Origin of the sequence: Cupriavidus yeoncheonensis (assembly GCF_905397275.1) — a bacterium.
Lineage (GTDB): Bacteria > Pseudomonadota > Gammaproteobacteria > Burkholderiales > Burkholderiaceae > Cupriavidus > Cupriavidus yeoncheonensis.
Genome location: NZ_CAJPUY010000010.1, coordinates 1 through 110,630 on the forward strand (window position 1 = coordinate 1; position 110,630 = coordinate 110,630).

The window sequence follows — 110,630 nt, forward strand, 5'->3', positions numbered from 1 at the left end:
CTGTCGAGCTTCGCGGCGCCCGACGCACCGTGTTCAATGCGTCAGATCACCGTGGCTAGGGTGGAGCAGTTTGGGTGGCCATAAGTGGGGCACTTTGGGTGGCCGCCGGGGGGTGCTGCAAGCAATGCGTCCGTCTGGTGTGGCGGCGTCTTGAAGTCTTAGGAAAGCCGAGTAATTGCAATCAATCAGGTCGATCGGGGCACAACGGCTTTCGCCGCTCGCTCTGCAAAAACTCTCATCACCGAATGCCAGCCAGTACAGTATTAGCCCGCGCAAGTGCATAGCCTCAATGTGTGGACGGTCTACCGGCAATGTCGGCATCCGCTGCGTTGGATCTGACGGCAACAGGTCCGAGCGACTCGGATACTGTGGTTACAGCCCTGCGTTGGTATCACCAGGGTCAGTTGGCGGCTGTTCGAGCCGTTGGGCGTTGGTCCGTAAGGCGGGCAGGGAAGTGCCGACAGCGGGAATGAATTCCCCAAGTTCCCATTCGGGCCCCAGTGCTTGGGGAACTGGGAAATAGTTACTGGGCATGGGTTTCAGAGAAAAATATATAAAGCTCTCCCGATTCTCCTATCCCTGCGCCCTTGCTGCTTGAATTCCCTTATCCACGTGCGAGGAAAATGTAATCTTCAGGTATTGTGTCCTCCCCCTGGGGAACTGGGGGAGTTTTATCGAAAAAATCTCGCAAGCCCAATGCCGGCTAGGGATTCCCCGTTCCCGATCTTCTCAGCGAATTGAATGGGTACGGGGAATCTATTCCCTTTTTTTTTCGCTAGTCGACCAGCCGGTAAAAAATTTCCGAGCCCCGACCAGGCCCGGTGCGTTCCCGCTCTTCGATCAAGATGACGCCTGCCGATTCGAGATGCGCGATACTCCGCTTGAACCTGTCGGCGTCGAGCTTGGATTTGTGGAGTAAGGCGCTGTGAAACACGCGCTCCTCATCTTCCGCGATATGATTGAACTGTTTGTAGCGCAAGTCCCCGAATGGTTTGCGACCCTCGACAGCATCGCGCATGAGCGCCTCGATCTTCCTGGCATTCTTGATGACAGCGCTATCCGTCATCGTGTCAACGAACGCGAGCAGACATATATGAGAGTACCGCACGAAACGTAGCGCCCAATCGAGATGCGTGGCTGTCACAACCTGCACCTGATCCCACGCTGCCAATACTAGTGCGATACGCTTCGCCATTTCGACAGCACGACTGAGCAGTACGCGCCGAACCTTGTCCGCCTTCCGCGCGAGGTCGTCGTGTTCTACTTTGGCTTTAAGTTCAAGATCACGTGCTTCTGGCGAGAGTTCCACCGCGTTAACGCCGTCTTCCATCTTCAGCATGGTCGGGCCGAAATCATAGACGGACTTCGCTATCGCGCCGAGTGCCTCTTCGAGTTCGCCGTAGAGGTTACCCTGCTGCGGATACAGCTCCAGGGTCGGGAAGTCCCGACCCTGCACAATCAAGCACCGCCCGAGCAGGCCGGTATCGATCACACTGGACGAGATACCGCACATCTTCTCGCGGGTCGTGGTCCCGAAGAGCGTCACGAAGGGATGCAGCAGTATTTCAGACGGCTTCGTCGTGTCGGCAAGTACGCGGGTGGTGACGTAGCTTCGGGACGCGCTGAATAGCTCCAGCAAGCGCTTCTCGGCGCCCGTTTGATAGTCGGCGGCATTGGGGTTGCTGATTGCCCCGATCATGTGCGCCACTTCATCGACGACCAGCGACACGCGGCGCTCTGGGTTGTGCCTCAAGGATTCTTCTAGGCCCTGACCCGAACCAACGTTCGAGATTGCGTGACCGCCTGCGATTCTGACGAGCATCTTTACGAGGTCAAGGGGCGCATCTTTGCCCGATCCGCTGTCGGCCAGGCCAATCACGTACAGGTTGCCGCGCAGCCGGTCGGTGAGCGCCCAGCGACCATGGAGGCACGCCGACATTGCGGCAAGTGAGGCAGCTGTTGTCAACTCTGGTTGCTGGCGGTTCTGGTAGCGCAGAGACAGTTCGACAAGCTTCTCCATCGGGCCAGGAAAGGGGGCGGGGCAGGGGATGGCACTCGCAGCAGACTGTTGCGCCGCCAGAAGTTTCTTTGCGGCCCTCGCCGCCTTTTTCGCCTCCGCCTGCTGTTCGGGTGTTTCCTTGCCTGGGTCGGGCCAGCCGTTGTCGCTCGCTCTAACGTAAAGAGCATATGTGCCGGTCCCGCCGGACGGTTTGCTCCATGTGCTCAGCGCTTCTTTTTCACTGACGCCACCGGTTGCGGACCATGCAAGAAAGTCCGCTTGTGGCAATTTTGCCGCCTTGGCAGGCATGGCGAGACTTTTCCAGTCTTGAGGATCAAGCCACGCCAATGCGGACCGAGCCCGGTCGTGTCCGTCTCCCTGTGGGGTGTACTGCCATTTCGCGCAGGGTTGATGTACCTTGGTGTTGATTTGCGTTGTCGCAAGAACAGTGAAGCTTCCCATATCGGGAATCGTCATGGATGCCACTGCAGGGGCATCGGGGGTATCTGCAGGGGCTTTGTTAGCAGCGGATGTCATGCTCACATCCCCAACGACCATGACGGCCTTAGCCGGGGCGAGTTGAGTCACGGCAACCCCGTCGAGCTGGGTGCAAGCCTTTGCATCGATAATGCTCATTTTCCACCTCATAATCCAGTTGTTAACCGGGCGAGGCGCTACTACAATAGAAGCGCTTTACTTGCCCTCGCTAGGTATGTAGATAGCCCGGATGGCGCGTGTCTTCGCGATCCGGGTTTCTTTTTTTCTATCACAGCTAGTAGCTGCAATGTTTCTGCAATTTAGCTGCAGCGCAGTTACTTGCTGGACTCCAGATGCGCACGGATCGTGCTGGTAAGCCAATACGGGCTCTTGCCGTCGTAACCGTCAGGCTGAGGGATTTTCCCGAGGTGAAGCCACGTATGAAGGGTATTTGGCGACTTGCGGCCATACAGTGCCAAGAGGTTCGCAATGCGGAGCCTGCCCGGTTGATCTAATGTAATCAACGGCGCTTTCGGTTTGACGTGTCCGCTTCCGCGCTTTTTCTTCGGCTCGGGGGTCGGTTCAGCAGCAACCGGAGGAGCAATGGCTGTGGGCACTGCAGGTCTGTTCAAATAGGTGATGCCCATGATGTACGTCCATTCATGGCGCAACAATGTGCGCCGGCTAATTAAACCGGCGTTCATCCATCAAAGAGGGGAATTGAGCACCGGAGTGGGTTTCGCCGCCCCATTGCAGGACGACTATTGAATTCGGTTTGAAACGACCCACTCCATTGGGATGCGCATGCATCAGGCGCATTTATAGGATGCCATGTATCTGGCGCGGATGCAAATGGGGAAATTAATGGCTGGCTGTAAGTGCCGTCAGTACCACTACGTTATTGCTTGAGAGTGAGGCCAACCGTTGCCCGAGCAAGTCCCACGCTTGGCGCTTCTCATCGCGGTAGTCATGCACCTGATACGTGCGCCGAATCCGATTCTCGTCAGTGTGATTCAGGCATTTTTCTATGATGGCCGGCAAGATGCCGCAAGCTTGCATGAGCGTTGCCGCGGTGCGTCGCAAGTCATGAGGCGTCCATCGGCTGGCTCCTAGGGCGAGCGCATTTCGATGTGTTGCAGTCCGTTTGCTGTGTGGCGTCGTCCGGTCGTAGTACTTCAGTTGCCTATCGGACACCTGCTTCGTGATCCCCTTTAAGTCAGCGTGGCGATCACCTTTTGAAGCAGGCATAAGCCATGCGCTACTGCCCGACAGGGCAACCAATGTCCACATGTGCCCCAAGGCGAACGCGCTCAGGTGGACTACGTTCGGTTTACCGTTCTTTGAATGCTCGGATGGGATGACCCACGTTGCGGCATCCAGATCAATATCAGCACGCCTTGCCTTAATAATTTCACCAATGCGGCAGGCCGTTGCCAGCTGCAACCAAAGGGCGGCCTTTGTGCTGTCTGGCAGATTCGCGGCTTCGAGCGCGGAACGTAGGGCACGTAGCTCGGATTCGGTGAGTACGCGGTCGCGTTCGACTTCCGCGCCGCCAACGTGCTTCTTCTCAATGCCGATCGTCGGGTTGCCCGTCACGATCTCGCGCACAAGGGCAAACGAAAACAATTGCCGTAGCTCTGCGAGCAATCTGTTTGCCAACCGGTTCGCGCCCCTGGCCTTCACCTTGTCGAGTACCGCCATGATGTCGGCGCGCTTGATGTCGTCGGCGTGGCGGTCGCCGAGGACGGGGATCACATCCTTCTCGATGCCGCGCTTGGTCTCCGCGCCTTGATCCTTCCGGTTCGATAGCTCGGCTGTCACCCATTGCTGGTACACCGCGCGAAGAGTAGGGCGGGCGAGATGCTGTTGTAGCTGCGCGATCTTCGCCTGTTCCTCGGCGCGGGCTTCGAGCTTATTGACGCGCTTCCGTTCTGCAGGGTCTACACCTTGTTCGAGCAGGGAACGGGCCGCATCTCGCGCGAGACGAATGCTCTTCAGTGATACCGATGGCCACGTTCCGCATGACAGGTCACGGAATTTGCCATCGCGCTTGTACGTGTAGACGAAGGACACCGATACGGCGCCGGATACCTTCACACGAACCTTCCCGGTGAGGTTGCCGCCGTCGCGCAAGGTCTGGCCGTCTGCCTCGGCTTTCAGGGCTTTCAGCGCCAATTCAGTGAGTGCAGGCATTGCTTCTCCCGTTTTCCCCTACTTTTACCCCTACCGATCGGCAGGATTAGACTGGTATCAGTAGGCTGATACAGGAGATATCATATCGTTTAAATCCTTGTGTAACAAGGAGTTATGGGCGATAGAGAGGATTCCTTTGGGCGAGTTTGGATTTTGGAGAACCTTTATGGGGTGCAGGTGGTCGGAGGTTCAAATCCTCTCGCCCCGACCAGATAGAACCCGCTTGGCGTAAGGCCAAGCGGGTTTTTTACTTTCCAAGCGGGGTAGCGTTGCTACCCATATTTTTGGATGACATCCAATATTCAGGCAGCAGGAAGTTTTAAGCGAACGGTCGACACCGGCACCTCGCGCTGCTTGATGTAGCCCTCGGTGGTTGCGCGATCTGTGTGCGCACCGGCCACCTGCAGAGCCTCGATGTCGTACCCCGCCTTCTTCGCGTCCGCGAGCGCCTTGGCCCGGATGTCCTTCACCGTTTAATCCTTGCCTTCCACGCGCGCGCCAGCGCGTCCCGCCACGCTGCCGCAGTCTTCGGTTTCGCACGGCGGTCCACCAGCACGAAGTCATCAGCCAGAGCCTGCACCTTGATGCTGCGGCGTAGTTCTTTGGCGCGGCGTAGCACTTCCTCAATCTCTGGCGTGATGGGCCAATCCACCGCCTCGCCGCTGCTGTCCGCTGTCTTGCTGGGCACGAAGTGGATCACGCCGGCCTGGCGATCAACCTGCGACCAGCGCAACTCGCGGACGTCCGTCGACCGCTGGCAGGTGAGATAGCAAAGGTCGACGAAAACCTGCATCTCCGGTCCGGTCGGCACCTTGGCCGTCACCTCCTGCACCTCCCCTCGGACGGCCTTCTTGTACTTGTAGGCGGCCAGGGCGGCACGGATGGCAAGGAAATGGTCGTGCGGGATGTAAACCTTGCGCGTCTTCGGTTTCTTCAGTGCGACTTCACGGCACGGGTTGACGGTGATGTGCCGGCCCAGAACCACCCAGGCGAAAAACTTGGATAGCCATCCCTTCATGGCGGTCTGGGTCGGCAGCTTGTCCGGCCAGTTGCCCAGCAGGAAGTCCTGCACCGCACCGTGATCCACTTCTTCAATGCTGTGCTGGCGGAAGGCCTTGCGTACGTCCTCGCCGCGGCGGCACCATTCCTTCCGGAATGATTCGGCGTACTGCTTAGCGTGTTGCTCCATGTAGATGGAGACTAGGCGCGACATACTGCCCTCGTCGCCGTCGATCTCGGTCTTGAGCTTTTCCTCGGCCAAGCGCTCGAACATCCGCGTCTGGCCCTCGTCGACGCGGCACAGCTTGATCCACTTTTCGTCGGTGTTTCGGACCCAGAAATAGCTGTGGTGGGCATTCCCGTTTTAGCTATGTGGTGGGTATCGCAGTGAATGGCTCCGGCCGCTTCGTCTTCGCGATGTAGAGCGGATGCTTTGGGCTGCCGTCTTTGTTCAGCCCCAGGTGATGGAGCAGATTTCCACGCCCACACATCCTGATGATTCGTAGCAGCTCAACCGCGCGCTCGGGCGCGGCCTTGTGAGTACCCCAGGCGCAGATCACCATCGCGCAACGGTCGATGGCGTCCATGACTGCGCTGTTGGCGATGTCCTCACGGCCAATCGGAGCGGGATGCGTCAGTAGGCCATCCGGGTTGGTTGACCGCAGCGGGAACAGATTGACCACTTCCAGCCGCCCGTACTTTCCTGCCATGGCGTGCTGCAGACAGTGGGTGATCGTCGGGTCGTTCACCCCGTGGTCAGCCGTCGATGGGTTGAGCATGATAAAACCCAGCGCGGGGCGGGTCTCGTCCCAGACGCGCCAGAGGCGGTACCGGTACTGCTCGCAGTCGGAGAGGAGGCAGCCGGCCTCGCAGCCGAGGGTCTGGATGGTCAAGCGCTGCATGCTACGATTCTCCTCCCAAATGGAGGTGGCCATGACAATCGAAAGCTACCAGGGCTACACCGTCCGCGGCTTTGCGAGACAGTTTGCCGACGGATCCTTCGAGGCCTCCGGTGCAGTTGAAATAGATGGTCGCGTCTTGGACGGAGCGGACCCTTTGGGGTACTACCCGTCGTTCGCGCTGGCTGCGGCAGCGGGGATCGCGTGGGCGAAAGCCTGGGTCGATGATCACGGCTGAACCCTCCGAAATTCCACTACCCACACCCACGGATTGGCCTCCCGCGCGCCGGCGCGGGTGACCTGGTACGGCGAAGAGTATGGGGCGTTCTTTCGTCATGCTAGGATTCCTCGGAAACGATGGGAGGGCGCCATGTCGAGCCATGCCTGGGTCGAAGAAGGGGAGTACTACTGCCACTGCACGGTCTGGAAGTCGAAATCTGGAGCCTGGGAGGCATCGGTATTGTTCGAGCGCAGAATTGATCACGCAAACGAGTTTGTCCCCGGCTTGCGACACAAGATCAAGGCCGCGTTCAATGGCGAGGAAGAGGCGATGGCCGAAGCAATTGCTTACGCAAAGGCTTGCGTCGAGAACACTAAGACCGGCTTGTAGCCTCATGCGGCTACTCCAAATCGTCTCGATTCCTTCGCAGACCAACTCGCCATCCCAGGCACGTTGACGCTTACCAGTGCTGCCGCCATCGGTGGGCTGACGCTGTTGCCGCACATGCGAATCTGGGCGTGCTGTGGCAGGCGGTAAGCCTTCATCTTGCCGATGCACATCGGTGCCTCGCGTAGGAACGCAAGCGTAGGATCGGCGGGGTCAATAATCGGTGCGAAGACGTAGGTGCTCGGGAAGCCTTGGGCCTGATACAGCTTAGGCGGAACCAGCATGCGCATGCCGATGTCGGCTATCTTGAACTGCTCGCCGGCCACCATCACAAGGCCCAGTGGATCCACGTTCCACACGCTCTCACAGTGATGCTCAGTCTGCGGATGGTTCATGGCGTGCATCGCCACAGCCTCGGGGTCGCGGTTGATGGCGTTGTCGGAAGGGGAACTGGTCCCTGCATGCTGCGACCTCGCGCAGCGGGACACGATTTCTTACAACTGGGAGTGGCACCCGTCGGTATTCTTGCGGCAAATTCGCCAACTGCAAACGCAGGTCACCATGAAACCCCATCTCGTGCTCACCGTAGCCACGGCAGCACTTCTCACCGGCTGCGCTGTCGCCCCCTACGATGACGGCTACTACCACGGCGGATACTCGCGCCCATACTACGGTGGCGGTTACTCTGATTGGAGCGGTGGCAGATACCACGGCGGTAACCATAAATGGGACGATGACTGGAATCGTGGCTGGGACCGGGACGAGAAGCGCGGCAGGGGCCGCGATTGGAACGACGGTGACAACCGCGGCTGGAACCGTGGTGGAAATCAACGCGAAAACCGCGGTGAGAAGCGTGGGTGGAATCGCGGCAATGAGCGAGCGGAGAATCGCGGCTCGGACCGCCGCGCTGAGCGTGGCGAAGACCGAGGTAGTGGTCGTGGCGGCAACCGCGCTGATGACCGTGGGGGAAATCGCGGTGGTGACGGCGGTAGAGGTCGAGGCGGAGATCGCGGCAACGATTGACAGGCCTGGAGCGGGTGGATCAGCGCATTGCCCGTCTGCTGGCGCCAGACATCGCATCGGGTGCCACGAGCCTGGGCAAGAGGGGAGATCGCGTCTATTTGCTCTTCAGCAGCGATATGGGATTCACCGCCGGTAAGGCCGACATATTGCCGCAGCTCGCGCGGCAGCTCGACCAGCTTGTGACGGTACTGGGGGCTACTGATGATCTTGTCACCGTGATTGGACACACCGACGCTTCGGTGGGACAGCGGGGTGGTGGTGCGTCAAATCTTGCGTTGTCGCGGGCGCGTGCAATGGCGGCACGCTATCTGCAGGAACATGGTGCCGGACATGGCCGGATTTCGATCATCGGCCGTGGCGCGGCGGACCAGTCGGCGATAACCGGACCGAAGCTGGCAGGGCATTGAATCGGCGGATCGAGATTGTTATCGATCGAACCTCGGAGGCGGCACCATGAGCACGCCAAACGGCACGCAAGTAGGGGAATGTCGTCACGTGCAGTAGCATTCATGGCCGCGTTGCGCCACGTCCTCATTAATCCGCCAACGGAAACCCAAAGGCGTCATCGGCCAGATCGCGCTCGAACAACACCACCCAGGCGATTCCGTCCGTTGTCGCATATTCCTCGAACTGGCTGCCTACCACGCGCCCGACGCCGATGGTCCTTTGCGCATTGGCAGGGTCCTCTTGCATGCTGACCTCGAAATCTTCAGCGACAAAGCCATGCCGGCCACAGGCTGCTTCGAAAGCGTCCCGTTCCGCAGCGGACAGTTCGTAGTAGCGCTTCTGGACCATGGATATCTCCCGGGCTCTTTGAGGCATCGTAGCACGCAGGCGCGGAAACTCCAGTCGGCTTGCCGCGAGCGTTCACGCGGTGCGGCGCGCGAGTCCGTGGATGATTGCGGAATGCGCTGGAAACCGGTCCGCAAGGTCAGAAGCCTCTGCGAGTTCGAATTCACTGAACTCGAACCCGGGCGCAACAGTGCACCCGAGCAGGGAGAAATCCTCGGACCCTGACGACACGCGTTCGGCGGCAAACCAGTGGTTGGCGGGCACCATAGCCTGGAACACCGCGCCCGCATATTCAAGCGGATTGCCAAGGCGATGCGTGACAAGCTGGCCGTCTGCCGTCTGCCGTCAGTACATGGACATCGAGCGGCGTGCCGGCATGGAAGTGCCACAGTTCATCCGAGCGGATGCGGTGCCAGGCGGAGTAATCGCTGCCGCGCAGCAGGTAGTAGATAGCGGTCGACGCGCTGCGAACCCGGCCATCGCTGCATCGGACGTTCTCGTTGCTCCGGTAGGTCTCGCGGAAGTAGCCGCCCTCGGGATGGGGCTGCAGGCCCAGCGCGTGGATCAGTCGGTCGGCGGTAGTGTCGGCGTGCATGGTGTCGGTGTGGCTGGCGCAGGTCGGGGCGGTCAGAGCAGCGCGAACTGCGCGCGGTCGGGGCCGATGAGGGCTGGTCGGCCGACCGGGTATCGGTGGTGATCGCCGCTGGCGTCGAACGACAGGAAGTCGGGTGTCCAGCGCAAGCCTTGCAGGTACCGTAGCTCGATGCCCTGCACGACGATGGCGCCGTTGCCGACACTGACCTGCGCGCAAGTCAGGCGCATGTACTCCGCATCGTCACCGAAATAGTGGGCTTCGAGCAAGATGGAATCGGACTGATAGAGCGGCATGGCAGTGCCCTTATCGATACTGTATGGATGTACAGTATAAAGGCCAGGCGCGTCTGCGTCATTAGTCGGGGAAGTCAATGTGCCGGTGTGGCTGAGATGCCATCGCGCAGTCCGTATTCCCGCCATTGGTATAACCTGAACCACATGCTGGCAGGAATGCCGCTGCGCGTTGCTCGACGTACCCTGGGGGCTGCCATGGCGCATTGTCAAAGCAGGGCATGTTGGTTTGGGCTGGGCTTGCTGTCCGGTGCCGCGCTGGCTTGCCTCAGTACGTGGGCGGCGAAAAGCGCGCACCGGCAAGTGGGAGCGGGGGCGGCCGAAACCGCGCTCGCCGCACAGCAGCAGGCGCTGGAATCGGAGCCATTGCCTGAAGCGGCCACCGACATCATCGAATACCGTGGCTTCATGGTTCACGTGTTCTGTCACGCGCTGGGTGTCGGCCGGTTCAAGGCTGTGTGCGATATCTGGGAAGCGGGAGCAGTCGTGCTGGAAAGCGGTGCGCCGCCTGCTGCTTATCCGACGGCGGAAGAGGCGCGGCTGGCAACCATTGCCTGGGCACGCCAGTGGGTGCAGAACAATGGCTGAGTCGGGCTGCGTCGTTATGCCGGCGGTGAGGCCGCTCGATGGCCTTGCGGGCTGGCGGACTGATTGAACCCCTCGCATGTAGGGTAATTGCTGCGTCACTTCGCGCTCAAGGAGCCGCGTCACGGACCGTTAGACAGCCCATGGAAATTTCCGATCTCCCTCCCAATTCAGCCTCCAACGCCGACCTGATCGGCTGGGCAGGCGCGTCGCCCGAAGTCATTGCCAGGGTGCTGAATTCCGCGCTGTCTGCCCAGGACCTGTCGGGCTTTGCGGCGCTGCTTTCCGACATCGCCCGGGACCGGGGACTGAAGGGCCAGCGTGCGGCGCACCAGTCGATCTATGACATGCCGTACGCCAGCCTGCTGCCCAGGCAGAAGCACTTGCTCGCGGATGCCTTCGAACTGCTGGTGCTGCTCGGGATCGAGTTCCGCCCACGCGAGCCGGACACGGACGAAGACTGAGCGGCGCGGCCCGCCGCTTCAGCTTCGTTCCAGCATGCCGATCTCGCGAATGGCGACCGACAGCATCGACAGTCCCGTTGCGCCCGATGCACGTTGTTCAGTCAGCATGCGGGTGAAGCGTTCGAGCGCATTTTGCCGGCTCGCGCGCCAGGCATCGAGCAGCGCTTCGGCCGTGTTGTAGTCGCCGGACTGCGCCAGCACGCTGGTCATCAGCGCGCGCTTGAGCCGTCCCAGGTCATCGAGCGTGGAGGTGCGCGCCAGCAGGTCCCAATGCGTATCGGCGGGCAAAGCCTGCGCGCGTTCCCGCAGCCAGTTGAAGCTCAGTTGCGTGTCGAGCGCGAAGTAGACCCCTGCCACTAGCTCCAGCGGACGGTTAGAAGAAGCCGCCACTTCCGCGATATCGAGCGCGGCCGCGGAGATGTCGCGGCCAGCGACCTTCTGGGCCAGCGCCGGCTCCACGCCGGCATCGGCCAGGGCCTGCGTGCGCTCGGCCAACACCGCGGCGTCAGCCTGCGGCAGGACAGTCGGCAACTGCGGCGTGAGCCATTGCGCCGCTTGCGTGAAGCGTGCCAGGCCCGCTTCGGCGGTGCCGCCGGTACGCAGGTAGCGGATGAACCAGAGGCAGGCCCGCTCCAGCAACTGGCCGACGGCGCAGAACATCCGCGCCTGCTCGGCATCGGCCACGCGGTTGTCCAGTGCATCGATGTCCTGCCACAGCGCCGTCAACCCGAACACGTCGCGCGCGATCAGGCAGGCGCGCACGATATCGGCGGGGCGGGCATCCGTTTCCTCCATCATGCGATGCACGAACGTCGCGCCGATCCGGTTGACGAGCAGGTTGGTCAGGTGTGTGGCCAGGATCTCGCGGCGCAGCGGGTGGCGCTGCATGGCATCGCCATAGCGCTGGCGCAGCGGCACCGGGAAGTAATCGACCAACAGGTCCGCGAGCAGCGTGTCTTCGGGCACATCCGAGACGAGCAGTTCATCGTAGAGCCACATCTTGCTGTAGGCGAGCAGTACGGCGCGCTCGGGCGAAGTCAGCCCTTCGCCAGCGGCCTTGCGTTCGGCAATCTCTTCGTCGCCCGGCAGGAATTCCAGCGCGCGGTTGAGGCGGCCGGCGCGTTCGAGCCAGCGGATAAGTCGTGCTTCGCCATCGAGCAGTGCGCCGCTGCTGCGGCCTGCCACCGACAAGGCCTGGGTCTGGTAGTAGTTGTCCTGCAGCACCAGCAGGCCGACTTCGTCCGTCATCTCGGCCAGCAGCTTGTTGCGCTGTTTCTCGGTCATCTCGCCCTCGGCCACGACCTGGCCGAGCAGGATCTTGATGTTGACCTCGTGGTCCGAGCAATCGACGCCGGCCGAGTTATCGATGGCATCGGTATTGATGCGTCCGCCCTGGCGCGCGAACTCGATGCGGCCCAGTTGCGTGAAGCCGAGATTGCCGCCTTCGCCGACGACCTTGCAGCGCAGTTCGGCGCCGTTGACGCGCACGGCGTCGTTGGTGCGGTCGCCGGCCTGCTGGTGGGTCTCCTGGCTGGATTTCACATAGGTACCAATGCCGCCGTTGTAGAGCAGGTCCACGGGCGCCATCAGGATCGCGTGGATCAGTTCGGCTGGCGGCAGCGTACTGGCGGAGATGCCGAGCACGGCCTGTACCTGCGGCGACAGCGCGATGGTCTTGGCCGTGCGCGGGAATATGCCACCACCTGCGGAGATGAGCTTGCTGTCATAGTCGGCCCAGCTCGAGCGTGGCAGGGCGAACATGCGCGTGCGTTCCTGCAGGCTGGATACGGGGTCGGGATCGGGGTCGAGGAAGATATGGCGGTGATCGAACGCTGCCACTAAGCGGATATGCGGTGACAGCAGCATGCCATTGCCGAACACATCGCCCGACATATCGCCGACGCCGGCCACGGTGAAGTCCGTCGCTTGCGTGTCGATGCCCATTTCGCGGAAATGCCGCTTGACCGATTCCCACGCGCCCCGCGCGGTGATGCCCATCTTCTTGTGGTCATAGCCGACCGAGCCGCCTGATGCAAAGGCATCGCCAAGCCAGAACCCGTACTGGCCCGAGATCGCGTTGGCAAAATCGGAGAAGGTGGCGGTGCCCTTGTCGGCGGCAACGACGAGGTAGGGGTCGTTGTCATCGAGGCGGACCACGTCTGGCGGCGGCACGAGGGCGCCTGCGACCAGGTTGTCGGTCAGGTCGAGCAGGCCGCGCAGGAAGGTCTGGTAGCACGCGATGCCTTCCTGCAGGAACGCGTCGCGGTCCGTCGGCGGCGGTGGCCGCTTGACGACGAAGCCGCCCTTGGAACCGACCGGCACGATCACGGTGTTCTTCACCATCTGCGCCTTCATCAGGCCCAGCACTTCGGTACGGAAATCTTCGCGCCGGTCAGACCAGCGCAGGCCGCCGCGGGCCACGCGGCCGCCGCGCAGGTGCACGCCTTCCACGCGCGGGGAGTAGACCCAGATCTCCCACATGGGGCGCGGCTCGGGCAGGCCGGGAACCTTCGAGGGATTGAACTTGAACGAAACATAGGGGCGCGGCTGCCCGCCCGTATCGCGGTGGAAGTAGTTGGTGCGTACGGTCGCGTTGACCACCCCGAGGAACAGGCGCAGGATGCGGTCCTCGTCGAGGTTCGGGACCTGGTCCAGCGCGGTCTCGATGTCGGTCAGCAATTGCTGGCAGCGCGCCTCGCGTGTGGCGGCCGCGGCCGGGTCGAAGCGCGCGACGAACAGCGCCACCAGCCTGGTTGCAATCGCGGGATTGCCGGTCAGCGCGCGTTCGATGTACGCGTCACTGAAGGTCGAGCCGACCTGGCGCAGGTACTTCGCGTATGCGCGCAGGATAGTCACATCGCGCGCTGCCAGTTCGGCGCGCAATACCAGGCGATTGAGGTCGTCGTTCTCGATCTCGCCGTTCCACGCGCGGTTAAAGGCGTCTTCGAACAGCGCCTTGATCCGTTCGATGTCGAATTCGGCGCCCCCGGCGCTGTCAGCGATCTCCAGCCCGAAGTCATGGATCCAGACCGGCGCGCCGCTATCGGGCTCGATCAGGTAGGGCCGTTCCTCGTCCACGCGCACGCCAAGGTGTTCGAGCATCGGCAGGCTGTGCGACAGCGCGATCGGCTCGCCGGCACGGTAGACCTTGAAGCGGAACGCACCGGGTACCGCCTCGATCGGGCGATACAGGTTCATGGCGATGCCGTTGCCATTGCCGTGCAGAGCCTGGTCCATCAACTCGATGTCGCGCACGGCGGTGCGGGCCGGGTAGTCCTCGCGATAGCCGGCAGGGAAGGAGCCGCCGTACTGGCGCAGCAGGCGGTTGCCTTGCTCCTCGCCACGGCTTTCGTGCAGCGCCTCGGCCAGGTCGTCCTGCCAGCGGCGGCTGGCCTGGACGATGCGCGCTTCCAGTTCCTGGGTGTCAGCCTGCGGCATGCTGCCGGGCTCGCCGCGCACGGTGAGCTGGATGCGCGCGAGCGGCGATTCCGACAGCAGCGGCGTGAATTCGCAGGCGTTGCCGTGGAAGGCGCCCATCAGGATCTTCTGGATCTTCTGGCGCAGGTCGGTGTTGTACTTGTCGCGCGGGACAAAGACCAGGCAGGACACGAAGCGGTCGAAGCGGTCGCGCCGCACGAACAGGCGCGTGCGCTGATGCTCCTGCAGCCGCAGGATGCCGATCGCGATGTCGAACAACTCGTCTTCCTCGATCTGGAACAGTTCGTCGCGCGGATACTGCTCGAGGATGGTCACCAGCGACTTGTACAGGTGGCCCTTGGTCAGGAAGCCGGCGCGGTCCAGGATGTTTGCGCACTTGCGCCGCACCAGCGGAATCTCGGCGATCGGTGAGGTGTATGCGGTGGACGTGTACAGGCCCACGAAGCGGCGCTCGCCGAACAGCTTGCCGTCTGCATCGAGCAGTTTTACGCCAACGTAGTCCAGGTAGCCCGGCCGGTGCACGGTGGAGCGCGAATTGGCCTTGGTCAGGAAAATCGGCGAACTGCCCTGGATGATGGAGGTGGCCGCGGTCGGTAGCGGCGTCAGGTCTTCAGCTTCAGGCGGACGAAGGCTTTCGCGCAGGATGCCGAGCCCGGTGTCCGGCACGCCGCGCAGGAAATAGCGCTGGTCCTGGGAGATGAGCTGGTAGTCGCGCTGCCCGAGGAACGTGAAATGGTTGTCGAGCATCCATTGCAGGACAGCCCGGCCTTCGGTGTTTTCGGCGCTGGCGGCGTCGGGGATCCGGGCCATCGTGCCGATGGTGGCCTCGGTAATGTCGCGCATGCGTTGCCAGTCTTCGACGGCGGCGCGCAAGTCGCCGAGCACCCGCGCAATGCCGCTGCGCAACGCTTCCAGCCGCGCCGGCTCGCCGGTACGGTCCACCTCGAAATGGATGAAGGATTCCAGGTGCGATTCGGCGTCGCTGCCGGCACCGCCGAGTTCGATCCTTTCAATGCCGCCTTTGGCGCCGCGCCATACGCGGAACACCGGGTGAATCGCCGAGTGCAGCACCAGCCCCAACCGGTTGATCTCCATGGTCACGGAGTCGACCAGGAAGGGCATGTCGTCGTTGACGATCTCGACCACCGTATGGTCCGAGTGCCAGCCATGCTCTTCCAGGTTGGGGTTGTACACGCGGATGCGCGCGGTGCCTGGCACGAACTTCTGCGCGGTCTGCCAGTGCGCCATCACGGCGCCATACATGTCGGCGACTTCCCGATGGATCAGGTCATCGGAATCGGTCTGGTCGTAGTAATGGCGCAGAATCGGTTCGAGCAGCTCGAACCCCGCCGCGGGCAGCCGTTCCCGCGCGAACGCCAGCATCTCTTCCTGCAGGTGTGCGACTTTTTCTTCGTTCTCCTGCGGCATGGTGCCTCCTTGCGGTATCTGGCGCGGGCGGCCCATGCCGCTCGTCTGGACGCAGGCGGTGCATGTGCCGGTGCATGCTCATACTTTAGGAAAAAACTGCACGGTGCGAGGGGAAAGTCGTAGCGGCGGACGCGATGTGGCCCACCAGCATGGCACCGGCTGGCGCCCTTCGCTGATTTCCGGCGGCGCGGATCAGGCGGACAACGACTGCATCGCGCCGGTACCGCCGGCCGCCTTGCGGCCTGCTGGGGTTGGCACCGTGATCGGCTCGGAAGCCGTGCCGCGGCTGCGGCGGGCGGAATGATCGCTCAATGTCAGCTTCATGCGCTGAAGCAGCGTGCCCAGCGCCACGCGTTCGTGCGAACTGAACGGCGAGACCGAGACCGAGTGCAGGGCTTTTACCGCTCCCCAGACGCGTTCGACGCGACCTTCGGCCGCAGCGCTGATACGCGGGGTGCCGGTGCCGGCGAATTCGACCCAACCGTCGTCATGCAACTCGCCCAGCATGCGTTCGGCGCACGCCGCATCGATCAGCATAGTGCCCGCAAGCGGCTCATGGCGCACGAACGCGTTCTGGTAGATGGCCCGCAACAAGGTCCATTTGCCGTAGTTAAGGCCAGATGTCGAAAGGGTTTGTTCCAACGCACCCTGCCAGGCAATGACCGCATCGACCAGGGCAAGGACCACCGGCTCGTTGGGTTCGAGTGGTTTGGTATGCATGAATTGGCGTCTCCTGATGTCTGTCGCCGACATTACAACGCTCTTGGGCCGGAGCTTGGCCGGCCCGGGCGGCACAGGTGCCGCGCCTCGAAATCAGGGTCAAATCGGGGCGGTCTTTCCTGATGCGGCAGACACTACCAGAAGCGAGTGTTTTTTGTATGTTCCCTAGGGTTTGTCCTGTCATGCCGTGATGCATCGGCGTTCGCGTCCCTCCAGCAAGGGGCAGGACCGCCACTTCGAGCCGACTGAGTTGCCATGAAAAAACCGACTGATTTCTATGAGTTTAAATCCATGTGGGAATGTAGTGGCGTGGCTACACTGCGTTTTCAACACCCTGCGCCAGGAGCGGAGGGGGCACGGACGGATCGGATCCGCCCGGCAACCGGAGTTGAAGATGTACAAGGAACGCATTCGCCTGCCGAGACTGTTGGACAAGGTGGTCTCTGCCGACACGGCAGCCGGGCTCATCCGCGACGGCATGACGGTGGGCATGAGCGGCTTCACCCGTGCGGGCGACTGCAAGGAAGTGCCATTCGCACTGGCGCGCCGCGCCGCCAGCGAGCCGCTGCGCATCACGCTGATGACCGGCGCGTCGCTCGGCAACGACATCGACAAGGTGCTGGCGCAGGCCGACGTGATCGCGCGCCGGTTGCCTTTCCAGTCCGATGAAACCCTGCGACGCAAGATCAACGCCGGCGAAGTCATGTTCATCGACCAGCATCTGTCCGAGACGGTCGAGCAGCTGCGTTCCGGCCAGATCGCTCCGGTCGACGTGGCCGTGGTGGAAGCGGTTGCGATCACCGAGCAGGGCGGCATCGTGCCGAGCACTTCGGTCGGCAACTCGGCGAGCTTTGCCATGCTCGCGCGCAAGGTGATCGTCGAGATCAACCTGAACATGCCGCTGGGGCTGGAGGGCTTCCACGACATCTATTTCCCGGTGCAGCGCCCGTACCGGCAGCCGATCCCGCTGATTTCCGCCGAGCAGCGCATCGGCCTGCCGTATATCCCGATCGATCCGGAGAAGATTGCGGCAATCGTGATCACCGGCAAGGACGACAGCCCGTCCAGCGCGCTGCCGCCCGACGAAGGCACGCGCCAGATCGCCGGCCACCTGAGCGAATTCCTCGGGCGCGAGGTACGCGCCGGGCGCCTGTCGCCGTCGCTGCAGCCGCTGCAGGCAGGTATCGGCACGATATCGAATGCCGTGCTGCATGGGCTGATCGACTCCCCGTTCCACGACCTCAAGATGTACTCCGAGGTGCTGCAGGACAGCACGATCGAGTTGCTGGACTCGGGCCGGCTCACGTTTGCCTCGGCATCGTCGGTCACGCTGTCGCGACCGGTCTACCAGCATTTCCTGGCGAACCTGGAGCGGTACCGGTCGCGCCTGGTGCTGCGGCCGCAGGAGATCAGCAATCATCCGGAAATCCTGCGCCGGCTCGGACTCATCACCATCAACACCGCGCTCGAGTGCGACATCTACGGCAACGTCAATTCGACGCACGTGGGCGGTACGCACATGATGAATGGCATAGGCGGCTCCGGCGATTTCGCGCGCAATGCGCACCTGTCGGTGTTCGTGACCAAATCGGTGGCAAAGGGCGGCGATATCTCCAGCATCGTGCCGATGGTGTCGCATGTCGACCATACCGAGCACGATGTCGATGTCATCGTGACCGAGCACGGTCTGGCCGACCTGCGGGGCCTGGCGCCGCGCGAACGCGCCCGGCAGGTTATCGACAACTGTGCGGATCCGGCCTATCGCGACGTGCTGAATAATTACTTCCGCCGCGCCAGCCGCCTTGGCGGGCAGACGCCGCACCTGCTTGAGGAGGCGTTGTCCTGGCACGTGCGCTACCGCGACCAGCGCACCATGCGCGAATCCGTGCCGCACGAGGCGATGGCCGCCTGATCGCTGGCATCCATAGCAGAACATAAACAAACAGCCCGCGAATGCGGGCTGTTTCGGTTTGCAGCCTGCTCCGCGGAGCTGGCGGAGCAGGCGAGATGGGATGGGCTTACTGTGACTTTGCCGCGGGCGCCTTGGCGCCATCGGTGTACGGGTCATACTTGCCGCTCTTGGCGCCGTCGGTGTACGGATCGAACTTGCCGGACTTGGCACCGTCGGTGTTCGGGTCGACCTTCTTGCCAGCCAGGTCGGCTTTCGTCGACTGCTTGGCGCCGTCGGTGTACGGATCGAATTTGCCCGACTTGGCCGGGCTCTGGTTCGGGCTCGCCTTCTTCTTGGTGTGGCTGCCGCTGTACAGATCGCCGCCCTCCGTATAGTTCTTCTGCGCATACGCGAGCTGGGTTGCACCAAAGGCGGCAAGCGCGGCAACGATCAGGGTCGGAACGGTCTTCTTGAGCATCTTCATCCTCGCGAGTGGCGATCGCGCAGCGCCTGCGCGATCCGGTTGGGGCCGAGTTTGGCGGATCATCCCGGCTAATGTACCGAGTCGGCGCTGGTCCGCAAAGTGAAAAATTTCTTCTAAAGGTATTGAACGTCTTATTGTCCAGCCCCGTCCTGTGCAAAGTCAAAGTTGACGCAGAATAAGGATCGGCAAGTCACCGATCGTGAACATTTATGCGCAATGAGGCCCAAAAAAAGCCGGCTGTTTGGCAGGCGGCTTTTTTGTTGTGTGAAATACCCTTATTCGAGTGTAATGTTCTGGTCATGCGCGATCTTCTTGCGCAGATCCAGTTCACGCTTGATCTGGGCGGCGTACTGTGCCGACGTGTTGCCGTCGGGGTACGCGCCGCTGTCCGCCAGGCGGCGCTTGACGGCCGGGTCCTGCAGGGCCTTGACGGCGGCATCATGCACGCGCGTGACAATGGCGGCAGGCGTGTTGGCCGGCGCGACCAGGCCATACCATGCCATGTTGTTCATGTCCTTCATGCCGGCTTCGGCAAAAGTCGGCACGTCGGGCAGGCCTTCCACGCGCTTGGGCGCGGCCACGGCCAGCGCGCGAAGCTTGCCGGCCTGGATGAACGGCATCGACGACGGCAGGTTGTCGAACTGGACGTTGACCTGGCCGGCCAGCGTGTCATTCAGCGCCGGGCCCGATCCACGGTACGGGATATGGACCATGTCGGTCTTGGTGATGTCCTTGAACAGTTCGCCATCCAGGTGCGAAATGCTGCCCTTGCCGGCCGACGCGTAGCTGTACTTGCCGGGGCTGGACTTGAGCAGCGCGACGAATTCCTTCAGGGTCTTGGCCGGGACCTTGGGATTGACCGTCAGCACGTTCGGCACGTTCACCAGGTTGGTGATCGGCGCGAAGTCCTTGATCGGGTCATACGGGTTGCGGGCATTGGTGGCCGGGTTGGTGGCCATCGTGCTGACGGTGGCGATGCCCAGCGTATAGCCGTCCGGCGTGGACTTCGCCAGTGCATCGGCACCAATGGCGCCGCCGCCGCCGCCACGATTTTCCACCACGACGGGCTGGCCCAATTCGCGGCCGAGTGCGTCCGAAACCGCGCGCGCCACGATGTCGGTGGTGCCGCCGGCCGCGAACGGCACGATCAGGCGGATCGGCTTGGTCGGGTAGCTCTGCGCCTGAGCGCCGCCGTGGAACAGGCCGAGGGCCGCGATGCAGGCTGCAGTGCCTGCTTTGAGAACTGCTTTCAAGGAGTGCCTCCGTTCTTCATTCACTGATTGTCGCCGGGCCGGATAGTTGGGGCGTTCTTCGGGACGATTATGTCTCGCCTGCGCTTGTCGGTGAATCCTCCGGTCCTGGCTTGGCGGGCTGGTCCTCGTTGTGCGAAAGCCAGCCAACAAAATCGCGAAAATTTAGTTCCGCGATACGGAACGGCGTTCCGTCATGTGCGCCGACGGCCATTCAACAGGGAAAGGACGGAAAGTGATATCGGGAAGAACCCGCGTATCAAGAAATGAGGCAGGCTGCCGTGTCAGGCGCAAAGCCTGTCTGGAGGAGGGTGGAAGCGCGTCAAAGCAAAAAGGCCAACCTTGCGGCTGGCCTTTTCGGGAATTCGCTGGTGGGGCGTGAGTGACTCGAACACTCGACCTACGGATTAAGAGTCCGCTGCTCTACCAACTGAGCTAACGCCCCAACGAAGAAAAAGATTGTAGCAAGGTATCTAGTAAGACGCAATAGGGGAGCTGAACTTTCTTTTCCGGCACTCGCGGCTACAATGCCGAGCTTCCTGATGCGCATCGGCCATGCCAACTGCGCGACGACCCAGACCACCATGCATGCCCGGATCCTGCGATATCTAGACGAGGTCGTACGCCGCGGCTCCATCCGCAAGGCGGCGCAGCATCTGCATGTGGCGCCGACGGCGATCAACCGGCAGATACTCGACCTGGAAGCCGAGCTGGGCGCGCCGGTCTTCGAGCGGATCAACCGGCGCCTGCGCCTGACTCCGCTTGGGGAACTGGTCCTTGCCCACGTCCGGCAGACGTTGCGCGAGCACGAAGCCTTGCGCGAACGGATCGAGGAATTCAAGGGCGCGCGGCGCGGCGAGGTGACCGTGGCGGCCACCGCGGGGCTGGCGGGGTCGCTGCTGCCATCGCTGGCGCATGAGTTCCGCCAGCGGTATCCGGGCATCGTCGTGCGCGTGGTGGACTTGCCTGTCGCCGACATCGTCACGGCCGTGGAGCAGGGCGACGCCGACCTTGGTCTTGGCTACGATCTTCCCGCTGCGCCGACCTTGCGTGTACTGGCAACGAGTGACTGGCAGATCGGTGCCGTGGTGCCGCCCGGTCATGCGCTGGCTGCGCAGCCGTCCGTCCTGCTCAGTGAATGCGTCGGCTATCCGCTGGTCCTGCCGGCGCCATCGCTTTCCATCCGCGCCATTCTCGACGATGCCTTTGCACGCAATGCCATCGACGTGACGCCGGCGGCCGAATCCACCTCGATGGCGCTGATTCAGCGACTGGTCATGCTGGGCAGCGGCATTGCCTTGCTCAATCCGCTGGACATCATGGAGGAGCGGGCGCGCGGTGCGCTGGTGCTGGTGCCGCTGCGTGACCGCTACCTGCGGCGCCAGACGCTCGCGCTGGTGGGTCGCTCGCACGGCGCACTCAGTCCGGCGGCTGAGCTGATGGCGGGGAGTATTGGCACGACCCTGGCGGCGCTGTTCGCCCAGGTGCACTAGCGATCCCCTGTCGTTGCGTCAAAGGGTGTCCACATTTTGTGGACATGGTTGGCGAAATTCTGCGCTTTCGGATCGGCGGCGCGGGTCTTAGACTCGCGCCATGCCCACCTGCCAGAGAACTGCCGCCATGACCCTGATTGCCCTGAATGCCGACGTGTTAGTCACCATGGACGAGCAACGGCGAGAAATTCCCGATGGCGCGCTGGTGGCCGACGGCCCCGCGGTGCAGTGGGTCGGCGCTACGGCGGACTTGCCGCCCCAGTATCGCCGCAGGATCGACGACGGCGCCGCGCAGGTCATCGACATGCGCGGCCGCGTGGTGATTCCTGGTCTGGTCAATACGCACCATCACATGTACCAGAGCCTGACCCGCGCCGTGCCCGCGGCGCAGGATGCCGAGCTGTTTTCCTGGCTGACCAATCTCTACATGCTGTGGTCGCACCTGACGCCGGAGATGATCGGTGTCTCAACGAAGACCGCGATGGCCGAGCTGATGCTGTCCGGCTGCACGACCACGAGCGATCACCTTTACCTCTATCCGAACGGATCGCGCCTCGATGACTCGATTGCCGCCGCGCAGGAAATGGGCATGCGCTTCCACGCGGCGCGCGGCTCGATGAGCGTCGGCCGCAGCAAGGGCGGGCTGCCGCCCGATGTGGTGGTGGAAGAGGAGGCCGCCATCCTGCGCGACAGCCAGCGCCTGGTCGAGCAGTACCACGACAGTTCGCGTCACGCGATGCTGCGCATGGTGCTGGCGCCGTGCTCGCCGTTTTCCGTGTCGCGCGATCTGATGCGCGAATCGGCGCTCATGGCCCGCCACTATGGCGTGTCGCTGCACACGCACCTGGCCGAGAACGATAATGACATCGCCTATTCGCGCGAGAAATTCGGGCTGACGCCTGCCCAGTACGCCGAGGATCTCGGCTGGGTTGGCCACGATGTCTGGCATGCCCACTGCGTGAAGCTCGACGAGGAGGGGATTGCGCTGTTTGCGCGCACCGGCACGGGTGTCGCCCATTGCCCGTGCTCCAACATGCGGCTGGCGTCGGGCATTGCACCGATACGCGCCATGCGCGATGCCGGCGTCAAGGTTGGTCTCGGCGTGGATGGCAGTGCCTCCAACGATGGCGCGCATATGCTCGGCGAGACGCGCCAGGCCATGCTGCTGCAGCGCGTCGGATTTGGTCCCGCGGCCATGAGTGCGCGCGAGGCATTGGAGATTGCCACGCTTGGTGGTGCGCGCGTGCTCAATCGGGATGATATCGGTGCGCTGGCGCCGGGCATGTCGGCCGATTTCGTGGCATTCGACATGTCCGCCGTCGGCTTTACCGGGGGCGGACATGACCCGGTTGCCTCGCTGGTGTTCTGCACGCCCGCCAATGTAGCGACCAGCGTCATCAACGGGCGCGAGGTGGTTCGGGATGGCGGGTTGCTGACGGCCGACTTGCCGGTCGTGTTGTCACGGCATCGCCAGCTCGCGCGGACGCTGTTCGAGCGCGCACGTGACAGCGGTGCCTGAGCGTGTCGCGGCGCCTGCCCCCGCAGGCGCCAAAGGCGCTGCCCAAAAATAAAAGGCCGGAAGCAGATGCTTCCGGCCTTTTGTCGTGTATTCGCTGGTGGGGCGTGAGTGACTCGAACACTCGACCTACGGATTAAGAGTCCGCTGCTCTACCAACTGAGCTAACGCCCCAACGAAGAAAAAGATTTTAACATGATTTTTGAGTTTGTCAAACACCTGTGCGCATCAGGGAAGTTCGGGCGCGAGCAAGCGGAGCGGCTTGCGGCGTCGGCATCGCTCCGCATATGGAGGGAACCGGTGCACCTGTCCGGAGGTCACTGGATTGAGTGGATCAGCGAAGGTCGGCGCATACGATATCGCTCCGGCCATGTTAGGATGTTTCTCCACTTGCATATGGAGGGCTGCACCGATGGAAATCAAATTCCAAGAGCAAGAGCGCTACGACATCAATAACGAAGGCTTGTTGTTCCACGCCATCGTCAATGGCGAGAAGGTAACGTGCGTCGTGACACGCGAAGCACTGTGGGAAGGATTTAGTGCGGACCAGGTACTGTCGCTGGAAGAAGCCTTCCGCGCCGGCCGCGACACGATCGAGCGTGCAGCGGTGGTCCTGATTGAACAGGGCGTCCCGCAACCGGTCGTCGTCAAGCGCGCCCACGTGGCGCCGGTCTGATCCGGATGGATGCCCCGGCCGGCCGCAGGCAAGCCGCGGGCGCCCATCTCGCATCAGTCTCATTCCGGTAGAGCGTTCTCCGCGACTGCCAACCTGCCTTACCCTGCGGCATCCGGTTATTTCCGATGCCTGTCTCCCGCCTCAATAAATCGACCTGTCATCCTGACGCTGCCGTCACAGCGCTTCCGCGTGCGTTTGCGCGCCGGGGCGCTGCGCGCATTCTTCGAAGATCCGCACCTGGCACTGCGCACAGATATCAGGGGAAAGCTGCGCGATGATGGTGTGCAGCGCCTGACGCTTGGTCGAAAAGACGTGGTCGGTCCCGAGCTTGGTGGTGAACCCGGTCTGTTCCCAGGTCTGCAGTACCTGCGTGCGCGGGCGGTGGAAGTACAGGTCGCCGCCGGTGGCGCGTCGTTCGGCCAGTTCGGCTTCCCACATTTCCGCGCCGGCCAGGTCGATGAAGTTCATGCTCTTGGTCATGGCCAGCAGATGCTTCTGGCTGGCATTGACGGTGCGCAGCCAGTGCAGCCGATCCGTCACGTACTGCACGGCGCCGAAATAGATGGCGCCTTCCATGCGCAGCAGCTTGAGTTGCGGGCATTCCGGCTGCGGCCGCTGCAACTCGTCCAGCGGTGTGAAGCGGCGGCCCGGATCGTCGGCATCGGGCACGAGGCTGCGCACCGCCGGCCGTGAGGTGCGGTACAAGTACGCGACCAGCGAAAGAATGGTGCCGAGCAGAACCGCCATCTCCAGGCGGATCACCAGCGTGGCGGCGAAGGTGCCCACCGCGATGGCGAACTCGGTGCGGCTCAGGGCGGCAATCCGGCGCAGGCGCGCAAAGTCGAACAGTCCCCACGCCACGAGCAGCAGCATGGCCGCGATCGCGGCCAAGGGAATCTGCGCGAGCAACGGCGCACTGACGGCCACCAGTGCCACCAGCCACAGGGCGGAGAACACGCTCGCAAGCGGCGTCTTCGCACCGGCTTCGAAATTGGGGACCGAGCGGTTGAGCGAACCGCACGAGATATAGCCGGAGAACAGGCCGCCGGCAATATTCGACAGCCCCTGGCCGATGAACTCGCGGTTGGCGTCGATATGCTGGCCGGAACGCAGCGCCACCGCCTTGGCAATCGAGATCGACTGCCCCAGCGCGACGATAGTCAGCGCCGAGGCAATGCCCAGCAGGTCCGGCACGCTGCGCCAGGAGATATCCGGCACATGGAAGCCCGGGATCGCCGAAGGGATCGACCCGACGACATTGACATGGTGTCCACCACCCCAGCCGGTCCGGTTCAGCAGGAATGCCACGCCATAGCCAGCCAGGAGGCCAAGCAGCATGAACGGCAGCCGCTTGCCGAGGCGCTTGAACAGCAGCGTCGCGGCGAGTGTGACGGCGCCCACGGTGGCGGCGCCCCAGTTGATGGCGTCGACGTTGTCGAACAGGAAGCGCAGCACGCCAAATGCGCTGGTGCCGGTGGGCACCGCCAGGCCAAACAGGTCCTTGAGCGCATACAAGCCGATCAGCGTGGCCGCGCCGCACGTGAAGCCGAGCAGCACGGAGGGCGAGATGAAGTTGGCCAGCGTGCCCAGCCGCAACGTGCCGACCGCGAACTGCATCAGTCCGACCAGGATGGTGACCGACAGCGCCAGGCCGATATATGCCGGGCTGCCCGCGAAGGCCACGGGGCTCAGCATGGCGAACAGCGCCAGCGAGTTGGCGTTGGTCGGGCCTGACATCACATGCCAGCTCGATCCGAACAGCGCGGCGACGATGCATGGCACCACGGCCGTATAGATGCCGTACTCCGGCGGCAGCCCCGCCAGCGTGGCAAAGGCCACACCCTGCGGCAACACCAGGACGGCGCCAAGCAGTCCCGCGATCACGTCGGCGCGCAAGGTGGCACGGGAGACGCGTTGAGTCCAGGGAAGCAGGCGCTGCAGCCGGACGGCGGGGCTGGTGGCGGAGGCGGTCATTGGTCCAGGTGTGTGTACTTGCTGGCGGCGTGCCGAGCCGTGAGCGGGCTGGCCGGTGCAGATTTGCGGGCCGGCCATGGCAGGTGAGAAAGGTGATAGTGGCGGGGGCGGGCCAGTTTCATGGCGGCAGTGTAGCCGCCCCCGCCGTGCGCCGCGAGCCGGGCTTGCCCGAACTTGCGTGCGCGTGGCGTGCGGGTCAGCGGCAGTCGAGCGTGGCGACGACCGGCGTGTGGTCGGACGGCTGCTCCCAGGTGCGTGGAACGCGGTCGATCGCGCAGGCGGAGCAATGGCCGACCAGTGCCGGCGACAGCAGGATATGGTCGATGCGCAGGCCGGCGTTGCGCCGGAATGCGAACATGCGGTAATCCCACCAGGAGAAGGTCTTCTCGGGCTGCTCGAACTTGCGGAAGGCGTCGGCCAGGCCCAGTTCGACCAACGCGGCAAAGGCCGCGCGTTCTGGCGGCGAGACCAGGTTCTGGCCCTCCCACTTGGCGGGATCGTGCACGTCGCGGTCTTCCGGGGCGATGTTGAAGTCGCCGAGCAGCGCGAGCCGCGGATACTTGACCAGCTCTTCGCGCAGCCACGCCGTCATGGCGTCGAGCCACTTCAGCTTGTAGACGAACTTGTCCGAGTCCAGCGCCTGCCCGTTGGGGAAATAGGCGCAGACCAGCCGTACATCGCCGTACGTGGCGGCCACGACGCGCTGCTGCGCATCTTCAAAACCCGGGATGTTGCGCACCACGTCGGTCGGGCCCGGCATGCTGGCATCGCGCGCGAGGATGGCAACGCCGTTGTAAGTCTTCTGGCCCGTGTAGACGCTGTGGAAGCCGGCATTCTCCAGTTCCGCGAGCGGGTACTTGTCGTCAGGCAGCTTCAGTTCCTGCAGGCACAGCGCGTCGATCGGCGCGCCGGCCTGCTCCTGTTCCGTAAGCCATTGCAGCACCTGCGGCAGCCGGACCTTGAGCGAGTTGACGTTCCAGCTTGCGATTTTCATTGTTCCTTGCATTCCTTGTCCCATAAGGGTTTGCCGCTTGGCGCTGTTTTAGATACCCCTAAACATACCACCAAGCGCGGGGGATACCCTGTAGGCGTCACTGCAAATAGCGCCATATCATCGGGCGTCACTCTGCCACATCTTTGCTATGCCGTGGTGGAGTCATCCGGCTGCTCGGCCTCGACCGCGCAGCTGTACCCACCAACATCCAGCCGGTGCTCCACGCGCGTCACCAGCCACTCGGTCGGCACCCCCTGCCGCCAGCCCTGCAGCACAAGCTTTGCCTCGGCCACCAGGTCGGTGCGCCCCGGCATCAGGACGGACAGGGTGATGCGCCCGCGCTCGCGCCTGGCCAGCTCTGCACGTGCCGCTGCCAGCGCCATCTCCTGCGTGGGGAAATACTGCTTGATTCGCCGCACCGGCTCACCGCTGCCCACGCTGACCTCGTTCCGCCTCGCTTGCTTCACGGCGTGCCAGTAGGCCACCACCATGCCGGCCGTCTCCCGCTTGCTCTGGACCGTGCGCCAGCTGGTGCGCTCGTTCGGGGTCAGGGTGACGGTGGGCAGGTCGGCTCCGCCCACTGCCTTCGCCTCGCCGCGCTTGGCCAGGATCAGCTTCCCACCGGCTGGCTTCACCAGGGCGTCGTAACGCTTGCCGATGCGCACCAGCAGGTGCAGGTCGGACTCGTCGGCCTGGTCGATGTGGGGCAGGGGAGTGGCGTCCAGAGCCTTCGACACGGCGGCGTCCATGCCGTGTTCCTTGGCGATCTTGCGCACCATGTCGCCAAGCTTCGTGTTGGCGGCCCAGCTGCGCGTCTTCTGGCTCTGCAGCGTGTTCTTCCCGTTCTTCGACGCGGCGAACGGCGCAGCGCGCGCGCGGATCACCATTTCGTCCGGCGGGCCGCCCATTTCCAGCTCGTCAAACACGAACAGCCCCACAAACTCGGCGGCGCCGTCATAGCCTAGGAACAGCTGCAGCTCGGCCCCATCGCCCGGAACCATCAGCGGCGCGGCCGGGTCGTGGTCGGCCAGAACGATTTCCAGCATGTCAGAGTCCATGCCGGCGGCGTCCGTGTAGCGCAGGGACACCAGGCGATCCTTGATGGCCGCCGTGATGTCCTCGCTGTTGGCGATCAGGCGGAATTCCGGTTTCAGTCCCACAGTTTCACGCCCTTCGTGGTGGTGGCCGGTGTCGCCAAGTCGGGCAGCGTGATGGTGACGCCAGCCGGCAGCACAGGCCCGTAGTCGGCCAGGCCGGGGTTCGCGTCCAGCAGCAGCTCGACTGTGCGGCCGTCGCGGGTGCCGTAGTAATTCCAGGCGATGGCGTCCGCCATGTCGCCGTCACTGGTGACGTATTCGGTTGCCATATCAGCTGGTCAGCTTGTCGTACAGGTCGCTGCTGGCGGCCATCGTCTTGCGGATCACGGTTTCGCCCTGCGCGCTGGCAGCCCTCGCGGACGCCAGAACGCGCATAACCGATCCGCCTGCACCGCTGGCGCCCCCCATTACATTCGTCAGCACGCTGGTGGCGCTCGACGCACCGGACGACAGCGCCACGGCCTTGTTGAACAGGCCATGCGCCGCCTGCCCAGCGGCGAACACGGACGTGATGGTTTGCACCTGGCGCACGGTGGAGTCGGCGGCGCGCTTCAGGTCGCGGGCCGTCTCGAAACTGCGATTGATGGCCCCCAGCGCTGACTGGCCTGCGTCGATGGCGGGCGCCACAGCGGCGCGCACGCTGGCAATGGCACCAGACGCCGCGCCCATGACGCTGGATGCCGCGTCCGACACGCTCTGCGCCATGCCAGCCACCGCCGATTTCGCACCGGCCAGCGTGGATAGGTCCGCGTCTGCCGGCACGCCTACATCGACGCCCCCAGCGACGGCGTCCACCAGTGACGCCGGCTCGGGCGTCACATCATCGAATTTCCGCAGCTTCAGGACGAATTCCTGCCGACGCGGCAGCCCTTCGGCGGCGAACGTGCCCTGGCGCTCGTCCACGGCTTCGATGACCCAGCGGCCCAGCTGGGTGCCGTTGCCGGCCACCATCAGCTGCGGCTGGCCCTGCGCCGCCAGCGCGCGCAGCGTGTCGAGCTGGCCGCCGCCGCCGCGATATTCGGGGTAGACGACACCCTGCAGCGTGATGGCTTCGTTGGTGACGCCGGTGAACTGCAGTGCGCCGGCCTGGCCGAACCGGTCCTGGCTCGGCCAGCGATATTCCGACGTGCGCTGCAGCTCCTGATAGGCCGCCGTGGCGATGCCGAACTGGTATCCACCCAGCTGCATCATCATCGTCTGGCCGGTGGTGTATCCGTCCATTACTGGCTCGCTCCGTCATGTAGGGCGCCACGCCGGCGCACGTCCGCCTGTTGCTGGATCAGCCGCGCCACCTGGTCGGCGAACGCGCGGGGGTCCTGCCCCGGCTGCTGCTGCACGTTGATGGTGGTGTTGCTGTTGTCGGTGACGGTCGTGGTGCCGCCGCTGGCGCCTGCCATGGCAGGCTGGGGCAGGGCGCGACGCGGCAGGCGCATGCGCGCGCCGACAGCAGCCCCACCACCGGTTTCGCCGAAGTCCGCCGGCTTCGCGGTCTTCGGGGCGTTCGCGTCGATGCCCTTGGCGGCGACGTAGGCCGCGCCGATCAGGGCGGCCACCAGTCCCACCGGCGTCATCAGCAGCCCGCGGTTGATGAACATGATGGCCGCGCCGATGGTCTGCAAGGCGCTGCCGATGGACACCAGGCCGGCGATGGCGAACGTGCTGGCGTAGCCGATGGCCGCCACCGCGCCGCCCACGATCAGCAGGCCGGAACCCGTGGCCACGATACCGCCGACGATGCCCACCAGCGTTTTGTTCTGGTCCACGAACTTCATCATGGGGCCGCCGACGATATCGTTCAGCTTTCCCATCACCGGCGTGAACAGGTTGGCCAGCGGCTCGCCAGTGGCGGCGAGGAAGTTCGTCCAGGTGCCGGCCAGCGCCTCCGATTTGTTCTTGAACGACGTCAGCGACTTGTCGATGCGCTGGTCAAGGCTCGCCTCGGCGTCCATCGCCTCCAGCGCCTTGCGGTAGCCCTCTAGGCCGTTGCGCGCGATCAGGTCGGCAGGGCGCCCACCTTCCTCGCCGAACAGACGCGTCAGCACCTGCAGGCGCTTCTCTTGCGTCAGGCTCCGCAGCTTGTCGAGCTGCAGCACCATGTTGTCGACGCCGCTGAACTTGCCGTCTTTGAAGAACTCCAGCTGGATGCCGGCTGTTTTCAGCGTGGCGCTGACGGCCTTCATTTCCTTGGAATTCTTGTGCAGGCGCTCCTGCATCATGCCCAAGCGCGTCAGCATCTGGCCGAAGTTCGTGCCGAACGTCGAGCCATCCATGCCTTGCTGCGCGGCCATGCCCTGCAGGGCGTACACCTTGCGGACGTTCTCCGCGCCGGTCAGGCCCAGCGCGTTCGTCTTGCCGCCGTAGTACTTCGCGCCCAGCAGCAGGTCGTCCGACTTCAGGCCGAAACCGAATTTCGCGCGCTGGCTCAGATCCGCCATGCGGTCGAACTCGGCTTCCGGGATCTGGAACGCCTCGCGCAGCTTGGCGGTCATCTCGGCGGCCTGCTCGGGCACCAGCTTCATGACGACGGCCAGGTGCGCAGATGCCTTCAGCGCGCCGCCGGCAATCGCTTCCAGCGGCATGCCCTGTTCCTTCAGGGCCGTGGCGGCGTTGACGAAATCGGCGGTGGTGCCGGGCAGCTTGTTGCCCAGGTCGATGGTCTGCTGCTTGATCTTGCCGAACAGCACAGGCAGGCCGCCAGTGCGGTCCATCATCGCCACCTGCATGTTCGTCAGCGAGTCGTCCAGCTCGGTGAACGCCCGCAGTGGTGCGCGCAGCGACATCGCGCCGACGCCCCCGGCAGCCAGCATGCCGAACGATGCGCCTTGCAGCTTCGCGCGCACGCTGCCGATGCGCTCATGCAGCGCGGATTCCCGCTGCAGCAGTTCCTGCTTGCGGCGCAGGGCGGCGATTTGCTTATGCGTGTCTTCCAGCTCGCGCTGGGCATAGCCGACACGCATGGCGGAGCCGTTGCGGCCCAGCCGTTCCTGGTCGCGGATGAGGCCGTTCAGCTCGCGCTGCCGACGCTCGATGGCCTGGATGGCGCTGCCGACTTCGTTCAGCTTGCCTTTGGTGCCGGTGATGGCCGACGTCAGCGAACCCGCGATGGCGCCGCCAATGGTGATAACGGCGTTTAAACGCTTGTTGCTGCTCATTTTTCCTTGGGCAATCCGTCAAGCCAAAACAGGAACTCTGACACGGTCAGCTGCTTGATTTCGGCGAGCTGCCAGCCGGTGTGGGACGCGAGCGCCAGCGCCCCGTATCGAACGTACTCCGCGCTCAGTCCAGAAAACCCAGCAGCGCCTGCCGGACGCGGGTGTAGTCGCGCGACGTCAGGCCCTTGATGTCGTCTGGCGCAATATCGGACAGGTTCGCGGCCAGGGCGATCTCCTGTTCGGCATCGTCGCTGCTGACCTTGCTGGCGGCCAGCTGGTCCCGCACGGTGGGCTCACGCAGGCGGATGGTGGACAGCTTCGCGCCGTTGACATCCAGCGGACGCGACAGGGTTACGTCGGCGTAACCGTCGCCATAGGTGACGAATTTGTTTTTCATGGGTCGCTGTGATGATCGGCCGGACTAAGCCGGCCGTTGCTGCTTACAGGCCCAGCGCCGCGCGCTGCGCTGCGAGGGTGTCGATGCCGTTGATGACGCGCACCATGTTTTCCACGTCGATTTCGTGGATGACCACGCCCGCGTGTTCCTGCTTGAAGTAGACCAGCGACATGGTGGCCTTCAGGCTCGCCTTTTCGCCAGGCTTCCAGGTGCCGGGGTCAAGCTCGGTGATCTTGCCGCGCATCGTCAGCACAATCGGCTTCACCGTGCCGTCGAACGACTCCAGCGCGCCGCGAATGGTCAGTGGCACGAATGCCCCTTCCACCACGCCGAACAGCGCCAGCACGTCGCGGTCATAGGCCGCCAGGCTGAAGTCGGCGACCATCTTTTCCATGCCCATCGTCAGGTCGATGGGCACATCCATGCCGCCGGCACGGAATTCCTCGGTCTTCAGTGTCAGCTTTGGCGGGTTGACTTCCTCCACCTGGCCGGCGTAGCCGCGTCCGTCAACGAACGCGTTCAGGTTCTTCAGTACGTCGCGAGCTGCCATGTTGTCGCGCTCCCCTTAGTCGAAAATTGTCTGCACGTAGTTGTTGACCAGGTGCGAACGGAACGTGATGTGCTCGGCCGGGTAGACGGGCGTGAAGTCAAAATCGAAGTAGATTTTGCCCTGCGCGATCTGGTCCGTCGTGTTCAGGTCGGGATCCGCCCAGCACTGTCCGCCCAGGATGGCGCCCAGCGTGGTCAGGTTTCGCAGGTAGGCGTTCACGCCTTCCACTACGTCCGACACATACTGCTTGGTGATGCCGCGATCCACGGCCCACAGGTGCGCACGCTGTAGCGAATCGTTGATGATGTCCGCCGTGCGCACCACGCACAGGAACGCCCATTTCGGGTCGCTCGACAGCGTGCGGTTGCCCCACAGGCGAAAACCATCCTGCCGGATGATCGTGGCCACCTTCGCCTCGTTCAGCAGGTTGGCACGTGCAGCCGTGTCGCCCAGCTGGAAGTCGATGGCGCGGGCAGTGCCCTGAATGCCGTTGATATTCTGGTTCGAAGGAGACCACCAGAAGCCCAGGGCATTATCGGTCTTCGCGATCAGGCCGGCAACGGCCGCGCTCGAAAACGCCGTCACCAGGTTGCCGGCGTCGTCGGTCTTCAGCACCTGCGGATCCACCACAAACACGCGCTTGCTGCCGAAGTCTCCAGCGTAGGCGATGGCGGCCGCATCGGTAGTGCTCGGGCCGTCAGCGATGATGACGGCGCGCAGGCGTTCGGCGATGCCGACCAGCTCCGCCACCACGGCGTTGCCCACCATGCCAATCGTCACCACGAACGTGGCCCCGGTGCCGCTGCCAGCGCCGGCAGGCAGTGCGAAGGTCGGCGCGGCGGTGTAGCCGCTGCCGGGATTCGTGATGGTGCGCGACGTCACCTTTCCGCCAGACACCACAGCCGTGCCCGCGGCGCCGCTGCCGCCAGTGCCGCCGGTGACAGTCAGAGCGTAGGTGCCGTCCGTGTAGCCGCTACCCTGAGCGCCGGTCAGCGTGGTCACGCCGCCGGTCACGCGCTGATGGGTGAAACCCGGCACGCACAGGATGCGAGGCGAGTACCCGACGATGGATTCGGCGGCCAGCAGCGCCTGCACGCCTTGGTACTGGCCGGTGGTCGGGTCAACGCCGCCAAGCACGTTGGCCAGCGTCGCCTGGTCGCTTACGCCGGCCTCGACGCGGACGGCGATGACCACAGCGCCGGCCTGGTCGAAAATCGAATCCAGCGCGGAAGGCAGCGTCCCCAGGCCATCGCCGGTCATGTCGAGCTTGGAGGCCAAGCTGCGGCTGCCTGCGATCAGCACCGGCGTGTTCAGTGGAAACGTGGACTCATCGGCATCCGGCGCGGTGCCCACGATGCCGATGACGGCAGTGCGAACCGTGGAAATCGGGCGTGGGCCGGCGTCGATGTCGAGTACTTCGACGCCATGCAGAAATTGTTCGGGCATGGGTTGTAGGTCCTTGCGTGTTTCGTGGATTCTTGCGCGCAGGGGCGCGTGGTTCCTCTTGGGTTATTTCCGGGCTACTCGCCCGCCTGGCTCACCAGTGCCGCCACATCCGGGTTCGCCTGAAGGAACGCACGCAGCTTTTCAGCGGGGTCGGGCAGTTCGGCTGGCTGCGGCTTCGTCACCAGCTGCCACTCGGCGCCATTCCAGCGCGGCCACTTGTCTTCTGGCCACTCATTCGGCGGCGGTATTTCGATGCACCCGCGTGGGATCAGCCACACACCCGGTTCAAGCGGACTTTCGTCCGCCAGGGTTTCCCCAGCAAAGTGGCCAGCCACATCCAATTGGTAGACAGTTTTTGTGCTCATTTTCGATCAGTACGCAATGCACGCCAGCAGCGCGACGTTGCGCGGGCGAGTTTCGCTTCCTCCGGACGCACCGAGGCTGATATTGGTGCTACTACCGTTCACACCAACGCCGGTAGCGCTGCCATAGATCGACACGCCGGTGCCGCTAGGCATGATGGCCTGCGGCTTTCCTTGCGTGCTCCCAAAGCGTGACACACCCGTTACCAGGGAGCCGGAATTGAAATTGTTCGGGCCAATGTTCACATCCACATATGCGTCATGGGAGTGGCCTGGGTCATATACGCCGTGGGAGTGGCCTGGGTCATACATGCTGTGACCGTGGCCAGGATCATTGATGGCGTGGCCGTGGCTCTTGAACGATTCCGCTTGCGCGCTGCCAAGCGAACGTCCTCCATCTGCGCCGCGGCCATCGTCCCAGCTTCGAATGAACTCCCCGCGCAGGTCAGGGAGGTTGAACGTATTGAACCCATCACCAGCGCCAAACCGGGTTCCAACGGCTGCAAACAGCGCCGCGTAGGCCGTGCGGCTGACGGCTGCGCCGTTGGCCTTCAGGCTTCGCGCTGGGGCGGTGTCGCGCGCGGTGTGGAACACATCACCGGGTTGCTTGCTGCGGGCATCCGTGTCGCCGCGGCTGTACACGTCAAGGTTTGTGCGCGCGACGGACTTATCCGGCACGTCCGCAAGGTTTTGTGACTGAATTAGCGGCGAGGGGACAAACGCGGCCGGATCGTTCTGTACGAAATGGATTTTCGTGCCTGCGGCGTAGGATGTCGCCAGGGTCAGCTTCGTGTGGTCCACCGGATCCGGCGTCCAGTCGGACGGCAGGAGACGGTCGCCGGCAACATAGACCGCCAGGCCAATCGTGGTGCAGACGGCCAACGTGACAGCGGTTTGTGCCGCCGCCAGTGTCTGCACTTCGTCCACGGTTGATACCGTAACGTTTGCTACTGTCGGGTCCACCCAGTGCGTGTCGCCGTTCGCGTTGGACTGCTTCGCGAGGTACTGCCCAGTGGTGCCGCCCGGCAGAAGGTAGGGGATGGTGACGTTGTTGGCGATCCAGGATTGCGTGGCGACCGCCACGTTCGGGTCAACCTGCAGCGTGACAACGGAAGCATTCGACACCAGGAACTGCATGCGGATGACGGTATCAGCGAACGCCCCTTCGCTGATGGCTGGCTTGTAGGTGGCCGGCACGTTAGCCACCGCGAACAGACCACCGTCTGCGTCGAAAATTCCGGACTCCCGGATGGTGAATCCGCCCAGCGACGCCGGCACTACCAGCTCCGCGATATACATCAGCGGGTTGTCCGGCGACTGATAAATCCGGTTCGGCGCCGCGCGCGTGCCGGCGATTTCGCGAACCAGAACGGTCTGCGATTCACTGGGCGCGGTCGGATTGCCGTTGCCGTCACCAACGGCCATGGCCACCAGGTTGATAGGCGTCCCAGCCGCCTCGGCCGCAGCCATGCGCTGCAGGCCGTAGTTCGTGTGGATGGTCTTGAATGTCATGTGCGGACGCTATTCGGCATGTTCCGCGCATGATTGCTGCGTTGAGGCGGGGCTTCCTCTTGGGTTATTTCCGGCGCTGTCTAGCGAGGTTTGTAGGGAGTTGCTACCATGTCGCCCGTTCTTACTTTTGACCGACGCTCAGAAGCAATCCATGTTTAAACTGCTCGCCAAGATTTTTACCCGAGTTGCAGCCGCGCTATGCGTGCTGCAGATTGCCTCTATTGCGTCCGGCACTCCGCTTGCGCTGGGGGCGACCGCCGAGGAACAGGGGTGGATCGTGGTAATGAGTGCCGCGTTCCTTGTTATGTGGGCGATGTCTGAGTGGGCCAACCGCAAACCGGACGACGATACGAAAGGCTAGATCAGCCGTATTGAGCCTGGATTTGCTGCCGGTGATACCGCCGCTCCGCCATCAGTTGTCGGTATGTGATTGACACCCCGACTGCCAAGAAGCAGAAAAACGTAATGCCAAATGTGGTGGTGAACGCGGGCTGCGTCACGCTTGCCGCCAGAAACTGCATTATAGATGCAAGGTATGCAGCGCCTAGCCAGCCGTACTTTCGGCTCATGAGTATCCGAATAATCCTGCGCATCAGCACAAGCAAGTACCAGGCGAACACGATCAAGCCGAATACCCCTAGCTTCAGTACAAGCCCATAGTACGTGTTGTGAATGTAGATTCGCTGCGTACCGAAATTATCATCATCGATGAGCGCCGGCTTGTATGGCACCCCAATGCCGGCCCCTCGAAGCGGATTTGCGATAATAGCGCGCATCGCATAGTCATTCTCTATTTCACGCCATCCCAGCGACTGACCGGACTTCACTTCAGCCCCAACGCTGGTGAAACGCTCGACCAGCGAGTCGACAAAATCCGACGAATAGACTTGCGCCGCTATCACGATCAGCAGAATACTGACCGCACCAAAAAACATCATACGGATCTTCGCGCCCGGTCTTGCAAAGAAGAAAACGACGAAGATGCCTGCAGCAGTGGTAAACCAGTAGCCCCGCCCGAAACTAACAACAAGGCACGCAATTGCCATTAGCGCGACAAAGAACGAGCGCAACCGAAGTCTCTTATAGTGTGCCCATACCGCCACCGTGACAAAGACAAACAGCGCGCAGAAATAGTTCGCCGGCGAAGTTGCGCGAGTCACATTAGAGTGCACGGTGCCCAATGTTTCCAATTCTTCCGTGCGGCCAACCACGCCAACGCCCAAGACAAACTGCAAGAGAGCGATACCTGCAAACAGCGTAACAATCCAGGTCAACAATTTATGCCACCTGTTCCCATCGTATGAACAAACGCTAATCCCGACCGGCAAAACAAGCCAATACAGCATGTTTCTAGCGTCGATATAAACACTATTCCAGTCCGAGAAGTTTCCTTGCTTGATTGTAATGGCAGTGGCTATTATCGTCAGCGCCACCATGGCAAAGAAGAAAAACCGAGTCGCCCTGTCGCCCTGGAAAATTCTTTGCTTGTGCGGGTGTGCGACGAGCGACGCAATAAGGACGGCAACGGCCAGAATATCCGCAACTTTCGAAAAGCCGAACTGCGAGACAAACAGGCCGCACGCCAAAAATATGGCGAATGCCGCAGTAGGGGACTTTCGGAACGAATGCGCCGCAGCCCCAAGGGCGACAACGCCAACAGCCCCGATCAGCGCCAATGCCATCGCCTGGCCAGCAATCGCTGTCGCCACCATGAGCAGCGCAAAGCACACCAGCGCAATGATCCCGCCCGAACCGTTTAGCGTGTAACCCTTCATATTTCGCCTATTCCTAGTCTTGGCGATTCTAGCACTTCTGGCACTTTGCCCTTACGAGACAAGGCCAAGGGCGATCAGCGACGCCCTCAGGCTGTTCACAAGGCTCTGCGTCGTCGCAGCATCCGTCGCGGCGGCTGGGGTGCCGGTGGGCCGCACGATAGGCGTGGCTCCATAGAACCCCCACAGTTCATTGGCGGCATTGCCAAGCTTCGTGCCCATCGAAGTACTGCCGATAAAGTTGTTATTGCCGCCTAGGTTGATATTGGTGCCAGACTGGATACTGAAGGACGTTTGGTGCAGGGTAGTGATGGAGCCAGAGGAAATCGAGTTCGTTACCCATGGGAAGGTCGCAGAGGCGTCATACTGGACGCCCGTGCCGGCAATCTGGAAGGGGCCGACTGCCTCCACGCCATAGGCAGGCTTGAAACCAAGCGATGATGCATACGCCCAGAAGCAACCCAGCAGGCTGGTGCCCCACTGGTTCTGGTTGCTCGGCCCGCCAATATAGCGGCGGCATACCGACAGGTCGCTATACAACCCATTCTGACACTGACTGTTCGACGTGAAGCGCACGCCGAACCGCATCGTGCCCTTGGCGAAGTCCAGCATGCCGTTCTTCTCGTTGTTGTCGATGGAACAGCTTGCAAATGACCACATCTGGGCATACGGCGACAGGAACACGCCGTTGCCGTTGTTGTTAAAGGTATCTAATCCAAACACGTGGTTGGTGGACTGGTTACCGTAGAGCCCATCCTCGCCGCACTGCGCGGTCATGCAGCGCTGCAAGTTGTTGTCGGACGAATACAGCGCGATACCCTGGCACAAGGTCTGCCAGACATAGAAGCGATCGGCGCGATTGGCGCGCTGCAGAGCACCGACCGTCCAGCCGTTGCCGCTGTAGTTCTTCGCCACCACACGCTCTATGTCCCACATTGAATCCTGGCTGACCGCCGAGTGCGGTTGCCAGATGGCATCCACGCAGCCAAGGCGCCATTGCGCATTCATGAGTGTGAGGTCCGCATTGATGGCCAGGTTCACTGAGGTCGTGCTGTTGATGCTGGCAATCGTCGTGCTGATGATCGAGCCTACCGCGTCGCCGTGCGAGCTGTCCGCGCCGGTGCCCCACTGCGGCAGCGCCGCGCCATAAATGTCCATCCGGCGCCCGATGTCCGCGCTCGTGAAGTTCGCGGAGGCGGAGGTAAAGACTGCGCTGCTCGCCGTCGTCGCGCCGTCCTTGCCCTGCTGGGTCGAAAAGCCGTAGGAGTACGCGGCGCTCGCTACCGTGATCGAGGGCGGGTGATTATCCTCCAGTACTACGGTCGTCGCGTTCGTGACCGATTGGATGGTCGAGACAAAGCAGGCGCCAGGCACATTGTTGCCGTTCGACCCAGCCCCGTAAATGGCAATCTTCTTGCCAATGTCGGCGGAGGTGAAATTTCCGTTCGCGCTGTCCGTGAAGGTCTTCGACCCAACCGAGATTGCGCCACCCGAGTACCGGTGCACGGTATTGCCCTGGAAGCGGTAGGCGCCATCCAGTAGCAGATTTTTTAGTTGCACATTCCCGACGCTGGCGCTCGTGCCATAGACCTGCGCAGGCGCAGCGGACTGTGGCTTGAGGATGATCCCGCTCGCCCGCTTCGTGTTCTGGAACGCCCACCCGTCACCTTGCAGGCCGATGAAGCTGGTGTTGTTCTTCACAGCGATGCCATCCGTGATCGAAAGACCGAATGGCACATGGAATGAGCATGGCACCCCGTTGTTCACACTCGCTGCGGCGGATTGCCATGCTGCCGTGTCATCCGTGCCGTAGATGTACTCGGCACTGGCCACGGTGACAGAGGCGGCATTTGCGAGCGTCACCTGCGTGGCAGACTGGCGCGATGCAATCGTGGTCGACAACAGCTTTCCGCCGACTCCAGCGCCAACCACATAGAACAGCTTACCGACATCGGCCTGCGTGAACGCGGCGCTCGCATCGGTGAAGACAGCGGAGCCGGACGAGATTGCACCCCCACTCAAGGCATGCGCCGCATCGAACTTGGCGCCAAACTTACGAAGGTCAATGAGCCCGTGATAGACCCCATTGAAGGCGTCACGGGCCGTGCCACCTTCGAAACCCATCAGCGCCGCCCCCTTCGCAGGGTCGGTAGCGCTGGAGAAATCAGCGCGGATGCCGCTCACCCCGTTGCCCGCGTCAGCAGCACTTGCTGCTGCAGCAGAGGCGGAGGCAGAGGCATTGCCTGCCTGTGTTGTTGCCGTCGCGGCACTGCCGGAGGCTGCCGTGGCCTGTGCCGTAGCGTTTGCAAGAACGCCGTTGGCTGCCGAATTAATATCGGCGTCCTTGTCTGCCACCAGCTTGGCCAGCGAGCGTACAGGGCCGCCATCCGTGGTTACGGTCGAGCCGGCGCCACTGGCAGGGCCGTGCACAATCTGGTGTGCGATATCCACATCAGCGGCGAACTGCGTATTTTTTTCTGCGAGGCTCATTTCATCACCAATAGTTTGCGGCCGGCATCGTGGTGTGCAGCAGCGTGTGCAGCCCATCCACGGCCTGTTCCGTTTCTGGGAACCCGTTGCGGGCGCCTTCCATCAGCAACCCAATGTCGTCAACGCCGTTCGTTACAGCGGTTTCGCTGCCCAGTCCGTTCGCGCCAGCAACGTTAATCTGGCTTCGCGTCCGGATGCTGGGCAGCACCAGGTCCATGTGAGACCGGAGATTCTTGGACGAATCGACCACGCGCAGGACTTTCTGCAGCGTCGCCTGCTCAATGCCAATTTGGTCCACGTCCAGCAGCAGCTTGTACGTGTACGGGGCGCCTGCTGGAACCTGGTTGAACCACTCCTGCACCTGGATGCTGACGCCAATAGCCGCCAGCGCGTCGCGCACAGCGCCAATGGTGCCCTTGTAGCGGTGAACGGCCACCGCGCGCTTGATGGAAGCGCGCTTCTGATCGTCCGACCAGGACACGTCCCACTCGTCCACGCTGTACGCCCAAGCGAGCCACGGCAGGATGCTGGCAGGGCAGCTATCTGGGTTCCAGGACTCGCGCACCCGCATCGGCACGTCGCTGATGCGGGCTGCAGCCAGCGCCAGCGCGCGCTCCTGCGGCGTAGCGTTCGGTGGCAGCAGGTCAGACATCGGTGCCGCTCGCCACGGTCAGCGTGATGCCGGCGCAGTAGGCGGCCTGGCCTTCCGAAACACTGATGTTCGCCACCGGATCCGTCAGGTTCACGCGCTGAACGCCAGGCTGATGTAGCGCCTGGTACAGCCCAGACAGGCTCACGTCATAGCCGATGCGATGCACATCGTCAGCGTACTGCTGCAGCGCGGCCTGCGCGGCAGCCTGCACCACACTGGCATCCGGGCCGGGATAAAGGACCAGCTCGGCAGTGATGGTGTAGTTCACGATGCTGGCCGACTGTACCGTGACCAGATCAGTCATGGGCCGCACGCGGTCGCTGTTCAGGTCTGCGGTAACGGCGCTCAGGATTTCGGATGATGCGGTGCCATCGCCGTCGCGGGACAGGACATACACCGTCACCTGCCCAGGTGATGGGCTGACGGCGGCCACGTCCTTGATGCTGCCGTGAGCGCTCAGGCCGTGGTACACATACGATCCTTCGCTGCCGGCGGTGGTGTACCCCTCCAGCGACAGCGGGATGCGGGCGCGGTACTCGTCGTCGGACTCGTAGACAGCGGGCGTTGGCGGGATGGTAGTGGGGTCCGCCGGCGTCACCAGCAGCCGAGCCACATTGAAGTTCGCGCCGATCTGGTCCAGGTCTGAACCCTTGGCGAAAGCGACCATGACAGCGCGCACAGCATCGTTCGCTCGCTGCCGAACCAGCAGTTCGCGATACGCGCAAACCTCCATCACCTTGTAGGCTGGATCACTCTCAACCAGGGCGGAGAACTCCGGGGCGCGCGCCACCAGGTCGGCGACCATCGCGCTCAGAATGGATTCGAAATCCAGCGTTTCGACGGCATCCGGTGCCGCCAGCTGAGAGAGATTGACAACCGTGAATGCGCCGGCCATTACTTCACCTTAATGCCGTCCAGCGTGACGGTGCGGCCGTCAGGCAGGTATTCTCCAGTCAGGTCCAGCACCACGGCGCCGCCATCCGTGCTGGCAATACTGGTTTTGGTCAGCTTGAAACGCGGTTCCCAGCGCGCCAGCGCGTCGGCGGTGGCGGCGTAGATGTCTAGAATGGTGGCGCGGTTCAGCGGGGCGTCCACCAGCTTGAACAGACGGCTGCCGTACTCGCGCCGCATCACGCGGCTACCAATCGGCGTAGTCAAGATGTCACGGATGCTCTGGCGCAGATGCGCCAGGCCGCCCAATGCCGTGCCGGTGGTTGCGTCAATGCCGTTCATGCCCGCGATTCTTGCTTGCGGGCATGTGTTGTTCCTCTTGGGTTATTTCCGCTACGCCTGTGCTGCGCTGGTTGCGGGTCCGTCGTGTTCGGTGTGGTGGTGCGCCTTCAGGCCGATTCCGTCCGCTACCACGTCGCCGCCGGTCAGGTTGATGTTGCCGCTGATGGCGTTCCCGTTGCTGCCGCCGGTACCGCTGATGCCGTTGCCGTAGGTCAGCAGGCCGTCCACCGTCAGCGCGCCGGTGCAGTGCGTGGCTGGCGTGTTCAGCGTCACGCCATTGTCTGCGTTCACCGTCGCCTGCTTGCAATTCACGATGACATTGCCAGCCCCGGCCACGTTCACCGTCAGCGTGTTGCTGCCGCTGTTGTACTCCACGCTGCTGCCGTCAGGGAAAACCGTGGTGTCTTTGTCGGCGCTCGCCGCCGGGGCAGGGTGGGCGTCCTGGTAGAACCCGACCAGCACGAAGCCCTGCGACGTGTCGCCATAGGGCGAGAACACCGCCACCTGCTCGCCAACACTCGGTGCCGACCAGCGCCGCGTCGAGCCAGCGCGTCCTGTGGCCCACGGCAGCCAGTCGGTCGTCAGCCCGCCACAGTCGCACTGCACGCGGGCGTTCGCCACGTCCACGGCCAGCACCGTGCCCATGCGAATCATGCAAGCCTGCATCCGCTCCAGCTCGGCCAGCGTGAACCCGTTCATGGCGTCACCACCGGCGTGTACTGGTCTTCGTTGCCGGGGCCGATGGCCGGCGACCAGGAGGACAGCACGGTGGTGGGAACGGTGCCGTCATTCGTCCACACGGACGTGCCCAAGTGCAGCACCTGCGCCCACTCGATGCGCCATGTTTCGAACTGGTCCAGCTCGGGGTCGAAGTCGTCCGGATAGCAGCCGATCACCTGTGCGGCGTCGGTGCGGATCCCTGGCCAACGGCGCAGGCGCAGCCAGGCAGCGAACGCCGCGGCGAACCGGCGGACTTCGGTGCGCACATCAGGCGTGCGGAACCCCATCACCACGTGCGCCTCGAAACGCGCCGTTACGGCCAGCTGCTCGGTGCCGGGGTCGGCGTCGGGCTGCGCCTCCAGTTCGGTCAGCTCCAGCAGCAGGGCCGGCGTGGCCAGCCCCTTGCGCTCGATGCGATGGAACTCGACCGTCTGCAGGTCAGGGAATGCGGCCTGCACGTCCGTGATGATGGCCGCGAACAGCGCGCCAAGGTCCAGTGGTGTCGTCATGCTTCGCCTAGCTTGAATTTCACGCGTGCTGCCAGCTCGCGACGGAAGATCGGCCAGAAAATGTCTTCCAGGTCTGGGAAGATTCGGTCTTCCACGAACACGTCCGCCTGGTCCTTGATCGGCAGCAGCTGTTCCTCGATATGCAGCCGCTTCTTGCTTGTGCGCTTGAACACAGTAAGTCGGCCTTTCGCGCCGCTGCGGGCGACGAATGCGCCGGGGAATTCGTGGCCACGGAACGTCGCGCCGGTGGCGGTCTGCGTCGGCCTGCCGGTGAAACTGGACACCGGCATGTCGTTCAGGCCGTACCACAGCCGCACGCCTTCGGTGCCAGCGGCACGCAGCCGGATGGACTTCAGGCGCTTGCGCAGGTATGAGACGCGGCGCAGCTCCAGCTCACTCTTTAGGCCTCGCTCGGACAGCACGCGCAGCCTGGTGGCCGTGCGGTTCAGCGCGCGAGACAGCGCAAGGCGAACCTGCTTTGGTGTGGCGTTCAGTTCGTCGCCAATCCGCAGCAGGTCGTCCGCGTCGATGTCGAAGTGGATCATGCGTCTGGCGCCAGTTCCAGCACCGCGTGCCCATTTCCGTCAGGCTGCGGGTAACGGGTCACACCGTAGGTCTTGCCAGCGATCACCACCGCGTCGCCGCGCTTCACGCCAGCAAGATCCGCTTCCACGCACGTGATGCGTGGCGCGCTGGTGTCCATGTCGTACTCGCCCAGCTTCGCGTCCATGTACGGATCATCGAAAATCGCCGCCACGGTGCGCGTGCCACCGGCCTGAAACTGGATTTCAGCCTGCACAGCGAAGTCGTCCAGGCTGATGAAATCCGCGGGGTTGTCCCAGGCCGGATGGGGCATCAGCCCTGGTCCTTGTCGCCCACCAGAGAAACGCTGGCAGTAACGGTCGGCGTGCTGCCGCCCAGCGTGTTGACCACGCGCACGTACTTCTTGAACTGGTCCAGGGAAACGTACTTCGCTTGGTAGCTCGCGGCAGCATTCGTCACCTGGTCGAATGCCACGCCGGTGTCGGCCCAGCCGGACACACCATCGTCGCTGTGCTGCAGCTTCACGTCGCTGGTTTGGCCAGCGCCGCCGGTGGCGGACGAATTCAGCACGACATACCCGTTCCCGGTGAACCCGGACACGTCAACGGCGACGCCATTGTTGGTTGCGCTCAGTGCTGCGGCAACGCTAAGTGCGATGAGATTGGTAGGGCGCATAGTTACTCGCTCGCCTCTGCGTTGTGGCCGTTGGCGGTCTGCTCGGTGGATTCCTCGCCTTCTTCTGCGGCGTTCGGTTCCTCGTCCGGTGCCGTCACCAGCTCGGCCTTTTCACGACGCAGCAGGTCCTTGGCTTCGGGTTCGTTTACCTCGATCAGCGTTCCGGCCGGCAGTAGCTGGCCGTCCATGCCGATGGCGCTTTTCAGCTTGAGAACGAAACTCTTTTTCGGGGTGTCTTTCATGATTCTCTGGCGGATGAAATAGGGGCCGCCGGCTGGCGGCCCTCGGGTCACTTCACAGCGTCGCCGCTTACGCTACCAGCGACGAGCCCCAGCAGAACGACTCGGGGTGACGGATGTTCACGTCCACGTCCTGGAACGTGATGATGCGCAGGCCGCCGCTGGTCGACAGCGCATACGGGTCCACGGTGATGTCCAGGCCGCCCCACATTGCCACCAGCAGGTCCGACCAGTTGCCGAAGAACACGTCGCCGTCAATCAGCTGGTTGCTGATGTCGCAGGCGTAGCCGTTCACGGTGCCGCCTTCCTCCCACAGCGTTGCCGAACCGGCCGCGCTGAACTTCAGGGTGGACTTGGCATAGCCGCGGAACTTGGCGTTTGCCGCATAGCTCATGGAATCCACGTCCGCGTTGTCGGCGGAGATTTCAGTTTCCATCTGGACCAGTTCGGCGAACGTCGGGTTCGTCGCGGCGAAGTCCACGCCGTTGATGCCGGTGTACGCCTTCAGACCCTTCGGCTGGTTGCCGCTGCCGCTGCCGTAGATGGCCGCGCGGTCGATTTCCAGAGACATCGACTTCAGCAGGTCGTCGCGGGTCAGCGCTTCGGCGTCCGGCGTCGCTTGCATCAGCATGCGGCGGGTGATGTCCGAATAGGCTGCCAGCGTCTTCGGGTTCAGGTTGATCTTGTCGACGCCGATTTCAGATGCGGTCGGCGCGTTGCCTTCACCCACCCAGTACGCGGCGGTGCCAGACTTCTGGCGCGGGATGTCCAGGTTGCCAACCAGGCCGGCGAGCTTGCGGGCGCGCTTCAGAACCCAGGACTTTTTGCGCAGCATCTCGATGAACGAACCAGACGCCAGTTCAGTGGCGACAATGTTCGAACCGGGAGCGCCGGACGGGGTCGTGGTGGAGAACGCACGGCCCAGCACATCGGCCGGCACCAGGATGCCCTTGGCTTCCTTGCCGTAGGCGTCAGCGGCGGCGCGGCTGCACTCGATTTCGAACGCGGCTTCCTTGCGGGCTTGCGCGTTGCTCGGGTCGGCCAGGAACCGGATGGCGCGCATGAACGAGAACTGGCGCACTTCCCTGTCGGTCAGGCCGATGTCGGCGGCGCGGTTCTGCTCGTCCAGCGGGCGGGCGGTGCGCTCGTTCAGCTTGTCCAGCAGGGCGCGCTGGAATTCCTCGGCGGTCTTACCCGAACCGATGTATTCCATGGCCAGATCGCGCTGGCCGTACTGCGTGCCCATCTCGGTGATGGTGCGAACGCGGGCGCGCTCGGCGTCTTGGCCGCGCTGCTGGTCGGCGCGGGCGGACTCGCCAGCGCGTTCGATGACTTCCAGCACCTTCACGATGTTGCCGGCGTCATCCACTTGTGCGCGCACCAGGTTGCCGGCTGCGTCACGGAGGATTTTTTCCATGGTGTTGATTCCCTTTGGCGGAATATCAGAACTGCGTCGATTTTCAACAGGTGCCGGCCTATGTTCCTCTTGGGTTTTTTCCGCGCTTCGACCCACGCCCACGCTTGGGTCTGCCGGAACACTCACAAGGGAAATTTCGTAAGGCTCCCAGTCAGTGATGCGGTACACATCCACGTCGCCTTCGCGCGTCTCTTCCAGCTTGGCCGCATGTACGCGGTAGCCGACAGAAACTAGCTTGCGGATGCCGTCCACAACGTCCTGGAAAATCTCGTTGGCTCGCGCGCTTCGCCCGAAGCGCACAACGGCACGGCCCCGCCGGTCGTCGCCAATCTCGACACTCTCCACAACGCCAACCTGGTCGTCCCAATCGTGGTTCACCAGCAGCGCGGCGCCGCTTTTCAGGCGGTCCATGCGCATGGCACCAGCGGAGTGGTCCAGGATCTCAATACCGAACCATCGTTGGTACTCCAGCTCGCTGGAGAACGACAGTTCGACGGTTCGATTTTCTTCGTCAGCTGCGCGCACTTCGAATGTGCGCTGCAGCCCCTTGTCGCCATTGATGTCGGCCGGCGCGAGCGTGCGGCGGTCGCTGGCGTCACGCGCCAAGCAGGCGCCGATTAGTCCCGCGACGATGGCGCGGCTATGCAGTCGGTGTTTGTTCATTCTTCGGTCCAGGTGCGGGTTTCGGCGGCTGTCGACCCATTGACAGCAGCACCAGCTCTTTCGCGGTCGCCTCGTCCAGCCCTTCGGCAACGTAGGCGTCGATCATGGCGCGCACATCGCGCGCGGCCTCGGCCCACACGGTGCCGGGGTCACGGCCCTGCTCGCGGATGATCTGGCCGGGGCTGGCCAGCATGTTGTTTTTCGACTCCACCGCGGCGTCCACGTCCGCACGCGGGTCGATCCACTGCCAGCGGCGCGGTTGCCAATCGACAGCGCGATAGCGCTGCAGGCGCTCGGCCTTCAGCGGACGACCCTTCACGATGAAGCGGCCAGCCAGCAGGGCGCGCGGCAGCCAGGCGTCGAATACGCGCTGGATCAGCGTTTCCGTCAGCCACTCCTGCAGCTCTTTCCAGTGCTCGCGGCTGTCCAGCGTGCCCTGGCGGATGCTGGAGAAATTCACCCCTTCCAGATCGGCCGCCAACTCGTTGTACGGCACGCCCATGCCGGCGGAAATGCCACGCAGCATGGTTTTGTAGAATGGGGAGAACTCGCCGGACGGGTATTGCGGGTTCCATTCCTTCAGTTCGGCGCCTTCCGGCAGCGTTTCGAACACGCCAGCCTCGGCGTTGATTTCCGGAACCTCGTCGTCATCGTCCAGGGCGGGGCCGTAGCCTTCTCGCCACTGGATGAAACCCATTTTCGCGGCACCAACGCGCGCGTTCACAACGGCGGCATCTTCGAAGCCGTTCAGGTGCCGCATGCGGAACAGCGATGTGGCCATCCACGGCAGGCCGCGTTTCTGGCCTTCCATGTCTTCTAGGAATCCGTGGATGATCTCGTCTGCCGGAATCCGGATGTAATCGTGACCACCGAAGCTGTAGTCGGCTCGCCGGTCGTCCGTGGTCGTGAAATAAAACCACAGCGGGCGGCCGTACAGGCTGAAATGGATGCCGTGGCGGATATACCCGCCACCCGGCGGCTGGTCGTCGTTCAGGTCGATAGGGCAGCGCTGCGGGTCAAGTGTCTGCAGGGCGAAGCCCCAATGCCCCGCATCACGCCCAGTCACCAGGCGAACCATGTATTCGCCGTCCTTCGCTGCCGAATTCACGCACGAACGCTGGATGGCGCGCCAGGAGCGCTTCCCGGTCACGTCGCAGTTTTCCGGCTTGCTCCACTCGCACCACGCCGCCTCGATGGCTTCGTTTGCCAGCTTGTCCAGCGCGCCCTTGTCGTCGCGGGACTGCGCTTGCATCAGCACACCGTGCGGGCCGACGATGTTTTGCCGGCACATGCGCAGGAACGCCTTGGCGTAGTCATTGTTTGCGCACTGCTCGCGCGAACGCGCCACCAGCGTGCGCTGGTTCCGCATGATGATGATGTCCGCCGACAGCGGCATCGTGCCCCAACTTGACGTTAGGCGATCGGACTGACCCGCGGCGTACAGGCTACGCATGCCGCGGCGAAGCGGCATCATCGGGCGGCCAGTCGCGGCCTGTTCGACAGTCGCTGGCATGCTGCGACGGCCGGTGATTTTCGCCTGGCGGATGTAGTCGTCCGGGGACACGTCAGAACCTCACGCGCACGGCGGCGCCGAATAGCGAACGGCCACGCGTGGCGGCTTCCTCGCGGCGGACTTCCGCGCGGTACGTGTCTCGCAGCTTCAGCAGCTCGGACACCGGCGTGCGCCACAGCTCGCGGTTATTGATCTTGTAGCGCTCCTGGTCCATCGAAGCGCGCTTCTCGATGACTGCCTCAATGGCATCCAGCGCGCGGCGGGCGTGGCTTCGCGGGTCGGTGCCGTCCGCAGTGTTCGCCATGTCCGGTGCGATGGTGATGGTGCCGGATTCAACCTCCACCACGTCCGCGCCATTGGTCGCGCGCACGCTGTAGGCGTACACGCCAGGCGTCCACAGCGTGGTCGCCGTCGCTTCGGCACGCAGGCGGTGCTGGTCGCCCTCGGCCGCGCTCGACACGTTGATGGTGGACGGACCACGAAACATCGCGGACAGCGCCCACACGGGCGCCGGGTAGTCGTCTAGGCGAACCAGGCGGCTGAATGTCAGCCCAGCGCTGATTTTTGCGGGAAAAATGCCGTTCACAGCCCCATTACCAGGAATTTACCCAGCCGCCGCGGCGCTTTGGAGTGCCCAGGCTGCTGGAACGTCGAATGCGGACAGTCTCCCGCGTCGGCGCTGGGGGTTCCTCTTGGGTTATTTCCGGCTGTTTTTCGGCCTGTTTTTGGGCCGGTTTTGGCTCGATTCTTGGCTGTTTAGGCGGAGCATCGGCCTGTTTTTTCAGGATTTCGCGGACTTTTTCCGGGTCTTTTAGCGTTTCAACGACCTTCACAGCGGTTTCTGCCACTCTTGCGGCCCACTGTTCGCGAGTTTCGCGGGCGGCGGCTAGATCCTTCGGAATCAGCCGTTCTGCGAGGCGTTTCAGGTTCGGCTGCATGATCTTCAGCGCGCCGTACGCGTACACGCGGCAGTCCAGCTTTTCGTTCCTGTCGCGATCGTTCTTGCGCCACTCGCGCACCGGCTGGCCTTTCACGTAGCGGACCACCAGGCGTTCGGCGGTCAGCTGCTTGAAGTGCTCGGCGTCCCATTCGTCCTGCAGCGGAAAGTGGCAGAAGCCTGGCCCTTCCTTCGCCTGCGCCAGGCGGCGCATCACCACCAGCTTGGCTTCGTCAACGCCCACGCGGAACAGGTCCGTGAACTTGGATTTCTTCTTGCCGGTCTGCTTGCGGTTCGGCTTTTCCACGATGGGGATACCCCAGCCGCCCAGCCCCTTCACGCCAAAGATGCGCCGGCCAGTCTTGCCACGCAGCCAGTCGTAAGCCGCGGCCGTCATGCCGCCAGTGCCGCCGGTGTCGACGCAGGCAGCTTCAATTCGCAGCAGTGCACCACTTTCGTGCTGGTACGTGTTGGCCAGTAGCTCCTCCAGGTCGTTCCATACCTCGCTGCCAAGCGGGTCGCCCCACAGCACGCCGGTATCCACAGACCACGATTCCTCACCGATGCCCCATGCCACCACTTCGTATTCCAGGCGGTCGTCCTGCATGTCCACGCCGACAGACAGCCACACGCCGCCCATGGGCACCTGCGCCGGGTATTCCTCGCGTCGCGCAAGCAGGCCATCCGGGTCCGCCTTATCGCCGGCCGCAAACGGCCAGCCCAGCGACACGTTCACGAACGATTGCAGGTCACCAAGCGCCAGCTTGTCCAGGTAGGACTGCACAATGTCGCGCAGCCGGCGGAACGTGGAAGCCATTTCCGGTGCGTGGAAGGACGCATGCCCCTTGAACGGCTTGCTGGCAATCCAGCCGCCGCCGTCGCGCTCGGCGTTGCGAATGGCAGCGATGCGCTGGCCGTCATCCCACAGGCTTCCGCACCCACCGCAGCAGTACATGGCGCTGGCGGGGTCATGCTCTTGCGCAATGTCCTTTTCCGCGTCCTTGATGCCACTGGACTGGCGGCCAGTCCAGCGCACGTTTTCCCAGCGGAAATACTGCAGTTCGTCGCAGTGCGGGCAGCGCACGTGCCAGCGGCGTTGGTCGCCAGCCAGCCAGCCCTTGTGGATGCGGCTGGTTTCCAAGTCCACTGGCGTGCTGCTGCGAATGTCCAGGCGATCGTCACCGAACGTCGCGGAACGCTGCGCCAGCAGTTCCAGGAAGTCACCTTCTGCCGTCACGTCATAGCCGTCCACTTCGTCGGCCTGCGTGACCGGCGCCGAACGGCCGCGCGCAGTTTTCGGGCTGCCGGCCCAGCTGAACATCAGCCAGCCGCCGACGTAGGAAATCATGCGGCTGTTGTTCACGCCCTGGCGGCCCCGCGCCTTCGCCATCTTTTTGGCGATTTTCGGGTTCGCTTCCAGCATCGGCTTTAGCTTTGTTTCCTGGAACGTCGCCATGTCGCCCTCGGACGGCTGCGCCATGATCTGGCTGCGCGGTTCGTGGTCGATGAAATAGCCGGTGATGCACTGCTGACAGGTCGTCTTGCCGGTCTGCGCGGCCAGCATCAAGTCCATTCGGCGCATGCCGGGTTCCTTGATGGCGTCCAGGATGCCGCGCTGCAGCGGGGCGTTGTCGAAATTGATAGGGCCGGGGATTGCGTTGCCCACCGGAATGCGCACGTTCTTTGCTGCCCACACGGACGGCAGCATATCGGGCGGCGGCACAAGGTTTTCCGCCGCGCGACGCATGGCGGAAGCGACGGCGCCCCAGTTGCTGAACTGGTCAAGCGTCGTCATCGTCGGATTCGTCTTCGTCGTCGGGCGGTGTCAGGTCTGCGGTGGCTGCCTGCTCAAGCGCTAGCGTCAGCTCGGCGCGCAGCTTCTGCTTGAACGTCATTTCGTCTGTCTCGCCCAGCAGCTGCAGCACCGCGCGCTGGGGTACGTTCATGACGTTCTGCCGAATGGCGGCCATCATGGATGCCTGGGCGCGTTCGAATTCCTGGAGGGGCGCCACCTCGCCCTTGGCCTTGGCCAGCGCCAGTTCGGCCTGCTCCATCTTTGCGCGGGCCGTGCGCTTTTCGATTTCTTCCAGGTCGTCGGTGGCTCCGCCGGCAGCCTCAGCCTTCCTGTCTGCGTACCACCGTATTACATCGGCCAGGTCGAATGACCACTCCACGCCGCGGCCGCCACGCTGCAGCACCGGCATGCCTTCTTTCACCCACCGGTCAACGGTTGGCAGCGAAACGCCAACGTGTTCAGCCAGGCCCGAACGGTTCAGTCGAACGCCCATTCCTTATAACCGCAGGTAATCATAAATCGTGGTTTTAGAGGCCACGCAGATATCGAGTGGCGCGGGAGCAGTGCCCCCGCAGGCTAGGGGTGCCGAGAAGGACCCGTTACGTTGCGTTTATGCAACACATCGGCACCATTATGGTGCGTGTTGCATGCGAGCAACACCACGCCCCACCACAGCCCGCAGTACGTCAGCCACGCCATCACTGCCCCCTGTCCATACGCACAATCGCCTGGCACGCCGCCAGTTGCACCGCTACTTCGTCGGCCTCTCCTGCAATTCGCAGCACCAGTTCAGCATCCGCTGCCTGAAGTCCGCCGCGCGCGGCAGCATCACCCATGCTGGCGCCGGTGCCAGCCTGGCTGGCTGTACCGGGTCCGCTGGCAGCGGGGCAGGTGAGACGGTCCCGCACGCGGATAGAGCCAGCGCGCAGGTCAGCGATAGTGCGATCAGAAATAGTTTTCGCATCGGCCAGTTCCTTGGTGTGCTTGGCGTCCAGCGCCGCCATGTCGTCGGCGTGCTGGTCTTCCTTGTCGCGCTCGCGCTTTTCGGCGTCAGCGGTGCGCTTGTTTGCGTTGGCCAGGTCGGCGTTGTACTTGGCCTGCCAGGCGGAATTGGTGCCGTTCGTGCCAACCTTGACGCCACCGAAGAACAGCGCGGCAAACACCATGAGTGCGCCGATGATGGCGGCGGCGGCGCGAATCATGCTGCGTCCGCCTTCACGGGCACGCAGAAGTACGGCCGCACGTAGAAGTGGCCAGGGTAGCCAATACGCATGCGCTTGGCGTTCACCAGCTCGATGAACTTTCGCATGCCGGCTTCGTCCAGGTGCTGGAAATAGAATTTGATGCCAGGCGCCTGTGCGGTGTCCGTGCCGTGCAGATAGGCCTTATAGCTCTTGTCTGTCGGGCCAACTTCGCCGCCTGCCTCAATGAATGCCAGGAACGCTTCCTGGCTCACGCTGCCGCAATAGCTGCAGGTGCCGCCATCGCGGTAGTGGTCGCCCTTTTCCACCTGGTCGTACTTGAACGGGCTATTGGCCGCCCACGGACCACGGCGGCCACAACGAAATGCTTCGCTCATGCTAGTTTCCCCTCACAGATAGCCCGCTCAGTCTCGCGCCGCTTCACCAACCCCGGCAGCACCTTGCCGCCGGCATATGTCCAGCGCGACAGTTCCGCACATGCACCGGCCATGTCGCCAGCGTTCGCCTTGCGCGCCATCGAGCTACCGCAGAATTTCGGAGTGCCCACGTTGAACGCGAACGACACGAACGCAGCGCGCTGACCGGTGCTCATCGGCGCCGTAACGCACCGCTGCACGCCTTGTGCGTGCTCCACCAGGTCATCCGCCAGCAACTGTTCGCACTCGGCGCGCGTGTAGGGCTTGCCCAGTACCGCAGTGGCCGTATGGCCAGCGCATGCCGTCACAATGCCAATCGGGTCACGGTAGCCCCGCAACACCATGCCTTCGAACTGCGGGACATAGGCTGTCAGTAGAGTTGCGCACCCAGCGCCAACTGCGGCCACCAGGCGCTTATTCATCGCTGGTACTCGACACCAGGCCGTGGCGCTGCAGAAAAGGGCGCACATGCTCGCGCCACGCTTTCTGCCCGATCAACCAGGCCGTGTACATGAATGCGGCAAAGCCCGCCGCATCGTTCCAGCTGGCAATGCCAACTGCAGCCCAGGCGCTGGCGATCTTCGCAATCAACCAGCCTGTGTGTTCGGAGTTATCCATTCGCCGCGCGCGCCCGTTTCAGAATGGGCGCATTGTCGTTGGCAGCCTCTCCGCGATCCTCTTGTGTTATTTCTCGCGCGATGTTCTGAATCTGGCGGACCGTCATTTCCATCATGGCGGCCACGTCAGATGCCTTTGCGCCGGCACACATCTTCTCGATGATGACCTTGTCTCGGTAAGCCCTGTAGATTTCGCGGCAGTTGGCGGGCTGCAGAATCTCTCCGCCAAAGTGCCGCGCGAGCTTCTCGGCGTCATTCCAACCTAGTATTTGTGACAGTTGATGGTCCGGGGAAAGTCTAGGTAATGTCGGCACGTACAGAATCACCCGCCATCCCTTGTGTCCCTTGCGGTCAACGTAGCAGCGCGGAAGCTGCCCAATCAGGTAAAGAGCCCGTTCGCGGCCGATCACATCCGCAATCTCTTGCACGCTTGCAGGAAGCCGCATACAAGCCCCTAAGCCATTGATAGTGCGGGCAATTTTATCAGATTGGACATATCAGACGTAAGGATGAAACACGATATGCCTATGTCATCCTATATTGGTCACGTACGTTAATTCGGTATCACTGTAATCAACGCTGGTATGATTGACACATCACACACACTGAGAAACGTACAATGACCAAGAAAGACGGACTGATAAGCAGCATCGAAGCCGCCAAACTCCTCGGCGTTTCTACGGGCACGGTGCAACGCATGGTAGACAAGGGGGAACTCGCCGCCTGGACAACCCAAGGCGGCCATCGCCGGATATACAAAGAGTCCGTTGAGAAAGAGCTGGCCCTTAGAAAAGGCTCGAAATCCACTGCTCAAGGGCAGAGAGCGAGCAACGGAGTAGTAGGTGAGAGTGAACTTGATCTAGTCTTGGCTCACTCAACGATGGCTGAAGCTCAGAAGCTAGAAACCACAGTACAGAAGTGGGGAATTCCCTTAACGACGGAAGTTGCCGACGATCCAATGGCGCTGGCATTCCTCTGCGCCTCCAAGCATCCTCGCATTGTTGCAATGCATGTTGATGAGCCGAAAGACGCTGACCTAACGGCGTTCGGCAAGCTCAATGAGTTCCTGCAAGCTCAAGGCACCGAACTGGTGATCCTGACCAGCAAGGCTTCGCTCGAAGCCGTCACAGAAGCGCTGGCCCCGTGGAACCCCCTCGTTTTCGTCCGTACGCCTGGCCTCGAAGAACTACGCGGCTTCGTTCGCGGCAATCTGCGCCGCCGGTGAGCAGATTGAGCATCCTGGACAGATTTGGGACTACTGGGACCAAAGGGACTACGTTTCTATAAAACCCCTTACCGTACCCCTATCTCCCGTAGCTACTACGGTATGTATTATTTGTGTATGTGTTGTCCCAGTAGTCCCAAAGCATAGGAATACCGTTACAGATCAACGGGTTAGTGTGGGACTATCTGTAGTGTTCTCTTGTCCCAAATGGGACTACCTATAGTCCCAAGGCATGAAAAAACCCGGCTGTGCCGGGTTCCGTGGTTGTGTAGGATAGGTATTGCGCACGATTTCAGCGTCCGGGAGGGACGGCTCATGCCTTCTCGGGATCGAACTTCGCGATGAGATTGCTGAACTTGGAGCGCATTGCAAGCTCCTCCTTCTTCCTCTTATCCTCTTCCAGGATGATGATGATGGAGTGCTTCATGAGATCGAAGTATTGGAGGCAGGTGGCCTCGTCCAGCTCATGGATGCCAATGCTAAGGATGGAATAGATTTTCGCGTTCTCGACTAGGAACGCCGGCAGGTGGCCCTTCAGGAACTGCACCTTCTCGTTCATCCGTAGGCCGTAGAAGTCTTCATCCTTCCATCCTTCCGCTGCCTTGAACTCCTCAAATCGGCCGTAGACCATCCGTTCAAAAACACGGCGTAGGTAGACGAATGACCCAACGCCGACGCCATGAGCTGCCAAACCGATGGCCTTGTGGAACTCCTGGCTGTCCACCTTGCTCATGCCTTTGCGGTACTGTGCCACCTCGTCGTTCGAGATAGTAGCCAAGGAGGGATGCTGGCCTACCTTCTCGATGGTCATCCGCCTCATCCAGAACCAGTAGTTAATGGTGTGGTTATGGTCGCGCACGCAAATGATCTTGCAATAGTCGTACGCATTCCGCTTTCGGATGTTGTCCCAATCGTCGCCGTTTGGGACGTGTTGCCCTTTAATGACGAACGTTGTCATCTTGTTGCAGTTGGGGCAATGACCGTCAATACGGTTGTCGTTCGAGCGTCCATACAGCTGCTCAACAATCTTCATGTCGGCTGGCAGTACGTACGATGCATACGGCGGCGCACCGAAGAAGAACTCCTCCACAGATTCCAACGTCTTTGGCTCACTCATTGCACTTGGTCCTTCAATCGGGGAAGCGGTCGAACGAAACTAGAACGAGAAAAACCCGCCTGAAGGGGCGGGCTTTGCACAACACAGTTGACGATCTTACCCGATTCCTAGATGGATCACCCCTGCGGAATCACCAGCGCTGGCATCATGAACAGCCTGCGGCTCCCCGACTTCCGGGGCTTGTCGCCTGTCAGGCGCTGCAGCACCTTACTGGCGTGCGTGGCCTGAGCCTTGTTGGGCTTGTCGAAATGCAATTTCAGTAGCACTTCGGTGGCGGTCATTTCCATGCCCGACTGGGGTCGCGACCAGTCGAAGCGCTGCATCAGCATTTCTTCCAGAGGGTCGATAGCTTCGTGCTCTGCGTTCAGGTCATTCAGCATGGCCTGCTCATCCGGCTGGAGCCAATGCGGCTCACCCTGGCGCCACAGGTGCAACAGCTCGGCCCACACCTGCTGCATGTCGATGCCGTGGTTGTAGTTGATCCTGGTAACAGGGATGGTCCACCAGCGCCGGTTGCCCGTGTCGTCCACCAGGTAGCGGTCCTCATTCACGCTGGCGAAGAACACCGTGCGTCGGCTGTATTGGGACACCTTCTTGTCGTACGGCTGGCGCAGCTTGTCCACCGGCTGCGTGACGAACGCTTTCAGCCTGGCGATATCCGCCTTGCGGAACGTCGCATCCAACTCGCCCAGCTCCACCAGCCAGTGCGCCACGGCGTTGATGACGGTGTCCTTGTTGCTCGGATCCACAATGGCGCCTTCCAGCGTGGCGCGCAGATCGTTCGGCACCAGCCGATTGAACCAGCTGGTTTTGCCCAATCCCTGCTTGCCAGTGAACACCAGCACGCCGTGCGAACTGAAGCCGTGCGGCATGAAGCATGCAGCGACGGCGGAAATCAGCCAGCGCAGCATCAGCGTGTCCTTCAGGTCTGGCGGCATGTCGGACTGCACTGTGTCCATCAGTTCCAGCAGGCGCGAGCGGCCATCCCACGGCTTACTCGCGATCCAGTCCGCCACCGGGTTATAGCGGTTCATGTCCGCGATGATGCGCACATAGCCCAGCAGGTTGGCCACCGGCATGCGGTTGCGCGAACAGATGCTGGTCAGTTCATCAATGCTGCAGTTGTCACGGTTGTCATCCCCGAACATGCGGCCGGGGATGGTCAACTCCACGTCCTTTCGGATTTCGTTGTACCGCGCCGTGATGCCGTATTCGCCCATCAGCCACGCGAGGTTTTCCCACGTGTTCAGCGGCTGCTGCTTGTCGCTGGCGTGCGGGAACATGAACGGGTTCACCGCGGCGTCGATGGGCAGGGCGCTATCGTTAGCGGCCTTCGGCACCACGGCATTGACCTGCTCGCGCACCGCTTCGATGCCTTCGCGCTGGTGCAGGTCGTTGAAGTCCTTCGGCTTGCCGGACAGGTCGGCAAATACCGGCCCCACCACGATGCCGCCAGCGGCGGTGGCAGCCTGGCGCGCGTGGTGCATGCCGGGGTTGCCGTCCGTCCATCGGTCATCGTCGGCCGCAATGACGATGACCGAATGCCCGAACTGCTGCCGCAGGGCCGATGCCACGCTGCGCAGGTTGCCGGCGTCGAACGCCACGAACACCGTGTATCCGGTGCTGCGGTGGATCGATGCGCCGGTGGCGTAGCCCTCGCACACCACAATGACGGAACCGTGGGCGGGCTTGTCCCCGATCATGTGGAACGAGCCGCGCCGCTGTCCGCCTGGCAGATAGTCCTTGTCGCGGCCCAGCTGCGGGTTCTCGTTCGGGAAGACGGCCTGCAGGCTGACGATGGCGCCGCTGGCGTCGCGCATGGGAACCAGCAGTACGTTCTCCGCGCCATTGCGCCACGCGCCCAGCCGCAGGCCGTAGGCATGCACGCTCTTGCGCTGCAGGTATGGGTGGCCGTCGCCGTCGATATCCTGCGCGGATTCCCACATGACGTTCGCGCGGCGGGCGGCTTCGGCGCGATAGCGCGCCTGTTCTTCCTCGGCCTGCTTCAGTTCGGCTTCGCGCCGTGTGCGGCGCTGCTCGATTTCGTGCGCGGGGATTGGCTCGCGCTGGGCCTCATTAAGGCGGAACCCGAATTGCTGGGCCTCATGGATCAGCGTGGCAATGGTGGTGCGGCCGGACTGCTTGATGGACTTCCACACATCGCGCGCGTCCTTGCTGCTGTAGTTGCCGGCGGTCTGCGCCCAGGCGTCCCACACTTCGAAGCCGGCGGCGCCCAGTTCGGACTTGATCGCCATGCCCATCATCACCCACGTGTCGCGGTCGTTCGCGTCGATGTAGGCGAGCGCGGCCGAAATTTCTTCTTCGGTCAGGTCACGGTATTGTGCGGCGGCGCTCATGTGGTACGGCCTCGATTGTTCTGTCGGATGGCTCTGATGGCCATATGTGAACCTCGCTGAGAAGGTTGCGTGCTGAAAAAAAAGACTGCCGCAGGCGCTTCAGCTAGCGCTCTTCGGGAGCTACCCTATCGGCGTCAAACAGGGTAAATCATTTTTGACGTTGTTGCCAGATTAGACGAATTTCGTCCTCCAGCTTGCGCAGGGCTGCTTCGCCTCGCTTCTGCATCACCCCGTTGGCAGGCTTGCCGTATTCGTTCGGCCTGCCGTACAGGTAGCCGCGGCGCTTGGCCAGCGGCCACGACAAAACTGTTTTGGCCTCGCAGTACGCGCGCCATTCCTCGCTGCTGGTGCATACTTCGCGGCCATCGGGCAGGTTGGCAGTGTTCATGCTGCCTCTCCAAACAGTGCAGCCACCATCGGGTCGCGCTTCGCTTTTGCCTTGTTCCGCAGGTAGTGCCGTTTCATTACGGAACGGCGCGCGTCCCTTGCATCGTGGTCGTCGTTGCAGCGCTGAACCTGCCGCTTGCTGATTTCCTTCCGCGTCAGTGGCACAGGCATCGGCGCATCCTCGCCTGGGCCGAATCTCCACAGGCGTTCGTTCTGCTGCTTAGACTTTGTCCAGCGTCCAACATGGGCAAGCTCAGCGTTGTGCAGATAGTTGATGTAGCAGCGGGTGGAGCCAGCGTTGATGCCAGTCAGTTGCGCCAGCTCATCGGATGACATGTCCTGGCGCGCCACCATGTGCTTGTGGATCAGCGACAGCGCGTGGGCCGCGTCATTGCGCAGGGTGCTGTAAAAGGGTGCCGGCATACCGTTCTTGCCGGGCTGCCGAACTTCGAACAGAACGGATGCGCCCAGCTCGCGTACCAATTTCTGCGCGGTAGGCTTCGACACCTGCATCGCGTCGGCCAACTGCACCAGCGACATTGGGCGATCCTTCAGCATATCGCGTGCTGCGTAGTATCGAGCATCGGGCTGCAGGCTGTCGCCGTCAGTGCGCCTGAGGCGCTGATAGTGCGTAGTACACAGGCCGGCGCAATAGTATTGACGTTGACATCCAGCAATGCAGCAGGTTCGGCTTTGGGTCATAGCAGGTCAATCTGTTCAAACGGCATGCCTGGCCACGTGAACGCGCCTTTCTTCGCGTTCTCGCGCCAGTGGATCACGCGCAGATTCCAATGCACGTGCAGGCCGCAAACCAGCTTGCCAATCTTCGGCACGATGTGGTCAACCACGTGCAGTTCGCCGGTTTCCAGCGTCTTGCGGCGCGCTTCTGCGTACACCGCGTCAATGGCTTTCTTGTCTGCCCATGGCGGCGTCGCGCGCTTCGTCTGCGCACGGTGCACGATGCCTTCCTTGCCTTTTGGGCGCGCCAGTGCACGTCGCTTCTGGATAACGAACAGTGGGCCGGCATCGCATCCACCGGCAAGTGCCAGGGCTTGCATCATGCGGCCTCTTTGATAGCGGTCAGGACATCGCGCACAGCGGGCGGGCAGACGGCGTTGCCCAGCAGATGCACCGCGGTGTCCTTGCGCGCGGGGAGAGCGTAGGTAGACGGGAAACCCATGAATGCACGGTATTCGTCCTTTGACACCATGCGCATGCGGTCACCGTTGACGATTGCCCAACGGTCCTTAGTGGTAATGGTGCCGATGGGACGGGCCACGCTGCGGCCTGTCAGGCCAGAGCCGCTTTTGTAGTAGGGCGCGATAAACCGTTCGCCAAAGGCTTTACGGCCGTTCGCCACACGCCTCAGGGTGGCTGCAGCACGGCCAGGCTTATTGATAGGCGACCAGTTGCCGCATTCGAAGTCCAGCACGGCTGATGCCGGGACATGATCGCGCTTTGGCAACTGCAGGCCCATTGGCGACTTGCTGCGGGCTAGCACGATGAACATGCGTTCCCGGTGCTGGGGGACACCGTGGTCCGCTGCGTCAATGATGTGCGGGGCGAGTGAATAGCCAAGCAATTCAAGTGCGATCTTCCACGCCGGGAACAGGGACCAATCCAAAAACTCCGGGACGTTCTCCACCACGCCGAATTCTGGCCGGTGATACTCCAGCGCATCCACCACAGCCCACGCCGTTGAACGGCTCGCGTCGTGCTGCGGATTGTTGGCGGCCTTGCCGCGCGCTTTGCTGTGACCTTGGCAGCAAGGGGAAGCCAGAAGAATGTCGTGCTTCGGCACCTGCGACCAGTCGGCCTGGTGCAAGTCCTGGCATACATGGATGGCCTGCGGGTGATTCGCCGCGTGCGTTTCCACTGCCACCGGCCAATGGTTGGCAGCCCATACAACTTCCACGCCAGCCATCTGTGCGCCGGTCGAGAATCCGCCGGCACCTGCGAATAGGTCAACGGCTCGCATTGCTTTCTCCCTCATTGCCGTTGCCCAGCGCGTCTTGGATCTCCTTCAGGCTGGCATACGCGTGTTCCCACCAGTGGACGCCATGCTCCAGCGCAAGCTGGATCAACCAGTGCAGAACGTGTGCCTGCTCGGCCTCCGCCTTCTTCGGGATGTCTGCACCGCCAGCGCGCAGCACGTGCGCGATTTGTCCGCTTTTCCAGACCATCAGGCTCAGCACCTCGCGCAGTGCCGGCGTCAGCTCAACCGGATAGGTTCGGCCAGCAGGCTTGTTTGCCCATGCACGCCATGCGGTTTCCGTCTCGGGCTCTCGGTACGTAGCAGGGTATCTCCCATCACGGCAGCGCAGGTCATCACCAACGCGCTGCATAACCAGACCGCCGTGGCTCATCGCCCACGCTTCAAACGCCTCACGTTCCTCGTTCTTAATCGTCATGCCACTTCCTCATAGTTATGTTGATTCGCCGCACGCGCCCGTGTCTCGCTGGTCAGGTGCCATCCCTTGCAGTACGGGCACAGGTACACCCGCACCGGCACGCGCGTACTAGGGTTCGCCACCTGGATGCCCAGCATGTCCACCTGCGCGTCGGAGCTATCGCGGAATCGCTTCTTGATACAGACCACTTCCCCAGTGGTCATTCGGTACGCCACCACCTTGCCGCCGACGATCACCATGGCAGCCCCTGCGTCGCGCACCAGGTGCTGCAGCTCGAGACGGAACCGTTTGCCGGTGCCATAGCGGTACTGCAGGCGTGCGCGCCGTGCGGCGAAGGTGGCGGCGTTCATGGTTTGTGCGAGTTGAAAACCAGCGTTCGCATGTCTTCCAGGTGCTTCTGCGTGGCAGCCATGGCGCCTGCGCTTCCGGTTCCCTCGCTGGGCCGCAGGCCGGCGTGCCACAGCTCATCCATCAGCGACTGGGCTTCGTTCGTGGTCAGGCGCATGCACGGTTCCGTCATCTGGCCGGGGTCCATGCGTTCCATTACCAGCGGCTTCGCAATGACCACGGCCCCGTCGCCGGGGTGCTCGGCAATGTGCAAAGCAATGCGGTTGCTGTATAGCTCGCGCTGTGCGTGGAACTCCATCATTCCCCCTCGACGCCACGCACCACGCGCAGCGCATCCTTTGCCGAACGCGCCACACCAGCGCGTCCGCCGTTGTCATTCACTGCCTTCAGGAACGCGGCCTGCTTTTCAGACGCGCGGCCCTTGGTCGCCTTGAATTCGATGGCCGTAAACACCGCCACGCGCTGGCCAACCATGTCCGGCGTGACCACCACCGGCGTCAAGCCGAACAGGTCAGCGAAGCCGGCAGGCAGGCCGGTGCTGAACGGCCGCGCATTGCGCAGCAGCATGTCGCCATTCGGCAGCCTGGTTACCACTTCGCCAACCCATGCTTGACCAACGTTGGCGCGGAAATACAACCCTTCGCCAACCAGCGCATTGCGGGATTCGTTCTGGATACGGTGTTCTTCGCTCATCGCGTCTGTACCTGTTGTCGGTGCCATTCGTTCTTTGCGGCGTCCATCACGCGCCATTCCGGCCAGCTGGGGTTCTCGCGGCGGATGCGCTCGGCAATACGAGTGATGCCAGGCCGGCGCACTTCGAAATCGATGGCGTGTTCGGCGGTCATGGTCAGGCCGCCAGCTGGGTCTGCGAAGCCTTTGCTTCTGCCTCACGCTGCTTCAGCGCCTTCCTCTCGCGCGCATGGATGACTACGCTGTGCGCCCTCAACAGCTTCAGCAGAGCCAATGCGGGCACGCTCACCTTCTGCCCCGGCGGCAGGTCGCCGTTCTGCTCGCCGATTTCGATGGCTGCTAGGCGTTCGCGCGCGTCTTTCGGCAGTGCCTGCATGAATGTGTCGACGCCTTCGACCAGGCAGTCAGTTGCCTTTGGCGGCAGCGCCTTGTCCTTGATCGTGCCGGCCGTCACCTTGTCCTTACCGGCGGCCTTCGCCTTGCCCAGTTCTTCCGCCAGCACCTTGCCAGCGTTCTCGCCGTGCTCGCGCACCATGCCAACCGCCACAGCGGCGGACACGGCGCCAGTTGCCACGGCCTGGTGGACGTCGCTATTTGCGTCAGCCAGCAGCAGCAACTGCGATACATGCTGCGGCGTCTTTCCGACCTTGCTAGCAATGCGCGTGTTGTCCCAGCCCATATTGCGCAGGCGCTTGTATCCTTCGGCCACTTCCAGCGGCTTTAAGGCGCGGCCTTCTGCGCTGGTGATGACGCGTGCCACGCGGTCGGCGTCGTTACCTTCGAACGCGACGATGGGCACCCACACTTCACCTTCCTTGTCCGTCAGGTCGGCGCCAATTTCGATGGCGCGGTGGATGCCCAGGCGGCGGCGATGGCCGTCCACGATGAACACGCCGCCTTCAGCACGCGGGCGAACTTCAAGCGCGGGATACAGGCCGCCATCCTTGATGTGCAGCGCCAGCGCTTCGATGCTGGCTGCGAAGTCCTCATCCTCAATCCGCAGATTGAATCCGGGTTCAACGTGCAAGTCGTGCAGGCGGACCTTCATGGCGTCCGCGCGCTTGATTTCCTTGGATGCGATCTTTTGCTTAAACGATGTCATGCCGCCAACTCCATTTCAGGGTGTTTGAAATCCGGATCACCGGGGTATCTGTCCGTGCCGTCTGCGCGATACCAGCAGAACGGCGAGCCGCGGCGGTGGGGGTAGTGATAGACGCCGCTGCCGTTACACGTGCACGTCATCGCTTTGACGTTTCGGCGGTTCATCCACTTGTCCACGTGGTAGTTCCGCTTTCCGCAGACACGGCACTGCGGCAGGATTTGGTAATGCTCGGGATGCTTAGGGAGAACGCGCCGGGTGCGGCAGGCGCGGCAACGGCAGTGGTAGCGCATCACTACGCCCCATCAGCAGCGCGCAGTAGCGCATCCATGACGCCGCGGGTGACAACCAGGTAGTTGTCCGACTGCGCACCCGGCTTCAGAACTGCCGGCAGGTCCTTGCGCAGTTGACGAAGGCGGCGCAGTTCGGCTTCCTGTGCGCGCACCTTGGATTCCAGTTCGACAATGCGCCGGGTGCTGAGGCCGCTCATTAGAAATCCCCAACGTCCGGAAGGGCGGCAATAGCAACGCCATTCACCACATGATCCAGCCGCTTGATGCGCTGGTTCAGCATCGCGACGGTGTGCTGGTAGTGCTCCAGTGCCGCTGCAGCTTGCAGCAGTTGCAGGCGCGCTTCGCGCAGTTCGTTGGTGGCCACTTCCACCGGCTCTTTCAGTCCAAACAGCTTCACGTCCGTACTCCCATAAAGAAAATGGCCGCGATGACCGCAGCAATGAAGAACGCCAGAACACGGCCCCACGTCACGCCATCGCGCTCCGCCTCGAACTGAATCTGCTGCATGGCCTCGCGCAGCAGTTCGTTATCGGCGCGCGCAACTTCGCGCACCAATCCGGTTGCGGCCACGGCAAACAGCAGAAGCGCCACGATGGTCAGCAGGTACAGGTTCATTCGAGGCTTCCAGAAGCGCACGCGCAGCACAGGCGCATGGTTGCGTGCGGATTTGCAGAACCCTGGCGGGCCATATTCGTGTCGAAGTACTTAGAGCCAGCCAGGATCACGCCGCGGCACTGCGGGCCGTACTGGTCGCGCCGGTCACAGCGGTGGGCCTTGCGCGCTTTGCGCCATCCACCGCCGTTCCGTGCGTACCAGTCGGCGCGCGTCATGGTCAGGCGGCCACGCGGCCCTGGTGACCAATCAGGCCGCGACGGCCGCGCGGGAGAGTGCAGCGGCCATATTTCGCGGCGCGCGCGAGCTTGCTGCCGGCAGGACGCGGACGGCCGGGGATGCGGCTGCGAGTGCGCGGGCCACCGAATGCCAGGTGTTTCATGCTCGGGCCGCTGGACGCGATGGCTTCAGGAGTGATGACGATTTGGCCAGCGCTTTGGGCTGCGCCTGCCATTGCTGCTGCGATTGCGCCAACGATGCCAATGCTTTTCATGCTTGCGTTCCTGTCTATCGCCGCTGTCTTGCCGCAGCGGCATCGGCGTGAAACGCATCATAGTGTTCACGCCAGATAATCGCAAGCAATTTAGACAGATTGGACAGATTGCGCAGAACGGATATGTTTTCCACCGCGGGCCTGCATGACCTTCATGGCCTGATACTGTGGGTTCTTGCTGCCGCGCTGGGCGAACAACGCCACCAAGCTGCCCAGGTCTTTGCAGGCCGCTTGCTCTTGCTTCAGCCGCATGCGCGTGGCGCGCTTCTCGGCCTCGGTGACTTCCATCAGGTTGCCTTCCGCCACTTCCACCGGCTTGGCTTCGGCCTGCAGGCGCTTGCCGCAGCTGGGGCAGCATGGCGGCGTGGGGCGGCGAATCTGGACGAAACACTTTTCGCATGTGACAGGCGGCGGCGGGCCGTTGTCGCTGTCGCCTTTGCGCTTGCCGCCGTTGCCTTCCAGATCCCACTCGCGTTCGTCATCGGGGAAGCCATGGCGGTTGCTGTTGCCCGCGTGGTCAAGGATGACGCCGGTTTTGCCAGGGGCAGGGCGCATGCAGCGCATGGATTCCTGCAGGTACTTCGACAGCGACATGGTGGGGTTGGCCAAGATAGCCGCGTCGATGGTCACAGGGCGCCCAGCCCACGCAGACAGGTCGAACCCCTCACCGAACAAGCCCACGTTGAAAAGCACGCGCACCGCGCCGTCCGCATATGCCTGAATGACGCGCTTACGCTCCCCGTTGTCGGTGCCGCCGTCTAGGTGCGCCGCCGGAATTCCGGCCGCATTGAACAGCTCTGCCAGATACTGCGAATGAGACACATTAACCGCATATCCAACGGTGCGCATGCCGTCTGCGTACTTGCGCCAGTGCGTGATGATGTCGCCGGTTAGCTTCGGCTCGCGCATGCGTTCCGCTGCGTCCTTCTGCGCGAAATCGCCCATCTGTTTGCGCACACCCTTCATGTCCGGCGCGCTCGGCGCATAGATGCGATAGGGCGCCAGATTGCCCATCTCGATCAGTTCCGCAGCGGTCGGACCCAACACCATTTCATCGAAGTACGCACCCAGGCCTGTGCCGTCCAGACGCCACGGCGTGCCTGTCAGGCCGATGTGAAACGCATTCGGCCACGCCGCCATGATTGCAGCCCAGCCCGCAGCGCCGATGTGGTGGCACTCGTCCCATATCACCACTCGCGGCTCAGCGAGCTTCAGTACTCGGTTCTTCAGCGTGTCGATGCTGCACACCTGCACGCTGGCGTTCACGTACATGGGATGACCAGCAGCGATGAATCCATGCGCTAGGCCACAGTCCGTGAACGTGCCGCTGGTCTGCTTCAGCAGTTCAGCGCGGTGGCAGTTGAAGAACGTCTGCTGCCCGCGATTGGCGAACGCCTGCGCGATGAATGCGGCAATGACCGTCTTGCCACCACCAGGTGGAAGCACGATCAGGACGCGCCTGACACGGCGCAACGCCTGGCCGGCTCTGGCAACCAAGTCGTTCTGGTAGTCCCGCAGGACGATCATTGTCAATCTCGCTAGAAATGCTGTCAGGTTGACAGCGTGCGAGAATTTAACACCTCATGAACATATTGGACAGATTGCGCATATTGGGGATAAGATAGCCACCACTCATTGCCGGTCACTCTGGATAACTTGGTGGAATCTATGAATCCTGGTGTGTATGACACGATCAGCAACGCCGACTACCACGGCGGCGAAGGCGTATCCAACTCGATGCTGTCAATCATTGATGACAGCAGCCCATGCCATCTGAAGGCGGTGCGCGAGGCGCGCGAGGCAGCGAACGAAAGCGGCGAGAAGCGCGAGCCGTCGCCAGCGTTCCTGATCGGATCGGCGTTCCATGCGCTGGTGCTGGAACCGGCGGTGTTTGCGAAGGAATACTGCTTGGGCCTGCGCCAGCAGGACGTGCCGGACGCGATTGACGACCGCGAACAGCTGGTGGCGATGGTGGCGGAACTGAACGCAGGGCGACTGCCGAAGATTCCGACGAGCGGCAGCAAGGCAGAACTCGCAGAACGCCTGCGCGCTGCCGATGCGGAAAACGGCGTGAACCATCCGATTGAAGACGTGATGGCGCTGACGGTCGCGGACCTGAAGGCCGAACTGGAAGCAATCAACAAACTGCGCCCCGGCATGCTGTCCACCAGCGGCAGCCGCCATGAACTGGCCGAAATCCTGCGCGCCAACGGCCGCCAGATAAAGCTGTGGTCGGACGTGAAGGAAGAATGGCTGAAGAACAACGGCCACCGCTCGGTGCTGACGCAGGAACAGTGGGATCAGGTGCACGCAATGCGCGATTCCGTGATGAAGCACCCGGCGGCCAGCGCGCTGTTGTCGGGCAAGGGCTTCGCGGAACTGTCGGTGTACTGGAAAGACCCTGAAACCGGCGAACTGTGCCGCTGCCGTCCTGACTTCTGGCGTGCGGACGGCATTGTGGTGGACCTGAAAAGCACTGAGGACGCCAGCCCAGCGGGGTTCTCGCGCTCGATGGGCAAGTATCACTATCACGTGCAACACCCGTTCTACACGGATGGCATCAACCTGGCGCTGCAGCAGGGCGGTGAAGCGTTCGGCTGCGAGCATCCCACCAGCGCCAAGGCGTTCGTATTCGTTGCGTGCGAGAAGCACTATCCCTATGCGGTGGGCGTGTACGCACTGGACCCCGCCAGCGTGGAGCTGGGCCGCGCCACGTATCGCCGTCACCTGAACACCTACGCGGAATGCCTCCGCACCGGCGTGTGGCCGGCGTACGGCGAACGCATCGAATCTATCAGCCTGCCGGACTGGCAGCTGCGCCGCGCTGAACTCGCGGCCTAACTCTCACCATCAAGAGATCTACACACCATGAGCACCATCCAAATTCGGAAGGCCAAGCGCGAGGGCGCGCGCCTTGTCGTTGGGTTCAGCGGCATCAGCGGCAGCGGAAAAACGCGGAGCGCCATCGAACTGGCCTATGGCCTGGCGAACTACAACCCCGAGAAAATTGGTTTTCTCGACACCGAGAACCGCCGCGGCAGCCTGTACGCTGAAGTACTGCGCGAGCATCCCACGCACCCCACGGACGTTGAATTCTGGATTGCGGACCTTGATCCGCCGTTCACCCCGCAGCGTTACAGCGATGCCATCCTGCAGTTCCAAAAGCTCGGCGTGGAAGTGCTGGTGATCGACAGCGTTTCGCATGAATACGAAGGCACCGGCGGCGTGCTGGAAATGCGCGAGCCGTTGCCGGGCAAGGTCGGCAAGCGAGACAACATCGCCAAGGCCGAACACAAGAAGTTCATGAACACGCTGCTCCAGAGCAACATGCACATCATCGCGTGTGTCCGTGCGCGCGAAAAGGTCATCATCGAAAAGCAGAAGGACGAAAAGACCGGCCGCATGGAAACGGTCTATATCCCGCAGGGCGTGCAGCCCATCTGCGAAAAGAACTTCATGTTCGAAATGACCGCCTCGCTGATGATGTGGGACGAAGGCAAGTCCCAGCAGGTGATGAAGTGCCCCGGCGAGTTGCGCGCGATTCTCGGGCGCGAGGCGGGCCACATCACGTCGGCAGACGGCAAGGCGCTGCGCGACTGGGTGGACGGCGCCAAGCAACTGGACCCCGCCGTAGAAGCAGCGCGCAATACGCTGCGCACGACCACCGAACAGGGGATGGCTGCACTGGTTGCCGCGTGGAAGGCATTGCCGGCCAGTATCCGTAAAGCCATCGGCCCCAACGGCTGCCCCGACGATCTCAAGGCATCCGCCCAGGCATTCGACCAGCAGCGCGCTGATGCCGCTGCAGGCGACGCAGAACTGGCCGACCTGAACGCGTCGGTGCTCGGTGGCCAGGCTGCGTAAGGGAACGGGGAAATAAGCGATGGGACAGCCCGCAGAAAAGAAATTCCTTTCCGCCGACGAGCTGGTGGCGCGCTGGGGTGACGCTATTCATCCCGGCACGCTGGCCAACTGGCGCGTGCAGGGCAAAGGGCCGGCATTCATCAAGCTGGGCGCGAAGGTGCGGTATCCCATCGCCCAGCTGGAACAGTGGGAAGCGGCGCACATGGTTGCGGCGAACGACAACAATATCAATTAAAGGAACGGGCCGCATGATGCGGCAGCGTAGAAGGGGTAAACAACAAATGCTGGCCAAACTCAATGAAGTCCACGAAGCGTATCTGAGTCAGGAGCGGGTACATCAAGACATGGTTGCACTGCGCGCTGTCGGCTATGAAAGCCTGGCCACGGTGCTGAAGGAAGCGCTGTTCCAGGCGGCTCACGGCAAGGGCGCAGAACGCCATGCCCAGGGCGCGCCGTTCGATGAACAGCCGATGCAGCAATTGATCGGCCTGTTTGGCGATGGGTTCGCGCTGGGGCAGGCCGCCAAGAAGATGCAGGAAAGCCAGCGTCTTCCGCACGACCGCGCAAGGGCGGAACTGCTGGGCGCCATCAACTACATTGCAGGCGCTGTCATCGCAATGGATCGCCGCAATGCAGAGCACCCGCCGGTGGCTGCCAATGACAGCGATATCGGATGGTTCAGCTGGGGCGGCGGAGAATGCCCGGTGGGACTGCGCGATGTGGTGGAAGTCCGCCTGCGCGACGGCAATGGCAGCCACACCGGCAAAGCGTCGTTCTTCGACTGGACGCATGACCACGATCTGGCGGACGTTGTGGCGTACCGCGTCACCCGGAAGGCAGGTCATGGCTGACGATATCGACCTGGCCCAAGAGCGCGATGCACGCAATCTGGCGGAAGCGCTCGCCGTGCAGCGTACTCGCGCCAAGGCGACCCAGCACCTGACCGCCACTGGAGAATGCCTGAACCCCCATTGCTGCGAGCCATTTGCAGCCAATGACGAAGGCCGGCTGTTCTGCGGCCCCGGCTGCGAGCAGGACTATCGCCGCCTGAAGCGCGCCGCTTGATTTCAAACTGGGCCGCAGGCATCGGGCCGACGGCCACGTCTAGGAGTAGCACCACCATGCAGAACCAAAGCACCGCAGAACAATTTGGTATCGATAGCCGCGTTGTGATCGTCCCGCATGAAGTCGAAGGGATCGTGGACGGCATCTTCACAGACCGCCGCGGCACGCAGTATCTGGTCGAGTACAAGGACAAGAGCGGCGCCATCCAAAGCCGCTACTACGGCGCCGACCAGCTTCACGCAGCCTAATCCATCGGCCGGCAGAGCGCCGGCTGAATTCATTACTCAGATACGAACATGGCCTCAGTCAACAAAGTTATTTTGGTCGGCAATCTCGGCGCTGACCCCGAAACGCGTTACATGCCAAGCGGCGACGCCGTGACTAACCTGCGCCTGGCTACCACCGACCGCTACAAGGACAAGCAGACCGGCGAGCAGAAGGAATCCACCGAGTGGCACCGCGTTTCGATCTTCGGGAAGCTGGCGGAGATCGCCGCCCAGTACCTGAAGAAAGGATCGTCGGTCTACATCGAGGGGAAGATCCGCACGCGCAAATGGCAGGACCAGTCCGGCCAGGACAAGTACAGCACGGAAATCGTCGCTGACTCCATGCAGATGCTGGGCGGGAAGCAGTCCGGTGGCGGGGGCGGTGAAGGCGGCGACGGAGGCGACGGCGGCGGACACCAGCGCCAGCCTGCGCAGAACGGCGGCGGACAGCAACAGCGCCAGCAGCGCGCGCCGTCAAACGGCTTCGAGGACATGGACGACGACATCCCCTTCTAAAACCGACCTCACGTAGCAACCGCGCAACCCGGCGGCCTGTACTGGCGCCGGGTTTCGTCGTTTACGCTATCCTATGTGACGTTGCCTAAACAAAGGCAACACGGGATTGGCGTCCCGAACTTCCAGGCGTACGTGAGCCGCTGCACGCGGCTGGCGTGCGCTCGCCCGACCTCCGCCGATGGTGGCGCCGGGCGGGAGCCCCTTCGGGGGCGCAGGTCCTGGAGTCCTGTACGCCAATCCCGTTCGGTTGCCACCCCCTCAATTGGCGTTGTCGGGTGACAGCCTCAGTCAACTCCAGGAGTCCAGCCTTGTCAGAAGTCCCCGAAGAAACGGAGCCGCGCACGTCGCCGGTTTCCCTGGTCGCAGCATCCCCAGCACCGATCCCCAACGTAGTAGAAAACAGCCGCTATGGAGCCACCGCGATCTACTGCGACGGCACCACCACGCTGTCGTTCGCGCACGAACGGCGTACGCCTATACAGCTCGCCGCGGCGAAGGCTGGCCAGCTCCACGCGTTGCTGATGCTCGCCAACTCCGGAAGCGGATTGCCTGCCCACATGACGCTTGACGACCAGGCGCGAGACAACATCGTCGCGCTGGCAGAACGGCTGGCCAATGAAGTGGCCATGCTGACCGATATGGGAACCTGACCCACAAACGCAAAACCCGCCAGATGGCGGGTTTTTTGTGCGGGCTTATCAGGTTTCCATTGCCGCGCCCCTCGCTGGTATGCAGGTCGGTGGGGCTTCACTGTCAGGTGTTCGCGGCTGGTTACGCCAGCCAATCGGGTTCGGGTTTGGAGCGAACCACTGCCCCCTTGGTAGACATTTCAAAGTGTCCGTCTTGAAGGGTTACCATCCAGACACCGAAAGAACACTTGCTGAAATGCGCTTTCGGTGTGGCCCCTTACGGAGGCCTGCCGGACCGTCTTTCCGATCTGCCAAGTTTCCCAGCATTTGCCGGCGCTGCTCGGAAGTCCCCACAACCGAACAGCGAGGTTGCATTATATGTCTGAAATTACTGATGTGTGGTTATTTTGGTGATTTCGATAGATTTCATCCAGCCAGTTCGCCCACTGCTGCAGCATGTCGCGCCGCTCTGGCTTGTACTCATGCCGGTTGTACACGGCGCGCACCTTGTCCGCCGGGGCGTGCGCCAGGCACCGTTCGATCACGTCTGAGCTGGCGCCGATCTCATTGAAATGCGTACTGAACACTGATCGCCAGCCGTGCATCGTCTCGCCCGCGTAGCCGATTCGCTCCAGTAGGGCATTGGTGGACCGGTTGCTCATGGGGCGTGTTCTGTCCATCCGGTTTGGAAACAGCAGGTCATTGCCATCCGAAATTTCACGCAATGCGCGCAGCAGTTCGACCGCTTGGCTGGAGAGGGGAACCCAGTGCGGCCGGCGCGCCTTCATGCGCTCGGCGGGGATGACCCATTCAGCCGCATCAAGGTCGATTTCTGACCACCGCCCGCTGGTGACTTCCGCCTTACGGCAGGCCGTTAGGATGACCAGGCGCATTGCCGTGATGGTTTCCGGGTTGGCAGTGCAGTTGCCCAGGGCATTCAGGAACCCGCCGATTTTCCCCGCGGCCATGGCAGCGTGCGGCGTCTGGACGCGGCTGCGGAGCACCCGCGCAGGTGGTACGGGGTTCGCCTCTATCAGGCCAATGTCGATGGCGTGCTCAAAGATCCCGTAAAGGTAACTGCGCAGGTTCTTGGCAACCTCTGGCGTTTTGGCGTCTATGCGTTTCAGCAGCGCGGCAATTTCCACCCGCCTGATGGCGTCGATGGTCTTCTGGTCAAACTCGGGCAACAGGTACTTGGTTACCTCGCGGGCGCGCTGCGCGATAGTCTGTGCCGCCAGCTTTGGCTCTGTAGCATGCCGCCATCCGGACACCACGGTTTCGAACGCACCGGCTTGGGCGCGTAGCCGCTCCTGCGCAACCTGCGCACGCTCGGCCTGGCGGGCGTGCACCGGATTGTCACCGGCGGCAACCATGGCGCGCGCCGTTCGATGCTCGTTGCGCGCAGCGGATAGCGAGATATCAGGATAGGCGCCGATGGAGTGCAACCCCTCGCGCCCATGCAGCCTGAATTTGTAGCGCCACAGCTTTGCGCCGTTCGCCTGCACCAGTAGGTACAGGCCGCCGCCGTCCGTCATTTTGTAGGGCTTGTCGGCTGGCTTGGCGTTCCTGACCAGCGCGTCGGTCAGGCTGCGAGCAATGTTGTCGGCCATGAAAAAGGGGTATCACAGTTGCGATACCCCCAATTCTACCCCCAATTTGCGCCGATACCACCACAAGCACTGATGCGGCTTCCCGGCTGGTTACGGGAATTTACTCAATCGCATCAATGGTTTATGGTGTTGTTGCATGATGTGGCGTTAAACCCCATTAACACGATGAACGTTCCAGCTTGCGATACGCAGCGGGCCGGAGGTAGGCAGCGCCGCGCTCATGCTGCCATGCCTCCGTGGCGCAGCAGCGCATCGATCTGTGGCGCGCGGCCGCGGAAGGCGACGAAGGAATCCATGGCGGGGCGGCTGCCGCCGACCGACAGGATCTCGCGCTGGTAGCGCGCGCCGGTTTCGCTGTCGAGCACCGTGCCCGAAAGCTGGGCGGCTTCTTCGAACGCGGCGTACACGTCGGCCGACAGCACTTCGGCCCACTTGTAGCTGTAGTAGCCCGCGGCATAGCCGCCGGCGAAGATGTGGCTGAAGGTATTGGGCCAGCGCGACAGCGGGTATTGCGGCACCACGTGCACGCGGTCGTTGATCTCGCGCGACAGCTCCAGCACGCTCTTCGCGCCCTGCGGGTCGAAGTCGGTGTGCAGGTGCATGTCGAATGACGAGAACACGATCTGGCGCAGCGTCATCATGCCGTTCTGGAAATTCTTTGCCGCCAGCATACGGTCGAACAGCGCGCGCGGCAGCGGCTCGCCGGTGTCGACGTGCTGGGTCATGCCGGTCAGCACCTCATACTCCCAGCAGAAGTTTTCCATGAACTGGGACGGCAGTTCCACCGCATCCCATTCCACGCCGTTGATGCCGGACACACCCAGCTCGCCCACCTGCGTCAGCATGTGGTGCAGGCCGTGGCCGAATTCATGGAACAGCGTGATGACTTCGTCGTGCGTGAACTGTGCCGGCTTGTCGCCCACCGGTGCCGAGAAATTGCAGGTGAGGTAGGCCACCGGCGTCTGCACCTTGTCTTCGGCCAGGATCTTGCGGCCGCGCGCATCATCCATCCATGCGCCGCCGCGCTTTCCTTCGCGCGCATAGAGGTCGATGTAGAACTGGGCCAGCAGCGTGCCGTCGGCCGCGCTGACGCGGAAGAAGCGCACGTCCTTGTGCCAGGTCTGCGACGTATCGGGCTGGATCTTCACGGAGAACAGCCGCTCCACAGCGCCGAACAGGCCTTGCAGCACCTTGGGCTCGGGGAAGTACTGCTTCACCTCGTGTTCCGAGAACGCATAGCGCTGCTGGCGCAGTTTTTCGGAGGCGTAGGCCACGTCCCACGGCGCCAGATCGGCCAGCCCCAGCTCGGCGGCTGCGAAGGCCTTGAGTTCGGACCAGTCCTGCTCGGCATACGGTCGCGCCTTGACTGCGAGTTCGTCCAGGAACTTCAGCACCTCGGCCGGCGATTCGGCCATCTTCGGCACCAGCGACACTTCGCCGTAGCACTGGTAGCCGAGCATCCGGGCTTCTTCGCCGCGCAGCGCGAGCTGTTCGCGCATATTGGCCGTGTTGTCCCAGTCGGCCTGGCCGCTGCCATATTGGGCGCCGTGTTCCGATGCACGAGTCACGTTGGCCTCGTACAGCGTCTGGCGCAGCGCGCGGTCGTCCGCGTACTGCAGCACGGGGAAATAGGACGGGAAGTGCAGCGTGAATTTCCAGCCAGCCTTGCCATCCTTCTCCGCCGCGTGGCGGGCAGCTTCCTGCGCGTCCTCGGGCAGACCAGCCAGTCGCGCCGGGTCTTCGACGAACAGCGCGTAGGCGTTGGTGGCATCCAGCACGTGGTCGGAGAATGCCTTCGACAACTGCGCCTGCTGCTCCTGGATTTCGGCAAAGCGCGGCTTCTGGTCCTCGGGAAGTTCGGCGCCGCCCAGACGGAAGCCGCGCAGCTCGTTCTCGATGAGCTGGTGGCGGGCGGCGCTCATGCCGCCAAATTCCGGGCTGGTTGCGAGCGCCTTGTACTTTTCATAGAGGGCCAGGCTCTGTCCCAGCGACGACCAGAACTCCGTCATGCGCGGCAGGTTCTCGGCGTGCGCCTTGCGCAGCTCCGGTGTATCCGCAACCGCGCTCAGGTGCCCGACCACGCCCCAGGCGCGGCCCAGCGGCTCGGTGACGGCTTCCAGGGCTTCCACGGCATTGGCCCAGTCGGACGGCGTGGCCGGGTCTTCGGCGCGCGCCACGGCTGCCTGGGCGCGCTCGAGCAGCACATCGAGCGCGGGGCTGATGTGCTCGGGGCGGATCTCGGAGAAGCGCGGCAGGTCGGTGAAGTCCAGCAGTGGATTGTTGACGGCTTGGTCCATGGCGGTTCTCGGTTGTCTGGCCTGAAGAGGCAATGGCTTGCAGATGGGGGCAGCCCCGCGGCTTTTCCAGTGCCGTTGCGGCGCCCGCCGCAACGGCGGGCAGGCTTAGCCGGCGACGCGCTCGGCGGCTTCCAGCGTATTGATCAGCAGCATGGTGATGGTCATCGGGCCGACGCCGCCCGGTACCGGCGTGATATAGCCGGCCACTTCGCGCACGCCGGCGAAGTCCACGTCGCCGCACAGCTTGCCGTTGTCGTCGCGGTTCATGCCCACGTCGATCACGACCGCGCCCGGCTTGACCATGTCGGCGGTGATCAGGTTGCGCTTGCCCACTGCGGCGACGATCACGTCGGCGTCACGGGTATGGGCGCCGATGTCGCGCGTCTTGCTGTTGCAGATGGTGACCGTGGCACCAGCCTGCAACAGCAGCATGGCCATGGGCTTGCCGACGATGTTCGAGGCGCCGACCACTACCGCACGCGCGCCGCGCAGCGGGTAGCCGACCGATTCCAGCATCTTCATGCAGCCATACGGCGTGCACGGGCGGAACAGCGGGGCACCGGTCATCAGCGCGCCGGCATTGGCGACGTGGAAGCCGTCGACGTCCTTTTCCGGGGCGATGGCCTCGAGCACCTTGTGGCTGTCGATGTGCTTGGGAAGCGGCAGCTGGACCAGGATGCCGTGGATGTTCGGGTCCTGGTTGAGCGCGTCGATGCGGGCCAGCAATTCCGCCTCGGACAGGTCGGCCGGGTAGCGGTCGAGCGAGGAGTGGAAGCCGTTGTCCTGGCAGGCCTTGACCTTATTGCGCACGTAGACCTGGCTGGCCGGGTCTTCGCCGACCAGGACCACGGCCAGGCCGGGGCGGTGGCCGCGTTCGGTCAGGCTGGCGGCGCGCTGGGCGGCTTCGGAGCGGATGTGTTTGGCAAGGGCGTTGCCGTCGATCAGTTGGGCAGACATGGGGGAGAGGGCGGGTTTGTGGCCGGGAGTGAAGGCGCCGTCGCGGGGCGGCGCCCGGCTCGGCAGAGCTTAAAGGCGAATTATACGGGGTGACGGGCGACCATTCCGCCCGGACGGCTGCGCGACGGTTTGATCGTTGGCAAGCCCCGGGGCGCCCTGCAGCTAGTAGCATCAAGCCATGCATACCGCGCTCCCGTCCCTGCTGTCCGATCCGCTGCTCATCGTCGTGTCCCTCGCCGGGCTCGCGTGGGCGCTGAGCCGCCGCCCCTGGCACTTGCTGCGGCGCGGTTCCCTGCAGCATGCCTGGCTGGGCGCGATGGTGTTCGTGGCGCTGTTGTGGACGGTCCGCGCCACGCTGGTAGGAGGCCTGGTGATCCAGCTGCTCGGCGCGACGCTGATGGTGACGCTGTTCGGGTTGCCGCTGGCGCTGGTCTCGCTGTTCGTGGTCGACGTGGTATCGATGCTCGGCCTCGAATACCTGGCCGGTCACAGCTGGGCCCTGTTCGACTGGCCGTCGCTATGGATGCGCTATGTCTGGCTGGCGCTGCTGCCGGCGCTGATTTCGGCCGCGTTGCAGAGCCTCATGCGCCGCACGTTGCCCCGCCATCCGTTCGTTTTCATCCTGGGCCATGGCTATTTCTGCGCGGGCCTGGCGGCCATGGGCGCAGGGGCGGCCGAGGCTGCCTGGCGGCACTGGATGGCGCCGGGGCTCCCATTCAGCACCGCCGATACGCTTGCGGCGATCGTCATCCTGGCGTTTGGCGAGGCCTTCCTGACAGGCATGCTGGTCGCCGTCTTTGTGGTCTACCGGCCGCAATGGGTGGTGACGTTCCGGGATGAGGAGTACCTGCGCGACTGAGGCGCCACGGGGAAGGCCGTCAGGGCAGGGAAGGCGGGCGAGGCGAGGGCGGGCAGGGCGGTCGAGGCGAAGGGCGGTCGCCTGCATGCCCCGGCGGGCGCCGGGGCAGCTTGCCGGATCAGCTGTTGCGCGACAGCGCCAGGCGCAGCAGGTCGGCCACGGTATTGACGTTGAGCTTTTCCATGATGTTGGCGCGGTGCGCCTCCACGGTCTTGATGGAAATGCCCAGGTCGTCGGCGATCTGCTTGTTCAGGCGGCCGGCCACGATGCGCTCCAGCACCTGCTGCTCGCGCGTGGTCAGCTTGCCCAGCAGGTCCTTGGCGGCGCGCTGTTCACGCGCGGCCGAGTGGTCCGTGCGGGCCTTCTGCAGCATGCGCTCGACCAGCGCGCGCAGTTCCGATTCGTCGAACGGCTTCTCGATGAAGTCGATGGCACCGCGCTTCATCGTCGAAACCGCCATCGGCACGTCGCCGTGGCCGGTGATGAAGACGATGGGGATATCGATGTTCTCGGCAATCATGCGTTCCTGCAGTTCCGGGCCGCTCATGCCGGGCATGCGCACATCGAGGATCAGGCAGGACACCTGGCTGGCGTCATAGGCCGCCAGGAACTGCTCGGCGCTGCTGTAGCTGCGCACCTGGTAGCCATTGCCCTCCAGCAGCCAGGTCAGCGAGTCGCGCATCGCTTCATCGTCGTCGACGATAAAGACGGTCTCGCCGCGGTGAGGGGCAGGGTTTGGCGTTGCGGTCATGAAGTCTCCTGGGACAACCATTCATTTGCGGCAGCAGTGTAACCGGCCGCGGCGCTATGTAACAGATCCGGCACCCCACCGGCGAGGGGTGCCGGTCGGCCCGTGATCGGGTGCGCATCGTTACTGGTCGGCCATGGCGGGCTGCAGCGGCAGCATGATTTTAAACGTACAGCCGATGCCGTCGACATTGTTCTCGACCCACAACCTGCCCTGGTGGGATTCGATGATCGAGCGGCAGATGTTCAGCCCCATGCCCATGCCGTCGGACTTGGTGCTGAAAAACGGTTCGAACAGTCGCTCCTTGGTGGCTTCGTCGACGCCGGGGCCCTGGTCGATCACGTCGATATGCACGTTGTTGCCGAACTCGCCCGGTTCCACGCGCGCATGCAGGCGCACCACGCCCCCGGCGCGCGGGGCTGGCATGCCGGACATGGCTTCCACGGCGTTCTTGAGCAGGTTCACCAGCACCTGTTCGATCAGCACGGGGTCCACGTAGATCAGCATGGGCGGCGCCGGCAGGCGCGTCAGGATGGTCACGCGCCGGCGCGTGGCCTCCAGGTCGGCCAGGCCCACGGCGTCGGCGGCGATGTCGTGCAGCGAGGCCTCGCGGCGCTGCGGCTGGCTGCGCTTAACGAAGCCGCGGATACGGCTGATGATGGTGCCGGCCCGCACGGCCTGCGCCGAGGTCTTTTCCAGGACCGGGATCAGGTCCTCGGGCGTGCTGCGGCCCGAATGCAGCCGCGCCACCGCGCCCATGCAGTAGTTGTTGATGGCGGCCAGCGGCTGGTTGAGTTCATGCGCAAGCGAAGACGCCATCTCGCCCATGGTGGTCAGGCGGCTGGTGAACTGCAGGCGCTCTTCATGCTGGCGGGTCATTTCCTCGGCCGCCTTGCGCATCGTGATGTCGGTGGCGATCTGCATCTGCGCCAGGTGGCCGTCCACCCACTGGATATAGCGGCGACGCACCTCGAACCACTTCTGCATGTCGGGCACGAATACTTCGCGCGCGTCCGAGGTGTAAGGCATCAGCTCGGACGCGGGCAGGCCGGCGTACGCGTCGACGTAGTCGGTGTTGTCGCTCGAGACCTGGTCCTTGTCGACCTCATCGCCGGCCAGCTTCAGGTGGCCATCGGCTTCCCAGCCGAACAGCTGGCGGTAGTAGCGGTTGGCGAACAGCAGTTCGGCCTTGTCGGTGGCCAGCACGGACACCGCGGCATCCAGGCTCTCCAGCACCGTGGTGAAGCGGTCATGCGCGGCGGCCAGTTCCTCGCGGGCGCGCTTGGGCTCGGTGATGTCCGTCATCGAGCTCATCCAGCCCGTGTGGCGGCCGCGGCTGTCCACCAGCGGCGACACGTACATGCGCGAGAAGAAGCTGCTGCCGTCGCGGCGCATCACGCGCATTTCATAGCCGCCAACCGGGGACTTGCCCTGCAGCGTCAGGTCGATCTGCTTCTGCATCTCCGCCTGGTCGTTCGGTGGCCAGTAGGGGAAGGGCGGCAGGCGGCCGACCAGGTCGTTCTCCTGCCAGCCGGTCATGCGGCAGAACGCCGGGTTGACGTAGGTGATGCGGCCGTTCAGGTCCAGCGCGCGCAGGCCGATCAGCATGGAGTTTTCCATGGCGCGCCGGAACGAGGTCTCGGCCAGCAGCGCGCGCTGCGCTTCGGAGCGGCGGCTGGTGTGCCGCCACATGCTCCAGAGGCTCCACAGCAGGAAGCAGGACAGTCCGACCACCAGCCACAGCAGCATGTTGTTGGGCAGGTTGGACGGCGGCGGGTAGGCGTCGGCGCGCAGCGACAGCGAGTGGCCGGGCGGGTCGAGCAGCACCTCATAAGAGAGCGCATTGCCAGGCACCGGACGCAGCGAAGTGCTGGCGCGCGTCTGGTTGTTCCTGTCGATCAGCGAGAACCGGTAGCGCTCGGTCAGTTCCGGCGGCAGCAGGTGCGTGAGGATGCCGTTGATGGAATAGAGCGCGCCGATCGTGCCGAGGAACTCGTTGTCCCGCACGATCGGCACTTCCATCAGCATGAAGCTGTCGCCGCGGTCGTTGGTGAGCGGGCGCGAGTAGACCACGCGCTGGGTCTCGCGCGCGGCGTCGAAGGTGTCGAGCACCTCGGGTTCGAGCGGCTGGTCCTGGTTCTCGCGCAGCCTGGCCGCGAACTCGGAAGTCGATGGCAGGGACCAGCGGCCACGGCGCGTGGCGTCGAGCCAGTTGATGAAGACGATCTCGGGGTTCTCGCGCAGGATTTCCTGCGCCGCGGTCCGGTATGCGCCCTGTTCGAGCTGCGCGGCGGCAATGTCGCGCGCCAGCGAGGCGAGCTGGTCCTGGTTGCTCAGCAGGGACAGCCGCACGCGCTGTTGCGCCCAGGCGGCGTCGCGGTACAGGGCGTCGCGCTGCTGCTGGCGCTCGGTCTCGTGCAGTGACCAGAGGATGACGCCCATCGCCGCGCTGAACAGCACGATGGCCACCAGCGGGATGAACATGAACCAGCTCGTGGCGACCAGGTTGCGCCAGCGCAGCCACCAGAGGCCGCGCGGCGGAACGCCCACGGTGCCGCCGTCATCGACCTGTGCCATCGTGTCGATGGCGCCCAGCGTGCTGGCCGGCGGCGCGGCATGCGCGCCATCGCCTCCGGCTGCCCTGCCCGTGTCGGAGGCGGTGGGGGGGAGGATGGCTGCGCGCAGGCTGGACAGGAAACGATCGAAAAACGACATGACAGGGATTGACGGCTGACCGGCCAGTGTAGCGGGATTATTGCGGTGCGTCGCTTGGGGAAAGCGCCAATGAAATCAAGGAAAAGACTGGCGACGCGACCGCGCTTGTCCCGGGCGGGCGGCCACAGCCCGTGTGAAGTTTGGTGCGCCGCGACAATATTTCACATCGTAAAAAACGATACCGCAATTTGAAAATTTCACTTGTGCTGGCCATTCTGCTTCCATAGAATCGGTTCGACCAAAAACGCGGGCGGTAACCATGCGCCTGCCGCGCGGAGGGTTCGGAACAGGACTCCCGGCGGCGGCTCCGATGCAAGGCGCTGCGGCGACGCATCCGCAAGTCATACCCCGTCACCCCGGGGCCCAAATGCCAAAAGCCAGGGCCCCGGAGCAGGAATTCACCAGGAGACAGTCATGTCCGCCGTACCCGAGCAGATTCTCGGCGCTTCCAGCGCCAACGACGCCGATCCCCAGGAAACCCATGAGTGGCTGGACGCCCTGCAGGGCGTTCTGGGCGCCGAAGGCCCGGCGCGTGCCGCCTTCCTGATCGACAAGCAGATCGAGTACGCGCGCGTGAACGGCGTTACCCAGCCGTTCCACGCCGAAACCCAGTACATCAACACGATTCCGGTCGAGCAGCAGGCCCGCATCCCTGGCGACCAGGACATCGAGCACCGCATTCGCTCGTACACGCGCTGGAACGCCATGGCGATGGTGCTGCGCGCCAACAAGCACACCAACGTCGGCGGCCACATCTCGTCGTTCGCCTCGGCCGCGACGCTGTATGACGTCGGCTACAACCATTTCTGGCGTGCCCCGTCGGAGCAGAGCGGCGGCGACCTGGTCTTCGTGCAGGGCCATTCGGCGCCGGGCGTGTACTCGCGCGCGTTCCTGCTTGGCCGCCTGACGCCTGACCAGCTCGACAACTTCCGCCAGGAAGTGGACGGCAAGGGCATCTCGTCCTACCCGCACCCGTGGCTGATGCCGGACTTCTGGCAATTCCCGACGGTGTCGATGGGCCTGGGCCCGATCATGGCCATCTACCAGGCCCGCTTCATGAAGTACCTGGACAGCCGCGGCCTGGCCAAGGCCGGCGACCGCAAGGTCTGGGCCTTCCTGGGCGACGGCGAGACCGACGAGCCGGAATCGCTGGGCGCGATCGGCATGGCCGGCCGCGAGAAGCTGGACAACCTGGTCTTTGTCATCAACTGCAACCTGCAGCGCCTGGACGGCCCGGTGCGCGGCAACGGCAAGATCATCCAGGAACTGGAATCCGAGTTCCGTGGTGCCGGCTGGAACGTGATCAAGGTGGTGTGGGGCAGCAAGTGGGATTCCCTGCTGGCGCGCGACACCAAGGGCCTGCTGATGAAGCGCATGATGGATTGCGTGGACGGCGAGTACCAGACCATGAAGGCCAAGGACGGCGCCTACGTCCGCGAGCACTTCTTCAACACGCCTGAACTGAAGGCGATGGTCGCCGACTGGTCCGACGACGACATCTGGCGCCTGAACCGCGGCGGCCACGATCCGCACAAGATCTACGCCGCCTACAAGGCCGCCAGCGAGCACACGGGCCAGCCGACGCTGATCCTGGCCAAGACCATCAAGGGCTATGGCATGGGCGACGCCGGCCAGGCCATGAACGTGGCCCACCAGCAGAAGAAGATGCCGGTGGACGCGATCCGCAAGTTCCGCGACCAGTTCAGCATCCCGGTGCCGGACGACAAGCTCGACGAGGTGCCGTACATCACCTTCGAGGAAGGTTCGAAGGAACTGGAATACATGCGCCAGGCGCGCATGAACCTGGGTGGCTACCTGCCGGCACGCCGCCAGAAGGCCGAAGCCCTGCAGGTGCCGCAGCTGTCCGCGTTCGATGCGCTGCTCAAGGCCACCGGCGAAGGCCGCGAAGTATCCACCACCATGGCCTTCGTGCGGATCCTGAACACGCTGCTCAAGGACAAGCAGATCGGCAAGCACGTGGTGCCCATCGTGCCGGACGAGTCGCGCACCTTCGGCATGGAAGGCCTGTTCCGCCAGATCGGCATCTGGAACCAGCAAGGCCAGAAGTACGTGCCGGAAGACCATGACCAGCTGATGTTTTACAAGGAATCGCAGACTGGCCAGGTCCTGCAGGAAGGCATCAACGAAGCCGGTGCCATGTGCGACTGGATCGCGGCCGCCACGTCGTACTCGACGCACGGCGTGCAGATGATCCCGTTCTACATCTACTACTCGATGTTCGGCATCCAGCGTATCGGCGACCTGTGCTGGGCCGCTGCCGACATGCGTTCGCGCGGCTTCCTGCTGGGCGGCACCGCCGGCCGCACCACGCTGAACGGCGAAGGCCTGCAGCACGAGGACGGCCACTCGCACGTATTCCACGCCGTGATCCCGAACTGCATCTCGTACGACCCCACCTTCCAGTACGAGCTGGCGGTCATCATGCACGACGGCCTGCGCCGCATGTACGCCGAGCAGGAAGACGTCTACTACTATCTGACGGTGATGAACGAGAACTACGAGCATCCGGAAATGCCGGCTGGCGTAGAGCAGGACATCGTCAAGGGCATGTACCAGTTCCGCAAGGGCGTCGAGAACAGCAACGCGCCGCGCGTGCAGCTGCTGGGCTCGGGCACGATCTTCCGCGAGGTGATCGCCGCCGCCGACCTGCTGAAGAAGGACTGGGGCGTCGAATCCGATCTGTGGAGCTGCCCGAGCTTTACCGAGCTGGCCCGCGAAGGCCACGCCGCCGAGCGCCACAACCTGCTGAACCCGGCCGGGACCCAGCGCGAGTCGTTCGTCGCGCAGCAACTGAAGTCGGCCCGCGGCCCGGTCATTGCCTCGACCGACTATGTGCGTGCGTTCGCCGAACAGATCCGTCCGTTCGTGCCGCGCCGCTACGTGGTGCTGGGCACCGACGGCTTCGGCCGCTCGGACACCCGCGAAAAGCTGCGCCACTTCTTCGAGGTGGATCGCCACTGGGTCACGCTGGCCGCGCTGAAGGCGCTGGCCGACGAGGGCGCCATCAGCCGCGACAAGGTGGCTGAAGCGATCAAGAAGTACAACCTCGACCCGAACAAGCCGAATCCGATGTCGGTCTGACCGGCTTCCTGCACCAACCCCCCGCAGTACGGCAACGCCGTGCCGCGGGCGCCCCGGAACTTCCGGTGGCGCCTTGCGGCACAGCGGCGTGACAGATGCGGGCGGCGAGCGTAATCTCGCCGCTTGCGGATGTCGCGCGTGCCGGCCTGCCCAGGAGACACTGAATGAGTCAAGCGATTGAAATCAAGGTGCCGGACATCGGCGACTATGACGCCGTTCCCGTCATTGAAGTGCATGTGAAACCCGGCGACAGCATCAACGCGGAAGACGCGCTGGTCACGCTGGAATCGGACAAGGCCACCATGGACGTGCCCTCGCCGCAAGCCGGCGTGGTCAAGGAAGTCCGCATCAAGGTGGGCGACAACGTATCCGAAGGCTCCGTGCTGGTGATGCTGGAAGCCGCCGGCGCTGCCGCGCCGGCCCCGGCTCCCGCAGCTGCTGCGCCGGCTCCCGCTCCGGCCCAGGCCGCAGCGCCCGCCCCGGCACCGGCCGCCGCCCCGGCGCCTGCTGCCGCGCCCGCCCTGGGCGGCACCATTGAAGTCAAGGTTCCCGATATCGGCGACTACGACGCGGTCCCCGTGATCGAAGTCCACGTCAAGCCGGGCGACACGATCAACGCCGAAGACGCCGTCGTCACGCTGGAATCGGACAAGGCCACCATGGACGTGCCGTCCCCGCAAGGCGGCGTGGTCAAGGAAGTCAAGGTCAAGGTGGGCGACAACGTGTCCGAGGGCACGCTGCTGATCCTGCTGGAAGGCGCCGCTGGCGCAGCCGCGCCGGCTCCCGCCGCCGCCGCACCCGCCCCGGCTCCCGCTGCAGCGCCTGCCCAGGCCCCGGCGCCCGTGGCCGCTGCGCCGGCTCCGGCAGCGCCCGCCGCAGCCCCGGCCGGCGTGACCGGCAAGGCCGCGCACGCATCGCCGTCGGTGCGCAAGTTCGCGCGCGAACTGGGCGTGGATGTTTCCCGCGTGCCGGGAACTGGCCCGAAGAGCCGCATCACCCAGGAAGACGTGCAGCGCTACGTCAAGGGCGTGATGACCGGCCAGGCCGCTGCGCCCGCGCAGGCCGCGGCTGGCGGTGGTGGCGGCGAACTCGGCCTGCTGCCGTGGCCGAAGGTCGATTTCACGCGCTTCGGCGAGGTCGAAAGCAAGGCCCTGTCGCGCATCAAGAAGATCTCGGGCGCCAACCTGCACCGCAACTGGGTCATGATCCCGCACGTCACCAACCATGACGAAGCGGACATCACCGACCTGGAGGCCTTCCGCCTGCAGCTGAACAAGGAAAACGAGAAGTCCGGCGTCAAGGTGACGATGCTGGCGTTCATGATCAAGGCCACCGTGGCGGCGCTGAAGAAGTTCCCGAACTTCAATGCCTCGCTCGACGGCGACAACCTGGTGCTGAAGAAGTATTTCAACATCGGTTTCGCGGCCGATACGCCGAACGGCCTGGTCGTGCCGGTCATCAAGGACGCCGACAAGAAGGGCGTGCTCGAGATCAGCCAGGAAATGGGCGAACTGGCCAAGCTGGCGCGCGACGGCAAGCTCAAGCCCGACCAGATGCAGGGCGGCTGCTTCTCGATCTCGTCGCTGGGCGGCATTGGCGGCACGTACTTCACGCCGATCATCAACGCGCCGGAAGTGGCCATCATGGGCGTGTGCAAGTCGTACCAGAAGCCGGTGTGGGACGGCAAGCAGTTCGCGCCGCGCCTGACGCTGCCGCTGTCGCTGTCGTGGGACCACCGCGTGATCGACGGCGCCGAGGCGGCCCGCTTCAATACGTACTTCGGGCAACTGCTGGCGGACTTCCGCCGCATCCTTCTCTAAGGGGCCGCGGCCATGTCCATGACGGGCATGGCCCTGGCGCTTGCAGCCGAGCGAGGCGAGCCATGACTACCTGTGTCGTCGTCAGGAAGGGTGCCGAGGTGGCGATTGCGGCCGATGCGCTGGTCACGTTCGGTGACACGCGCCTGTCGCGCGCCTACGAGCGCAACCAGAAGGTGTTTCCGATCGGCGACAGCTTTATCGCGCTGGCCGGCACCACGGCGCACTTCCCGGTCATGCGCGCCTTGCTGGCGGGAATGGGCGAGGAATGCCGGCTCGGGTCGCGCGACGATGTGTTCCGGACCTTCCTGAAGGTGCATGAGAAGCTCAAGTCGGAGTACTTCATCAACACCAAGGAAGATGAGGATGATCCGTACGAGTCGTCGCAGATCGTCTGCCTGATCGCCAACCCGGCCGGGATCTTCGGCGTCTACTCGTACCGCGAGGTGTTTTCGTTCGACCGTTTCTGGGGCATCGGCTCGGGCCGCAACTATGCGCTGGGGGCCATGCATGCGGTCTACGACAAGCCCGAACTGGACGCCGCCGCCATTGCACGCATCGGTGTCGATGCCGGCATCGAGTTCGACAAGAGTTCGGCGGGCCCGATTGAAATCCATACCGTAGGGCTGCACGAGGCCGGCGCCACCGGCGCAGCGGCAACCAACAACGACGGCGCGCCCTGAGGCCACGCAGGCCCGGCGCGCAATGAGGAGCAAACATGAGTGTGATCGAAGTCAAGGTGCCGGATATCGGCGATTTCGACGCGGTGGAAGTGATCGAGGTCCTGGTCAAGCCGGGCGACACGGTCGAGCAGGAACAGTCGCTGATCGTGCTCGAGTCGGACAAGGCCAGCATGGAAGTGCCGTCATCGGCTGCCGGCAAGGTCGTCGACGTGCGCGTGAAGGTGGGCGACAAGATCGGCCAGGGCGCGGTGATCTGCACGGTGGAAGCGCAAGCTGCCGCCGCGGCCGCACCGGCTCCGGCCCCCGCGCCCGCCGCTGCGGCACCGGCGCCGTCGGCCGCCCCGGCTCCGGCACCGGTTGCCGCCAGCCACGCTGGTGGCGCGGACATCCAGTGCGACGTGCTGGTGCTGGGCGCCGGCCCCGGTGGCTACTCGGCTGCCTTCCGCGCTGCTGACCTGGGCATGAATACCGTACTGGTGGAACGCTACGCCACGCTCGGCGGCGTCTGCCTGAACGTCGGCTGCATCCCGTCCAAGGCACTGCTGCACAACGCGGCGGTGATCGACGAAGCCAAGGCGCTGGCCGCGCACGGCATCCTGTTCGGCGAAGCCAAGATCGACCTGGACGGCCTGCGCCACTACAAGAACCAGGTGGTCGGCAAGCTGACCGGCGGCCTGGCCGGCATGGCCAAGGCGCGCAAGGTGCAGGTGGTGCGCGGCATCGGCACCTTCCTCGATCCGCACCACCTGGAAGTGGACGCGACCGAAGGCGAGGGCAAGCAGGCCACGGGCAAGAAGACCGTGATCCGCTTCGAGAAGGCCATCATCGCCGCCGGCAGCCAGGCGGTGAAGCTGCCGTTCATCCCGGAAGACCCGCGCATTGTCGATTCGACCGGCGCGCTGGAACTGCCCGAGGTGCCCAACAAGATGCTGGTCATCGGCGGCGGCATCATCGGCCTGGAAATGGCCACGGTGTACAGCACGCTGGGCGCGGATATCGACGTCGTCGAAATGCTGCCTGGCCTGATGAGCGGTGCCGACCGCGACCTGGTCAAGGTCTGGGAGAAGAAGAACAAGGACCGTTTCGGCAAGGTCATGCTGAACACCAAGACCGTCGGGGTGGAAGCCAGGCCGGACGGCATCTACGTGAAGTTCGAAGGCGAGCAGGCCCCGGCCGAGCCGCAGCGCTACGACCTGGTGCTGGTGTCGGTGGGCCGTTCGCCCAACGGCAAGCGCATCGGCGCCGAGAAGGCCGGCGTGGCCGTGACCGACCGCGGCTTCATCAACGTCGACCAGCAGATGCGCACCAATGTGCCGAATATCTTCGCGATCGGCGACGTGGTTGGCCAGCCGATGCTGGCGCACAAGGCGGTGCACGAGGCCCACGTGGCCGCGGAAGCCGCGCACGGTGAAAAGGCCTACTTCGATGCCAAGCAGATCCCGTCGGTGGCCTTCACCGATCCGGAAGTGGCCTGGGCCGGCCTGACCGAGGAGCAGTGCAAGGAGCAGGGCATCAAGTACAGCAAGGGCGTGTTCCCGTGGGCCGCCTCGGGCCGTGCCATTGCCAATGGCCGCGACGAGGGCTTCACCAAGCTGATCTTCGATGAGGAAACCCATCGCATCATCGGCGGCGGCATTGTCGGCACGCACGCCGGCGACCTGATCAGCGAAGTCTGCCTGGCCATCGAGATGGGCGCGGACGCCGTGGATATCGGCAAGACGATCCACCCGCACCCGACGCTGGGCGAGTCGATCGGCATGGCCGCGGAAATCTACGAAGGCACCTGCACCGACGTACCGCCGCCGCGCAAGCGCTGATAGCGGGCAAGCCGCAAGCGTCGAAACCCGCCCGAGTGGCGGGTTTCATTTTGGCTGATTACGCAATTAACCGACAGGAATTTCACCCAGCTGCGGATTTGGCTGGCAGGGCGGGGGCCGGCCAGTCAGATAAGGTCATTCCGGCTGCTGGGGCGTGGATTCGATGATGTCTTCGAGCTGGGCGCTCATGGGAATGCCAAGGCGTTCGCCAGTGGGCAGGCGGTTGATGAACCACTGCTTGTACAGGCGCTCAAGCTCGCCCGAGGTAATCAGGTCGCGAACCGCCTTGTCGACAACCGCGGCAAATTGCGGGTCGTTCTTGCGCAGCATGATGCCGTAGGGGTCGTACGACAGGAAGTCGCGCGTCACGTCATATTTCTTGCCCAGCCCGTACTTGGCCAGGAAGCCGTAGAGCAGCACATCGTCGCCGGCGTACGCATCGGCGCCGCCGTGGCGCAGCACTTCGAAGGCATCGGCGTGGTCACGGGCGCGGATCAGGGTCAGGCCGAGATTGAAGCGCGCGGACAGGCGTTCGATGGCGTCCGCGTTGGTCGTACCGGCAGTCGCCACCACGGTCTTGCCCTTGAGGTCTTGAAACGTGCGAATTGGCGAGCCGTGCGGTACCAGCAGCTTGGTGCCGGCGACGAAAATCACCGGTGAGAACGACACGCGCTGCTGCCGCTCAGCATTGCGCGTGGTGGATCCGCATTCGAGGTCGATCTTGCCGGACGTCATCACTTCCATGCGGTTTTCGGAAGTCACCGGCACCCAGTTGATGGTCAGGTCGCGGCCCACCTCGGTGCCAGCGGCCTGGACGATGGCCGAGCAGATATCGATCGAATAGCCGATCGGCCGGCGAACCTGGTTCAGGTACGAGAAGGGCAGGGAAGATTCCCGGTAGCCGATGGTCAGCGTGCCGGTTTCCTTGGCCTTCTTCAGCGTGCCGGAGAGGGCGATCGGTTCCTGCGCCAGCGCAAGGCCGGCCGACAGCGTGAGGCAAAGCGCCACCACCCGCCACCACGCGGCGACGCCAGACCGGGCTCCAGTGCAAGACATGCTTCGCTCCTCTGTGGCCTGCGAACCACCGCTCATGCACGCGCGGTCTCGGGTTTGGGCAGCGGCTCGCGTTCTCCGTCCGCGCCACCCTGGTCGCCGGTGTCGAGCGTCGATTCGCTGGCCAGTTGGCCTTCCCACTTGGCAACCACGGCGGAGGCGATCGAATTGCCCACGGCATTGGTGGCCGAACGGCCCATGTCCAGGAACTGGTCCACCCCCATGATCAGCAGCAAGCCGGCTTCCGGGATATTGAACTGGTTGAGCGTGGCCGCGATGACCACGAGCGATGCGCGCGGCACGCCGGCCATGCCCTTGGACGTGAGCATCAGCAGCAACAGCATGGTGATCTGCGTGCCCATCGGCAAGTGGATGTCATAGGCCTGGGCGATGAACAGCACGGCGAACGTGCAGTACATCATCGACCCGTCCAGGTTGAAGGAGTAGCCCAGCGGCAGCACGAAGCTGGAGATCTTGCGGTTGACGCCGAACTTGTCGAGCGCGTCGAGCATTTTCGGGTACGCGGCCTCGGAGCTTGCGGTAGAGAACGACAGCAGGAACGGCTCGCGGATCAGCTTGATCAGCGTGATGATACGCCTGCCCAGGAACACGAAGCCAGCCAGCGCCAGCAGCGTCCACAGTACAAACAGGGCAAGGTAAAAACTGCCCATGAACTTGGCAAAGGTCACCAGGATGCCAAGCCCTTGCGTGGTCACGGTCGATGCAATCGCGGCAAACACCGCGACAGGCGCCAGCCACATTACCGCACCGGTGATCTTCAGCATGACCTGCGCGAGGTCCTCGATCACGCCGGCCATGCGCTTGCCATGCTCTCCAAGCGTGGCAAGCGCGGTGCCGAAGAAGATCGAGAAGACCACGATCTGCAGGATTTCGTTGTTGGCCATGGCCTCGGCCACGGACTTGGGCACCAGGTGGGCGACGAAATCCTTCAGCGTAAAGGCATTGGTCTTGAGGTTGGTCGCGGAACCGACGTCGGGCAGCGGCAGGCCGATGTTGACGCCCGGCTGGAGCATGGTGGCCATGATCAGGCCCAGCGTCAGCGACACGAGCGAGGCCGTGATGAACCACGCCATCGCCTTGATGCCCACGCGGCCGACGGTGCTGGCGTCGCCCATGTGGGCAATGCCCATGACCAGCGTCGAGAAGACCAGCGGAGCGATGATCATCTTGATCAGCCGCAGGAAGACGTCGGTGATGATCGAGATGTAGCCCGCGATCTCTTTCGCCAGCTTGGGATCGGGAAAGGCGGTATGACAGGCGTAGCCGACCACGCCGCCAAGGATCATCGCGATGACGATATAGGTCGTGATGTGGCTCTGCGTCTTCATGGCAACTCCTTGATGCTTTCGCGTTCCGCGGGCGCTGCGCAACGCATGCCCGGCAAGGCGCGGACTTGTGCCGCACTGCATGATTTCCGGGAGGGGCCCTGGCGCGCCAGAATGCCGGGGGCTGCACCTAGCTAACGATAGTCGCCCGCTCCGGAATTGGGCAAGGAGAACGCTTGCGGACGCGATTTGGAAGGCATCGGCGCGGCAAGGAAGCGGCCGAAAAAAGACGAAAAAAAGCCCGACCTTCAGGGTCGGGCGTAACGATACTTTGGACAAGGAGACCGCGGTACCGAGGAGACACCGGCACGCGATGCGGCAAGCCTGCGTTGTGTGCTGCCGCAATCATCGTTGGCAAAACGCGCCGGCCAGCGGTGCGCTTTGCCAACGGACCGGCGCGAAGCCGGTCGTTGGCACTACCTGTCAGCCGTGCTGGCTATCAGGCGGCGGTGGTCTTCTTGGCAGCGGCGCTGCGGGCCGTGGCGCTGGCCTGCTGGGCAGCCTTGCTGGCGGCCGAAGCGGCAGCCTGGAAGTTGCTTTCGGCGATCTCAACAGCCTGCTTGGTGGCCTTCTGGACCGACTCGTAGGCGTTGTTGGCAGCCGAGATGGCGGACTTCACGATGGCCACGGTCGATTCCGAACCGGCCGGTGCGTTCTTGGCGAGGTTTTCGACCAGAGCCTGCACGTTCTTCGAGCCTTCAGCCAGCTGGGCTTCGGCGACCTTGGTGAACTCGCTCTGGGTTTCCGAAGCGATTTCGTACAGGTGACGGGTGTAGGCCAGGGTCTTTTCAGCGACCGGCTGCACCAGCGAAGCCTGGATGGCCAGCAGTTCCTGGGCATCCTTGGCGGACAGCGCCTTCTTGGCGTTGTCGACGTTTTCGGCGAAGGTGGTCTTGACGACCTGCAGGTTCAGCTCGACGAGCTTCTCGACGCCTTCGAAAGCCTTGGTGGTCAGACCAAACAGGGTTTCCAGGTTGGCTTTTTGCGCAGCTGCGACTTGTTCCGGGGTGAGGATCATTGCTGGTCTCCAGTGGTGAACTTCAAGGTCAAGCAAAATTAAACCGCCTGGATGTCAGGACCGTGACGGATCATCGTTCCGTGCCGTCCAGACCAGGCGTTGGGATTAAGGTCGGGGCGCTTGCGCTTTCGCTTTGGTGCGCCGCAACAATTGCCATTCTAGGGAAAGCCTGACCGGTGTCAAGCAGTTTTTGTGCATCGCACAAAAAGCAACGGGGAACTGCCTTGAAATGTGCCGGGAGCGCCATGAAACCGGCCCGGTACCGCGGGTTTTCCAGCAATGCTACCATCGCAGGCTGCCAACGCTTGACCAAGCAAGCGTCGCGCCAATCACAGCGCCAATAACAAGAACTGACCCTCCCCCTACGCCATGCTTGCCTTTTACGCTGACCACTTCGTGCTGCCGCTGCCACCGGGCCACCGCTTCCCGATGCGCAAATACAGCATGCTGCGCGAAGCCGTGGCCGGCGTGCCGGGGCTGCAGTTTCGCGAGGCGCCACGTGCGGGGGACGACGCGCTCCTCCTAGCCCATACGGCGGCATACGTCGCCGACGCATCCGCCGGCACGCTCGACGCGGCGCGCCAGCGCGAGATCGGGTTCCCCTGGTCGGCGGCGATGGTCGAGCGCTCGCGCCGCTCCGCCGGCGCCACCGTCGAAGCCTGCCGCACCGCACTGGACGAGGGCATTGCCGTGAACCTCGCGGGGGGCACCCATCATGCATATGCCGACAAAGGCGGTGGTTTCTGCGTCTTCAATGACGCCGCCATTGCCGCGCGCGTACTGCAGCGCGACGGCCGGGTGCGGCATGTGGCGGTGATCGATCTCGACGTACACCAGGGCAACGGCACGGCTTCCATCCTGCAGTCGGATCCGACCGTCTTCACGCTGTCGCTGCACGGAGAGAAGAATTATCCCTTTCGCAAGGAAGCAAGCGACCTCGATGTCGGGCTACCGGACGGCTGCGGTGACGACGCCTATGCCGAAGCGCTGCAGGCCGCACTGGATCAGTTGTTCGAGCGCTTTGCCCCGGACCTGCTGATCTACCTGGCCGGAGCAGACCCGCATGAGGGCGATCGCCTCGGGCGGCTGAAGCTGTCCATGAATGGCCTGGCCCGGCGCGACGCTCTGGTGTTCGAGACCGCGCTGTCCCGCCGGCTCCCGGTCGCAGTGGCCATGGCCGGAGGCTACGGCAACCGGATCGAAGACACGGTCGCGGTGCATGCGCAGACTGTCGGCCTTGCTGCCCGCTATCACGCGCGCTACGCAGCGGACGGTGCCACGCTGGCGACGAGGTTGGCGTCATGAGCACGATGGCGGATAATGCCGGCGCGAGCGCGCGGCGAGCCCTCTGGTCGGCCAGCATGCCGTGGCTGTTCGTACTGATCTGGAGCACCGGCTTTATCGTGGCCAGGTATGGCATGCCGCACGCCGAGCCGATGACGTTCCTGTTCCTGCGGTTCCTCGGCGTCCTGGTGCTGATGGTGCCCTTCGTGTGGCTGGCACGCGTGCCGTTGCCGCAACGGGACGCGCGTACCGACTGGCGCATGTTCGCCCATATCGCGGTAGCCGGGCTGTTCCTGCAGGCGGGTTATCTCGGCGGCGTCTGGGCTGCCGTCAAGCTGGGCATGCCAGCCGGCATGTCGGCGCTGATCGTCGGGATGCAACCCATCCTGACCGCGCTGATTTCCGCGCGCCTGGGTGAGCGCATCAGCATGCGCCAGTGGCTGGGGCTGCTGCTTGGCATCGTGGGGGTAGGGCTGGTGGTGGCGAACAAGCTCGGCGCCAGCGGGCTGTCCACGGCCAGCGTGCTGCTCGCGGGTGGAGCGTTGCTCAGCATCACCTTCGGCACGCTGTACCAGAAGCGCTTCTGCGCGGTGTTCGATCTGCGCATGGGCTCGGTGATCCAGTTCGCGGCATCGGCACTGGCTTGCGTGCCGTTCATGTTCCTGTTCGAGACACGCCATGTGGACTGGACTGCCGAGATGGTCGGTGCACTCGCCTGGTCTGTGGTCGCGCTGTCGATCGGAGCCATCTCGCTGCTGTTCCTGCTGATCCGCCAGGGCGCCGCCACGCGCGTCTCCAGCCTCATGTACCTGACACCGCCCACCACGGCCGTGATGGCATGGCTGCTGTTCGGCGAGCACTTTCCGCCGCTGGCGGCGTCCGGCATGGCCCTGGCCGCGGCGGGTGTCGCGCTGGTCATCCGGCGCTAGGCGTTTCGCGCTTTTCGTTCATTCCTGTTCCGTAACGTCCCCATGAAACCGCAAGCCGAGCACCGCAGTGCCTATCCGCACTCCCAGGCCATCACAACGCGTTGGATGGATAACGATGTCTATGGCCACGTGAACAACGTTGTCTACTACAGTTATTTTGATACCGTCGTGAATTCGTACCTGATCCGGCAAGGCGTGCTCGACTTTGAGGCGGGCAGCACGATCGGGCTGGTGATCGAGACGCAGTGCAACTACTTCTCGTCGCTGAGCTTTCCGGACACGGTCACGGCGGGCTTGCGCGTGGCGCGGCTGGGAACGAGCAGCGTGCGCTATGAGGTGGGGCTGTTCAGCGGGGACAGCGAGATCGCGGCGGCACAAGGGCATTTTGTCCACGTCTATGTCGATCGCGTCACGCGTCGCCCGGTGCCCCTGCCTGAGCCGCTGCGCCGCGCGCTGAAGCCCCTGACGGTGCCCGGCGCGCAAGCGCAGGGCGTGGCGTGATGGAGGAAGGCAAGATGTCGCAGGACACGCTAGCTGGCAAGCAAGTGGCCGCCGAGGCTGCTTCGCAGCAGGCGGTCGACTGCGTCGACCGCGCTATCCTCACGCGCCGCTCGGTCCGGGCGTTCCTGGACACGCCGGTGCCGCGCGAAACGGTAGAAGAGATACTCGCCGTCGCCAGCCGCGCGCCGTCGGGCACCAACACGCAACCGTGGCATGTCTATGTGCTGGCGGGTGACGCCAAGGCCCGGCTGTGCGCCGACCTGCTGACCGCCTATGAAGACCCCGAGCGCGACAGCAAGTACCTGGAAGAGTACCCGTACTACCCGCGCTCATGGGTGAATCCCTACCTGGATCGGCGCCGCAAGGTGGGCTGGGATCTCTACGGCCTGCTTGAGATCAGCCGCGAGGACAAAGCGCGCATGCACGAACAGCACGCTCGCAACTTCCGCTTCTTCGATGCGCCGGTCGGCATGATCTTCACGATCGACCGCATCATGGAGCTGGGTAGCTGGCTCGACTACGGCATGTTCCTGCAGAGCATCATGGTTGCCGCCAGGGCGCGCGGACTCGACACCTGCCCGCAGGCCGCGTTCACGCAGTTCCACAAGATCATTGGCGATCACCTCCGCTTGCCCGGCGAGGAGATGGTGGTGTGCGGGATGTCCCTAGGCTATGCGGATCCGGAAGCGATAGAAAATCGCCTCAGCACGGAACGTGAACCGGTTAGTGGGTTTGCGCGTTTCCTCTCATAGTGAGATATGTATCAATGTGTAACGATACGCGCCGATATACAAAGGACGATTGCCGTAGGGGCGGTGAGACCGCCGCAGCGTAGTGACTTATTGGAGGTCTTCGATGATGCACGTGACGAATAGTCAACAATTTTCGCAATGTGGAAATGTTTGCAAATCGAACTTTAACTTGCTTCCGTAAGTCTTTAATCTTGCTAACAAATTCTTAATTTCCTAAACTAGCGCCATCCTGATGCGCTGAACGAATCATGTTCCGGTCTGATTCCATTTTTTCCAGATTCTTCGGCTCGACGCCTCTGCGCGCCGTGGCCGTTGCCGTGCTGACATCCGCGTCGATGCTTGCGGCCCCGTTGGCAGAGGCTGCCACAACGTCGACTTCCACTCAAAAGCCCGCGAAAAAGCAGGCAAGCTCGTCCAAAGCCGAGAAAAAGGCCAGTGCGGGCAGCAAGCGCACGACGGCCAGGGCCGAGACCACGTCTGCGCGTAAGGTGATTGTCCTGAAGAACGGCAGGCACCAGGTTGTGGCGTCGCATCGGGCCGCGCCCGTGCGGGCGGTGTTCACGCCAGCCAAGCCGTCGCTCGGAGAGGCCATGGGGCTGCGCGATACGGAAGATGCGCTGGCCCTGCGTTCGAGCGTTGCGCTCGTGATGGACCAGAACACCAATGAGGTGCTGTTCCAGAAGAATCCGAGCGCGGTGTTGCCCATCGCTTCGATCACCAAGCTGATGACGGCACTGGTGGTGACGGATGCGCGCTTGCCGATGGACGAGGTACTGACCATCACGGAAGAGGACAAGGACACCGAGAAGCACAGCAGCTCGCGCCTGCGCTTCGGCACCCAGCTCACGCGCCAGGAAATGCTGCTGTTGGCGCTGATGTCGTCCGAGAACCGCGCTGCTTCGGCGCTGGGCCGCAGCTATCCCGGTGGTCTGCCCGCGTTTGTCCAGGCCATGAACCACAAGGCCCGTGAACTGGGCATGAACGATAGCCACTTTGTGGACTCGAACGGCCTCTCGAGCAGCAATGTGTCGAGCGCCATGGACCTGGTTCGCATGGTCAATGCGGCCTACCGCAACCCGACCATCCGCGAATTCTCGACGCAGACCGAAACTGAAGTGAATGTAATGGGCCGTACGCAGCACTATGTCAGTACCAACCGCCTGGTGCGCGGTGGCAACTGGGATATTGGCCTGCAGAAGACCGGCTTCATTTCCGAAGCCGGCCAATGCCTGGTCATGCAGGCCAAGGTCAACGGCCGCAACGTGGTGATGGTGTTCCTGGATTCCGTTGGCAAGCTCTCGCGCTTTGCTGACGCCACGCGCGTCCGGGACTGGCTGGAGCATGCGTCGCCGTCGGCACCGCAACCGCACGCGTTCCCGTCCTCGCCGAACATGACGCAGACGCCTGGCGGCGCACGCGCGATTCTGGCTTCGCAGCAGGTACAGGGAACCTGATCCCGACTCTGCCCACAAAAAACGCGCCGACCGTGGCGCGTTTTTTATTGGGACTTCACCACTTCAGAGCAGCTTGCCCGGATTCATGATGCCGGCCGGATCGAAAGCCCGCTTGATCTCGCGCATCAGCCGCAGTTCCAGTGGGTCCTTGTACTGCAGGAACGCGTGACGCTTGAGCTGGCCGATGCCATGTTCCGCGCTGATGCTGCCGCCGTAGCGCATCACTTCATCGAGCACGGTGCCGGTCACGGCGTCTTCGTGCGTTGCCGCCCAGTCCTTCGGTGCTCCCGCCGGGCGCGACAGGTTGTAGTGCAGGTTGCCGTCACCGAAGTGCCCGAAGATGAACGGCCGGATCGCCGGATCCAGCGTGTGCAGGCGCGCCTGCATCGACACCATGAACGCCGGGATCTGTTCGATCGGCAGTGACACGTCGTGCTTCAGATGCGGTCCGTCCGCGCGCTGCGCTTCGGAGATTTCTTCACGCAACTTCCACAGCGCCTGCAGTTGCGCCAGCGAGGTGGACACCGCGGCGTCGTGGCACAGGCCGCGTTCGAGCGCCTCGCCGATGACGCGCTCCAGCAGCGCGTTGAGCGCATCTTCCTCGGCGGTGTCGGCCAGTTCCACCAGCACATAGGCGGGATAGCGCTGTGCAAAGGGCTCTTGTACGCCTTCGGCATGCGTAAGGACCAGGTCCAGGCACGCGCCCGTGAAGAATTCGAAAGCCTGCAGCCGTGCGCCGCATTGCTCGAACAGCAGCGCGTACAGCTCCAGTGCCTGTTGTGGCGATTCCACGGCCGCCAGCACGACACTGCGCGTATCGGTGCGCGGGAACAGGCGCAGTGCTGCGGCCGTGATGACGCCGAGCGTGCCTTCCGAGCCGATCAGCAACTGCTTGAGGTCGTAGCCGGTGTTGTCCTTGCGCAGCGTGCGCAGGCCGTGGAAGACCTCGCCGTTGGGCAGCACGGCCTCGACGCCAAGCACCAGTTCGCGCGCCATGCCATAACGCACGACGTTGACGCCGCCGGCATTGGTGGCCAGGTTGCCGCCGATCTGGCATGAGTCCTCCGCCGCCAGGCTCAGCGGCAGCAATCGGTTGGCGTCGGCGGCGGCGCGCCGCAGATTGCCGAGGATGCAGCCGGCTTCGGCCACCATGGTGTTGGCAATGGTGTCGAGCGAGCGGATCGCATGCATGCGGTCCAGGCTCAGCACCACGTTCAGCGGCTGGCCGTCGGGCGTGGCCGCGCCGCACAGCCCGGTGTTGCCGCCGCGCGGCACGACCGGGACCGCGGCCTGCTGGCATAGCGCGAGGCAGCGCGAGACCTCGTCGACCGTGCGCGGGCGGACCACAGCCTGGGCCTGGCCCCTGTAGATGCCGCGCCAGTCCGCCAGCCAAGGCGCAATGTCGTCGGGCTGCGTGAGCACGGTGTCGGGACCAAGGGCTTCGGTGAGACGCTGGGGCAGGTTGGCGGCTTGCATGGAGGGATCGATTTCAGCTTTCGGTTTTCAGGGCAGGAGATCGGTGACGCGTGCGCGCAGGGGCAAGCCCAGGCGCTGCGCCGCACATTGCAGGTGGTGGACGGTGGCCTGGCGCGCCGCTTCGGCGTTGCCTTCGCGGATCGCCTCGAAGATGGCTTCGTGTTCCCGGTGCACGGCCTCGGGCAGGTGTGCTTGCTGCAATGTGTTGGCGCGCGCGGTGGCAACAGCCTGGTGCAGTTGCAGGTTCATGTACTGCAGCAGTTGGCGGTAGTACGGGTTATGCGTGGCGCTGGCAATGCCGACGTGGAAGGCCGCATCGAGGTCGACCGCCGGCTGCGCATCATAGAGATGCGCCTTCAGTCGCTGCAGCACCTCGGCAAGGGTATCGATGTCGTCCGCGCTGCGCCGCATGGCGGCCAGTGCCGCTGCCGCGCTTTCCAGGTCAATGCGCAGGTCATACAGGTCGGCCAGCTCGGTCCGTCCCAGGTCGGGCTCGCGCGGCAACTGGAAGCCGGCCGCGCCGGTACGCGAACGCACGGTGCAGCCCACGCCCTGGCGGGTTTCCACGAACCCCTGGGAGCGCAGGTGCTCCGTCACTTCGCGGATCACGGCGGCGCTGACGCCGTACTGGTCGGCCAGTTGCTTGCCCGTCGGCAGGCGGCTGCCGACGGGGTGGACGCCGTTCTCGATGTCGGTACGGATCTGGCGCGTGACCTGTTCGGTCAGCGTGATGGCTCGGGTTCGCATAGCGGCCCGATTATAGGGTTTGCAGGTTATCTGAAAACTAGGCGTAAACCCTTAAAAGGTATGCTCGTGATTTGCTGAGCCGACGGCAGGGCAGTTACCCGTCGCCGCCGGCAAGCCGAAGCCGGATCAGGCGGCTTCGGACTCCATCACGTACCCCATGCCGCGCGAGATCTGCAGCGCGGTGTCCTTCAGGTTCTGCAGCCAGCTGTCCTGCAGGCGGTCGGCGGGCGCCGACAGCGACAGGCCAGCCACCAGGCGGCGCGAATCATCGTAGATGCCGGCCGCAATGCAGCGCACGCCCAGTTCCAGCTCTTCGTTGTCGCGTGCGTAGCCGTTGCTGCGTACCCAGCTGAGTTCGCGCTCGAGCTTGGTCAGGTCGGTGATCGAGGTGCGGGTATGCCCGGCCAGGCCGGTGCGCGTGGCATAGCTGCGCACGCGCGTGGACTCGTCCGCGGCCAGGAACAGCTTGCCGACCGAAGTCAGGTGCAGCGGCGCGCGTCCGCCAATGGCGCGGACCACCTGCATGCCGGAGCGCTCGCTGTAGGCGCGCTCGATATACACGATCTCATCGCCCTGGCGCACTGACAGGTTGACGGTCTGCCCGGTGACGCGGTGCAGCGCGCGCATCGGCGCGAGCGCCGCGTCGCGAACCGACAGGCGTGCCTTGACCAGGTTGCCAAGCTCCAGCAGGCGCATGCCGAGCCGGTAGCTGCCAGGGTCGGAGCGATCGACGAAGCGGCACGCAACCATGTCGTTGAGGATACGGTGCGCGGTGGACGGGTGCAGCCCGGTAGACATCGACAGCTCTTTCAGGCTGACCGGGTCGGCGTGCTGGGCCAGTGCGTCCAGCAGCGTCATCATGCGTTCAATGACCTGGATCGAGGTCTTTCCAGGCGACTTGTCTGCGTCTGACATATATGGAAATGTTGCCCTGCGGCAAATTAAGCGTTTGCCTGATTCTATCTCACATCGTGAAAATTTCAATAGGTGAAATGACATTCCAGTAAGAATCCTCTAGTCCAGGCGCCTCGACCGGGGGTATTGCGGCCTGAATCGTGCTCATGCGCGCCTGAATGGTTTGTGCGCCACCCGGCGGCGCAAACGCGCATAATTGCGGGGTTTCGGGGTCTGGAGAAAGAAAGCAAATGCGAGTTGGCCTGTTCGCCACCTGCCTGGTGGACCTCATGCGCCCGGAGATCGGCTTCTCCGTGCTGAAGCTGCTGGAAGCCGCCGGCTACGAGGTGATGGTGCCCGAAGCCCAGACCTGCTGCGGCCAGCCGACCTACAACTCGGGCGAGCGCACAGTGTCGCGCGACCTGGCGGAAAAATTCCTGCGCGAGTTCGAGATGTTCGACTACGTGGTGGTGCCGTCGGGGAGCTGCGGCGGCATGATTCGTCACCACTATGCGGACCTGCTGCGCGACGACCCCGAACTCAACGGCCGCTATGAACGCCTGCGCGAACGCGTGTTCGAGCTGACCGATTTCCTGGTGAACGTAGCGAAGATCGAGCAGCTCGATTCGAACTTTGCCGGCCATGTCACCTATCACGATTCCTGCTCGGGCCTGCGCGAACTGGGCGTCAAGGCGCAGCCGCGCGAACTGCTGGGCAAGCTGTCCGGCGTGCAGCTCACCGAGATGAAGGACTGCGAGGCCTGCTGCGGCTTTGGCGGCACCTTCTCGGTCAAGTATGGCAACATCTCGACGGCCATCGTCGACGAGAAGTGCGCCAATATCAAGGCCAGCGGCGCCGATGCGGTGGTGCTGGGCGACCTGGGCTGCATGCTCAATATCGAAGGCCGCCTGCGCCGCAGCGGCGATACGCAGACACGCGTGCTGCATATCGCGCAGGTACTGGCTGGCGACGCCTGAGCACCGGAGACGCGACGATGCAAGTCCACAGCATGGAATTCAAGGCGCGCGCCGGCCAGAAGCTGGCTGACCAGCGCCTGCAGCAGAACCTCAAGAAGCTCTCGACAAAGTTCGTCACTGCGCGCGCGGACGCCATCCGCGACATCGATTTCGATGCGACCCGTGCGGCGCTGAAAGAGCGCCGCAACCGCGCGCTGGAAAACCTCGATGTCTGGCTCGCCACGTTCGAGGAAAACGCCACGCGCCGCGGCGCCACGGTGCTGTTTGCCGAGACCACGGCCGATGCTGCACGCCTGGTCGCGGAGATCGCGCAGAAGCATGGCGTGAAGAAGGTCATCAAGAGCAAGTCGATGGTGACCGAAGAGATGCGGCTCAACCAGGTGCTTGGCGAGATGGGCGTGCAGAGCATCGAGACCGATCTCGGCGAGTACATCCTGCAGATCAACGACTCCGAGCCTCCGTCGCACATCATTGCGCCGGTCGTGCACAAGGACAAGGACGAGATCGCCGACCTGTTTGCGAAAGTCCATCAGAAGCCGCGCCTGACCGAGATCCCGGAAATGACGCGCGAAGCGCGCGAGGTGCTGCGGCCCGAGTTCCTGTCCGCCGACATGGGCGTGACCGGGGGCAATTTCATCATTGCCGAGACCGGTTCGGTGGCGGTGGTCACCAACGAGGGCAATGAAGGCATGTGCACGGTCATGCCGCGCGTGCACGTGGCCGTCACCGGCATCGAGAAGGTGCTGCCGACACTGGAAGACCTGGTGACCGTGATGCGGCTGCTGCCGCGTTCGGCGACGGGGCAGGCCATTTCCAACTATTTCTCGCTGCTGACCGGTCCGCGTGCCGAAGGCGAGCGCGATGGTCCCGAGCATATGTACTTCGTGCTGGTCGACGGCGGCCGCAGCGGGCTGATCGGCGGCGAGTTCCAGGAGATGCTGCGCTGTATCCGCTGCGGCGCCTGCATGAACCATTGCCCGGTCTACCAGAAGATCGGCGGCCATGCGTATGGCTGGGTCTATCCGGGGCCGATGGGCAGCGTGCTGACGCCCAGCTACGTGGGCCTGGCCAATGCCATTGACCTGCCGCAGGCGGCCACGTTGTGTGGCGAGTGCAACCGCGTGTGCCCGGCATCGATCCCCTTGTCGGACCTGCTGCGCAAGCTGCGCGAGAAGCAGTTGGAGCGCGGCCTGCGTCCGTGGCAGGAGCGCTTCGCGCTGCAGGCGTGGGGCTTCGTGGCCCGGCGCCCGGCACTCTATGCGCTGGCCAGCCGGTTCGGCGCGCGCGTGCTGGCGCGCATGGGCGGCAGCAACCGGCTGATCGCCAGCCTGCCCATGGCGGGCAAGGGCTGGACCCAGACGCGGGACATGCCGGCACCGTCGGGACGCACGTTCCGCGAGCTTTACAAGGAAAGGAGGGCACGCACATGAGCGCCGCCAATACGGAGACGCTGGCGCGCATGCGCTCGGCACTGGACCAGCACACTGGCGGCACGCTGCCGGCGGCTGAACTCGTAAAGGCGTGGCGCGCGGCAGCGCCCGCCCTGACCCTGCCGCCGGTGTTTGGCCAGGCGATGGAAGAACTGCTGCGCCGGCTGGAGATGTCGGCCGTGTTCGCGCAGGATAGCTGCTCGTTTTCGAGCACGGCCGTGACGGACCAGCTCGGGCGCTGGCTGGACAAGGCCGCTACGGTCTGACGGAAAGAAAAAGGGAGCCTGGGCTCCCTTTTCCATACCTGCGGCAGTCGGATTAGCCGAGCAGCGGATCAGCCCGGCAGCGGATCAGCCCAGCAGCAGAGCGTCGTCGTCGAGCTGCTCGTGACGGGTCTGCTCGAACATGCGCAGCAGGTCGGGCACATCCAGCCCCTTGCGCTTTTCACCGGACACATCCAGCACGACCTGGCCCTGGTGCAGCATCACCGTGCGCTGGCCGTAGTCCAGTGCCTGGCGCATGCTGTGCGTGACCATCATCGTCGTCAGCTTGCTTTCCTCGACGATGCGCGCGGTCAGTTCCAGCACGAACGCGGCGGTCTTCGGGTCCAGCGCGGCGGTGTGCTCGTCGAGCAGCAGGATGCGCGACGGCTGCAGCGAGGCCATCAGCAGGCTCACCGCCTGGCGCTGGCCGCCGGAGAGCAGGCCGATGCGGTCGGTCAGGCGGTTTTCCAGGCCCAGGTTCAGCAGGCGCAGCTTCTCGCGGAACAGCTCGCGCGAGCCGCGGTTCAGCGCCGCGCGGAAGCCGCGCTTTGCGCCGCGGGCCATCGCCAGCGCCATGTTCTCTTCGATCGTCAGCGCCTCGCAGGTGCCGGCCATCGGGTCCTGGAACACGCGTGCCACGAGGTGGGCGCGATCCCAGGCCTGCTTGCGCGTCACGTCGGTGTCATCGATGGTGATGCGTCCCGAATCGACCATCTGGTCGCCGCTGATGGCGTTCAGGAAGGTCGACTTGCCGGCGCCGTTGGAGCCGATCACGGCCACGAACTGGCCGCTTGGGATTTCCAGGCTCAGGCCGCGCAGCGCGCGGGTCTCGATCGGGGTGCCAGGGTTGAAGGTGAGCTTCAGGTCTTGTGCGCGCAGCATCTCAGGCACCTCCGTTCTTGCGGGCAAACAGCTTCTTGCGGGTGGCGGGCAGCACCAGGGCGATCGTCACCAGCGCGGCGGTCACCAGGTTCAGATCCTGCGCCTTGAGGCCGATGAAGTCGCTGTTCAGCGCCAGCGCAATGAAGAAACGGTACAGGATGGCGCCCAGCACCACGGCGAGCGTGGTCCAGACCAGGCGGCGTGCCGGCAGGATGCTCTCGCCGATGATCACGGCGGCCAGGCCGATCACGATGGTGCCGATGCCCATCGAGATATCGGAGCCGCCCTGCGTCTGCGCGAACAGCGCGCCAGCGAGTGCCACGAGCCCGTTGGACAGGGCCATGCCGGCCAGCGTGGCGCGACCCGTGGCGATGCCCTGCGCGCGCGCCATGCGCGGATTGGCGCCGGTAGCGCGCATGGCCAGGCCGAGCTGCGACGAGAAGAACCAGTCCAGGCCGACCTTGGCGATGACCACCACGATGAACAGCACCAGCGGGCGCAGCACGTAATCGGGCAGCCATTCGGGCTGCAGGATGGTGAAGAGCGTCGGTTCCGTGATCAGCGGCACATTCGGGCGGCCCATAATGCGCAGGTTGACCGAGTACAGCGCGATCATCATCAGGATACTGGCGAGCAGGTCCATGATCTTGAGCCGCACATTCAGCCAGCCGGTGATGAAGCCTGCCAGGGCGCCGGCCACGATGGCGATGGCGGTGGCGACAAACGGGTCCTGCCCGGCGGCGATCAGCGTCGCGGCCACGGCGCCGCCCAGCGGAAAGCTGCCGTCGACGGTCAGGTCTGGAAAATTGAGGATGCGGAAGGAAATCAGCACCCCGAGGGCAACCAGGCTGAAGATCAGGCCGATCTCCAGGGCACCCAGAAGGGAAAAGAGGGACATGGTGAATCCTGTTGACAGCTGGCGCGGCTCGCCCGGATAAGGTCGTTCCGCGCGCCGTCTCGTTCAGGGGGCGGGCCCGGGTAGGGCAGTCTGGACTTGTACTGTAGTGGACTAGCGGACGCGCGGCCGTCCGCGCGGCGCGGACGGCACAGGTCAGACGTTGTGCTTACTTGATGACGGTCTTGGCTTCCTTGACCAGGTCCGGCGACAGCGTCACGCCTTGCTTCTGCGCGGCGCCGGTGTTCACGAACAGTTCAAGGTTGCTGCTGGTTTCCGAGGCGATCGCGCCCGGCTTTTCGCCCTTCAGGATGCGCACCACGACCTTGCCGGTCTGGTGGCCCAGGTCCAGGTAGTTGATGCCCAGCGCGGCGATGGCGCCACGCTTGACGCTGTCGGTGTCGGCGGCGACCAGCGGAATCTTCGATTCATTGGCGACCTTGACCAGCGCTTCGTAGGCCGAAACCACGTTGTTGTCGGTATTGGTGTAGATCACGTCCACCTTGCCGATCAGGCTCTTGGCGGCGGCGCCGATGTCAACCGTGCGCGGGGCCGCGGCTTCCTTCAGGGTCAGGCCCTGCTTGGCCAGCAGTTCTTTCAGTTCCTTGACCACCACGACCGAGTTGGCTTCGCCCGGGTTGTAGACCATGCCGACGGTCTTGGCATTCGGCACCACGCGCTTGATCAGGGTGACCTGCTTGTCCAGCGGCAGCTTGTCCGACACGCCGGTCACGTTGGTGCCCGACGGCGACCAGCTCTTGACGAGCTGCGCGGCGACCGGATCGGTCACGCCCGAGTACACCACGGGCACGGTCTTGGTGGCAGCCACCACCGCCTGGGCCGACGGGGTCGCGATGGCAACGATCGCGTTCGGGTTGTCGCCGACGAACTTGCGGGCGATCTGGGCGGCCGTGCCGGTGTTGCCCTGGGCGCTCTGGTATTCCCACTTCAGGTTCTTGTCGGCGTCATAGCCGGCGGCCTTCAGCTCCTCGCGCACGCCGTCGCGGATGGCGTCCAGCGCGGGGTGGTCCACGATCGACAGGACCTTGACGGTCTGGGCGTGCACGGCGCCGCCGCACAGCAATGCCAGCGCCACTGCGCCGCCGAGAATGGACTTGGTTGCCTTGAGACCCTTCATTTTGATCTGCTCTCCTCCGAGTGACTCGGTTCTGGATGGTATGCCGCGCACAAGCTTGGTCTCGCTGCCGGCGCCGCCGCGATGGCGTGGACGGCACCTGCCCCTGGCGGGCGTGGCACTTCCGGCGGCTGATGGAAGTGCGCGCCTGGCCCGGAAGCAAGACAGCGATAAGCCTGCGAGGATACCACTTCTCGCGCACGAAATGCGAAGCCTCGGAGGGGATGCGGGGCATTCGATGCTGTCGAAGCCCCGTTATCCGCCATCCAGGCGCAGATTATTGCGCGGGATTGCAGATTTGCTTGTGGATTTCCCCGATTGCGGTAATCACGTCTTCATGCAATTGCGTTTGCCACGCATCGATGTTTTCCTGCAATTGCTCCAGCGACGTGGCGCCGATGATGGTGCTCGCGGCAAACCAGCGCGAATAGCACCAGGCCAGGGCCAGCGTCGCCGGCGACAGTCCGGCCGTGCGGGCCAGTTCGACATAGCGGGCCGACGCCGCCATCGTCTCCGGGCGCATGTAGCGCGGGCTCCAGTCGGCGCCGAAGCGCGTCAGCCGTCCGATCGCGGCGTCGTTGAAGACGGGCTTCGCCGGGTCGCCGCTCAGGTACTTGCCGGTGAGCTGGCCGAACGCGAGCGGGCTGTAGACCAGCAGGCTCACGTCGCTGCGGAAGCAGGCCTCGTCCAGGCCCTGCTCGAAGCTGCGGTTGACCAGGTTGTACGGGTTCTGGATGGTGGCGATGCGCGGCAACCCGTGCTGCTCGGCCAGCCTGACGAATTCCGCCACGCCCCACGGCGTTTCATTGGAGACGCCGACATAGCGGATCTTCCCCGCCTGCACCAGTTCGGCAAAGGTCTCGAGCTGCGCCTGGATCGAGGTGCAGGGCCGCTCCTGGGCCGGGTCGAAGCTGGTCTGGCCGAAGATCGGCGCGTTGCGCGCGGGCCAGTGGATCTGGTACAGGTCGATGTAGTCGGTCTGCAGCCGCTGCAGCGAGGCGTCCACCGCCGCGCGGATGCCCGCGGGCGTCAGGTCATCGCCATTGCGGATCCAGGGCATCCGGCCGGGGCCGGCCACCTTGGTGGCGAGCACCACGCGGTCGCGCGGCTGGTGCCGCAGCCAGCTGCCGATGATCTGCTCGGTCCGGCCGTAGGTTTCGGCGCACGGCCTGACCGGGTACATCTCGGCGGTATCGATGAAATTGATCCCGCGCGAGAAAGCGTAGTCGAGCTGGCCGTGGCCCTCGGCTTCGGTGTTCTGCTCGCCAAAGGTCATGGTACCCAGGCAGATGCGCGAGACCTGGAGGTCGCTGCGTCCGAGGCGGATGGTTTCCATATGGCTCTCCTGCTGTCTTGCCGGGGCTTTAGAACCCCTTCCTCATCCTGAAACGGGTTCTTAGGCGCGCAGCGCGGCGGCGCAATCGCGCACCAGCGTCGGGCCGCGGTAGATCAGGCCGCTGTAGACCTGCACGAGCTTCGCACCGGCGTCGATCTTGGCGCGCGCGTCGGCGCCGCTGAAAATGCCGCCCACGCCGATGATGGGCACCGCGTCGCCGACGACCTGGCGCAGCGCGCGCACCACGCGCGTCGATGGCTCGAACACCGGCCGGCCCGACAGGCCGCCGGCTTCTTCCGCGTGTGGCAGGCCTTTTACGGCATCGCGCGAGATCGTGGTGTTGGTGGCGATCACGCCGTCGATCCTGTGGCGCACCAGTGCGTCGCCGATATTGCGGATCTGGTCGGCATCGAGGTCCGGCGCAATCTTCAGCGCCACCGGCACGTAGCGCTTGTGCTGGTCGGCCAGGCGCTGCTGGGCTGCCTTGAGCGTCGACAGCAGGCTGTCGAGCTCGCTGGCGCCCTGGAGCTGGCGCAGGTTCTTGGTATTGGGCGACGAGATATTGACCGTTACGTAGCTCGCGTGCGGATAGACGCGTTCCAGGCAGTACAGGTAGTCGTCAGCGGCACGTTCGATCGGCGTGTCGGCGTTCTTGCCGATGTTCAGCCCCAGCACGCCGCCCTCGGCCTTCCAGCGCGATGCCGTGACGTTGGCGATGAAGGCATCGACACCGCCGTTGTTGAAGCCCATGCGGTTGATCAGCGCATCGGCCTGCGGCAGGCGGAACATGCGCGGGCGCGGGTTGCCGGCCTGCGCGCGCGGCGTGACCGTGCCCACCTCGATGAAGCCGAAGCCGAACGCCGCGAGCCCGTCGATATAGGCGCCATCCTTGTCCAGCCCGGCCGCGAGGCCTACCGGGTTGGGGAAGCGTACGCCCATCACCGTGCGCGGATCGTCGGCGACGCGGTTGCCGATGCAGCCGGCCAGGCCCATGCGCTTCGCGCGCAGCAGGTTGTTCAGGGTGAAGTGGTGGGCGTCCTCCGCGTCCATCGAGAACAGGGCGGGGCGGAGCAGGGGGTAGAGCGCGTTGAGCACGGGGAGAGGCGACCGGAGGTCCGGTGCAGAGTGAAAACCAAGCCGGCATTGTAGCGGCTGGGGCGCATGCCCGCGCGCCGTGCGGCCGTGCCTGCCCGCTCGCTGTTGTTCGCTGCTGCCCGCCGCCGCCCGCTATTCCTGCGCGGGGCCGGGGCCGTCTTCCGATGCGGCGGACGTGGCGCTGCGCGCGTCGTCCCCGAACGCCTGCCACTGGTTGCCGGTCAGCACCTGCAGCGGGCGGAAACGTGCCTTGTAGGCCATCTTCCGGCTTTCCGCGATCCAGTAGCCCAGGTACAGGTGCGGCAGGGCGAGCTCCCGAGTCTGGCGGATCTGCCAGAGGATGTTGTAGGTGCCGTAGCTGGCGTTGCGCTCGAGCGGGTCGTAGAAGGTGTAGACCGATGACAGCCCGTCATCGAGCACGTCGATCATGCTGACCATGCGCAGCTTGCCGGCCTCGGGCGAGCCCGGCGGTTCGCGGAACTCCACCAGGCGCGAGTTCACGCGGCTCTGCAGCAGGAACTGCTCGTACTGGTCGCGACTGTCCTGATCCATGCCGCCGCCGGCGTGGCGCATGGACTGGTACAGCAGGTATAGCGCGTAGTGCTCTTCGACGTACGTCAACGGTGCCACCAGCGCCTGCAGGTGCCCGTGGCGGCGCCAGGCCCGGCGTTGCGAGCGGTCCGGCTCGAACTGGTCCACCAGCACGCGGCACGGCGTGCAGGCGTGGCATTCATCGCAATACGGTCGGTAAGTGAAGATGCCGCTGCGGCGGAACCCGGCGCGCACCAGCCGCGAGTACACGTCCGCATTGATCAGGTGGGCCGGTGTCGCCACCTGCGAGCGGGCCATGCGGCCGTCGAGATAGCTGCAGGCATAGGGCGCCGTTGCATAGAACTGCAGCGCGGAAAGCGGGAGCTCCTTCAGCTTGCTCATGGCTCGGACCTGGGGCGGATGATGCAGCCAGCTTGTCAGACGGCCGGGGTGGCGGGCGTGGCGGTCCACCGCTCCAGCACCGATTTGTCGAACCACCACGGCGTGATCGCCGGTCGTGCCGAGGCAGTGCGCACATGTGCCAGGAACTCCGCGCGCGAGATCGGGCGCGCGCCAAGCGAGGCCAGGTGATCGGTTTCCTGCTGGCAGTCTATCATCGGCACGCCGTGATTGCCGAGGAACGCGCACAGCGCCGCCAGCGCGATCTTGGAGGCATCCGTGCGGTGCGCGAACATCGATTCGCCATAGAACATGCGGCCCAGCGCCACGCCATAGAGCCCGCCCGCGCGCTCGCCGCGGTACCAGGCTTCGACCGAGTGCGCCATGCCGCTGGCATGCAGCGCGCTGTAGGCCGCGATGATCTCCCCGGTGATCCAGGTGCCGTCCTGGCCTTCGCGCGGCGTCAGCGCGCAGGCACGCATGACTGCCAGGAAATCATCATCGACGCGGATTTCCCAGTCGGGGTCGCGCAGCACGCGGCGCAGCGTCTTGCGGAACGTGGTGGAGATCTTCAGTGCCTGAGGTGCCAGCACCATGCGCGGATCGGTACTCCACCAGAGCACCGGCTGGCCCACCGAGTACCACGGGAAGATGCCCTGGCGGTAAGCCAGCAGCAGCCTCTGGGGCGACAGGTCACGGCTGGCGGCGAGCAGGCCCGGCGCTTCGGTGGCTGGCCCCAGCGCGCGCTCCACCGGCGGAAACGGATCCTGTGGATCCAGCCAGGCAATCATGCTGGGGCTGCCGGGGGCAGAACGGTCAGGGAGTAACCGTGGCCCGGCTGGTCAGCGGGCGCATGGGCTTGTCGATATCCAGGCTGTGCAGCCGGAAACTGTTGTCCTGCAAGCGGCCGGCGGCGCGGTCGGCAAAGAAGCAGCGCAGTGTGTGGATGACCGTGGGGAAGGCGAGTTCATCCCACGGCACGTCGGCTTCTTCCACCAGCTTCACTTCCAGGCTTTCCTCGCCGGGGGCCACGTCCAGGTCGTCCAGCGTGGCCAGGTAGAAAAGATGCACCTGGTGCACGTGCGGCACGTTCAGGATCGAGAACAGCTCCCCCACTTGCACGCGGGCGCCGGCTTCTTCCAGCGTTTCGCGCGAGGCGGCCTGCGCCGTGGTCTCGCCGATCTCCATGAAACCGGCCGGCAATGTCCAGAAGCCGTAGCGCGGCTCGATCGCGCGCTTGCACAGCAGGACCTTGTCTTCCCAGACCGGGATAGTGCCGACCACGTTGCGCGGATTCACGTAGTGGATGGTGCCGCAGTTGTCACAAACACTGCGCGGGCGGTTGTCGCCGTCTGGTACGCGCAGCACGACCGCATGGCCACAGTTCGAGCAGAATTTCATGAGGGGCGTCCGGGAGGAATGGGGCAAAGTGTATCACCGCGCGGCCCGCATGCCTGAGCGCGCAGGGCGACAGTGCGTGCGCCGGACCCGGAAAGCAAAAAGCCCGCGGTTGCGGGCTTTGCGTTGAATTGCCAATCACGCGTTGGTAGCGTTGGCGAATCCGATTCGACGTAAGCGCATCGTTTCGATGCGTTGGTTGCGGGGGCAGGACTTGAACCTGCGACCTTCGGGTTATGAGCCCGACGAGCTGCCAACTGCTCCACCCCGCGTCCGTCGAAGAAAAGAGTATAGGGCATTGGACGCCGCATTGCAACATCTGCATGAAAAAATCGTGAAGCAGTATGCGATGCCGCCTGCCATAAGAATTAGACGGCAACGGCGCGGGCGAGGTTCAGCCTTCCGCCGGGCTTTCGTTTGTGCGTTGCCACAGCGATGCGGCGAACTCGAAGCTGTCGCGTTGCAGCAGGTCGTCACGTTGCCAGATCACGCGATCGCGGCGCACTGTCAGCATCCAGGTGGTGGTGGCCAGCGGCTGCGGCACCGCGAACGCGAGTGGGGTCAGCACGGCGCCGCACGGTCCATGCTGCGGGTCACGTACCGAGGTGTAGCGGATCAGGCCGATGCCGGCTTCGCGCGCAACGCGTCCGAAGGCCTGGCAGGTCTCGTGGCTGTCGGGGTCCATCCAATGCGCGCGGTCCTGGTCAAACGGCGCTGCGTCCAGCGCGATGCCGTCAGTGCGCACGCTGACTTCGAACAGCGTCTGGGCGCGCGCGTCGATGCGGGGCAGGGCAGGGCTGTCATTAAGGAAGCGCCAGCGCCAGTAGCCGAGTTCGGCGCAGGCGGTGCGGATTTCCTCGGCGCCATAGAACACGCCCGGATCCTGCCCCGCCCGGAAGCGCGAGCCCCACGGCGACGGCGGATAGCGGAACGGCGTGAACAGGAGATAGTGGAGATGGCGGGCTTCGGCCGGCACGGCGGGCTTGCCGGCGTCGAGCACGGCTTCCAGCACGGCCTGCTCGTCGAGGCTGTCGACCAGCGGCATGGTCGAGACCACGTGCTGGGCTTCCACCGCACGCCAGAGGCTGAGCGCGACCGGCCGGCGCTCAGACGCGACCGCGGGTGGCGTCCAGGTAGTGAACGACACGAACGAGACCTTCGGTGGTGCGGATCATTTCGAGGGGTTTGCCGCCAAGCGCGAGGTTCTCGTTGGTCAGCCATAGCCGGGCCTGGTCGCCGTGCCCGAGGATGGCATCGAGCGAGCGGAACAGCCGTACGAACAGCACACCGAATTCCCACTCCTTGCGATGCTTGTCCAGGATGTACAGGCCGGATGCCATGCGTGACACCGAAGCCGTGCTGATGCCGAGCACGCTGGCTACGATAGCCTGGCTGATGCCCAGGAAGCCGGCCGCGCGCATGACGGCCTTGGTCAGCGTAGTGCCAGGGTCGGGACCGCTGGCGGGTTCTGCTTCCGGAATTCGCCTGGATTGCATCGCCTCTGCTCCTGTTTCTTCAGAAACATTATAGGCGAGTCATTTCAGAAGGGAAGTGTCAGATGCAGGAAGCCGCCCGCAGCGCAGTGCGGGCGGCCGCAACGGCGATGCAGCAGCGGCTGCCTCAAGAAACAAAACTGAAGGCGGCTGCGTTCAGGCGGCCACCTCGACCGGATTGAGCTGGAAGCCCAGCGCGGCGGCGCGGCGTTTGAGGGCAGCGACGCTGCGCTGGCGTTGCTGTTCCTCGTAACGTTGCTGCCCCTGATCCACGAAAGCCTCGCCCCGGGTCAACATGAAGTAGACCATTCGCGCGAGCTTGTGCGCGGTGGCGGTATTGGCGCGGGGCTTGTCCATGCGGGCGCACAGGCGGCGGTAGAACGCGCCGAGCGCGGAGTCACTGTGCGACAGCGACATGGCTGCCATCTTCAACGCTTGGCGCGCCCGGTTGGCTGATCGTTTGGTGCCCGATGACAGTACCTTGCCACCGCTGATCTTGGTGCTCGGACACAGTCCCAGCCAGGAACAGAAGTGCTTGACGTTGGCGAAGCGGCCCAGATCGGGACCGATTTCCGACAGCAGCTTCATCACTACAGTCACCCCCAGCCCGTTGATACGCGTGAGGTCCACACCGGCCCAGTTCGCTAGCGCCTGGCGCACGTCGAACTC

The 110,630-nt window shown here is 63.7% G+C and carries 117 protein-coding genes, 3 tRNA genes and 1 pseudogene (1 of these 121 running past the window's edge); 33 read left to right on the plus strand and 88 right to left on the minus strand.

Features of this window, described 5'->3' with window-relative positions; all coding sequences use genetic code 11:
• Positions 1–775 precede the first annotated feature (775 nt).
• The 6 genes from KHO22_RS14855 to KHO22_RS14875 form a co-directional block, all read right to left on the minus strand.
• Positions 776–2,635, minus strand: a complete 1,860-nt coding sequence (locus KHO22_RS14855) for a DUF3987 domain-containing protein (RefSeq protein WP_211947922.1) — start codon at positions 2,633–2,635, stop codon at positions 776–778.
• 176 nt (positions 2,636–2,811) lie between these two features.
• Positions 2,812–3,123, minus strand: a complete 312-nt coding sequence (locus KHO22_RS14860) for a hypothetical protein (RefSeq protein ID WP_211947923.1) — start codon at positions 3,121–3,123, stop codon at positions 2,812–2,814.
• 214 nt (positions 3,124–3,337) lie between these two features.
• Positions 3,338–4,669 carry a tyrosine-type recombinase/integrase gene (locus tag KHO22_RS14865; protein ID WP_211947924.1) on the minus strand — a complete coding sequence of 444 codons (1,332 nt, stop codon included), beginning with the start codon at positions 4,667–4,669 and terminating at the stop codon, positions 3,338–3,340.
• Positions 4,670–4,971: 302 nt separating this feature from the next.
• A complete protein-coding gene (locus KHO22_RS32480; RefSeq protein ID WP_230426881.1) occupies positions 4,972–5,139 on the minus strand; it encodes a hypothetical protein in 168 nt (55 codons plus the stop codon).
• A complete protein-coding gene (locus KHO22_RS14870) occupies positions 5,136–5,942 on the minus strand; it encodes a tyrosine-type recombinase/integrase (protein ID WP_230426882.1) in 807 nt (268 codons plus the stop codon). Before KHO22_RS14870 ends, KHO22_RS32480 begins: the two co-directional genes overlap by 4 nt.
• Positions 5,943–6,036: 94 nt before the next feature.
• A complete protein-coding gene (locus tag KHO22_RS14875; RefSeq protein WP_211947925.1) occupies positions 6,037–6,570 on the minus strand; it encodes a DUF1643 domain-containing protein in 534 nt (177 codons plus the stop codon).
• Positions 6,571–6,601: 31 nt separating this feature from the next.
• On the opposite strand from KHO22_RS14875, the gene KHO22_RS14880 reads away from it, so the two are divergent.
• Together KHO22_RS14880 and KHO22_RS14885 are read left to right on the plus strand one after the other, a co-directional pair.
• Positions 6,602–6,805, plus strand: a complete 204-nt coding sequence (locus KHO22_RS14880; RefSeq protein ID WP_211947926.1) for a hypothetical protein — start codon at positions 6,602–6,604, stop codon at positions 6,803–6,805.
• A 132-nt stretch (positions 6,806–6,937) separates the two neighbouring features.
• On the plus strand, positions 6,938–7,177 hold the full coding sequence (locus KHO22_RS14885; protein WP_211947927.1) for a hypothetical protein: 240 nt from the start codon (positions 6,938–6,940) through the stop codon (positions 7,175–7,177).
• Positions 7,178–7,179: 2 nt separating this feature from the next.
• Here the strand turns inward: KHO22_RS14885 and KHO22_RS14890 are convergent, their stop codons facing one another.
• Positions 7,180–7,569, minus strand: a complete 390-nt coding sequence (locus tag KHO22_RS14890; protein WP_211947928.1) for a hypothetical protein — start codon at positions 7,567–7,569, stop codon at positions 7,180–7,182.
• On the opposite strand from KHO22_RS14890, the gene KHO22_RS14895 reads away from it, so the two are divergent.
• Positions 7,568–8,197 carry a hypothetical protein gene (locus tag KHO22_RS14895; protein ID WP_230426883.1) on the plus strand — a complete coding sequence of 210 codons (630 nt, stop codon included), beginning with the start codon at positions 7,568–7,570 and terminating at the stop codon, positions 8,195–8,197. The two genes, KHO22_RS14890 and KHO22_RS14895, sit on opposite strands and share 2 nt — an antisense overlap.
• Positions 8,194–8,604, plus strand: coding sequence for an OmpA family protein (locus tag KHO22_RS14900; RefSeq protein WP_230426884.1), 411 nt, complete (start codon positions 8,194–8,196; stop codon positions 8,602–8,604). Before KHO22_RS14895 ends, KHO22_RS14900 begins: the two co-directional genes overlap by 4 nt.
• A 127-nt stretch (positions 8,605–8,731) precedes the next feature.
• On the opposite strand, the gene KHO22_RS14905 is transcribed toward KHO22_RS14900, so the two are convergent.
• From KHO22_RS14905 to KHO22_RS14915, 3 genes and pseudogenes are all read right to left on the minus strand, one after another.
• Positions 8,732–8,992, minus strand: a complete 261-nt coding sequence (locus KHO22_RS14905) for a hypothetical protein (protein WP_211947929.1) — start codon at positions 8,990–8,992, stop codon at positions 8,732–8,734.
• A gap of 72 nt (positions 8,993–9,064) precedes the next feature.
• Positions 9,065–9,584 (minus strand): annotated as a pseudogene (locus KHO22_RS14910) (cupin domain-containing protein).
• 32 nt (positions 9,585–9,616) lie between these two features.
• Positions 9,617–9,877: a hypothetical protein gene (locus KHO22_RS14915; protein WP_211947930.1), complete on the minus strand. Its 261-nt coding sequence runs from the start codon at positions 9,875–9,877 to the stop codon at positions 9,617–9,619.
• A gap of 144 nt (positions 9,878–10,021) precedes the next feature.
• On the opposite strand from KHO22_RS14915, the gene KHO22_RS14920 reads away from it, so the two are divergent.
• Together KHO22_RS14920 and KHO22_RS14925 are read left to right on the plus strand one after the other, a co-directional pair.
• A complete protein-coding gene (locus KHO22_RS14920; protein ID WP_230426885.1) occupies positions 10,022–10,462 on the plus strand; it encodes a hypothetical protein in 441 nt (146 codons plus the stop codon).
• A 140-nt stretch (positions 10,463–10,602) separates the two neighbouring features.
• Positions 10,603–10,923, plus strand: a complete 321-nt coding sequence (locus tag KHO22_RS14925; RefSeq protein ID WP_211947931.1) for a hypothetical protein — start codon at positions 10,603–10,605, stop codon at positions 10,921–10,923.
• An 18-nt stretch (positions 10,924–10,941) separates the two neighbouring features.
• Here the strand turns inward: KHO22_RS14925 and KHO22_RS14930 are convergent, their stop codons facing one another.
• Complete coding sequence (locus KHO22_RS14930) at positions 10,942–15,789, minus strand: NAD-glutamate dehydrogenase (RefSeq protein ID WP_211947932.1); 4,848 nt, start codon at positions 15,787–15,789, stop codon at positions 10,942–10,944.
• Between the two features lie 192 nt (positions 15,790–15,981).
• Positions 15,982–16,542: a MarR family transcriptional regulator gene (locus tag KHO22_RS14935; protein ID WP_211947933.1), complete on the minus strand. Its 561-nt coding sequence runs from the start codon at positions 16,540–16,542 to the stop codon at positions 15,982–15,984.
• 361 nt (positions 16,543–16,903) lie between these two features.
• Here KHO22_RS14935 and KHO22_RS14940 point away from each other — a divergent pair, with 361 nt between their 5' ends.
• A complete protein-coding gene (locus KHO22_RS14940) occupies positions 16,904–18,421 on the plus strand; it encodes an acetyl-CoA hydrolase/transferase family protein (RefSeq protein WP_211947934.1) in 1,518 nt (505 codons plus the stop codon).
• 106 nt (positions 18,422–18,527) lie between these two features.
• Here KHO22_RS14940 and KHO22_RS14945 read toward each other — a convergent pair whose 3' ends face one another.
• The 3 genes from KHO22_RS14945 to KHO22_RS14955 all read right to left on the minus strand — a co-directional run bounded on the left by KHO22_RS14945 (position 18,528) and on the right by KHO22_RS14955 (position 20,579).
• Positions 18,528–18,878 carry a hypothetical protein gene (locus KHO22_RS14945; RefSeq protein WP_211947935.1) on the minus strand — a complete coding sequence of 117 codons (351 nt, stop codon included), beginning with the start codon at positions 18,876–18,878 and terminating at the stop codon, positions 18,528–18,530.
• A gap of 281 nt (positions 18,879–19,159) precedes the next feature.
• Entirely contained in the window at positions 19,160–20,137 is a 978-nt protein-coding gene (locus KHO22_RS14950) for a Bug family tripartite tricarboxylate transporter substrate binding protein (protein WP_211947936.1), read from the minus strand.
• Positions 20,138–20,503: 366 nt separating this feature from the next.
• Positions 20,504–20,579, minus strand: a tRNA-Lys gene (locus KHO22_RS14955).
• 139 nt (positions 20,580–20,718) lie between these two features.
• Between KHO22_RS14955 and KHO22_RS14960 the strand changes: the two genes are divergently transcribed.
• Together KHO22_RS14960 and KHO22_RS14965 are read left to right on the plus strand one after the other, a co-directional pair.
• Entirely contained in the window at positions 20,719–21,627 is a 909-nt protein-coding gene (locus KHO22_RS14960; protein WP_211948152.1) for a LysR substrate-binding domain-containing protein, read from the plus strand.
• 127 nt (positions 21,628–21,754) lie between these two features.
• A complete protein-coding gene (locus tag KHO22_RS14965; RefSeq protein WP_211947937.1) occupies positions 21,755–23,146 on the plus strand; it encodes an 8-oxoguanine deaminase in 1,392 nt (463 codons plus the stop codon).
• A 95-nt stretch (positions 23,147–23,241) separates the two neighbouring features.
• Here KHO22_RS14965 and KHO22_RS14970 read toward each other — a convergent pair.
• A tRNA-Lys gene (locus tag KHO22_RS14970) sits at positions 23,242–23,317 on the minus strand.
• Between the two features lie 238 nt (positions 23,318–23,555).
• On the opposite strand from KHO22_RS14970, the gene KHO22_RS14975 reads away from it, so the two are divergent.
• Positions 23,556–23,819 (plus strand): DUF1488 family protein, encoded by a 264-nt coding sequence (locus KHO22_RS14975; protein WP_211947938.1) that lies wholly within the window; start codon positions 23,556–23,558, stop codon positions 23,817–23,819.
• 174 nt (positions 23,820–23,993) lie between these two features.
• Here the strand turns inward: KHO22_RS14975 and KHO22_RS14980 are convergent, their stop codons facing one another.
• The 11 genes from KHO22_RS14980 to KHO22_RS15030 form a co-directional block, all read right to left on the minus strand.
• A complete protein-coding gene (locus KHO22_RS14980) occupies positions 23,994–25,793 on the minus strand; it encodes a SulP family inorganic anion transporter (RefSeq protein WP_211947939.1) in 1,800 nt (599 codons plus the stop codon).
• Between the two features lie 196 nt (positions 25,794–25,989).
• Positions 25,990–26,787 (minus strand): exodeoxyribonuclease III, encoded by a 798-nt coding sequence (gene xth / locus KHO22_RS14985; protein ID WP_211947940.1) that lies wholly within the window; start codon positions 26,785–26,787, stop codon positions 25,990–25,992.
• 146 nt (positions 26,788–26,933) lie between these two features.
• Positions 26,934–27,947: a contractile injection system protein, VgrG/Pvc8 family gene (locus KHO22_RS14990; RefSeq protein WP_230426886.1), complete on the minus strand. Its 1,014-nt coding sequence runs from the start codon at positions 27,945–27,947 to the stop codon at positions 26,934–26,936.
• On the minus strand, positions 27,938–28,153 hold the full coding sequence (locus KHO22_RS14995) for a tail protein X (protein ID WP_211947941.1): 216 nt from the start codon (positions 28,151–28,153) through the stop codon (positions 27,938–27,940). The genes KHO22_RS14990 and KHO22_RS14995 overlap by 10 nt, the downstream gene beginning before the upstream one ends.
• 1 nt (position 28,154) lies before the next feature.
• Positions 28,155–29,105 (minus strand): phage tail protein, encoded by a 951-nt coding sequence (locus KHO22_RS15000; RefSeq protein WP_211947942.1) that lies wholly within the window; start codon positions 29,103–29,105, stop codon positions 28,155–28,157.
• Positions 29,105–31,036, minus strand: coding sequence for a phage tail tape measure protein (locus KHO22_RS15005; RefSeq protein WP_211947943.1), 1,932 nt, complete (start codon positions 31,034–31,036; stop codon positions 29,105–29,107). The genes KHO22_RS15000 and KHO22_RS15005 overlap by 1 nt, the downstream gene beginning before the upstream one ends.
• Positions 31,037–31,160: 124 nt before the next feature.
• Positions 31,161–31,433, minus strand: coding sequence for a phage tail assembly protein (locus KHO22_RS15010; RefSeq protein ID WP_211947944.1), 273 nt, complete (start codon positions 31,431–31,433; stop codon positions 31,161–31,163).
• Between the two features lie 43 nt (positions 31,434–31,476).
• A complete protein-coding gene (locus tag KHO22_RS15015) occupies positions 31,477–31,983 on the minus strand; it encodes a phage major tail tube protein (protein ID WP_211947945.1) in 507 nt (168 codons plus the stop codon).
• Between the two features lie 15 nt (positions 31,984–31,998).
• On the minus strand, positions 31,999–33,429 hold the full coding sequence (locus KHO22_RS15020; RefSeq protein WP_211947946.1) for a phage tail sheath C-terminal domain-containing protein: 1,431 nt from the start codon (positions 33,427–33,429) through the stop codon (positions 31,999–32,001).
• 74 nt (positions 33,430–33,503) lie between these two features.
• Positions 33,504–33,794 carry a phage tail protein gene (locus KHO22_RS15025; RefSeq protein ID WP_211947947.1) on the minus strand — a complete coding sequence of 97 codons (291 nt, stop codon included), beginning with the start codon at positions 33,792–33,794 and terminating at the stop codon, positions 33,504–33,506.
• Positions 33,795–33,800: 6 nt separating this feature from the next.
• Complete coding sequence (locus KHO22_RS15030) at positions 33,801–35,303, minus strand: phage tail-collar fiber domain-containing protein (protein WP_211947948.1); 1,503 nt, start codon at positions 35,301–35,303, stop codon at positions 33,801–33,803.
• A gap of 151 nt (positions 35,304–35,454) precedes the next feature.
• On the opposite strand from KHO22_RS15030, the gene KHO22_RS15035 reads away from it, so the two are divergent.
• A complete protein-coding gene (locus tag KHO22_RS15035) occupies positions 35,455–35,664 on the plus strand; it encodes a hypothetical protein (RefSeq protein WP_211947949.1) in 210 nt (69 codons plus the stop codon).
• A gap of 1 nt (position 35,665) precedes the next feature.
• Here KHO22_RS15035 and KHO22_RS15040 read toward each other — a convergent pair whose 3' ends face one another.
• The 21 genes from KHO22_RS15040 to KHO22_RS15140 form a co-directional block, all read right to left on the minus strand.
• Entirely contained in the window at positions 35,666–37,078 is a 1,413-nt protein-coding gene (locus tag KHO22_RS15040) for an O-antigen ligase family protein (RefSeq protein ID WP_211947950.1), read from the minus strand.
• 51 nt (positions 37,079–37,129) lie between these two features.
• Positions 37,130–39,565, minus strand: a complete 2,436-nt coding sequence (locus KHO22_RS15045) for a hypothetical protein (RefSeq protein WP_211947951.1) — start codon at positions 39,563–39,565, stop codon at positions 37,130–37,132.
• 4 nt (positions 39,566–39,569) lie between these two features.
• Entirely contained in the window at positions 39,570–40,217 is a 648-nt protein-coding gene (locus KHO22_RS15050) for a phage tail protein I (RefSeq protein WP_211947952.1), read from the minus strand.
• The gene (locus KHO22_RS15055; RefSeq protein WP_211947953.1) at positions 40,210–41,112 is read right to left on the minus strand and encodes a baseplate assembly protein; all 903 of its coding nucleotides are present in this window, start codon (positions 41,110–41,112) and stop codon (positions 40,210–40,212) included. The genes KHO22_RS15050 and KHO22_RS15055 overlap by 8 nt, the downstream gene beginning before the upstream one ends.
• Positions 41,112–41,450, minus strand: coding sequence for a GPW/gp25 family protein (locus KHO22_RS15060; protein ID WP_211947954.1), 339 nt, complete (start codon positions 41,448–41,450; stop codon positions 41,112–41,114). The genes KHO22_RS15055 and KHO22_RS15060 overlap by 1 nt, the downstream gene beginning before the upstream one ends.
• A 51-nt stretch (positions 41,451–41,501) precedes the next feature.
• On the minus strand, positions 41,502–42,149 hold the full coding sequence (locus KHO22_RS15065; protein WP_211947955.1) for a phage baseplate assembly protein V: 648 nt from the start codon (positions 42,147–42,149) through the stop codon (positions 41,502–41,504).
• Positions 42,146–42,679 (minus strand): hypothetical protein, encoded by a 534-nt coding sequence (locus tag KHO22_RS15070; protein ID WP_211947956.1) that lies wholly within the window; start codon positions 42,677–42,679, stop codon positions 42,146–42,148. The genes KHO22_RS15065 and KHO22_RS15070 overlap by 4 nt, the downstream gene beginning before the upstream one ends.
• On the minus strand, positions 42,676–43,224 hold the full coding sequence (locus KHO22_RS15075) for a hypothetical protein (RefSeq protein WP_211947957.1): 549 nt from the start codon (positions 43,222–43,224) through the stop codon (positions 42,676–42,678). The genes KHO22_RS15070 and KHO22_RS15075 overlap by 4 nt, the downstream gene beginning before the upstream one ends.
• Positions 43,221–43,535 (minus strand): head-tail joining protein, encoded by a 315-nt coding sequence (locus KHO22_RS15080; protein WP_211947958.1) that lies wholly within the window; start codon positions 43,533–43,535, stop codon positions 43,221–43,223. Before KHO22_RS15080 ends, KHO22_RS15075 begins: the two co-directional genes overlap by 4 nt.
• Positions 43,535–43,897: a hypothetical protein gene (locus tag KHO22_RS15085; protein ID WP_211947959.1), complete on the minus strand. Its 363-nt coding sequence runs from the start codon at positions 43,895–43,897 to the stop codon at positions 43,535–43,537. The genes KHO22_RS15080 and KHO22_RS15085 overlap by 1 nt, the downstream gene beginning before the upstream one ends.
• A 2-nt stretch (positions 43,898–43,899) precedes the next feature.
• A complete protein-coding gene (locus tag KHO22_RS15090; protein ID WP_211947960.1) occupies positions 43,900–44,139 on the minus strand; it encodes a hypothetical protein in 240 nt (79 codons plus the stop codon).
• A gap of 67 nt (positions 44,140–44,206) precedes the next feature.
• Positions 44,207–46,216, minus strand: coding sequence for a phage major capsid protein (locus KHO22_RS15095; RefSeq protein WP_211947961.1), 2,010 nt, complete (start codon positions 46,214–46,216; stop codon positions 44,207–44,209).
• Entirely contained in the window at positions 46,194–47,780 is a 1,587-nt protein-coding gene (locus KHO22_RS15100; protein ID WP_211947962.1) for a phage portal protein, read from the minus strand. Before KHO22_RS15100 ends, KHO22_RS15095 begins: the two co-directional genes overlap by 23 nt.
• Before the next feature lies 1 nt (position 47,781).
• A complete protein-coding gene (locus KHO22_RS15105) occupies positions 47,782–48,216 on the minus strand; it encodes a hypothetical protein (protein WP_211947963.1) in 435 nt (144 codons plus the stop codon).
• Positions 48,217–48,322: 106 nt separating this feature from the next.
• A complete protein-coding gene (locus KHO22_RS15110) occupies positions 48,323–50,461 on the minus strand; it encodes a phage terminase large subunit family protein (protein WP_211947964.1) in 2,139 nt (712 codons plus the stop codon).
• Positions 50,448–50,954: a terminase small subunit gene (locus KHO22_RS15115; protein WP_211947965.1), complete on the minus strand. Its 507-nt coding sequence runs from the start codon at positions 50,952–50,954 to the stop codon at positions 50,448–50,450. The genes KHO22_RS15110 and KHO22_RS15115 overlap by 14 nt, the downstream gene beginning before the upstream one ends.
• Positions 50,955–51,159: 205 nt before the next feature.
• Entirely contained in the window at positions 51,160–51,663 is a 504-nt protein-coding gene (locus tag KHO22_RS15120; protein ID WP_211947966.1) for a lysis system i-spanin subunit Rz, read from the minus strand.
• Positions 51,660–52,040 carry a hypothetical protein gene (locus KHO22_RS15125; RefSeq protein WP_211947967.1) on the minus strand — a complete coding sequence of 127 codons (381 nt, stop codon included), beginning with the start codon at positions 52,038–52,040 and terminating at the stop codon, positions 51,660–51,662. The genes KHO22_RS15120 and KHO22_RS15125 overlap by 4 nt, the downstream gene beginning before the upstream one ends.
• Positions 52,037–52,501 carry a lysozyme gene (locus KHO22_RS15130; protein ID WP_211947968.1) on the minus strand — a complete coding sequence of 155 codons (465 nt, stop codon included), beginning with the start codon at positions 52,499–52,501 and terminating at the stop codon, positions 52,037–52,039. The genes KHO22_RS15125 and KHO22_RS15130 overlap by 4 nt, the downstream gene beginning before the upstream one ends.
• Positions 52,494–52,697, minus strand: coding sequence for a hypothetical protein (locus KHO22_RS15135; protein ID WP_211947969.1), 204 nt, complete (start codon positions 52,695–52,697; stop codon positions 52,494–52,496). The genes KHO22_RS15130 and KHO22_RS15135 overlap by 8 nt, the downstream gene beginning before the upstream one ends.
• Positions 52,690–53,142, minus strand: a complete 453-nt coding sequence (locus KHO22_RS15140; RefSeq protein ID WP_211947970.1) for a hypothetical protein — start codon at positions 53,140–53,142, stop codon at positions 52,690–52,692. The genes KHO22_RS15135 and KHO22_RS15140 overlap by 8 nt, the downstream gene beginning before the upstream one ends.
• A 173-nt stretch (positions 53,143–53,315) precedes the next feature.
• Between KHO22_RS15140 and KHO22_RS15145 the strand changes: the two genes are divergently transcribed.
• On the plus strand, positions 53,316–53,921 hold the full coding sequence (locus tag KHO22_RS15145) for an excisionase family DNA-binding protein (RefSeq protein ID WP_211947971.1): 606 nt from the start codon (positions 53,316–53,318) through the stop codon (positions 53,919–53,921).
• A gap of 313 nt (positions 53,922–54,234) precedes the next feature.
• Here KHO22_RS15145 and KHO22_RS15150 read toward each other — a convergent pair whose 3' ends face one another.
• The 17 genes from KHO22_RS15150 to KHO22_RS15230 all read right to left on the minus strand — a co-directional run bounded on the left by KHO22_RS15150 (position 54,235) and on the right by KHO22_RS15230 (position 65,255).
• Entirely contained in the window at positions 54,235–55,038 is an 804-nt protein-coding gene (locus KHO22_RS15150) for a hypothetical protein (protein ID WP_211947972.1), read from the minus strand.
• 116 nt (positions 55,039–55,154) lie between these two features.
• Positions 55,155–57,395: a VapE domain-containing protein gene (locus tag KHO22_RS15155; protein WP_211947973.1), complete on the minus strand. Its 2,241-nt coding sequence runs from the start codon at positions 57,393–57,395 to the stop codon at positions 55,155–55,157.
• Positions 57,396–57,543: 148 nt separating this feature from the next.
• Positions 57,544–57,783: a DUF7696 family protein gene (locus tag KHO22_RS15160; RefSeq protein WP_211947974.1), complete on the minus strand. Its 240-nt coding sequence runs from the start codon at positions 57,781–57,783 to the stop codon at positions 57,544–57,546.
• A complete protein-coding gene (locus tag KHO22_RS15165) occupies positions 57,780–58,340 on the minus strand; it encodes a hypothetical protein (RefSeq protein WP_211947975.1) in 561 nt (186 codons plus the stop codon). The genes KHO22_RS15160 and KHO22_RS15165 overlap by 4 nt, the downstream gene beginning before the upstream one ends.
• Positions 58,341–58,480: 140 nt before the next feature.
• Positions 58,481–58,843 carry a hypothetical protein gene (locus KHO22_RS15170; RefSeq protein ID WP_211947976.1) on the minus strand — a complete coding sequence of 121 codons (363 nt, stop codon included), beginning with the start codon at positions 58,841–58,843 and terminating at the stop codon, positions 58,481–58,483.
• A complete protein-coding gene (locus tag KHO22_RS15175) occupies positions 58,840–59,760 on the minus strand; it encodes a DNA cytosine methyltransferase (RefSeq protein WP_211947977.1) in 921 nt (306 codons plus the stop codon). Before KHO22_RS15175 ends, KHO22_RS15170 begins: the two co-directional genes overlap by 4 nt.
• Entirely contained in the window at positions 59,747–60,193 is a 447-nt protein-coding gene (locus KHO22_RS15180) for a hypothetical protein (RefSeq protein WP_211947978.1), read from the minus strand. The genes KHO22_RS15175 and KHO22_RS15180 overlap by 14 nt, the downstream gene beginning before the upstream one ends.
• Entirely contained in the window at positions 60,190–60,543 is a 354-nt protein-coding gene (locus tag KHO22_RS15185; protein ID WP_211947979.1) for a hypothetical protein, read from the minus strand. Before KHO22_RS15185 ends, KHO22_RS15180 begins: the two co-directional genes overlap by 4 nt.
• A complete protein-coding gene (locus KHO22_RS15190) occupies positions 60,540–60,842 on the minus strand; it encodes a hypothetical protein (RefSeq protein ID WP_211947980.1) in 303 nt (100 codons plus the stop codon). Before KHO22_RS15190 ends, KHO22_RS15185 begins: the two co-directional genes overlap by 4 nt.
• Positions 60,839–61,234, minus strand: coding sequence for a VRR-NUC domain-containing protein (locus KHO22_RS15195; RefSeq protein ID WP_211947981.1), 396 nt, complete (start codon positions 61,232–61,234; stop codon positions 60,839–60,841). The genes KHO22_RS15190 and KHO22_RS15195 overlap by 4 nt, the downstream gene beginning before the upstream one ends.
• Positions 61,231–61,386 (minus strand): hypothetical protein, encoded by a 156-nt coding sequence (locus KHO22_RS15200; RefSeq protein WP_211947982.1) that lies wholly within the window; start codon positions 61,384–61,386, stop codon positions 61,231–61,233. The genes KHO22_RS15195 and KHO22_RS15200 overlap by 4 nt, the downstream gene beginning before the upstream one ends.
• 2 nt (positions 61,387–61,388) lie before the next feature.
• On the minus strand, positions 61,389–62,333 hold the full coding sequence (locus KHO22_RS15205) for a ParB/RepB/Spo0J family partition protein (RefSeq protein ID WP_211947983.1): 945 nt from the start codon (positions 62,331–62,333) through the stop codon (positions 61,389–61,391).
• Between the two features lie 292 nt (positions 62,334–62,625).
• On the minus strand, positions 62,626–62,820 hold the full coding sequence (locus tag KHO22_RS15210) for a hypothetical protein (RefSeq protein WP_211947984.1): 195 nt from the start codon (positions 62,818–62,820) through the stop codon (positions 62,626–62,628).
• Positions 62,820–63,020, minus strand: coding sequence for a hypothetical protein (locus tag KHO22_RS15215; protein ID WP_211947985.1), 201 nt, complete (start codon positions 63,018–63,020; stop codon positions 62,820–62,822). Before KHO22_RS15215 ends, KHO22_RS15210 begins: the two co-directional genes overlap by 1 nt.
• Positions 63,017–63,238 (minus strand): hypothetical protein, encoded by a 222-nt coding sequence (locus KHO22_RS15220; protein ID WP_211947986.1) that lies wholly within the window; start codon positions 63,236–63,238, stop codon positions 63,017–63,019. Before KHO22_RS15220 ends, KHO22_RS15215 begins: the two co-directional genes overlap by 4 nt.
• A gap of 217 nt (positions 63,239–63,455) precedes the next feature.
• The gene (locus KHO22_RS15225) at positions 63,456–63,728 is read right to left on the minus strand and encodes a hypothetical protein (RefSeq protein ID WP_211947987.1); all 273 of its coding nucleotides are present in this window, start codon (positions 63,726–63,728) and stop codon (positions 63,456–63,458) included.
• A gap of 90 nt (positions 63,729–63,818) precedes the next feature.
• A complete protein-coding gene (locus KHO22_RS15230; RefSeq protein ID WP_211947988.1) occupies positions 63,819–65,255 on the minus strand; it encodes a DEAD/DEAH box helicase in 1,437 nt (478 codons plus the stop codon).
• Between the two features lie 141 nt (positions 65,256–65,396).
• Between KHO22_RS15230 and KHO22_RS15235 the strand changes: the two genes are divergently transcribed.
• From KHO22_RS15235 to KHO22_RS15270, 8 genes are all read left to right on the plus strand, one after another.
• A complete protein-coding gene (locus tag KHO22_RS15235; protein ID WP_230426891.1) occupies positions 65,397–66,569 on the plus strand; it encodes a PD-(D/E)XK nuclease-like domain-containing protein in 1,173 nt (390 codons plus the stop codon).
• A 27-nt stretch (positions 66,570–66,596) separates the two neighbouring features.
• The gene (locus KHO22_RS15240) at positions 66,597–67,592 is read left to right on the plus strand and encodes an AAA family ATPase (protein WP_211947990.1); all 996 of its coding nucleotides are present in this window, start codon (positions 66,597–66,599) and stop codon (positions 67,590–67,592) included.
• 19 nt (positions 67,593–67,611) lie between these two features.
• Positions 67,612–67,827, plus strand: a complete 216-nt coding sequence (locus KHO22_RS15245; protein WP_018006779.1) for a helix-turn-helix transcriptional regulator — start codon at positions 67,612–67,614, stop codon at positions 67,825–67,827.
• 46 nt (positions 67,828–67,873) lie between these two features.
• A complete protein-coding gene (locus KHO22_RS15250) occupies positions 67,874–68,443 on the plus strand; it encodes a hypothetical protein (RefSeq protein ID WP_211947991.1) in 570 nt (189 codons plus the stop codon).
• Positions 68,436–68,657 carry a hypothetical protein gene (locus KHO22_RS15255; RefSeq protein ID WP_211947992.1) on the plus strand — a complete coding sequence of 74 codons (222 nt, stop codon included), beginning with the start codon at positions 68,436–68,438 and terminating at the stop codon, positions 68,655–68,657. Before KHO22_RS15250 ends, KHO22_RS15255 begins: the two co-directional genes overlap by 8 nt.
• A gap of 56 nt (positions 68,658–68,713) precedes the next feature.
• Positions 68,714–68,905, plus strand: a complete 192-nt coding sequence (locus KHO22_RS15260) for a hypothetical protein (RefSeq protein WP_211947993.1) — start codon at positions 68,714–68,716, stop codon at positions 68,903–68,905.
• A 48-nt stretch (positions 68,906–68,953) separates the two neighbouring features.
• Complete coding sequence (gene ssb, locus KHO22_RS15265; protein ID WP_211947994.1) at positions 68,954–69,439, plus strand: single-stranded DNA-binding protein; 486 nt, start codon at positions 68,954–68,956, stop codon at positions 69,437–69,439.
• A 308-nt stretch (positions 69,440–69,747) separates the two neighbouring features.
• Entirely contained in the window at positions 69,748–70,089 is a 342-nt protein-coding gene (locus KHO22_RS15270; protein ID WP_211947995.1) for a hypothetical protein, read from the plus strand.
• A gap of 353 nt (positions 70,090–70,442) precedes the next feature.
• Here KHO22_RS15270 and KHO22_RS15275 read toward each other — a convergent pair whose 3' ends face one another.
• The 3 genes from KHO22_RS15275 to folD all read right to left on the minus strand — a co-directional run bounded on the left by KHO22_RS15275 (position 70,443) and on the right by folD (position 74,932).
• Positions 70,443–71,678: a tyrosine-type recombinase/integrase gene (locus KHO22_RS15275; protein WP_211947996.1), complete on the minus strand. Its 1,236-nt coding sequence runs from the start codon at positions 71,676–71,678 to the stop codon at positions 70,443–70,445.
• A gap of 218 nt (positions 71,679–71,896) precedes the next feature.
• Complete coding sequence (locus KHO22_RS15280; protein WP_211947997.1) at positions 71,897–73,975, minus strand: M3 family metallopeptidase; 2,079 nt, start codon at positions 73,973–73,975, stop codon at positions 71,897–71,899.
• A gap of 105 nt (positions 73,976–74,080) precedes the next feature.
• A complete protein-coding gene (gene folD / locus KHO22_RS15285) occupies positions 74,081–74,932 on the minus strand; it encodes a bifunctional methylenetetrahydrofolate dehydrogenase/methenyltetrahydrofolate cyclohydrolase FolD (RefSeq protein ID WP_211947998.1) in 852 nt (283 codons plus the stop codon).
• A gap of 178 nt (positions 74,933–75,110) precedes the next feature.
• Between folD and KHO22_RS15290 the strand changes: the two genes are divergently transcribed.
• The gene (locus KHO22_RS15290; RefSeq protein WP_211947999.1) at positions 75,111–75,791 is read left to right on the plus strand and encodes an energy-coupling factor ABC transporter permease; all 681 of its coding nucleotides are present in this window, start codon (positions 75,111–75,113) and stop codon (positions 75,789–75,791) included.
• Positions 75,792–75,909: 118 nt separating this feature from the next.
• Here the strand turns inward: KHO22_RS15290 and KHO22_RS15295 are convergent, their stop codons facing one another.
• Both KHO22_RS15295 and KHO22_RS15300 read right to left on the minus strand, forming a co-directional pair.
• Complete coding sequence (locus KHO22_RS15295) at positions 75,910–76,542, minus strand: response regulator transcription factor (protein ID WP_211948000.1); 633 nt, start codon at positions 76,540–76,542, stop codon at positions 75,910–75,912.
• 120 nt (positions 76,543–76,662) lie between these two features.
• A complete protein-coding gene (locus KHO22_RS15300) occupies positions 76,663–79,254 on the minus strand; it encodes a PAS domain S-box protein (RefSeq protein WP_211948001.1) in 2,592 nt (863 codons plus the stop codon).
• Between the two features lie 414 nt (positions 79,255–79,668).
• On the opposite strand from KHO22_RS15300, the gene aceE reads away from it, so the two are divergent.
• The 4 genes from aceE to lpdA all read left to right on the plus strand — a co-directional run bounded on the left by aceE (position 79,669) and on the right by lpdA (position 86,673).
• Positions 79,669–82,356, plus strand: coding sequence for a pyruvate dehydrogenase (acetyl-transferring), homodimeric type (gene aceE / locus KHO22_RS15305; protein WP_211948002.1), 2,688 nt, complete (start codon positions 79,669–79,671; stop codon positions 82,354–82,356).
• Positions 82,357–82,520: 164 nt separating this feature from the next.
• Positions 82,521–84,176, plus strand: coding sequence for a dihydrolipoyllysine-residue acetyltransferase (gene aceF, locus KHO22_RS15310; RefSeq protein ID WP_211948003.1), 1,656 nt, complete (start codon positions 82,521–82,523; stop codon positions 84,174–84,176).
• Between the two features lie 62 nt (positions 84,177–84,238).
• Positions 84,239–84,856, plus strand: a complete 618-nt coding sequence (locus tag KHO22_RS15315) for an Ntn hydrolase family protein (protein ID WP_211948004.1) — start codon at positions 84,239–84,241, stop codon at positions 84,854–84,856.
• A gap of 35 nt (positions 84,857–84,891) precedes the next feature.
• The gene (gene lpdA, locus KHO22_RS15320) at positions 84,892–86,673 is read left to right on the plus strand and encodes a dihydrolipoyl dehydrogenase (RefSeq protein ID WP_211948005.1); all 1,782 of its coding nucleotides are present in this window, start codon (positions 84,892–84,894) and stop codon (positions 86,671–86,673) included.
• 135 nt (positions 86,674–86,808) lie between these two features.
• Here the strand turns inward: lpdA and KHO22_RS15325 are convergent, their stop codons facing one another.
• The 3 genes from KHO22_RS15325 to phaP1 all read right to left on the minus strand — a co-directional run bounded on the left by KHO22_RS15325 (position 86,809) and on the right by phaP1 (position 90,090).
• A complete protein-coding gene (locus tag KHO22_RS15325) occupies positions 86,809–87,729 on the minus strand; it encodes an amino acid ABC transporter substrate-binding protein (RefSeq protein ID WP_211948006.1) in 921 nt (306 codons plus the stop codon).
• Between the two features lie 32 nt (positions 87,730–87,761).
• Positions 87,762–89,075, minus strand: coding sequence for a dicarboxylate/amino acid:cation symporter (locus KHO22_RS15330; RefSeq protein WP_211948007.1), 1,314 nt, complete (start codon positions 89,073–89,075; stop codon positions 87,762–87,764).
• A 436-nt stretch (positions 89,076–89,511) separates the two neighbouring features.
• Positions 89,512–90,090 carry a TIGR01841 family phasin PhaP1 gene (phaP1, locus tag KHO22_RS15335; protein WP_211948008.1) on the minus strand — a complete coding sequence of 193 codons (579 nt, stop codon included), beginning with the start codon at positions 90,088–90,090 and terminating at the stop codon, positions 89,512–89,514.
• Positions 90,091–90,459: 369 nt separating this feature from the next.
• Here phaP1 and KHO22_RS15340 point away from each other — a divergent pair, with 369 nt between their 5' ends.
• The 5 genes from KHO22_RS15340 to pbpG all read left to right on the plus strand — a co-directional run bounded on the left by KHO22_RS15340 (position 90,460) and on the right by pbpG (position 95,010).
• Positions 90,460–91,395: a histone deacetylase family protein gene (locus tag KHO22_RS15340; protein WP_211948009.1), complete on the plus strand. Its 936-nt coding sequence runs from the start codon at positions 90,460–90,462 to the stop codon at positions 91,393–91,395.
• Positions 91,392–92,303: a DMT family transporter gene (locus KHO22_RS15345; RefSeq protein ID WP_211948010.1), complete on the plus strand. Its 912-nt coding sequence runs from the start codon at positions 91,392–91,394 to the stop codon at positions 92,301–92,303. Before KHO22_RS15340 ends, KHO22_RS15345 begins: the two co-directional genes overlap by 4 nt.
• A 42-nt stretch (positions 92,304–92,345) precedes the next feature.
• On the plus strand, positions 92,346–92,804 hold the full coding sequence (locus tag KHO22_RS15350; protein WP_211948011.1) for an acyl-CoA thioesterase: 459 nt from the start codon (positions 92,346–92,348) through the stop codon (positions 92,802–92,804).
• Between the two features lie 14 nt (positions 92,805–92,818).
• Positions 92,819–93,556, plus strand: a complete 738-nt coding sequence (locus KHO22_RS15355; protein WP_211948012.1) for a nitroreductase — start codon at positions 92,819–92,821, stop codon at positions 93,554–93,556.
• A 248-nt stretch (positions 93,557–93,804) separates the two neighbouring features.
• Positions 93,805–95,010 carry a D-alanyl-D-alanine endopeptidase gene (gene pbpG, locus KHO22_RS15360; protein WP_211948013.1) on the plus strand — a complete coding sequence of 402 codons (1,206 nt, stop codon included), beginning with the start codon at positions 93,805–93,807 and terminating at the stop codon, positions 95,008–95,010.
• 63 nt (positions 95,011–95,073) lie between these two features.
• Here pbpG and KHO22_RS15365 read toward each other — a convergent pair whose 3' ends face one another.
• The 3 genes from KHO22_RS15365 to KHO22_RS15375 form a co-directional block, all read right to left on the minus strand.
• Positions 95,074–96,486 (minus strand): FAD-binding oxidoreductase, encoded by a 1,413-nt coding sequence (locus tag KHO22_RS15365; RefSeq protein WP_211948014.1) that lies wholly within the window; start codon positions 96,484–96,486, stop codon positions 95,074–95,076.
• A 27-nt stretch (positions 96,487–96,513) separates the two neighbouring features.
• Positions 96,514–97,233, minus strand: coding sequence for a FadR/GntR family transcriptional regulator (locus KHO22_RS15370; protein WP_211948015.1), 720 nt, complete (start codon positions 97,231–97,233; stop codon positions 96,514–96,516).
• Between the two features lie 126 nt (positions 97,234–97,359).
• Entirely contained in the window at positions 97,360–98,148 is a 789-nt protein-coding gene (locus KHO22_RS15375; protein ID WP_211948016.1) for an IclR family transcriptional regulator, read from the minus strand.
• Between the two features lie 230 nt (positions 98,149–98,378).
• Between KHO22_RS15375 and KHO22_RS15380 the strand changes: the two genes are divergently transcribed.
• From KHO22_RS15380 to KHO22_RS15390, 3 genes are read left to right on the plus strand one after another with little or no spacing between them, the layout of a single operon-like run.
• A complete protein-coding gene (locus KHO22_RS15380; RefSeq protein WP_211948017.1) occupies positions 98,379–99,104 on the plus strand; it encodes a (Fe-S)-binding protein in 726 nt (241 codons plus the stop codon).
• A gap of 17 nt (positions 99,105–99,121) precedes the next feature.
• Complete coding sequence (locus KHO22_RS15385) at positions 99,122–100,534, plus strand: LutB/LldF family L-lactate oxidation iron-sulfur protein (RefSeq protein WP_211948018.1); 1,413 nt, start codon at positions 99,122–99,124, stop codon at positions 100,532–100,534.
• A complete protein-coding gene (locus KHO22_RS15390) occupies positions 100,531–100,800 on the plus strand; it encodes a hypothetical protein (RefSeq protein WP_211948019.1) in 270 nt (89 codons plus the stop codon). Before KHO22_RS15385 ends, KHO22_RS15390 begins: the two co-directional genes overlap by 4 nt.
• An 84-nt stretch (positions 100,801–100,884) precedes the next feature.
• On the opposite strand, the gene KHO22_RS15395 is transcribed toward KHO22_RS15390, so the two are convergent.
• The 12 genes from KHO22_RS15395 to KHO22_RS15450 form a co-directional block, all read right to left on the minus strand.
• Positions 100,885–101,679 (minus strand): ABC transporter ATP-binding protein, encoded by a 795-nt coding sequence (locus KHO22_RS15395; protein WP_211948020.1) that lies wholly within the window; start codon positions 101,677–101,679, stop codon positions 100,885–100,887.
• Position 101,680: 1 nt separating this feature from the next.
• The gene (locus KHO22_RS15400; RefSeq protein WP_211948021.1) at positions 101,681–102,577 is read right to left on the minus strand and encodes an ABC transporter permease; all 897 of its coding nucleotides are present in this window, start codon (positions 102,575–102,577) and stop codon (positions 101,681–101,683) included.
• A 166-nt stretch (positions 102,578–102,743) separates the two neighbouring features.
• Positions 102,744–103,712: an ABC transporter substrate-binding protein gene (locus KHO22_RS15405; RefSeq protein ID WP_211948022.1), complete on the minus strand. Its 969-nt coding sequence runs from the start codon at positions 103,710–103,712 to the stop codon at positions 102,744–102,746.
• Positions 103,713–103,986: 274 nt separating this feature from the next.
• Complete coding sequence (locus KHO22_RS15410; protein WP_211948023.1) at positions 103,987–105,045, minus strand: aldo/keto reductase; 1,059 nt, start codon at positions 105,043–105,045, stop codon at positions 103,987–103,989.
• A gap of 60 nt (positions 105,046–105,105) precedes the next feature.
• Positions 105,106–106,140, minus strand: coding sequence for a quinone-dependent dihydroorotate dehydrogenase (locus KHO22_RS15415; protein WP_211948024.1), 1,035 nt, complete (start codon positions 106,138–106,140; stop codon positions 105,106–105,108).
• Positions 106,141–106,272: 132 nt separating this feature from the next.
• Positions 106,273–107,073, minus strand: a complete 801-nt coding sequence (locus tag KHO22_RS15420) for an arginyltransferase (RefSeq protein WP_211948025.1) — start codon at positions 107,071–107,073, stop codon at positions 106,273–106,275.
• A 35-nt stretch (positions 107,074–107,108) separates the two neighbouring features.
• Positions 107,109–107,861 (minus strand): leucyl/phenylalanyl-tRNA--protein transferase, encoded by a 753-nt coding sequence (gene aat / locus KHO22_RS15425; RefSeq protein WP_211948026.1) that lies wholly within the window; start codon positions 107,859–107,861, stop codon positions 107,109–107,111.
• A gap of 25 nt (positions 107,862–107,886) precedes the next feature.
• The gene (locus KHO22_RS15430) at positions 107,887–108,471 is read right to left on the minus strand and encodes an NUDIX hydrolase (RefSeq protein ID WP_211948027.1); all 585 of its coding nucleotides are present in this window, start codon (positions 108,469–108,471) and stop codon (positions 107,887–107,889) included.
• 193 nt (positions 108,472–108,664) lie between these two features.
• Positions 108,665–108,740, minus strand: a tRNA-Met gene (locus tag KHO22_RS15435).
• Between the two features lie 122 nt (positions 108,741–108,862).
• Positions 108,863–109,615: an RES family NAD+ phosphorylase gene (locus KHO22_RS15440; protein WP_211948028.1), complete on the minus strand. Its 753-nt coding sequence runs from the start codon at positions 109,613–109,615 to the stop codon at positions 108,863–108,865.
• Complete coding sequence (locus KHO22_RS15445) at positions 109,575–109,964, minus strand: MbcA/ParS/Xre antitoxin family protein (RefSeq protein WP_211948029.1); 390 nt, start codon at positions 109,962–109,964, stop codon at positions 109,575–109,577. The genes KHO22_RS15440 and KHO22_RS15445 overlap by 41 nt, the downstream gene beginning before the upstream one ends.
• A gap of 153 nt (positions 109,965–110,117) precedes the next feature.
• Positions 110,118–110,630, minus strand: partial view of an IS110 family RNA-guided transposase gene (locus KHO22_RS15450; RefSeq protein ID WP_211948030.1) — the 3' portion only. 822 nt of this gene lie beyond the right edge of the window; 513 of the gene's 1,335 nt are visible here — the last part of the coding sequence; its start codon lies beyond the right edge, outside the window — the gene reads right to left on this strand; the stop codon is at positions 110,118–110,120.

Bases quoted from the DNA above. Each gene is read 5' to 3' on its own strand.
- KHO22_RS14895 (WP_230426883.1), top strand. From the start codon at position 7,568: ATGGCGTGCATCGCCACAGCCTCGGGGTCGCGGTTGATGGCGTTGTCG.
- folD (WP_211947998.1), bottom strand. From the start codon at position 74,932: ATGTCTGCCCAACTGATCGACGGCAACGCCCTTGCCAAACACATCCGC.
- KHO22_RS14905 (WP_211947929.1), bottom strand. From the start codon at position 8,992: ATGGTCCAGAAGCGCTACTACGAACTGTCCGCTGCGGAACGGGACGCT.
- aat (WP_211948026.1), bottom strand. From the start codon at position 107,861: ATGATTGCCTGGCTGGATCCACAGGATCCGTTTCCGCCGGTGGAGCGC.
- KHO22_RS14930 (WP_211947932.1), bottom strand. From the start codon at position 15,789: ATGCCGCAGGAGAACGAAGAAAAAGTCGCACACCTGCAGGAAGAGATG.
- KHO22_RS15065 (WP_211947955.1), bottom strand. From the start codon at position 42,149: ATGAACGGGTTCACGCTGGCCGAGCTGGAGCGGATGCAGGCTTGCATG.
- KHO22_RS15385 (WP_211948018.1), top strand. From the start codon at position 99,122: ATGCAAGTCCACAGCATGGAATTCAAGGCGCGCGCCGGCCAGAAGCTG.
- KHO22_RS15275 (WP_211947996.1), bottom strand. From the start codon at position 71,678: ATGGCCGACAACATTGCTCGCAGCCTGACCGACGCGCTGGTCAGGAAC.
- KHO22_RS15220 (WP_211947986.1), bottom strand. From the start codon at position 63,238: ATGAACCTGTACCTGCTGACCATCGTGGCGCTTCTGCTGTTTGCCGTG.
- KHO22_RS15180 (WP_211947978.1), bottom strand. From the start codon at position 60,193: ATGACGATTAAGAACGAGGAACGTGAGGCGTTTGAAGCGTGGGCGATG.
- KHO22_RS15000 (WP_211947942.1), bottom strand. From the start codon at position 29,105: ATGGACGGATACACCACCGGCCAGACGATGATGATGCAGCTGGGTGGA.
- KHO22_RS15120 (WP_211947966.1), bottom strand. From the start codon at position 51,663: ATGATTCGCGCCGCCGCCGCCATCATCGGCGCACTCATGGTGTTTGCC.
- KHO22_RS14915 (WP_211947930.1), bottom strand. From the start codon at position 9,877: ATGCCGCTCTATCAGTCCGATTCCATCTTGCTCGAAGCCCACTATTTC.
- KHO22_RS14885 (WP_211947927.1), top strand. From the start codon at position 6,938: ATGTCGAGCCATGCCTGGGTCGAAGAAGGGGAGTACTACTGCCACTGC.
- KHO22_RS15080 (WP_211947958.1), bottom strand. From the start codon at position 43,535: ATGCCCCATCCGGCCTGGGACAACCCCGCGGATTTCATCAGCCTGGAC.
- KHO22_RS14940 (WP_211947934.1), top strand. From the start codon at position 16,904: ATGTACAAGGAACGCATTCGCCTGCCGAGACTGTTGGACAAGGTGGTC.
- KHO22_RS15195 (WP_211947981.1), bottom strand. From the start codon at position 61,234: ATGAGCGAAGAACACCGTATCCAGAACGAATCCCGCAATGCGCTGGTT.
- pbpG (WP_211948013.1), top strand. From the start codon at position 93,805: ATGTTCCGGTCTGATTCCATTTTTTCCAGATTCTTCGGCTCGACGCCT.
- KHO22_RS15445 (WP_211948029.1), bottom strand. From the start codon at position 109,964: ATGCAATCCAGGCGAATTCCGGAAGCAGAACCCGCCAGCGGTCCCGAC.
- KHO22_RS15145 (WP_211947971.1), top strand. From the start codon at position 53,316: ATGACCAAGAAAGACGGACTGATAAGCAGCATCGAAGCCGCCAAACTC.
- KHO22_RS15150 (WP_211947972.1), bottom strand. From the start codon at position 55,038: ATGAGTGAGCCAAAGACGTTGGAATCTGTGGAGGAGTTCTTCTTCGGT.
- aceF (WP_211948003.1), top strand. From the start codon at position 82,521: ATGAGTCAAGCGATTGAAATCAAGGTGCCGGACATCGGCGACTATGAC.
- KHO22_RS14870 (WP_230426882.1), bottom strand. From the start codon at position 5,942: ATGTTCGAGCGCTTGGCCGAGGAAAAGCTCAAGACCGAGATCGACGGC.
- KHO22_RS15070 (WP_211947956.1), bottom strand. From the start codon at position 42,679: ATGACGACACCACTGGACCTTGGCGCGCTGTTCGCGGCCATCATCACG.
- KHO22_RS14925 (WP_211947931.1), top strand. From the start codon at position 10,603: ATGGAAATTTCCGATCTCCCTCCCAATTCAGCCTCCAACGCCGACCTG.
- KHO22_RS15055 (WP_211947953.1), bottom strand. From the start codon at position 41,112: ATGGCCGGCGCATTCACGGTTGTCAATCTCTCTCAGCTGGCGGCACCG.
- KHO22_RS15105 (WP_211947963.1), bottom strand. From the start codon at position 48,216: ATGTTTCGTGGTCCGTCCACCATCAACGTGTCGAGCGCGGCCGAGGGC.
- lpdA (WP_211948005.1), top strand. From the start codon at position 84,892: ATGAGTGTGATCGAAGTCAAGGTGCCGGATATCGGCGATTTCGACGCG.
- KHO22_RS15235 (WP_230426891.1), top strand. From the start codon at position 65,397: ATGAATCCTGGTGTGTATGACACGATCAGCAACGCCGACTACCACGGC.
- KHO22_RS15025 (WP_211947947.1), bottom strand. From the start codon at position 33,794: ATGAGCACAAAAACTGTCTACCAATTGGATGTGGCTGGCCACTTTGCT.
- KHO22_RS15110 (WP_211947964.1), bottom strand. From the start codon at position 50,461: ATGACGACGCTTGACCAGTTCAGCAACTGGGGCGCCGTCGCTTCCGCC.
- KHO22_RS15175 (WP_211947977.1), bottom strand. From the start codon at position 59,760: ATGCGAGCCGTTGACCTATTCGCAGGTGCCGGCGGATTCTCGACCGGC.
- KHO22_RS14975 (WP_211947938.1), top strand. From the start codon at position 23,556: ATGGAAATCAAATTCCAAGAGCAAGAGCGCTACGACATCAATAACGAA.
- KHO22_RS15400 (WP_211948021.1), bottom strand. From the start codon at position 102,577: ATGTCCCTCTTTTCCCTTCTGGGTGCCCTGGAGATCGGCCTGATCTTC.
- KHO22_RS15330 (WP_211948007.1), bottom strand. From the start codon at position 89,075: ATGAAGACGCAGAGCCACATCACGACCTATATCGTCATCGCGATGATC.
- KHO22_RS15255 (WP_211947992.1), top strand. From the start codon at position 68,436: ATGGCTGACGATATCGACCTGGCCCAAGAGCGCGATGCACGCAATCTG.
- KHO22_RS14855 (WP_211947922.1), bottom strand. From the start codon at position 2,635: ATGAGCATTATCGATGCAAAGGCTTGCACCCAGCTCGACGGGGTTGCC.
- KHO22_RS15040 (WP_211947950.1), bottom strand. From the start codon at position 37,078: ATGAAGGGTTACACGCTAAACGGTTCGGGCGGGATCATTGCGCTGGTG.
- KHO22_RS15015 (WP_211947945.1), bottom strand. From the start codon at position 31,983: ATGGCAGCTCGCGACGTACTGAAGAACCTGAACGCGTTCGTTGACGGA.
- KHO22_RS15405 (WP_211948022.1), bottom strand. From the start codon at position 103,712: ATGAAGGGTCTCAAGGCAACCAAGTCCATTCTCGGCGGCGCAGTGGCG.
- KHO22_RS15395 (WP_211948020.1), bottom strand. From the start codon at position 101,679: ATGCTGCGCGCACAAGACCTGAAGCTCACCTTCAACCCTGGCACCCCG.
- ssb (WP_211947994.1), top strand. From the start codon at position 68,954: ATGGCCTCAGTCAACAAAGTTATTTTGGTCGGCAATCTCGGCGCTGAC.
- KHO22_RS15035 (WP_211947949.1), top strand. From the start codon at position 35,455: ATGTTTAAACTGCTCGCCAAGATTTTTACCCGAGTTGCAGCCGCGCTA.
- KHO22_RS14860 (WP_211947923.1), bottom strand. From the start codon at position 3,123: ATGGGCATCACCTATTTGAACAGACCTGCAGTGCCCACAGCCATTGCT.
- KHO22_RS15280 (WP_211947997.1), bottom strand. From the start codon at position 73,975: ATGGACCAAGCCGTCAACAATCCACTGCTGGACTTCACCGACCTGCCG.
- KHO22_RS15160 (WP_211947974.1), bottom strand. From the start codon at position 57,783: ATGAACACTGCCAACCTGCCCGATGGCCGCGAAGTATGCACCAGCAGC.
- KHO22_RS15250 (WP_211947991.1), top strand. From the start codon at position 67,874: ATGCTGGCCAAACTCAATGAAGTCCACGAAGCGTATCTGAGTCAGGAG.
- KHO22_RS14995 (WP_211947941.1), bottom strand. From the start codon at position 28,153: ATGGCAACCGAATACGTCACCAGTGACGGCGACATGGCGGACGCCATC.
- KHO22_RS15050 (WP_211947952.1), bottom strand. From the start codon at position 40,217: ATGTCTGACCTGCTGCCACCGAACGCTACGCCGCAGGAGCGCGCGCTG.
- KHO22_RS15185 (WP_211947979.1), bottom strand. From the start codon at position 60,543: ATGAACGCCGCCACCTTCGCCGCACGGCGCGCACGCCTGCAGTACCGC.
- aceE (WP_211948002.1), top strand. From the start codon at position 79,669: ATGTCCGCCGTACCCGAGCAGATTCTCGGCGCTTCCAGCGCCAACGAC.
- KHO22_RS15300 (WP_211948001.1), bottom strand. From the start codon at position 79,254: ATGTCGTTTTTCGATCGTTTCCTGTCCAGCCTGCGCGCAGCCATCCTC.
- KHO22_RS15140 (WP_211947970.1), bottom strand. From the start codon at position 53,142: ATGCGGCTTCCTGCAAGCGTGCAAGAGATTGCGGATGTGATCGGCCGC.
- KHO22_RS15060 (WP_211947954.1), bottom strand. From the start codon at position 41,450: ATGAACGGCATTGACGCAACCACCGGCACGGCATTGGGCGGCCTGGCG.
- xth (WP_211947940.1), bottom strand. From the start codon at position 26,787: ATGAAAATCGCAAGCTGGAACGTCAACTCGCTCAAGGTCCGGCTGCCG.
- KHO22_RS15325 (WP_211948006.1), bottom strand. From the start codon at position 87,729: ATGTCTTGCACTGGAGCCCGGTCTGGCGTCGCCGCGTGGTGGCGGGTG.
- KHO22_RS14965 (WP_211947937.1), top strand. From the start codon at position 21,755: ATGACCCTGATTGCCCTGAATGCCGACGTGTTAGTCACCATGGACGAG.
- KHO22_RS15075 (WP_211947957.1), bottom strand. From the start codon at position 43,224: ATGATCCACTTCGACATCGACGCGGACGACCTGCTGCGGATTGGCGAC.
- KHO22_RS15340 (WP_211948009.1), top strand. From the start codon at position 90,460: ATGCTTGCCTTTTACGCTGACCACTTCGTGCTGCCGCTGCCACCGGGC.
- KHO22_RS15315 (WP_211948004.1), top strand. From the start codon at position 84,239: ATGACTACCTGTGTCGTCGTCAGGAAGGGTGCCGAGGTGGCGATTGCG.
- KHO22_RS15020 (WP_211947946.1), bottom strand. From the start codon at position 33,429: ATGCCCGAACAATTTCTGCATGGCGTCGAAGTACTCGACATCGACGCC.
- KHO22_RS14890 (WP_211947928.1), bottom strand. From the start codon at position 7,569: ATGAACCATCCGCAGACTGAGCATCACTGTGAGAGCGTGTGGAACGTG.
- KHO22_RS15200 (WP_211947982.1), bottom strand. From the start codon at position 61,386: ATGACCGCCGAACACGCCATCGATTTCGAAGTGCGCCGGCCTGGCATC.
- KHO22_RS15130 (WP_211947968.1), bottom strand. From the start codon at position 52,501: ATGAATAAGCGCCTGGTGGCCGCAGTTGGCGCTGGGTGCGCAACTCTA.
- KHO22_RS15380 (WP_211948017.1), top strand. From the start codon at position 98,379: ATGCGAGTTGGCCTGTTCGCCACCTGCCTGGTGGACCTCATGCGCCCG.
- KHO22_RS15355 (WP_211948012.1), top strand. From the start codon at position 92,819: ATGTCGCAGGACACGCTAGCTGGCAAGCAAGTGGCCGCCGAGGCTGCT.
- KHO22_RS15205 (WP_211947983.1), bottom strand. From the start codon at position 62,333: ATGACATCGTTTAAGCAAAAGATCGCATCCAAGGAAATCAAGCGCGCG.
- KHO22_RS14875 (WP_211947925.1), bottom strand. From the start codon at position 6,570: ATGCAGCGCTTGACCATCCAGACCCTCGGCTGCGAGGCCGGCTGCCTC.
- KHO22_RS14920 (WP_230426885.1), top strand. From the start codon at position 10,022: ATGCTGGCAGGAATGCCGCTGCGCGTTGCTCGACGTACCCTGGGGGCT.
- KHO22_RS15420 (WP_211948025.1), bottom strand. From the start codon at position 107,073: ATGAGCAAGCTGAAGGAGCTCCCGCTTTCCGCGCTGCAGTTCTATGCA.
- KHO22_RS14935 (WP_211947933.1), bottom strand. From the start codon at position 16,542: ATGTCGGCGACAGACATCAGGAGACGCCAATTCATGCATACCAAACCA.
- KHO22_RS15010 (WP_211947944.1), bottom strand. From the start codon at position 31,433: ATGAAAAACAAATTCGTCACCTATGGCGACGGTTACGCCGACGTAACC.
- KHO22_RS15090 (WP_211947960.1), bottom strand. From the start codon at position 44,139: ATGAAAGACACCCCGAAAAAGAGTTTCGTTCTCAAGCTGAAAAGCGCC.
- KHO22_RS15290 (WP_211947999.1), top strand. From the start codon at position 75,111: ATGCATACCGCGCTCCCGTCCCTGCTGTCCGATCCGCTGCTCATCGTC.
- KHO22_RS15045 (WP_211947951.1), bottom strand. From the start codon at position 39,565: ATGAGCCTCGCAGAAAAAAATACGCAGTTCGCCGCTGATGTGGATATC.
- phaP1 (WP_211948008.1), bottom strand. From the start codon at position 90,090: ATGATCCTCACCCCGGAACAAGTCGCAGCTGCGCAAAAAGCCAACCTG.
- KHO22_RS14865 (WP_211947924.1), bottom strand. From the start codon at position 4,669: ATGCCTGCACTCACTGAATTGGCGCTGAAAGCCCTGAAAGCCGAGGCA.
- KHO22_RS15005 (WP_211947943.1), bottom strand. From the start codon at position 31,036: ATGAGCAGCAACAAGCGTTTAAACGCCGTTATCACCATTGGCGGCGCC.
- KHO22_RS15240 (WP_211947990.1), top strand. From the start codon at position 66,597: ATGAGCACCATCCAAATTCGGAAGGCCAAGCGCGAGGGCGCGCGCCTT.
- KHO22_RS15365 (WP_211948014.1), bottom strand. From the start codon at position 96,486: ATGCAAGCCGCCAACCTGCCCCAGCGTCTCACCGAAGCCCTTGGTCCC.
- KHO22_RS15245 (WP_018006779.1), top strand. From the start codon at position 67,612: ATGGGACAGCCCGCAGAAAAGAAATTCCTTTCCGCCGACGAGCTGGTG.
- KHO22_RS15260 (WP_211947993.1), top strand. From the start codon at position 68,714: ATGCAGAACCAAAGCACCGCAGAACAATTTGGTATCGATAGCCGCGTT.
- KHO22_RS15115 (WP_211947965.1), bottom strand. From the start codon at position 50,954: ATGGGCGTTCGACTGAACCGTTCGGGCCTGGCTGAACACGTTGGCGTT.
- KHO22_RS14980 (WP_211947939.1), bottom strand. From the start codon at position 25,793: ATGACCGCCTCCGCCACCAGCCCCGCCGTCCGGCTGCAGCGCCTGCTT.
- KHO22_RS15165 (WP_211947975.1), bottom strand. From the start codon at position 58,340: ATGCTGAAGGATCGCCCAATGTCGCTGGTGCAGTTGGCCGACGCGATG.
- KHO22_RS15155 (WP_211947973.1), bottom strand. From the start codon at position 57,395: ATGAGCGCCGCCGCACAATACCGTGACCTGACCGAAGAAGAAATTTCG.
- KHO22_RS14880 (WP_211947926.1), top strand. From the start codon at position 6,602: ATGACAATCGAAAGCTACCAGGGCTACACCGTCCGCGGCTTTGCGAGA.
- KHO22_RS15295 (WP_211948000.1), bottom strand. From the start codon at position 76,542: ATGACCGCAACGCCAAACCCTGCCCCTCACCGCGGCGAGACCGTCTTT.
- KHO22_RS15095 (WP_211947961.1), bottom strand. From the start codon at position 46,216: ATGAACAAACACCGACTGCATAGCCGCGCCATCGTCGCGGGACTAATC.
- KHO22_RS15410 (WP_211948023.1), bottom strand. From the start codon at position 105,045: ATGGAAACCATCCGCCTCGGACGCAGCGACCTCCAGGTCTCGCGCATC.
- KHO22_RS15370 (WP_211948015.1), bottom strand. From the start codon at position 97,233: ATGCGAACCCGAGCCATCACGCTGACCGAACAGGTCACGCGCCAGATC.
- KHO22_RS14945 (WP_211947935.1), bottom strand. From the start codon at position 18,878: ATGCTCAAGAAGACCGTTCCGACCCTGATCGTTGCCGCGCTTGCCGCC.
- KHO22_RS15125 (WP_211947967.1), bottom strand. From the start codon at position 52,040: ATGAGCGAAGCATTTCGTTGTGGCCGCCGTGGTCCGTGGGCGGCCAAT.
- KHO22_RS15375 (WP_211948016.1), bottom strand. From the start codon at position 98,148: ATGTCAGACGCAGACAAGTCGCCTGGAAAGACCTCGATCCAGGTCATT.
- KHO22_RS15135 (WP_211947969.1), bottom strand. From the start codon at position 52,697: ATGGATAACTCCGAACACACAGGCTGGTTGATTGCGAAGATCGCCAGC.
- KHO22_RS15210 (WP_211947984.1), bottom strand. From the start codon at position 62,820: ATGAGCGGCCTCAGCACCCGGCGCATTGTCGAACTGGAATCCAAGGTG.
- KHO22_RS15170 (WP_211947976.1), bottom strand. From the start codon at position 58,843: ATGATGCAAGCCCTGGCACTTGCCGGTGGATGCGATGCCGGCCCACTG.
- KHO22_RS15345 (WP_211948010.1), top strand. From the start codon at position 91,392: ATGAGCACGATGGCGGATAATGCCGGCGCGAGCGCGCGGCGAGCCCTC.
- KHO22_RS14960 (WP_211948152.1), top strand. From the start codon at position 20,719: ATGCATGCCCGGATCCTGCGATATCTAGACGAGGTCGTACGCCGCGGC.
- KHO22_RS15085 (WP_211947959.1), bottom strand. From the start codon at position 43,897: ATGCGCCCTACCAATCTCATCGCACTTAGCGTTGCCGCAGCACTGAGC.
- KHO22_RS15190 (WP_211947980.1), bottom strand. From the start codon at position 60,842: ATGATGGAGTTCCACGCACAGCGCGAGCTATACAGCAACCGCATTGCT.
- KHO22_RS15030 (WP_211947948.1), bottom strand. From the start codon at position 35,303: ATGACATTCAAGACCATCCACACGAACTACGGCCTGCAGCGCATGGCT.
- KHO22_RS15225 (WP_211947987.1), bottom strand. From the start codon at position 63,728: ATGAAAAGCATTGGCATCGTTGGCGCAATCGCAGCAGCAATGGCAGGC.
- KHO22_RS15350 (WP_211948011.1), top strand. From the start codon at position 92,346: ATGAAACCGCAAGCCGAGCACCGCAGTGCCTATCCGCACTCCCAGGCC.
- KHO22_RS15430 (WP_211948027.1), bottom strand. From the start codon at position 108,471: ATGAAATTCTGCTCGAACTGTGGCCATGCGGTCGTGCTGCGCGTACCA.
- KHO22_RS15390 (WP_211948019.1), top strand. From the start codon at position 100,531: ATGAGCGCCGCCAATACGGAGACGCTGGCGCGCATGCGCTCGGCACTG.
- KHO22_RS15230 (WP_211947988.1), bottom strand. From the start codon at position 65,255: ATGATCGTCCTGCGGGACTACCAGAACGACTTGGTTGCCAGAGCCGGC.